97 protein-coding genes, 2 tRNA genes and 2 pseudogenes (1 of these 101 only partly in view) are annotated in these 113,930 nt (G+C 72.1%); 56 read left to right on the plus strand and 45 right to left on the minus strand.

What is annotated here, in order from left to right:
• A protein-coding gene (locus AB0L74_RS12910; RefSeq protein ID WP_365649653.1) for a nucleotide sugar dehydrogenase crosses the window boundary here: on the minus strand, positions 1-224 show its start. The gene continues 1,072 nt to the left of window position 1, outside the view; only the first 224 of its 1,296 coding nucleotides appear in the window; the start codon lies at positions 222-224; its stop codon lies off the left edge, out of view.
• Positions 225-562: 338 nt separating this feature from the next.
• On the opposite strand from AB0L74_RS12910, the gene metG reads away from it, so the two are divergent.
• Positions 563-2,284 (plus strand): methionine--tRNA ligase, encoded by a 1,722-nt coding sequence (metG, locus tag AB0L74_RS12915; RefSeq protein ID WP_365649656.1) that lies wholly within the window; start codon positions 563-565, stop codon positions 2,282-2,284.
• 32 nt (positions 2,285-2,316) lie between these two features.
• Here metG and AB0L74_RS12920 read toward each other — a convergent pair whose 3' ends face one another.
• From AB0L74_RS12920 to AB0L74_RS12945, 6 genes are read right to left on the minus strand one after another with little or no spacing between them, the layout of a single operon-like run.
• On the minus strand, positions 2,317-2,955 hold the full coding sequence (locus tag AB0L74_RS12920) for a histidine phosphatase family protein (protein ID WP_365649660.1): 639 nt from the start codon (positions 2,953-2,955) through the stop codon (positions 2,317-2,319).
• Positions 2,956-2,978: 23 nt separating this feature from the next.
• Positions 2,979-3,533, minus strand: coding sequence for an FkbM family methyltransferase (locus AB0L74_RS12925; RefSeq protein WP_365649662.1), 555 nt, complete (start codon positions 3,531-3,533; stop codon positions 2,979-2,981).
• Positions 3,485-5,077, minus strand: coding sequence for a hypothetical protein (locus AB0L74_RS12930; RefSeq protein WP_365649665.1), 1,593 nt, complete (start codon positions 5,075-5,077; stop codon positions 3,485-3,487). The genes AB0L74_RS12925 and AB0L74_RS12930 overlap by 49 nt, the downstream gene beginning before the upstream one ends.
• A 7-nt stretch (positions 5,078-5,084) precedes the next feature.
• Complete coding sequence (locus tag AB0L74_RS12935; protein WP_365650066.1) at positions 5,085-6,233, minus strand: glycosyltransferase family protein; 1,149 nt, start codon at positions 6,231-6,233, stop codon at positions 5,085-5,087.
• 8 nt (positions 6,234-6,241) lie between these two features.
• Positions 6,242-7,558: a N,N-dimethylformamidase beta subunit family domain-containing protein gene (locus tag AB0L74_RS12940; protein ID WP_365649668.1), complete on the minus strand. Its 1,317-nt coding sequence runs from the start codon at positions 7,556-7,558 to the stop codon at positions 6,242-6,244.
• Positions 7,555-8,229, minus strand: coding sequence for a class I SAM-dependent methyltransferase (locus AB0L74_RS12945; RefSeq protein ID WP_365649671.1), 675 nt, complete (start codon positions 8,227-8,229; stop codon positions 7,555-7,557). The genes AB0L74_RS12940 and AB0L74_RS12945 overlap by 4 nt, the downstream gene beginning before the upstream one ends.
• Positions 8,230-8,497: 268 nt before the next feature.
• Here AB0L74_RS12945 and AB0L74_RS12950 point away from each other — a divergent pair, with 268 nt between their 5' ends.
• Both AB0L74_RS12950 and AB0L74_RS12955 read left to right on the plus strand, forming a co-directional pair.
• Complete coding sequence (locus AB0L74_RS12950; protein WP_365649674.1) at positions 8,498-12,019, plus strand: NB-ARC domain-containing protein; 3,522 nt, start codon at positions 8,498-8,500, stop codon at positions 12,017-12,019.
• Positions 12,020-12,044: 25 nt separating this feature from the next.
• Positions 12,045-13,271: a damage-control phosphatase ARMT1 family protein gene (locus AB0L74_RS12955; protein WP_365649677.1), complete on the plus strand. Its 1,227-nt coding sequence runs from the start codon at positions 12,045-12,047 to the stop codon at positions 13,269-13,271.
• A 472-nt stretch (positions 13,272-13,743) separates the two neighbouring features.
• Here the strand turns inward: AB0L74_RS12955 and AB0L74_RS12960 are convergent, their stop codons facing one another.
• A complete protein-coding gene (locus tag AB0L74_RS12960) occupies positions 13,744-14,340 on the minus strand; it encodes an amino acid transporter (protein ID WP_365649679.1) in 597 nt (198 codons plus the stop codon).
• Between the two features lie 394 nt (positions 14,341-14,734).
• A complete protein-coding gene (locus tag AB0L74_RS12965) occupies positions 14,735-15,439 on the minus strand; it encodes a nucleotidyltransferase domain-containing protein (protein WP_365649682.1) in 705 nt (234 codons plus the stop codon).
• A gap of 191 nt (positions 15,440-15,630) precedes the next feature.
• Between AB0L74_RS12965 and AB0L74_RS12970 the strand changes: the two are divergent.
• From AB0L74_RS12970 to AB0L74_RS12980, 3 genes and pseudogenes are all read left to right on the plus strand, one after another.
• A pseudogene (locus AB0L74_RS12970) lies at positions 15,631-15,972 on the plus strand (DUF317 domain-containing protein); the annotation flags it as partial.
• 190 nt (positions 15,973-16,162) lie between these two features.
• Positions 16,163-16,972, plus strand: coding sequence for a DUF317 domain-containing protein (locus AB0L74_RS12975; RefSeq protein ID WP_365650069.1), 810 nt, complete (start codon positions 16,163-16,165; stop codon positions 16,970-16,972).
• Between the two features lie 165 nt (positions 16,973-17,137).
• Positions 17,138-17,593 carry a hypothetical protein gene (locus AB0L74_RS12980; RefSeq protein WP_365649685.1) on the plus strand — a complete coding sequence of 152 codons (456 nt, stop codon included), beginning with the start codon at positions 17,138-17,140 and terminating at the stop codon, positions 17,591-17,593.
• Positions 17,594-17,976: 383 nt separating this feature from the next.
• Here the strand turns inward: AB0L74_RS12980 and AB0L74_RS12985 are convergent, their stop codons facing one another.
• Together AB0L74_RS12985 and AB0L74_RS12990 are read right to left on the minus strand one after the other, a co-directional pair.
• Complete coding sequence (locus AB0L74_RS12985) at positions 17,977-18,339, minus strand: hypothetical protein (RefSeq protein ID WP_365649688.1); 363 nt, start codon at positions 18,337-18,339, stop codon at positions 17,977-17,979.
• A pseudogene (locus tag AB0L74_RS12990) lies at positions 18,336-19,225 on the minus strand (hypothetical protein). Before AB0L74_RS12990 ends, AB0L74_RS12985 begins: the two are co-directional and overlap by 4 nt.
• Before the next feature lie 247 nt (positions 19,226-19,472).
• Here AB0L74_RS12990 and AB0L74_RS12995 point away from each other — a divergent pair.
• Together AB0L74_RS12995 and AB0L74_RS13000 are read left to right on the plus strand one after the other, a co-directional pair.
• Positions 19,473-19,757 carry a helix-turn-helix transcriptional regulator gene (locus AB0L74_RS12995; protein ID WP_365649691.1) on the plus strand — a complete coding sequence of 95 codons (285 nt, stop codon included), beginning with the start codon at positions 19,473-19,475 and terminating at the stop codon, positions 19,755-19,757.
• 499 nt (positions 19,758-20,256) lie between these two features.
• Positions 20,257-21,759 (plus strand): LacI family DNA-binding transcriptional regulator, encoded by a 1,503-nt coding sequence (locus AB0L74_RS13000; protein ID WP_365649694.1) that lies wholly within the window; start codon positions 20,257-20,259, stop codon positions 21,757-21,759.
• 12 nt (positions 21,760-21,771) lie between these two features.
• Here AB0L74_RS13000 and AB0L74_RS13005 read toward each other — a convergent pair whose 3' ends face one another.
• From AB0L74_RS13005 to AB0L74_RS13025, 5 genes are all read right to left on the minus strand, one after another.
• A complete protein-coding gene (locus AB0L74_RS13005) occupies positions 21,772-22,587 on the minus strand; it encodes a hypothetical protein (RefSeq protein WP_365649697.1) in 816 nt (271 codons plus the stop codon).
• Positions 22,588-22,676: 89 nt separating this feature from the next.
• A complete protein-coding gene (locus AB0L74_RS13010) occupies positions 22,677-23,366 on the minus strand; it encodes a DUF488 family protein (RefSeq protein WP_105867867.1) in 690 nt (229 codons plus the stop codon).
• A 260-nt stretch (positions 23,367-23,626) separates the two neighbouring features.
• Positions 23,627-23,700: transfer RNA gene (locus AB0L74_RS13015), tRNA-Pro, on the minus strand.
• Positions 23,701-23,734: 34 nt separating this feature from the next.
• Positions 23,735-24,490 carry a Pr6Pr family membrane protein gene (locus AB0L74_RS13020; RefSeq protein ID WP_365649700.1) on the minus strand — a complete coding sequence of 252 codons (756 nt, stop codon included), beginning with the start codon at positions 24,488-24,490 and terminating at the stop codon, positions 23,735-23,737.
• Positions 24,491-24,700: 210 nt separating this feature from the next.
• The gene (locus AB0L74_RS13025) at positions 24,701-25,627 is read right to left on the minus strand and encodes a metallophosphoesterase (RefSeq protein WP_365649703.1); all 927 of its coding nucleotides are present in this window, start codon (positions 25,625-25,627) and stop codon (positions 24,701-24,703) included.
• A gap of 152 nt (positions 25,628-25,779) precedes the next feature.
• Here AB0L74_RS13025 and AB0L74_RS13030 point away from each other — a divergent pair, with 152 nt between their 5' ends.
• Positions 25,780-26,244, plus strand: a complete 465-nt coding sequence (locus tag AB0L74_RS13030; protein ID WP_365649706.1) for a GatB/YqeY domain-containing protein — start codon at positions 25,780-25,782, stop codon at positions 26,242-26,244.
• 220 nt (positions 26,245-26,464) lie between these two features.
• On the opposite strand, the gene AB0L74_RS13035 is transcribed toward AB0L74_RS13030, so the two are convergent.
• Positions 26,465-28,762: a transglycosylase domain-containing protein gene (locus AB0L74_RS13035; RefSeq protein ID WP_365649709.1), complete on the minus strand. Its 2,298-nt coding sequence runs from the start codon at positions 28,760-28,762 to the stop codon at positions 26,465-26,467.
• Between the two features lie 473 nt (positions 28,763-29,235).
• Between AB0L74_RS13035 and AB0L74_RS13040 the strand changes: the two genes are divergently transcribed.
• Positions 29,236-29,571 (plus strand): WhiB family transcriptional regulator, encoded by a 336-nt coding sequence (locus tag AB0L74_RS13040; RefSeq protein WP_205616309.1) that lies wholly within the window; start codon positions 29,236-29,238, stop codon positions 29,569-29,571.
• 17 nt (positions 29,572-29,588) lie between these two features.
• Here AB0L74_RS13040 and AB0L74_RS13045 read toward each other — a convergent pair whose 3' ends face one another.
• Positions 29,589-31,055 carry an ArsA-related P-loop ATPase gene (locus AB0L74_RS13045; protein ID WP_365649713.1) on the minus strand — a complete coding sequence of 489 codons (1,467 nt, stop codon included), beginning with the start codon at positions 31,053-31,055 and terminating at the stop codon, positions 29,589-29,591.
• 164 nt (positions 31,056-31,219) lie between these two features.
• On the minus strand, positions 31,220-32,197 hold the full coding sequence (locus AB0L74_RS13050; RefSeq protein WP_365649716.1) for an ArsA-related P-loop ATPase: 978 nt from the start codon (positions 32,195-32,197) through the stop codon (positions 31,220-31,222).
• Between the two features lie 107 nt (positions 32,198-32,304).
• Between AB0L74_RS13050 and AB0L74_RS13055 the strand changes: the two genes are divergently transcribed.
• The 5 genes from AB0L74_RS13055 (at position 32,305) to AB0L74_RS13075 (ending at position 36,189) form a co-directional block, all read left to right on the plus strand.
• Positions 32,305-32,466: a DUF4177 domain-containing protein gene (locus AB0L74_RS13055; protein WP_003975360.1), complete on the plus strand. Its 162-nt coding sequence runs from the start codon at positions 32,305-32,307 to the stop codon at positions 32,464-32,466.
• Positions 32,463-32,930, plus strand: a complete 468-nt coding sequence (locus AB0L74_RS13060) for a RidA family protein (RefSeq protein ID WP_365649719.1) — start codon at positions 32,463-32,465, stop codon at positions 32,928-32,930. The genes AB0L74_RS13055 and AB0L74_RS13060 overlap by 4 nt, the downstream gene beginning before the upstream one ends.
• 396 nt (positions 32,931-33,326) lie before the next feature.
• Entirely contained in the window at positions 33,327-34,319 is a 993-nt protein-coding gene (locus tag AB0L74_RS13065) for an alpha/beta hydrolase (protein ID WP_365649722.1), read from the plus strand.
• A 47-nt stretch (positions 34,320-34,366) separates the two neighbouring features.
• Positions 34,367-35,362, plus strand: a complete 996-nt coding sequence (locus AB0L74_RS13070; protein ID WP_365649725.1) for an NUDIX hydrolase — start codon at positions 34,367-34,369, stop codon at positions 35,360-35,362.
• Positions 35,359-36,189 (plus strand): MBL fold metallo-hydrolase, encoded by an 831-nt coding sequence (locus AB0L74_RS13075; protein ID WP_365649728.1) that lies wholly within the window; start codon positions 35,359-35,361, stop codon positions 36,187-36,189. The genes AB0L74_RS13070 and AB0L74_RS13075 overlap by 4 nt, the downstream gene beginning before the upstream one ends.
• Positions 36,190-36,225: 36 nt before the next feature.
• Here the strand turns inward: AB0L74_RS13075 and AB0L74_RS13080 are convergent, their stop codons facing one another.
• Positions 36,226-36,900, minus strand: coding sequence for a Crp/Fnr family transcriptional regulator (locus AB0L74_RS13080; protein WP_029382547.1), 675 nt, complete (start codon positions 36,898-36,900; stop codon positions 36,226-36,228).
• 275 nt (positions 36,901-37,175) lie between these two features.
• On the opposite strand from AB0L74_RS13080, the gene nth reads away from it, so the two are divergent.
• The 3 genes from nth (at position 37,176) to AB0L74_RS13095 (ending at position 40,464) form a co-directional block, all read left to right on the plus strand.
• Entirely contained in the window at positions 37,176-38,393 is a 1,218-nt protein-coding gene (gene nth / locus AB0L74_RS13085) for an endonuclease III (RefSeq protein WP_365649731.1), read from the plus strand.
• A 55-nt stretch (positions 38,394-38,448) separates the two neighbouring features.
• Positions 38,449-39,138: a CoA pyrophosphatase gene (locus tag AB0L74_RS13090; RefSeq protein ID WP_365649734.1), complete on the plus strand. Its 690-nt coding sequence runs from the start codon at positions 38,449-38,451 to the stop codon at positions 39,136-39,138.
• A 126-nt stretch (positions 39,139-39,264) separates the two neighbouring features.
• A complete protein-coding gene (locus tag AB0L74_RS13095; RefSeq protein ID WP_365649737.1) occupies positions 39,265-40,464 on the plus strand; it encodes a MarP family serine protease in 1,200 nt (399 codons plus the stop codon).
• 86 nt (positions 40,465-40,550) lie between these two features.
• Here the strand turns inward: AB0L74_RS13095 and AB0L74_RS13100 are convergent, their stop codons facing one another.
• The 6 genes from AB0L74_RS13100 to AB0L74_RS13125 form a co-directional block, all read right to left on the minus strand.
• Positions 40,551-40,733: a hypothetical protein gene (locus AB0L74_RS13100; protein ID WP_365649740.1), complete on the minus strand. Its 183-nt coding sequence runs from the start codon at positions 40,731-40,733 to the stop codon at positions 40,551-40,553.
• A gap of 125 nt (positions 40,734-40,858) precedes the next feature.
• Positions 40,859-41,824: an alpha/beta hydrolase gene (locus AB0L74_RS13105; RefSeq protein WP_365649743.1), complete on the minus strand. Its 966-nt coding sequence runs from the start codon at positions 41,822-41,824 to the stop codon at positions 40,859-40,861.
• Positions 41,821-42,309, minus strand: coding sequence for a phage holin family protein (locus AB0L74_RS13110; protein ID WP_365649746.1), 489 nt, complete (start codon positions 42,307-42,309; stop codon positions 41,821-41,823). The genes AB0L74_RS13105 and AB0L74_RS13110 overlap by 4 nt, the downstream gene beginning before the upstream one ends.
• Positions 42,310-42,397: 88 nt before the next feature.
• Entirely contained in the window at positions 42,398-43,828 is a 1,431-nt protein-coding gene (gene nhaA / locus AB0L74_RS13115; protein WP_365649749.1) for a Na+/H+ antiporter NhaA, read from the minus strand.
• Positions 43,829-44,054: 226 nt separating this feature from the next.
• A complete protein-coding gene (acs, locus tag AB0L74_RS13120) occupies positions 44,055-46,010 on the minus strand; it encodes an acetate--CoA ligase (RefSeq protein ID WP_365649752.1) in 1,956 nt (651 codons plus the stop codon).
• 284 nt (positions 46,011-46,294) lie between these two features.
• Positions 46,295-48,637, minus strand: coding sequence for a SulP family inorganic anion transporter (locus AB0L74_RS13125; RefSeq protein ID WP_365649754.1), 2,343 nt, complete (start codon positions 48,635-48,637; stop codon positions 46,295-46,297).
• Positions 48,638-48,968: 331 nt separating this feature from the next.
• Here AB0L74_RS13125 and AB0L74_RS13130 point away from each other — a divergent pair, with 331 nt between their 5' ends.
• Complete coding sequence (locus AB0L74_RS13130) at positions 48,969-50,240, plus strand: hypothetical protein (RefSeq protein WP_365649757.1); 1,272 nt, start codon at positions 48,969-48,971, stop codon at positions 50,238-50,240.
• On the opposite strand, the gene AB0L74_RS13135 is transcribed toward AB0L74_RS13130, so the two are convergent.
• Entirely contained in the window at positions 50,230-51,216 is a 987-nt protein-coding gene (locus AB0L74_RS13135) for an ATP-binding protein (protein ID WP_365649760.1), read from the minus strand. The two genes, AB0L74_RS13130 and AB0L74_RS13135, sit on opposite strands and share 11 nt — an antisense overlap.
• 101 nt (positions 51,217-51,317) lie before the next feature.
• On the opposite strand from AB0L74_RS13135, the gene AB0L74_RS13140 reads away from it, so the two are divergent.
• A complete protein-coding gene (locus tag AB0L74_RS13140; protein WP_365649763.1) occupies positions 51,318-52,142 on the plus strand; it encodes an oxidoreductase in 825 nt (274 codons plus the stop codon).
• A gap of 701 nt (positions 52,143-52,843) precedes the next feature.
• Here the strand turns inward: AB0L74_RS13140 and AB0L74_RS13145 are convergent.
• Positions 52,844-53,677: an HAD-IB family hydrolase gene (locus tag AB0L74_RS13145; protein WP_365649766.1), complete on the minus strand. Its 834-nt coding sequence runs from the start codon at positions 53,675-53,677 to the stop codon at positions 52,844-52,846.
• 594 nt (positions 53,678-54,271) lie between these two features.
• Between AB0L74_RS13145 and ssd the strand changes: the two genes are divergently transcribed.
• The 7 genes from ssd (at position 54,272) to AB0L74_RS13180 (ending at position 59,762) form a co-directional block, all read left to right on the plus strand.
• Entirely contained in the window at positions 54,272-55,378 is a 1,107-nt protein-coding gene (gene ssd, locus AB0L74_RS13150; RefSeq protein WP_365649768.1) for a septum site-determining protein Ssd, read from the plus strand.
• Positions 55,375-56,769, plus strand: coding sequence for a TadA family conjugal transfer-associated ATPase (locus AB0L74_RS13155; protein ID WP_365649771.1), 1,395 nt, complete (start codon positions 55,375-55,377; stop codon positions 56,767-56,769). Before ssd ends, AB0L74_RS13155 begins: the two co-directional genes overlap by 4 nt.
• Positions 56,753-57,628, plus strand: a complete 876-nt coding sequence (locus AB0L74_RS13160; RefSeq protein WP_365649774.1) for a type II secretion system F family protein — start codon at positions 56,753-56,755, stop codon at positions 57,626-57,628. Before AB0L74_RS13155 ends, AB0L74_RS13160 begins: the two co-directional genes overlap by 17 nt.
• Positions 57,625-58,413 carry a type II secretion system F family protein gene (locus AB0L74_RS13165; RefSeq protein WP_365649777.1) on the plus strand — a complete coding sequence of 263 codons (789 nt, stop codon included), beginning with the start codon at positions 57,625-57,627 and terminating at the stop codon, positions 58,411-58,413. Before AB0L74_RS13160 ends, AB0L74_RS13165 begins: the two co-directional genes overlap by 4 nt.
• A 230-nt stretch (positions 58,414-58,643) precedes the next feature.
• On the plus strand, positions 58,644-58,856 hold the full coding sequence (locus AB0L74_RS13170; RefSeq protein ID WP_044382406.1) for a DUF4244 domain-containing protein: 213 nt from the start codon (positions 58,644-58,646) through the stop codon (positions 58,854-58,856).
• On the plus strand, positions 58,843-59,244 hold the full coding sequence (locus tag AB0L74_RS13175; protein ID WP_365649780.1) for a TadE family type IV pilus minor pilin: 402 nt from the start codon (positions 58,843-58,845) through the stop codon (positions 59,242-59,244). The genes AB0L74_RS13170 and AB0L74_RS13175 overlap by 14 nt, the downstream gene beginning before the upstream one ends.
• Positions 59,245-59,276: 32 nt before the next feature.
• Complete coding sequence (locus tag AB0L74_RS13180; RefSeq protein ID WP_365649783.1) at positions 59,277-59,762, plus strand: Rv3654c family TadE-like protein; 486 nt, start codon at positions 59,277-59,279, stop codon at positions 59,760-59,762.
• A gap of 57 nt (positions 59,763-59,819) precedes the next feature.
• Here AB0L74_RS13180 and AB0L74_RS13185 read toward each other — a convergent pair whose 3' ends face one another.
• Positions 59,820-62,444, minus strand: a complete 2,625-nt coding sequence (locus tag AB0L74_RS13185) for a DEAD/DEAH box helicase (RefSeq protein ID WP_365649786.1) — start codon at positions 62,442-62,444, stop codon at positions 59,820-59,822.
• A gap of 82 nt (positions 62,445-62,526) precedes the next feature.
• Between AB0L74_RS13185 and bldG the strand changes: the two genes are divergently transcribed.
• The 11 genes from bldG (at position 62,527) to AB0L74_RS13240 (ending at position 79,496) form a co-directional block, all read left to right on the plus strand.
• Complete coding sequence (gene bldG, locus AB0L74_RS13190) at positions 62,527-62,868, plus strand: anti-sigma factor antagonist BldG (RefSeq protein ID WP_010986038.1); 342 nt, start codon at positions 62,527-62,529, stop codon at positions 62,866-62,868.
• Between the two features lie 105 nt (positions 62,869-62,973).
• The gene (locus tag AB0L74_RS13195; RefSeq protein WP_365649789.1) at positions 62,974-63,405 is read left to right on the plus strand and encodes an ATP-binding protein; all 432 of its coding nucleotides are present in this window, start codon (positions 62,974-62,976) and stop codon (positions 63,403-63,405) included.
• A 366-nt stretch (positions 63,406-63,771) separates the two neighbouring features.
• Positions 63,772-66,177, plus strand: a complete 2,406-nt coding sequence (locus tag AB0L74_RS13200; protein WP_365649792.1) for a sodium-translocating pyrophosphatase — start codon at positions 63,772-63,774, stop codon at positions 66,175-66,177.
• A 246-nt stretch (positions 66,178-66,423) separates the two neighbouring features.
• Entirely contained in the window at positions 66,424-67,014 is a 591-nt protein-coding gene (locus AB0L74_RS13205; protein WP_365649795.1) for a small secreted protein, read from the plus strand.
• A 362-nt stretch (positions 67,015-67,376) separates the two neighbouring features.
• Complete coding sequence (locus AB0L74_RS13210) at positions 67,377-68,897, plus strand: class I SAM-dependent methyltransferase (RefSeq protein WP_365649798.1); 1,521 nt, start codon at positions 67,377-67,379, stop codon at positions 68,895-68,897.
• Positions 68,898-69,228: 331 nt separating this feature from the next.
• Entirely contained in the window at positions 69,229-69,426 is a 198-nt protein-coding gene (locus tag AB0L74_RS13215) for a hypothetical protein (protein WP_365649801.1), read from the plus strand.
• 267 nt (positions 69,427-69,693) lie between these two features.
• Positions 69,694-72,555, plus strand: coding sequence for a type I DNA topoisomerase (gene topA / locus AB0L74_RS13220; RefSeq protein WP_365649804.1), 2,862 nt, complete (start codon positions 69,694-69,696; stop codon positions 72,553-72,555).
• A 159-nt stretch (positions 72,556-72,714) separates the two neighbouring features.
• Positions 72,715-76,152: a dTMP kinase gene (gene tmk / locus AB0L74_RS13225; protein WP_365649807.1), complete on the plus strand. Its 3,438-nt coding sequence runs from the start codon at positions 72,715-72,717 to the stop codon at positions 76,150-76,152.
• A 206-nt stretch (positions 76,153-76,358) separates the two neighbouring features.
• Positions 76,359-77,564, plus strand: a complete 1,206-nt coding sequence (locus tag AB0L74_RS13230; RefSeq protein WP_365649810.1) for a DNA polymerase III subunit delta' — start codon at positions 76,359-76,361, stop codon at positions 77,562-77,564.
• 132 nt (positions 77,565-77,696) lie between these two features.
• On the plus strand, positions 77,697-79,304 hold the full coding sequence (locus AB0L74_RS13235) for an alpha/beta hydrolase (RefSeq protein ID WP_365649813.1): 1,608 nt from the start codon (positions 77,697-77,699) through the stop codon (positions 79,302-79,304).
• A 118-nt stretch (positions 79,305-79,422) separates the two neighbouring features.
• Positions 79,423-79,496, plus strand: a tRNA-Thr gene (locus AB0L74_RS13240).
• A gap of 178 nt (positions 79,497-79,674) precedes the next feature.
• Here the strand turns inward: AB0L74_RS13240 and AB0L74_RS13245 are convergent.
• The 8 genes from AB0L74_RS13245 to AB0L74_RS13280 all read right to left on the minus strand — a co-directional run bounded on the left by AB0L74_RS13245 (position 79,675) and on the right by AB0L74_RS13280 (position 87,554).
• Entirely contained in the window at positions 79,675-80,190 is a 516-nt protein-coding gene (locus AB0L74_RS13245; protein ID WP_365649816.1) for a hypothetical protein, read from the minus strand.
• Between the two features lie 64 nt (positions 80,191-80,254).
• Positions 80,255-81,721, minus strand: a complete 1,467-nt coding sequence (locus AB0L74_RS13250; protein ID WP_365649819.1) for an NAD(P)/FAD-dependent oxidoreductase — start codon at positions 81,719-81,721, stop codon at positions 80,255-80,257.
• Positions 81,718-83,445 carry an ABC transporter ATP-binding protein gene (locus AB0L74_RS13255; protein WP_365649822.1) on the minus strand — a complete coding sequence of 576 codons (1,728 nt, stop codon included), beginning with the start codon at positions 83,443-83,445 and terminating at the stop codon, positions 81,718-81,720. Before AB0L74_RS13255 ends, AB0L74_RS13250 begins: the two co-directional genes overlap by 4 nt.
• Complete coding sequence (locus AB0L74_RS13260; RefSeq protein ID WP_365649825.1) at positions 83,442-84,248, minus strand: class I SAM-dependent methyltransferase; 807 nt, start codon at positions 84,246-84,248, stop codon at positions 83,442-83,444. The genes AB0L74_RS13255 and AB0L74_RS13260 overlap by 4 nt, the downstream gene beginning before the upstream one ends.
• 192 nt (positions 84,249-84,440) lie before the next feature.
• Positions 84,441-85,061 carry a hypothetical protein gene (locus AB0L74_RS13265; protein ID WP_365649828.1) on the minus strand — a complete coding sequence of 207 codons (621 nt, stop codon included), beginning with the start codon at positions 85,059-85,061 and terminating at the stop codon, positions 84,441-84,443.
• A complete protein-coding gene (locus AB0L74_RS13270; protein WP_365649831.1) occupies positions 85,058-86,983 on the minus strand; it encodes an alpha/beta fold hydrolase in 1,926 nt (641 codons plus the stop codon). The genes AB0L74_RS13265 and AB0L74_RS13270 overlap by 4 nt, the downstream gene beginning before the upstream one ends.
• Positions 86,984-87,115: 132 nt before the next feature.
• Complete coding sequence (locus AB0L74_RS13275) at positions 87,116-87,280, minus strand: hypothetical protein (RefSeq protein WP_365649834.1); 165 nt, start codon at positions 87,278-87,280, stop codon at positions 87,116-87,118.
• Positions 87,281-87,353: 73 nt separating this feature from the next.
• Positions 87,354-87,554 (minus strand): hypothetical protein, encoded by a 201-nt coding sequence (locus AB0L74_RS13280; RefSeq protein WP_365649836.1) that lies wholly within the window; start codon positions 87,552-87,554, stop codon positions 87,354-87,356.
• Positions 87,555-88,062: 508 nt separating this feature from the next.
• Here AB0L74_RS13280 and AB0L74_RS13285 point away from each other — a divergent pair.
• The 4 genes from AB0L74_RS13285 (at position 88,063) to AB0L74_RS13300 (ending at position 91,788) form a co-directional block, all read left to right on the plus strand.
• Positions 88,063-89,160, plus strand: coding sequence for an ABC transporter ATP-binding protein (locus AB0L74_RS13285; RefSeq protein WP_365649839.1), 1,098 nt, complete (start codon positions 88,063-88,065; stop codon positions 89,158-89,160).
• Entirely contained in the window at positions 89,157-89,924 is a 768-nt protein-coding gene (locus AB0L74_RS13290; protein ID WP_365649842.1) for an ABC transporter permease, read from the plus strand. Before AB0L74_RS13285 ends, AB0L74_RS13290 begins: the two co-directional genes overlap by 4 nt.
• A 74-nt stretch (positions 89,925-89,998) precedes the next feature.
• A complete protein-coding gene (locus AB0L74_RS13295) occupies positions 89,999-91,186 on the plus strand; it encodes a histidine kinase (RefSeq protein WP_365649845.1) in 1,188 nt (395 codons plus the stop codon).
• Positions 91,183-91,788: a response regulator transcription factor gene (locus AB0L74_RS13300; protein WP_365649848.1), complete on the plus strand. Its 606-nt coding sequence runs from the start codon at positions 91,183-91,185 to the stop codon at positions 91,786-91,788. The genes AB0L74_RS13295 and AB0L74_RS13300 overlap by 4 nt, the downstream gene beginning before the upstream one ends.
• 29 nt (positions 91,789-91,817) lie before the next feature.
• Here AB0L74_RS13300 and AB0L74_RS13305 read toward each other — a convergent pair whose 3' ends face one another.
• A complete protein-coding gene (locus tag AB0L74_RS13305; protein WP_365649851.1) occupies positions 91,818-92,525 on the minus strand; it encodes a GPP34 family phosphoprotein in 708 nt (235 codons plus the stop codon).
• Between the two features lie 222 nt (positions 92,526-92,747).
• Here AB0L74_RS13305 and AB0L74_RS13310 point away from each other — a divergent pair, with 222 nt between their 5' ends.
• Together AB0L74_RS13310 and AB0L74_RS13315 are read left to right on the plus strand one after the other, a co-directional pair.
• The gene (locus AB0L74_RS13310) at positions 92,748-93,641 is read left to right on the plus strand and encodes a glycosyltransferase (protein WP_365649854.1); all 894 of its coding nucleotides are present in this window, start codon (positions 92,748-92,750) and stop codon (positions 93,639-93,641) included.
• Between the two features lie 477 nt (positions 93,642-94,118).
• Entirely contained in the window at positions 94,119-97,397 is a 3,279-nt protein-coding gene (locus tag AB0L74_RS13315) for a BTAD domain-containing putative transcriptional regulator (RefSeq protein WP_365650071.1), read from the plus strand.
• Here the strand turns inward: AB0L74_RS13315 and AB0L74_RS13320 are convergent, their stop codons facing one another.
• Both AB0L74_RS13320 and AB0L74_RS13325 read right to left on the minus strand, forming a co-directional pair.
• Positions 97,398-99,083 (minus strand): bifunctional 3'-5' exonuclease/DNA polymerase, encoded by a 1,686-nt coding sequence (locus AB0L74_RS13320; protein WP_365649856.1) that lies wholly within the window; start codon positions 99,081-99,083, stop codon positions 97,398-97,400.
• 130 nt (positions 99,084-99,213) lie between these two features.
• Positions 99,214-99,948: a Clp protease N-terminal domain-containing protein gene (locus AB0L74_RS13325; protein WP_365649858.1), complete on the minus strand. Its 735-nt coding sequence runs from the start codon at positions 99,946-99,948 to the stop codon at positions 99,214-99,216.
• 137 nt (positions 99,949-100,085) lie between these two features.
• On the opposite strand from AB0L74_RS13325, the gene AB0L74_RS13330 reads away from it, so the two are divergent.
• On the plus strand, positions 100,086-101,249 hold the full coding sequence (locus tag AB0L74_RS13330; protein WP_365649861.1) for a DUF2786 domain-containing protein: 1,164 nt from the start codon (positions 100,086-100,088) through the stop codon (positions 101,247-101,249).
• 40 nt (positions 101,250-101,289) lie between these two features.
• Here the strand turns inward: AB0L74_RS13330 and AB0L74_RS13335 are convergent, their stop codons facing one another.
• From AB0L74_RS13335 to rpmB, 3 genes are all read right to left on the minus strand, one after another.
• Positions 101,290-101,832, minus strand: a complete 543-nt coding sequence (locus AB0L74_RS13335; protein WP_365649864.1) for a DUF4232 domain-containing protein — start codon at positions 101,830-101,832, stop codon at positions 101,290-101,292.
• Between the two features lie 280 nt (positions 101,833-102,112).
• A complete protein-coding gene (gene rpsN, locus AB0L74_RS13340) occupies positions 102,113-102,418 on the minus strand; it encodes a 30S ribosomal protein S14 (protein WP_365649867.1) in 306 nt (101 codons plus the stop codon).
• Positions 102,418-102,654, minus strand: coding sequence for a 50S ribosomal protein L28 (gene rpmB, locus AB0L74_RS13345; protein WP_365649870.1), 237 nt, complete (start codon positions 102,652-102,654; stop codon positions 102,418-102,420). The genes rpsN and rpmB overlap by 1 nt, the downstream gene beginning before the upstream one ends.
• A 62-nt stretch (positions 102,655-102,716) precedes the next feature.
• On the opposite strand from rpmB, the gene rpmG reads away from it, so the two are divergent.
• The 5 genes from rpmG (at position 102,717) to AB0L74_RS13370 (ending at position 105,149) form a co-directional block, all read left to right on the plus strand.
• Entirely contained in the window at positions 102,717-102,881 is a 165-nt protein-coding gene (gene rpmG / locus AB0L74_RS13350; protein ID WP_044382365.1) for a 50S ribosomal protein L33, read from the plus strand.
• Between the two features lie 7 nt (positions 102,882-102,888).
• Entirely contained in the window at positions 102,889-103,143 is a 255-nt protein-coding gene (locus AB0L74_RS13355) for a type B 50S ribosomal protein L31 (RefSeq protein WP_365649873.1), read from the plus strand.
• Positions 103,140-104,300 carry a GTP-binding protein gene (locus AB0L74_RS13360; RefSeq protein ID WP_365649876.1) on the plus strand — a complete coding sequence of 387 codons (1,161 nt, stop codon included), beginning with the start codon at positions 103,140-103,142 and terminating at the stop codon, positions 104,298-104,300. Before AB0L74_RS13355 ends, AB0L74_RS13360 begins: the two co-directional genes overlap by 4 nt.
• A 6-nt stretch (positions 104,301-104,306) precedes the next feature.
• A complete protein-coding gene (rpsR, locus tag AB0L74_RS13365; protein ID WP_365649879.1) occupies positions 104,307-104,540 on the plus strand; it encodes a 30S ribosomal protein S18 in 234 nt (77 codons plus the stop codon).
• A 390-nt stretch (positions 104,541-104,930) separates the two neighbouring features.
• Positions 104,931-105,149 carry a DUF397 domain-containing protein gene (locus AB0L74_RS13370; RefSeq protein WP_107071191.1) on the plus strand — a complete coding sequence of 73 codons (219 nt, stop codon included), beginning with the start codon at positions 104,931-104,933 and terminating at the stop codon, positions 105,147-105,149.
• Positions 105,150-105,304: 155 nt separating this feature from the next.
• Here the strand turns inward: AB0L74_RS13370 and AB0L74_RS13375 are convergent, their stop codons facing one another.
• Positions 105,305-105,784, minus strand: coding sequence for an ATP-binding protein (locus AB0L74_RS13375; protein ID WP_365649882.1), 480 nt, complete (start codon positions 105,782-105,784; stop codon positions 105,305-105,307).
• 451 nt (positions 105,785-106,235) lie between these two features.
• Between AB0L74_RS13375 and AB0L74_RS13380 the strand changes: the two genes are divergently transcribed.
• From AB0L74_RS13380 to AB0L74_RS13405, 6 genes are all read left to right on the plus strand, one after another.
• Positions 106,236-107,060 carry a helix-turn-helix transcriptional regulator gene (locus tag AB0L74_RS13380; protein ID WP_365649889.1) on the plus strand — a complete coding sequence of 275 codons (825 nt, stop codon included), beginning with the start codon at positions 106,236-106,238 and terminating at the stop codon, positions 107,058-107,060.
• Between the two features lie 64 nt (positions 107,061-107,124).
• Complete coding sequence (locus AB0L74_RS13385) at positions 107,125-108,585, plus strand: aldehyde dehydrogenase family protein (protein WP_365649892.1); 1,461 nt, start codon at positions 107,125-107,127, stop codon at positions 108,583-108,585.
• Between the two features lie 210 nt (positions 108,586-108,795).
• Positions 108,796-109,344, plus strand: coding sequence for a DinB family protein (locus AB0L74_RS13390; protein WP_365649895.1), 549 nt, complete (start codon positions 108,796-108,798; stop codon positions 109,342-109,344).
• Positions 109,345-109,368: 24 nt separating this feature from the next.
• Positions 109,369-110,013 carry a PadR family transcriptional regulator gene (locus AB0L74_RS13395; RefSeq protein ID WP_365649898.1) on the plus strand — a complete coding sequence of 215 codons (645 nt, stop codon included), beginning with the start codon at positions 109,369-109,371 and terminating at the stop codon, positions 110,011-110,013.
• 69 nt (positions 110,014-110,082) lie between these two features.
• The gene (locus tag AB0L74_RS13400; RefSeq protein ID WP_365650075.1) at positions 110,083-110,844 is read left to right on the plus strand and encodes a MerR family transcriptional regulator; all 762 of its coding nucleotides are present in this window, start codon (positions 110,083-110,085) and stop codon (positions 110,842-110,844) included.
• Between the two features lie 189 nt (positions 110,845-111,033).
• Complete coding sequence (locus AB0L74_RS13405) at positions 111,034-112,026, plus strand: VTT domain-containing protein (protein WP_365649901.1); 993 nt, start codon at positions 111,034-111,036, stop codon at positions 112,024-112,026.
• Between the two features lie 90 nt (positions 112,027-112,116).
• Here the strand turns inward: AB0L74_RS13405 and AB0L74_RS13410 are convergent, their stop codons facing one another.
• Positions 112,117-113,823: a threonine/serine exporter family protein gene (locus AB0L74_RS13410; RefSeq protein ID WP_365649904.1), complete on the minus strand. Its 1,707-nt coding sequence runs from the start codon at positions 113,821-113,823 to the stop codon at positions 112,117-112,119.
• Positions 113,824-113,930 lie beyond the last annotated feature (107 nt).

The raw sequence follows: 113,930 nt of genomic DNA on the forward strand, positions 1-113,930 counted from the left end.
GTGGGCCGATAAACGCCGGCAGCGAGGAGCGGCGCCAGACGCGAGTCGGTGACGTCCTCGATGTAGGACTCTCCGAGCATGAGTCGCTTGACCCGCCCCGCGTCCACGTCGAAGCCAACGACCTGGTGCCCGGCCTCGGCGGCTCTCACCGCGAGCGGGAGCCCGACATACCCCTGTCCCACGACGGCGACGCGGAGCCGCTGGATCTCACCCTTTTCGATCATGCTGTCCACCTCGTTGTGTAAACGTGCGGATGTGTACGGCGGGCGGCCCGTGGCGTGGCGGTGGCTCTAAGATGGGAAGCGCCTCGGCCGTACGAGACTCGCTTGGCCGCCTGTCTTGGACGGCCGAGTGCTTTTCGCGCTCCGCCCAGGCCGGTCAGAAAACCTTTGGGATGGGGGAAGCACCGGTTCGATACGATGGCGGTGGCTTGTAGACCCGTTCCGTCACCGTGCGCGACAACAGCGTGCGATCGGAGTGATCGCATCGGCTGCAGCCTCCCGACTTGGGCCCGCCGTGGCACTGTCACCGGCGCCGTACGTACGAAATGGAGCATCCGAGGATGGCTCGACACCTGGTCACCAGCGCGCTTCCCTACATCAACGGGATCAAGCACCTGGGCAACATGGTCGGGTCGATGCTTCCGGCGGATGTGTACTCCCGGTACCTCCGCCAGCGCGGTCACGACGTCCTCTACATCTGCGCCACCGACGAGCACGGCACGCCGGCCGAGCTGGCCGCCAAGGAGGCCGGGCTCTCCGTCGCCGAGTTCTGCGCGCAGGCCCACGACGCCCAGAAGGCCGTGTACGACGGCTTCGAGCTGGCCTTCGACTACTTCGGCCGGAGCTCCTCGCAGCAGACCCGCGAGATCACTCAGCATTTCGCGCGCAAGCTGAACGAGAACGGCTTCATCGAGGAGCGGGCAGTCCGGCAGGTGTACTCGCCGGTCGACGGCCGCTTCCTGCCGGACCGGTACGTCGAGGGCACCTGCCCGCACTGCGGCTACGACAAGGCCCGCGGTGACCAGTGCGAACACTGCACTCGTGTGCTCGATCCGACCGACCTTCTCCACCCGCGCTCGGCGATCAGTGGCTCCACGGAGCTGGAGGTCCGCGAGACCAAGCACCTGTTCCTGCTGCAGTCCAAGCTTCAGACCGAAGTCGAGGCGTGGATCGACGCGGTCAGTGAGCAGTGGCCTCACCTGTCCACGTCGATCGCCCGCAAGTGGCTGACCGAGGGTCTGCACGATCGTGCGATCACGCGTGACCTTGACTGGGGCGTGCCGGTCCCGGCCGACACGTGGCCGGAGCTCGCGGCTGAGGGCAAGGTGTTCTACGTCTGGTTCGACGCTCCGATCGCGTACATCGGCGCGACGAAGGAATGGGCGGACGCTGCCCGGGACGGCGAGACCCGCGACTGGAAGTCGTGGTGGTACGAGGCCGACGACGTCCGGTACACCGAGTTCATGGCGAAGGACAACGTCCCCTTCCACACAGTGATGTTCCCAGCCACTGAGCTGGGCGTCCGAGAGCCGTGGAAGATGGTCGACTTCGTCAAGGGCTTCAACTGGCTGACGTACTACGGCGGCAAGTTCTCCACCTCTCAGAAGCGCGGCGTCTTCACCGACGCGGCCCTGGAGATCCTCCCCGCCGATTACTGGCGTTACTTCCTGATCGCCAACGCCCCCGAGTCGGACGACTCGTCGTTCACCTGGGAGCACTTCACCACCACGGTCAACAAGGACCTGGCCGACACCCTCGGCAACTTCGTCAACCGCGTGCTGTCCTTCTCCCGGAAGCGGTTCGGCGACGAGGTCCCGGCCGGCCGCGCCGCAGGCGAGGCGGAGGCGAAGCTCGGCGAGGAGATCGCGCGTCTGCTGGCCGAGTACGAGGAGCACATGGAGGCGCTCCAGTTTCGTAAGGCCGCCGCAGCTCTGCGCGCCCTGTGGTCCGCGGGCAACTCCTACTTGGAGGAGAAGGCTCCCTGGCTGGAGATCAAGACCGATGCCGACGGTGCCGCGCTGACCCTGCGTACCGCGATGAACCTGATCCACCTGTACGCGGTCGTCTCGGAGCCGTTCATCCCGGCCACGGCCGCCGCCATGCGCGGGGCTTTCGCCCTGGAGAACGACACCGCGACCTGGGTGACCGCAGAGCAGGCCAAGGCCCTGGACGCCGTCACGGCCGGCACCGCGTTCACCGTGCCGCCGGTGCTCTTCGCGAAGATCACGGAAGAGGACTTGGAGTCCTACCGTGAGCGCTTCGGCGGTGCCCCGGACGCCTGACCGTGTCTCCCGAGCCCGTACCGTCCGTGCTCTCATCGGGCGGTACGGGGAACGAGATGGCCGGGCAGGCTCGCGGGCGGCACGTTCATCAGCCGGATGTGGGGCCCCGTGTCGTCTGCCTCGACCCACGTGAGACTGGCTGAACCAGGGACGTGCTGGAGGTAGCGCTCGAAGCCGTTCCCCGTCAGCCACAGCAGCAGGCAAGCGATGCCCCCACCGTGCCCGACGAGGACGGTCGTCCGATGTGGCCCGGTGTGGACCTGGTTCCACAGGTCCACATAGCGGGCCTGCACGTCCTCCGATGACTCGCCGCCCGGCGTGCGGAGCTGGTGGATGGGCACGCCATGGCGTGCTGCCTCAGAGGCGGCGAGCTCCCTGGGCCGACCACCGAGGTGGCCGCTGTTCTTGGCGGCGAGGCGTTCGTCTACGTGTACGTCGGTCGGCCTGAGTACTGCGGTCAGCAGCGCCGCCGATTCGCGACAACGGGACATCGGGCTGACGAGCATCTGGTCCACGGTGATCCCGGCTGCGGCGAGGCCGGCACCGACCGCGCGGATGTCGTTCCTGCCGCGCTCGCTGAGCCTGCCGCCGACAGCCTGGCCCTGGTGGATGCCCCGCAGGTTCTCCTCGGTCTCGCCGTGCTTGATCAGGTAGATGTGCTTGGTGCGCATGGCGTGGCGTCCTCTTTCTCGGATCAGTCCCAGTCGCGGACGTCGACACAAGCGGAGACCGCGGCAGCGACCTGGTCGTGTTCGGCACGGCTCATGGCGGGGAAACGGTCGTGGTGCCACTCGATGTAGAGGACCGAGATCAGGTTGATCGTCCCGTCCTCCAGCAGCTTGGTGAGCACGGGGTACTCGGCACCTTCGATGTCCATCTTCACGACGACGTGATCGTCGGGACTGACGGTCCGCCGGAGCCAGGCGCTGAAGTCGATGGCGGGCACCGGGACCGGCGAGCTGTAGTCGATTTGCTGGTCGTACATCGGCGGCACGCGCTTGCCCGGCATCACGGTGGAGCTTTCGTGGTGGCCGAGGAAGAGGTCGATCAGGCCGTCATGGGTCCACACCGCGCTCTGGGAAATCACGACACTGGCGGTGTCGTTGGCCTGTTCGATGTGCTGGCGAATGGAGGGGATCAGCTCCGGGTTCGGCTCGAAGGCGTAGAACTCGTGATCCGGAAGCTCGTGCATGAAGCGGTTCAGCACGACTCCGAGGTTGGTGCCGCAGTCGATGAAGATTTTGCGCATGAGGGGCTCCCGTCGTTGGGTTTCGGGGGTTCGAGGTCGATATCGTGTAGGACGTCGTGGGCGAGCAGGACGAAGTCGCCGGCCGCGGGGCGGTAGCATCGCTCCTCGTACCGGATCGTGATGCGGCGGACGGCTTCGTCGCCGCGGTAGGGAGGAAGGTCGCCCCACCGGTAGAGCTGGCCGCCGGGCGCTTTGAGCCAGCGCAGTGTCCTGGGCAACGGACCTTTCGGCACGCCGCTGTTGAGTCGGCTGAACATCGTGGTCAGGAAGTCGACATGCTCGCTCGCCAGCTGCTCGTCCTTCTGCACACGGCCGTAGGTCTCCTTAAGGTTCCGCAACCGGTCCGGATCCCCGTCCGCGTGGACGATTAGGTCGCGAAGCCGCCGGTCCCAGACGATGCCGAGGTGGTCGTGGAGGACCGGTTCGCTCGTCAGGAAGTAGCCCAGAACGCGACCGAACTCCCGCTCGTACGGGCACATGAAGCCGTTGTAGAGGCCCTGCTGTTCGCCGGACGCGGTCTCCACCTGCCAGTGGATACGGGCTGTAAAAGGAGAGTCCCACCACCCCAGGTGCCAGGGCTGCCACAGCAGGTCGGCGGCGCTGAGCACGAGCACCGCAAGTGCCAGCAGCGCGGCTGGCCAGCCGAAGGCCGTGTCGTACTCCGCAGCGGGGAGAAACCCGACGGTGATCGCGAGAGCGATGTTGGTGCCGATGTTCTCCCAGAAGAGGATGCCGGAGGCGAGAGCGACGGCGAGGCTGAAGAGGGCCGTTCCCGCGAGGACCGCGACCAGAAGGCGTCGGTCGAGGAAGGCGACCAGCCCCACCGCCTCGATCGCCATCGCGAGAATATTGATGGGGCGGTCAAAGCCGCGTGCACGGCGCAGTACGCGGGACACGGTGTCGGGACGCAGGAAGCGTGCCCAGCCCCAGGAGTATGCCGAAGCGATCAGGTAGTGGGTGCGGTTGTGCCAGGCCCATGACCAGGGTCGTGGCCCGAGACGGGCCTTGCTCCAGGCCGGCTTCACGTAATGAGAGAGCGAGACGCAGCCGAGCACGAGCAGGAGGGCTGGCGATGAGCCCGAAGTCTCGCAGAGCGTCGCCACGACGAACCAGGCGAGGTATGCCTTGAGCAGTCGCAACGGCATCATCGCGTGGTGCTTCCAGCCTCGGAGCTTGCCGCAGTACACCCCCATCCAAGCCAGGAGAGCCGGAGGCCAGAAGCACGAAACGGCACCCAGCACCAGAAGCAGCTGCTTGTCCAGGCGCTGCGGTCCGATCGGCTCCGTTACGTCGTAGTCGCTCGTCACCCCCTGCCAGGTGAGCACCGTGATCATGAACAGGGCGAACCACCGGATCGGTCCGGGATCGGGCGACGGCAGGAGGATGAGCAGTGCGGCGGGTGCGATGCTCGTGACGAGCATCAACGGGGTAGGGCGGCGCGCGATGGCCCCTGCAGTCGGCGAGATCATGAAGCGGTAGCAGGCCACCACAGCGGTGACGGTCACGGTGGTGTGCAGGTACGCGGCGATCGGTGGCGTTCCCATGGCGCGCCTACCGTGTAGTTGGGGCGAAGATCGGAGAACTGGCTGTGGGCAGGCTCTCCAGGTAGGCCGCGATCCGCTCCCGGGGGTCGACCGCGAGGTGCTCGTCCCGGTGGCGTACGACGTTGGCGCGGAGCTCTCGATTTCGGTTGAGGAAGTCGAGCACCGCTCCGCCGTCGATGCGGGGCACCGATGTGCCCAGTTCCGCCTCGTGGACGACCTTGGCGCACCAGTGTTGGTCGTACGTGGGCAGGGGGATCAGATGGACCGGTTTGCCGAGGACAAAGGCTTCGCTGATGAGATTGAAGCCGGCGTTGGAGAAGACAGCCTCGGACCGCGCCATGTCCCTGATGAACGCCTCGCGGTCGAAGGTACGGATTTCGATCTTGCCGTCGGCGTACTGGCGCAGTTTGCCGATCTCCGTCGGCTGCACGTAGATCCGTAGGGCGCGGTCCGGGACGTACTGGCGGAAGACGGCGGTCAGCGTTCGGACGGACTCTTCCGGTCCGTGGTCGAAGTAGCGCGAAAAGTATGCCGTGGCAAGGGGTTCGGTGGTGACCGGCGCGGAACGTACCGAGTCGGGGATGACTGGGGCGATGAACTCCAGCCGCCGGCCGTCCGCCTTCAGGGGGACGTACGAGCAGATGAACGACCGGTCGACGCGCGGCGCGAAGTAACGGAGGCGCTGTTCGTCAGCGGTCCTGGCGTATCGGCCGACGGTCGGAAGGTCGAGATGCCGGTACTTGCTCTGCTGGTCGACGGAGATCAGCGGTCTGCCGAAGTGATACGCGAGGCGAGGAGTGTTGGGCTCGTAGTCGGTGATGAACACGTCGGGGACGCCGGTCTCCCGCACGATCCGGCGCAGGCGCATGTGCTTGGCGAAGCCTGCCGGGGCCTGCCCGATGTTGGCGCGTATCGCGTCGCTCGCGTGTATGCGGTCGGCGCGGGCGAGGAGAGTCGGCATCCAGCCGTCCCAGGCGGGGAAGCCGAGGTCTCGGAAGTACTCCACGCGGGCGCTACCGTTGGTGACGATGCGCACCTCGTGCCCGCGGTCGCGGAGGTACTGGGCGATCACGCTCTGTCTGACCGAGTGACCCATGCCGATGCCGTTGACGCCAATGATCACATTGAGCGGCCGTACGTTTCCAGACACGATGATCCCTTCGGTCAGGAGAGACGGGTGAAGACGTTGCGGGTGATGGCTGCGACCTGCGGGTCGGTGGGCAGAAGCCGGGCCCAGTCGGTCGTGGCAGCGGTGAAGACCGTGCCGTTCGCCGTGTAGAGGCCGAGGGTCGCTGCCCGAGGACTGTCCATCGCCTCCCGAGCCGCGAAGTTCCAGTCGCCGGGCAGCGGCGCGATGCCGAGGATCTCGAAGTTCTTCGGAGTCCCGTCTCGGCCTGTCGGGCGCGGTCGGCCGAACGCGTCGAGCTCGTACGCCGCCCCGTCGCATTCGTAGCCGACCAGTGCCCCGTCGCGGCCTACGACGTCGCCCGTCTGCAGGCCCGTGCCGGAGAAGAGCCAGTGTTCCGCATCCGTGACGGTGAATCCGAGGGGAGTGCGCGGGCCGTCCCAGTGGCCCCCACCGTTTCGGTAGCTCACGCCGAGAAGGGAGTTCTCGGGCTCCGATTCCCACCAGTGATCGGGGCAGCCGTACGAGCTGTCCGGGTCCGTCTCGGCCGAGGCTCCGGTCGGGAACTTGTCGCAGCGCAGCCCGGCTCCGTCCGGGGCCACGTGTACTCGCCACCAGCAGGTGTTGGCACCGAAGTTGGCGATGTTTCCTCCGCTGTCCCGGAACGCGGTGACGTTTTGGCGGATCTCGGTGCTCCAGTACTCGTCGTGACCGGCGGCGACCAGCAGGCGGTATCCGTCATGAAGGTGCTGGCCTTCGTGAAGGTCCAGGTCGGTGCAGTAGTCGCTCTCGATCCGGTTCTCCTCCATCCACGTGATGAAGGGCGCGTCCCAGTGAGCGAAGGCCTGGCGCGGGGAAGCGGTGTCGTATGGGTCGGGCAGGCCCTTGACGGGGCCGCCGACGCCGCCTCCGGGTCGGAGCGTGGTGACCTCGGCGGCGCTGTAGAGGCTGCCTCCCCCTGCCGTGTTGTAGGCGTGGTAGGTGAAGGTCGGGATCTTGAAGAGGACCGCGCGGCCAGACGGCGCGGAGGGTGTGACCACGAAGAGAATCCGCGCCTCACGGGAGTCCATCGGCGGTGTGCCCGATGCCGGCTCCGGGCTCAGCGTCGCGATGTAGACCCCGGACCTCCACTCGGGAGGTACGGGGAACTCGTAGGCGGGCCACCGCCAGTCGGCGTCGAACGTGCCGTGCTCGGTGGTGCCGCCGGGCCACTCGACGTGGCCCGCGTGACAGGGCGTCGCGCCCCAGCGGTAGAAGTCGACGTGGAAGCGCGGGGCCGAAGCGGAGATGTGCAGCCGGAGCACTTCGCCGGCGCGGACGCTGGGTCGGGCCGGGTAGCCGCTCATGCTCGTCATTCGCTCGTCCAGGGGCGAGCGACACCAGCGATGTGGTACCGGTCGATCGACTCGACCTGGGCTTCCCATTCCAGGTCGCGCAGCTGCAAGGTGAGGGCGGCGGCGTCACGCAGCACCTTCACGGCCAGGTGGTGGGATCCGTCGGCGAGCCTGCGGCGCACCGTGGGCACCTGGGCCTCGGCAACGCCCTCCTCGATCTCCGCCTTGGCAGGCGCGTCGTCCAGGAACACCACGCGGCCGCCCGGCGTCAGCGTCCACCTCAGGAGGTCCCAGAAGGCTTCCATCTCCACAGGCGGCACGTGGCTCAGCCAGAAGGCGAAGAAGATGGTGTCGTACTGGCGATCCGGTTCCCAGCTGAAGACGTCCGCCTCGATGAAGCGAGTCGCGGTCCCGTGCATGCGCTCTCGGGCCGCGGACAGCATCTCCGGCGCGGCGTCCAGGGCGGTCAGGCTGCGTACGCGGTCGGAGATCAGCCGGGTCCACTGGCCAGTACCGCACGCCAGCTCCAGGACGTCGCCGCGGATCGGCAGGCCGTCGAGGACGTGCGCGAGCTGAGGCATGGGCATGCGGTCGCTGTAGGAGTCGTCGTATTCGCCGGCTCGCGCTCGGTAGTAGGCGATCTGCCTCTCGGACCACCCGCCCTCACCGCCATGCTGCTTCGTTCCGATCACCTGAAACCACCCTTCGTCGTCCACGCGGAGCGGCAGCGCTCCGTGGTGAGCAGACTGCCGAGCGGTGCGGGACAGCGGGCTGCCGTCGCGCCGCACTCGCGTGGCAACGTCGTCGCTCGCGTGGGCGGTCGCGGGACTGCCGGCTTCGCCGGGCGGGACCACCCGGGTGCCGAATCGGTGCTGAACTCCTGTCGAAGCGAAGGCCCTACGCCCCTGGTCAGACCGCCCTACGCTGTTACCGTCGTTGGTGTCGGTCGAAGGAGCTTCGGTGGCCACAGTGCAGCGCTGGACCGGAAGGGAGGCGCGCGCTCTGCGGCTCGCGACGCGTCGGAGTGTGCGTCGCTTCGCCGCCTACCTCGGCGTCAGCGACCGGACGGTGTCCAACTGGGAGGCCCGAGGTGAGGAGATCGTTCTCACCCCGGATTCCCAGGCGTTATTGGATACGGCGCTGGAGCGGAGCGACGCGGAGGTGCGGCAGCGCTTCTGGGACTCTGTTGGTGCTCCGATGTCCTCTGCCGCGCCCGCACCGGACCATTACCTCCCGATACCCGTCCCGGAGCCCGGCTTGGTGCACAGGTCAGATGATTTCGAGGGGCTCGTCGCCGTCCTACGGGAGGCGTCGGCGGACAACAGCGCCTCCACGGTCGCCCTGTGCGGTCCCGGCGGGTTCGGGAAGACGACGCTCGCGACGCAGGTATGCCACGACCCTCGTGTACGGAACTCCTTCTCTGATTTCCTGTGGGTGGAGACAGGCGAGGGGTGCACAGCGGCGAGGGTTGTCGAGCTGATCTCCGACCTGTGCGTTCATCTGGACGGCAGCCGCCCTTCTTTCGCGGATCCGGAGCAGGCTGGCTTCCACCTGGCTCGTCTGCTCCAGGGACGGCGTGCCCTCCTCGTCATCGACAACGTCTGGTCCGCGGCCGACCTAAGCCCTTTCCTGTTGGGCGGGGAGGACTGCGTACGGCTCGTCACCACCAGGAACGTGCGCGTGTGCCCAAGCGCCGCCAGGGTCGTACGGCTGGGTCCCATGGCGCCGGGCGAGATCCGAGAGCTGCTCGTCCGCAACGTTGGGAACCTGGGCGAGGCCGAAGCCGCGCGCCTTGCCGGCGCGTGCGGAGGATGGCCCTTGCTGGCGTCGATCGTCGGGGCGAACGTCGCACAGGAGGTCGTCTCTGGTGCCCCGGCCGGTCGTGTGGTGGCTGAGACGAGCGCGACGATCCGTGCGTACGGCCCCCAGGCATTCGACGTCTGGGACTCGGACCAGCGGAAGAACGCGATCGGGCAGGCCCTCGCGTCCAGTCTCCGCAGCCTTGAGGCGAGCGTTTCGATCGCGGGCCACTCGGACCTGCGGGACCGGTACCTCTCGCTCGCGGTCTTCCCGCCGTCGCTGCCGATCCCCGTTTCGGTGCTCACTCACTGGTGGCGAACAGCGCACGGATGGGCGCCTCACGTGGTGAGGCAGTTTTGCCGACTGCTGTCCGACCGGTCCCTGACCAGCGCCTATCTCGCCGACCGGGACGCCATCGTGCTGCACGATGTGTTCCGGTCCTACCTGCGGCACTTGATCGGCGATCGTTGGGCGGCCCTTCACCGGTCCCTTATCGAGTCATACCGGCACGGCACCGAGGGCGCGTGGGAGGTGCTGGACGAGACCGAGGGCTACCTGTGGCGCCATCTTCCCTACCACCTGCGTGAAGCCGAGCTCGACACCGAGCTCGTCAGCCTCCTGGCGTCCCCGTCGTACGTGGTACGCAAGGTCGCGCTCGTCGGACACCAGCACCTGACCGCGGACGCCGCCGTCCTCGACGCTCTGCCAGGGCGGCGCGAGGCCGGCCACCCCCAGCGTGAGGAGTGGCTGACCGCCCGTGCCCTGACCGGCGCCGGATACCTGCTGAGCGGACTGGAAAGCCCGGCTGATATCGCCTCGACGCTTTCCATCGTGCTGCGGCGCTCACCTCTGTCCCAGGCCACGCGAACCCTCGATCGCGTCACTGGTGCGGAGGCGGTGCTCGCCCCGAAGTGGCTACTGCCTCCCGAGGACGACACCACGGGAGCGGCCCCCGGCCACATCGGTGCGATTGTCAGCGTCTGCGCCGCTCGCGACATGGTCGCGTCGGGTGGCGAGGACGGAGTGGTCAGGCTGTGGAACGTCGACACCGGTCGGCTACTCCGAGCCCATCAGGCGCACATCGGGTGGGTGTTCGCCACCGCGCTCTCCTCGGACGGGCTGGTCCTCGCTTCGGCGGGAGACGATGGGGCGATCCGACTATGGCGTACCGACACCGGAGACCCCATCGGGGTGCTGCCCGGGCACAATCGCCGCATCCGCAGCCTCGCCTTCTCCCCATCCGGCCCGTTCCTGCTCTCCGGGGCCGAGGACGGAGCTGTGCATGTGTGGGACGTGGACAGGCTCGTGCTCGTGCGGTCGATGCGTACGGTCGGCACTCCCGTCTGGTCCGTGGCGATCGGAGGAGACGCCCACTCGCTTGTGGCCGTGGCCGGCGAGGACGAGTTCGTCCGCCTCTTCGACTTGCGTACAGGTCGTCTCCTGGACGAACGCGCCGCTCACCGCGACTGGGTACGTTCCGTGGCCTTCGCCCCCGGCTCCTCTCTGTTGGCCTCCGGGTCAGGTGACCGCTCCATCGCCGTGTGGGACGCGGCGGATGGCCAGCTCGCTCTCGTTCGCCGAATCGCCGATCTCAAGGCGCGCGTGCGTGCCGTTGCTCTGTCTTCGCACGATGCCATCGTCGCCGCCACCGAAGAGCCAAGGATCCAGGCGTTCTCGGCGGAAGGCCCAGCGGGCGAGACTCAGCCCCCACCGGGTGTCGACTGGGTGCGTTCACTCGCCAGAACAGGCGATGGCTCCGTGATAGCGGGGTGTGAGGACGGTGCTGTTCGCGTCTGGACGGTGGGCAGGAGCAGGCTCAGGACGCTGGCCAGCGGCTCGAACACTGTGTGGTCCACGCAGTTCGCCGCCGACGGCCGTACCGCTGTGGTCGGCGACGGTGCCGGCGGCATCGGCGTCATCGACACCTCGGCCGGGACGGTCAGCAGGAGGCTCCCGGCGGCCCATGGGCGGGTTTGGTCCCTGGCAGGCAGCGGTGAGCACGTCGCGGCCGCCTGCGGCGACGGAGCGGTCAGGGTCTGGTCGCTACTCGACAAGGCGTGGTCCCTCACCCTGAACCAGGACACCCCACGTACGTGGGCCGTGGCGATGGCTCGCTCGACATCCCGACTTGCCGCAAGTACGGGCGACGGACACATCCGGGTTTGGGATTTCTCCGCCGGGGCGCTGCTGTGGAGCCAGGATGTTCACGCTGGCCGATTGCGCTCGCTCGCCTTCGACGGCAGCGGTGATCTCCTCGCTGCCTGTGGCGGCGACGGCTCCGTACGCGTGTGGCACGCCCTCACCGGCGAGTTCAAGGGCCGGTTCTCCAGCCCCAGCGGGTGGGCCCGCGCCGTCACGATCGACGGACCGGGGCATCGCGTCGCGGTCGGGGCGGGAACCGGTGATATCGCGGTACGGCACTTGGGTACGGACAGGTTCACCTCCCACCTCTCCGGGCACACCGGCCGCATCCTCATGCTGGGCTTCCTCAACGACGAGGACCGCCTGGTGTCTGCCGCAGCGGACGGGACGGTGCGCCTGTGGGCGCTCGGAGAGCAGCGCCAGATCGCCAAGGTCAGGGTGGACGCCTCTTTGCACTGCGCGGCCTTCGAACCTCGTACGGGCGAGGTGCTGGTTGGCAGTGCGGCGGGGGTCGTGTCCCTGGAGATCAAGGACTCATGAGCAACAAGCGAAGGGCTTGGACACCATGACAGAAAAGACTCCCAGCACCGCGGACGAAGGGGCCGACAGCAGCTCGGGTCAGACCGCCGACCGCGAGGCGCCAGTCATCCTGAGTAACGAGCCCGGCTCGTTCGCCTGGGGCGTCCTGGCCAAACGCCACCCGGCCCTGATTCAGCAGGTGCGAGACGCCTTCCCGTACGGGCGCCGACAGCACGAGGTCCTCGATGCCCTGCTGGACGAGATCACCAACGGTGTTGTCGAACCGCTCGCTCCTGCGGAGCACGATCGCGAGCAGTGGACGGACTGGGGGCGGGAGCACTTCGGGCGATCCTGGTTCGACGCCCCGTTCCTGTGGGCGGAGAGCTACTTCTACCGCAAGCTCCTCGCCGCCATCGAGTACTTCGGTACCAGCCCGTGGCAGGGAGTCGATCCCTTCGCTCCGTTCAAGCAGGCCGAACTGCGCGGCGAGGCGGTGGAGGAGGAGCTGCGTGCCCTGGACGCGCTCGCGGACGTACCTGCCGACGAGCGGGCCACGGCGTTGCTCCACGCCTCGCTCTGGGGCAACCGCGCGGACCTCGGCTTCCGTGTCTCGGCGGGGGAGCCAGCGACCGGCGAAGCTACCCCCGCTCTCGTCGCCGACGAGAGCGGCGTGCTGTGGCAGCTCCTGCCCGCCGGAGCGCCCGCGACCGTCGCCGTGGTGGCGGACAACGCCGGCCGCGAGCTGATCCCGGACCTGATCCTCATCGACCACCTCCTTGAACGCCGGCACGCTGAGCGGGTCGCGCTCCACGTCAAGCCGTACCCGTACTACGTCTCCGACGCGATGACGGCGGACGTCGTCGACTGCCTCCGCCGCCTCACCGAGGCACCCGGCGAAGCAGGCAAGATCGGCGGGCGACTGTGGAAGGCCATGGCGTCAGGATGCCTGGAGGTCCGCACCCACCCCTTCTTCTGCGCTCCGTTGCCGTACGAGGAGATGCCCGAGGACCTTCGAAGCGAGTTCGAAGCCGCCACGCTCACCATCCTGAAGGGCGACCTCAACTACCGGCGCTTGGTGGGCGACCGGCTCTGGGACGCCACGGCGCCGTTCGCCGACCTCACCGCGTACTTCCCAGGAGCCGTCGCAGCCCTCCGCACCCTGAAGTCCGACGTCATCGTCGGCCTGGACCACGGAACGCTGGACGCCCTCGAACAGGCCGGTGCGGCGTGGCGTACCAGCGGCACTCACGCTCTCATCCAGGTTCGTCTATAGTCCTGGCCCCTGAAGCGACTGCTCGCTGACGTGTTCCACGCACCGAGCGCGGCCAGGTCTTACCTACGGCGACCTGGGGCCGTGGTGTGCGTGGACGGACCTTTCTTCCAGCTTCGACACCTGGTCCTGCCTGCCATGCTTCTCGAGATCGATGGACCTGACGAGGCATCGGCCCGCCACGCTGCCGCCCTGCTCGGCCTTGACCACACAGAAGCCCGTTTTTGGAGTGTCCACGAGGTCTCTGGAAGAGCGAGTTGGGCCGCGACTCCCTCGCCAAGCCCACTTCGCGCCACCGGTGGGATCTTCCCGCACATCCGCGTCTCCGTCGCCCTGAAGGCCCAGTCGGCCGACGGCAGGACGAGCCACCCCCTCAGCGCCAAGGTCCAGTTCCTTAGCGAACTGGTGCTCGTGTAGGTCGCGTCGCCGCTCAGGATGACCCGGCCCCGGAACCCCGACCTCTACGTACCGCTGCTCACGTTCGGCTGACCGGCAGCAGTCGGCGGAGCCAGTGATGGGTGGGCGCGATCACCTTGATCGCATCTGTCAGCCAGGCGCGGGCCGGAGCGTCGAGCAGCGGCAGTACCGCTTCGAAGTCAGTCTCGTCCTTGTCCCGGGTCGCCTTCGCCTTGTAGAAGAGCTGCACCTCGGGCGCGAGGTACGAGATACCCGTCTCGCTGGTTCGCCCGAGTCGGTCGATCGGGAGCCGGATCTCTGGCGTGCGCCGCGAGACCCACTGGGTGCCCTCGGCCTCGTCCAGCATGAGCTGCACGGACCAGGGGACCTCCGGCGTGCGGCGGCACCAGATGTCGTGGAGCGGCGGCCGTAGGAGCTCTCCAGGACGCCACGGTCGCAGCTCCCGCTGGCCGGGTGGGTCGGCCACGTACAGGTCCCAGTCGGCCAGGAGGTCCCGTACGCGGGCCTGGTCGCGCCGGAGGACGAGGACGTCGAGATCGCCGTGTGCGCGCAACTCGCGGCCGACCGCGAGTTCGATCGCGTAGCCACCGGCGATCCACCATGGGAAGTCCGCCTTGGCGAAGACCGCGGCCACATCCTCCGGACGATCCGGCACCCAGCGTCCCAACACGTCAGCACTCACCCGCCCATACTCCCAGTGACCAGGCGGGCGGAGGCGAAGGACGCCGTCGGGTTGGCGATCTCGCTGAAGCGCCTGTCGCCCCTCGAATCCTGTGATCACGAACGCCCATGAGCATCAGGGCCACCGGCAGCCACCCTTGAGCGAGTGACTCGCGACCAGCCTCGTGGCCGGGGCTTGAGCCACGACCACCCAGGGGCCGGACACGCTCGATGCCATGGTGCTTTATGCGGTTTCTACGCCTTTCGGTGGCGTACGCACAGCCGCAGCCGCTCCGGATCCCTGCGAGGAGGCCACCGACCCGCAGGAGGTCCGCCGCCCGATGATCAGTGCGCCGTTCGCCACCCTCGTATCTCGGTCCCCGCGAGGTTCACGAAGTCCCACCACGCTTGTAGCCGACCCACAACCGACCACCGGCCTGTCCGATCACCTCGTCGACAGCGGCAACGAGGGGCTCTACCCGCCCCTCCAATACCTCCCGCAGGCCACGGTGCAGTCGCAAGCTGAGCCCCGGTGAGGTCGTCTCCAGACGGCGTGCGAGCCACTTTCCACCCCCGCCCCACGAGCCGCCGATGGCTAGTGCCAACTCGCCCGTCCGTCGAACCAGTTCGGTGGCAATGAACAGTCGCTCGCTTCGGTCGCTGCTTCCTGCGAGGTCGTCGAGGAGGTCGGTGATCGCGTAGCGGCGATCATCGATCTCCTCGGCCGACACCATGGGTGGCCCTGCGGCGGTCAGCTTTCGGGCCTCCGCTGCGATGCGCGCTCCGACTCCGTCAGTGTCGAAGAGCAGCTCACCGTCGGCGCACATCCAAAGCAGCGGCGACCGGCGCTTGCGTACTTCCCGCTCAACGTACGCGTACCACGTCGCTTCGGTGTGCACGAACATCTCCACCGGCCAGTCGCCACTCCGGAGGCTTGCTCGGTACGGGGCCGGGGCTCCGCGGAGCAGGACCACGATGTCGAGGTCCGACATTGCCGTGCGCAGTCCCGTCACGACGCTGCCTCCCAGGAAGGCAGCCAGAGCGTCAGGGTGGTGCTCATCTACAACGGCACGTGCGGCCTCGATCGCATCCATGCGGCAACTATCGGCATTCTGCCGACCACGCGCACGCCGTTTCTCCGGGCGTACGGCAGCGCTCTCTCACGCCTCGTCGCAGTTCGCCCGGGGCAGACAGCAAATATCGATGAATGACTGGCCAACGCTGCAATGGCATGTCAACGTGGATGACCTTCTGGTAAACCACCAGGTCAAAGAGGTGATCGCCTGTGATTCCGGAGCCCCCGAGTCCGGGATTCTCCACCACCATCGAGGCCCTGCGGTTGCGTGAGTGGCAGCTTGGGCCGGGCCAGCCCACGCTCGTAATGGATCAGTTCTGCGCCGACGACTTCAACCTGGTCGTCGACGACCGCGCGGACGTACACGTCAACTCGAAGGACGGCTCCTTCTATCTCGGATGGTTCCCGTCCGGCCGTCCTGGCACCGACAGTGAGGGATGGAAGATCGCCGTTACCGGTACGGCCAAGGTGCGCGGGTACCAGATGTCCTTCAACACCGAGACGCCTGCCGATATCGTCGCCGCCGCAGTCGCTCGCGTGCTGGAGACCTCCAGCAGGTGTGACAGCAGAGGCTCGAGTCGGAGCCCCTCGGGCGGACCGGCGTCCGCCTCGCCGGGCCGTGATCTGGACACGACGCTCGGTCATCTGCCCCCCCGAGGCCGTCACACAACCGGCCCGCCACTCCTGACCAGCGCCACACGTCGCCGGCGGCGCTGATTACCCCGACGCCTTTGGAGGCACCCTGCATCCCGACTTCCCGTTCGGCCCACTCACCCTGGCCAGCAACCCGTCCGCGTACTGGGTCGGTCCCCGTCATCTGGCTGGTGACGACGGACGTTTCTACGACGCCGTCGCCGACACTCTCGCTGGCCTGGGCTGGACGAGCCTGACGATCGTCCGTGGTCGCCAGGAGCCGGACGAGGCTCCGGAGGACCGCCAGGTCCTGCGCAGCATCGTCCTGCACATCAGCCCCGACTCCCTGCGGTGGGCGCAGTGGGTCTTGCCGGACGAGCCGTTCCATCTGGGGAATCTGCCCATCGCCTGGCAGGTCTCCGCCCGTACGGACCCGAGCAGTCCGCTCGCCCAGTGGTCGGCCTACTTCACCCCCGAGGTCCCCGCAGAGGTCCTCGCCGACTTCCTCGTCGCGCTTGACGCCCGCGATCAGCCCGCCCTTTCGCTCGGTGGCCCCGAGCTGGTCCTCGACGCCGTTACGGCGCACGGGTGGCTGCGTGACGTCGACCAGCCCGGCACGGGAGCCATCGATCCGACCTTCGCCTCCCACATCCGCCTCGGCGAGGTGCCGCCCCTCATCCAGGACGCCGACCCTCGGGAGATGGTGGTTGAGGCGGACGAGGCGGTCCTGGCTGGATGGCAGGCGTGGGCTGAGCCGGTGTTCGGCGCGGGATACCTGTGGGCGGCTTCCTTCGGCCCCAGTGTGCCGCACGACCTCGTCGCCGCCTTCGCCTACTCCCTCAGCTCCAGCGCCCCCGTCCTGCGGCGGGTGCTGCCGGAAAGCACACGCGACCGGCTCCTGCGCGCTCCAGCCAGCTAGGGGTCCTGTCCGATGGGTCGGTGACGAGCTGAAGACCGGCCTCCGCCCGACTGACGGGACCGCCGGCGACGACGCCCAGCACGTTTCTGCCGAACGGGGGAACACATACCGGGTGCCGCCCTCAAGCGCATGGCCCCAGGCCAGCCAATCATGACAATCGCGGTCATGACATCGATGACGGAGACCTTCCACGAGGCCCTGCGAGAGGCGCTGGCCGGTCGGGACACGGTCAGCATCCGCAGCACCCTGATCGAGATGCTGCAACGAGACCCCTCCAAGACGGAGGTCTCAGCAGCCAACAAGGCGGCCCGAAGGATCGCCGAGGACGGTGACGCGGTCCTCATCTCCCTACTTCCAGACCAGGCCGGCGCCGACGCCTACGTGCCTACGGGCCGCGGGGCTAGGAGTCGAGCCTCGAACTACCTGACCGTGGACGAGAAGATCATCAAAGATTTGCCTTGCCGCGTCGAGCTCGCCACAGAGAAGTGGGACGCAATCATCGACGAAGGCATGCGGCTCACTCAGCAGAAGATCGAAAGCGACCCAGTGCTCTCGGCGTTCCTGCCTGGCTGGCAGGCCGAACCGCGCGCCGAGAAGAGGGCCCGCCTCGCGGCCAGCTGACCGCGTGACGCATGCGATGGAGCTTCGAAAAACCACCGGTACTCCATCGCCATACCGCCTCGTTGCGCCCGCACAGATCCGCGACCCACCGGACGCGCCTAATAAGGGCCATTCAACGCATCGAAGCCGGGCCTCCCGACGGGAAGCCCGGCTTCGATGCGTGTCCTGTCCTGGCGAAGCCCGTGCGCCACGGCTCGCGGCTGGCGGCTACCGGGACGCCGTACGCCTCGGTGTCAGATGGTGGCATCCATCACAGGAGCCGGTCGCATCCTCACGCTGGCCGCTGGCGACCGGCCCTCGTCAGAAGGCGTACGGGGCGAACGGACGAACCGGGTCTGCTACGAGGCGGAGCAGTCGGTCGAACTCGGTCCGGTCGTCCTCGTTCATAAGCTGAGCGGCGTTGCCGAGGTTCTTCTCGGTGAGCTGCTCCATGAATGGGGCGAGGAAGCGCTGCAGAGCCCGATCAGCAGGGAGGAACCCTCCGAGATTCCCGGTGCGCCTGCCGGTCCGGGGCGGCCGGCGCGGGCGATCTCGTCCACCCAGCCTGTGACTTGGGGGTGGTCAGTCAGAGCGCCCCGGTAGCGGGCGGGGATGCGGGCGTCGGCGAGCTCCAGCGCGGTGACGGGCTCCGACAGCGGCTCGTGCGCGGTGGCGTCGGGGCCGATTCCCCGCTGGGTCAGGATGGCGCCGAGGCGGTCGGCTATCCGGCCGACCTGGTGCGGGTCCCGGGTGAGGGTGGCGGTCACAGGTCACCTCCGTAGGCGGCGGCGACGTCGGCGGGGTTGGTCCACGGCCGGTGGGCGGCGGGTGCGGGCGCGGAGGCGTTCATGCCCTCGTGGACGAGGCTGGGCAGGGTGCTCGGGTGCAGGCCCTTGGCCCGGTGCCGTGCGAGACCCGCCCGTACGTGGACCGGGTCGATGCCCTCGTCGAGGAGCTTGCGTACCTGCCCGCCGAGATGGCTGAGGACGTCTCGGGGCGGTCGGTGGGTGCACGCGGCGGCGTACTCGCCGATGAGGTCCTTCGCCGAAACGGTCTGCGGCGGGGAGGCGCTCGCGCCCCCAACGGGGTAGTTCCTAGATCCCTGTTCCTAGGTCCTAGATCCGGATCGTGAGGGCTCACCGCGGGCTCCGTGAGTCCTCCCCGCACTTGCGGTGAGGGCTCACTGAATTGCGCCTGACCTGCGGATTCGCCATTCACGGCAGCCTCCGTGCTTTCTCCCTGCCCCTTCACGGAGGGCTCCGTGACTGTTCCGTGCACCTGCGTTGAGGGCTCACGCGTGACGCCGAGGTCGTGGTGGGGGCAGGCGGGGTTCCGGACGCCGCTGGGGCGGTTGATTTTCTGGTGCTTGGCGAAGGAGACGATGTGCAGGTACCGCTTGCCGTCGTCGCCCTCGTAACGGCAGATCAAGCCGGCGGCGTCGAGCTGGGTGAGATCGTCCTCGACCTCCACCGGGCCGTGCTCGCGGCGCAGCGACCACAGCTGGCCGGCGATGACGGCCGCCTGGTCACGGAACCGGCCCTGATCGTCGGCGAGGGTGAGCAGCCCGAAGAAGGTCCGCTCGGCGGACAGGGACACGGCCGCGAGGGACTCGGACGCGAACTCCTCGGGCTTGATCGTGCGGATACGGGCGATGCCGATCGACAACGGGGGGCAGGGAAGCCGGCGGGGCCGGGGTGCGTGGACAACACAGCCACACCCAGGGTCCAGAAGTCCAGTGTTAGTTCAAATCCCCGACACAACTTCTATCTGGCCGCATGACGGTAGACCCGAAATCCCGGTTGGCCAAATCAACCCGAAAATTCACCAGTGGTCGGCGCATCGCTCACAGCAGACAGGAATAGCGTTCCCAAGCGGCCCCCACGCAAGCTACAACACACCAATGCCGCCACGCCCCCTTGAAATCGGACCCGCCGGACAAGCCACCGCCCACGCCATCGAGCGCACCCGCACCGCGCGCGGTTACTCCCAGCGCCAGCTCGCAGCACGCGTCACCGCGCTCGGCCGGCCCATGACCTTCACCGCGCTCTCCCGCATCGAACGCACAGTCCGCCGCTGCGACATCGACGACCTCGTCGCCATCGCCGCCGCCCTCGGAACCCCAGCGCACGACCTCCTCGCCCGCCCTCACGCACTTCCGGGGCCGGTCGGAGCGGGCGCAACATAGCCGACGATCGCCGGTTAGCCAAACCGGGGATTCTCCGCATCATTGTCCTGTCGCCGAAACCGGCTGCCTGTTGTGGGGTCTCCCTCGGGAGTCCCCGGAAAGGTAAATTCTTCTGTTGTCCGATCCCGTGATATCTCCGGCTCTCCCCCGCCTCCATACGGCCCGGGAAGTCGCCGAAGCCTTGGGGTGTTCCGTCTGGTGGGTAAAGGAACGCGCCCGGCGCCGGCTCATTCCCTTCACGTACGTGGGCGGAGCCTATCGCTTTACCGCGGAACACGTCGGGGAAATCGTGCGGCTGCACGAGGAAATTCCTTCACGCCCCCGGCAGTGCCCTGTGCCGCCCGTCTCCGTATCCGCCCCCGTGCCCATCGCCCGCGAGCCCGGTGCCGCCTCGTCCGGACCCGCGCTCACCGCACGGCCACCGCGTCGGCTGCTCAAGCCCCAGTTCCAGTACGACATCACCGCCTAGACATCTGCCGCGAAAGAAGGGAGGGAACACTTGGGGTACGCGGAGAAGCGAAGCACCTACTGGCGGGGCCGGTACAAGCTCGCCGACGGAAAGTACGGCACCGTCTCCGATCCGACAGGCGCCGTGGTCAAGTTCGCCACCAAGCGGGAGGCTAAGCAGGCAGCCGATGCCGAGGAGGTCGCCGTCCGGCGCGGCGAGTGGCGGGACCCCGCAGCCGGCCAGGAGACCTTCGGCGAGTACGCCAGCCGCTGGTACGCCGACCAGGATCTCGCCGCGTCCACCATGCAGAACTACCGGCGCCACATAGAGGAGCACCTTCTCCCCACCTTCGCGGACAAGTCCCTCTCCGGCATCCTCCGCTCGGACGTGGAGCGTTGGGAGAAGGCGGAGAAGGCTGTGTACGCGCCCTCCAGCGTGAAGACCTGGCGCTCCACCCTCCACCTCATCCTCGAGGACGCGATCGACGAGGGCCTGATCACGTCCAACCCGGCCGCCCGGCGGCGCGGGCGCGGCAAGCGCGCTGGCCGCTCCCGCGACCGCGGCCCCGAGAAGGTCATCACCGACCCGCTCGGGGCCCTGCTGATCGCTGAGCGAGCGGCCCTGCTCTCGGGGCGGGACGACGAGTTCGTGGCCGTGACCCTCAAGACGTACACCGGCATGCGGTGGGGCGAGATCGTCGGCCTGGAGACCGAGTACGCGCGCCCCGGCACCGTCCGCGTCGAGTGGCAGCTGTACGAGCTCGACTCCGGCGAGCTGGTGCGCGTGCCGCCGAAGGACGACAGCTACCGCACCATCGATGCCACGGACTGGCTCTCCGCCCTGGTCGCCGACCACATCGCCCGCACGAAACCGACCCCGTGCCCCTGCCACGGCAAGACCTACGTCTTCCGGGGCCAGGGCACCGCCCGCACGGGCAGCCACACCGGCGCGAAGCTCGTCGACGTCGCCCGTCGTGCGGGCGTGTCCACCGGCACGGTCTCCAACGTGCTCAACCACCCTGAGCGCGTACGAGAGGAGACGCGCGTCCGCGTGGAACTCGCCGCCGCCGAACTCGGCTTCGTACGCAACGCGGCCCCCTCCCAGGAGCCCGCCCACTGGCGCCGCAACGGCTTCGCCACCTGGCTCTTCCAGCCGGCCGCCACTGGCTGGTACCCGAAGAAGGCGCCCCAGGAGCCGCGTCCCGTCCCACTGCTCGGTGAGCCCTGGCCCGGCGTCCCGGCCCGTGGCCGTGGTGCGAGCCAGCGGTCCGACGCCTGCTGGCTGCCCGTCGCCAAGGGCCTCACCCCGCACGGCCTGCGCCACACCCACCGCACCCTCATGGAGGACCTCGGCACGGAGAAGGTCCTCATGGACGAGCGCATGGGCCACCTCGACGGCTCCGTCTCAGCCCGCTACGCGCACGTGACCCCGGGCATGCGTAAGCGCCTCATGCTCGGTCTCACCGAGCAGTGGGAGACGGCCCTGGCCGCCCGCCGCGCGATGTGCCCTCGCTCGCCGGTACGCGTGCTCGACCGCCTCCTCACATCCGCCTGACACCCGCACCGTCTATACGGAGAACAGGTCGTCCTGGACGAAGTCGACGACGTTCCGCTGGGGATAGAAGAGCCCCAACAGCATGAACGTGCGCGGATGTGCCGCGATGTTGCCGACGAAGCAGTGGATCGCCCGATCGGGAGTGATCATGCGGTCGAACCAGCGCTCGCGCAGTTTGTCCAGGACGGCCTGCTCGCCGTAGGTGCGCCGGAATTTCCGGTAGGACTCGCCGGCCTCCCAGTCCTTGAGACCCATGTCGTGCCCCGTGCAGGCGTCGTCCGCGCAGCGGAAGCGATAGCGGAACTCGAACGGCACCCACTCCAAGCGCCGCAAATCTTGATCGAACAGGTCCAGCTGGTCCGCGAGGGCGGCCTTCGCAGCGGGCCACGGCTCCGCCTCCGTCAGCCGGAAGTCGATGATCTCCGCCGGTCGGAAGATGCCGAGCGAGGTCCCCTTGGCCTCCTGGTCGCGCTTGATAGCGCAGAGCGATCGCGCGACGAGCGGCTCGACGTACGAGTACCGCTGCTTCCAGCCGTCGGAAGACGGAACCTGCTCGATGACCTCCAGCGTGTCGAGATCGGGCCGCAGGCTCTCGGGGCGCCTGTCCCTGTGGTGAGGGCGGACGTCGACCTCGACGATCGAGTACTTCTTGAACTGCGCGCCCTGCTCCAACAGCCGGAACGGGACCGGGAAGAGCCGCACATGCTGCGGGCGCCCCTGGTCCAACCGGATGCCGGCCACACAGCTCGTCTCACGGTACTTCGACGACAGTTCCGGATACGTCTTGACCGTGATCATGATCCTGGCACGCTGCCGGTCATCGGCCATGCTGTCCCCCTCCCCTGAATCGCCCTGGTTCAGATGGGAAGGGAGCGCCCGTAGTCGGTCAAGACCGACGACACGGGGAGTGGCAGGGATCAGGCCAGCGGTCGCACGTCCACCGCGGCCCGCTTGCGGACCGTGTCCAGGACGACCTTGCGGTGGCAGCGCTCCTCGTCCTTCTCGAAGCACAGCACCGCCACACGAGAGTGTGCTGCGTGCTCAGCCAGGCGATCGAGATCCGTCTGTGCCTCGTCGGAGCGCAGGATGCTGCGGAACCGGGCGCGTCCCACGCTCACGCGGCCGTCCCAGAACGGGGCCCGGTTGTCCTTCGGGTTCCCCAACGCACGCAGGTGGGTGTACTCGATGCCGGCCTCGGCGAGCGCCTGCCCGAGGCGGGTCTTGCTGAAGCCGGGCTTGCGGCTGATCGGCGTGAGCCGTACGTCGGCAACCACCTGGATGTCGCTGTCCAGGAGGGAGGAGACGAAGGAGCCGATGTCGCGACCCTCATAACCCGCAGACCAGAGCCCGGGCGTCGGCTTCGCCTGTCGGAAGAGCTCCTCCAGCGATACGTCCAGGGCTTCCGCGATGTCGCCGACCGTGAAGAAACTCGGCTGGATCGCTCCCTCGCTCTCCAGCCGCCTCAGGGTGCTCGTGCCGACTCCTGCCTCCTTGGCAAGACGCTCCACCGACCATCCGCGCTCTTCGCGCAGGGACCGGATCCGCCGTGCGAGCGCTCGGGCCCGGGAGGCGTGGTCGGAGCTGTTCGCGGAGAGTCGAGCGGCCATGGGCGGTGATCCTAACGGGGTGCGAACCATGTCGTCCTGCCGTCCTGGGGAAGAAGCACGTTTCCGGTCGGTGAGAGGTGGGGATTCACGAGCGCACAGGAGGATCGGACGTCACGGCTGTGCCATCCACTCCCCACAGTGCACCTTCCTGGGAGACTCCGACCAAGATCGTCTCCCAGATTTCTCCCAAACGATCTACAAAGCCAGTCAGGGGCCTGATTCGATCTCTCGAATCAGGCCCCTGACCTGGTACTTCTCTGTCGGGGTGGCGGGATTTGAACCCACGACCTCTTCGTCCCGAACGAAGCGCGCTGCCAAGCTGCGCTACACCCCGAGTGTCGCTGCTGCTCGCGGCGACGACGTTTACTTTAGCCCACTGGCGGCCGGAGACGAAATCCGGTTTTCGGGCGGCGGGGGGTCGGGTCCGGGCGGAGGTGGTCGAGGCCTACCAGGAGGACGGCCAGGGCGTACGTGGACAGGCCCAGGAGGAGGGCGTTTCCCAGGGCGCTCGTGTAACCGTGCCGGGCGATGTCGAGGAAGGGGTAGAGGGGGCGGGTCGCCGCGCCGGTGGCGATGATCTCGCTGATGGCCAGGGAGAACGCCAGGTAGGCCAGGGGGTAGAGCAGCCAGGGGGCGGCTTGGCGGAGGCGCAGGCGGCCGGGGGCGGGCAGGAGGAGCCAGTCCAGGGCCGCGGCGAGCGGGGTGGCCGTGTGCAGGATGTGGCCCGCTCCCCCTGTCAGGGGGGAAGGGGGCGCCGCGTCGGCCAGGACCAGGTGGTGCACCAGGCCGGCGACCAGGACGTACAGCAGCGCGGCGCCGGTCAGGGCGGCCGGCAGGGGGCGGCGGGCGGTCCAGGCGCGGCGGGCCGCCAGGGTGAGGACCAGGGTCAGCAGGATGTTGGCCTGGACGGAGAAGTGGCCCAGGGCGTGAGGTGGGCCGCCCTGGAGGAGGGCGATCGTCACGCCGGTCGCGGCCACGAGGGCGGTCAGCAGGCGGAAGGCCGCCGCGAGCGGACGCCGTACCGGGGCTACGACGGCCGCGGCGGGCACGGGCGAGGACAGCGGCTTGGGCATGCCCGGTACGGCGGGCAGGTCCGGGATGTCCCTGGGTATGGGGGCGGTCATGCCCTCACGGTAGGAAAACCGGGCAAATGGGGCTATGCGGGTGGGCCGTATGGGTGGGCTGTGCGGGGCCGGGGTCGGGGCCGGGGTCGGCTGTGGGGGATTCCCGGCGGGCGTGCCCGGCCGCCGGCGCCCATCAAGCCCCGTGCCCACTGGCTCCGCCCGGCCGGACTGTCCCGGCCGGGCCGGTTGCCTCGGGTGGTCCAGGAATCCCTACTCGCGTCCCACCAGCGTCAGCAGCGTCGCCTCCGGCGGGCAGGCGAAGCGGACCGGGGTGTAGCGGTTCGTGCCGCAGCCGGCCGAGACGTGGAGGTAGGCCGTACGGTCCTGGGCCGTGTGGGTGGACAGGCCCTTCACCCGGTCGGTGTCCAGGTCGCAGTTGGTGACCAGGGCGCCGTAGAAGGGGATGCACAGCTGGCCGCCGTGGGTGTGGCCGGCGAGGACCAGCGGGTAGCCGTCCGCGGTGAAGGAGTCCAGGACGCGCAGGTAGGGGGCGTGGACCACGCCGATCGAGAAGTCCGCCGCCCCGGACGGGCCGCCCGCGACCTCCGCGTACCGGTCCCGCTTGATGTGCGGGTCGTCCAGGCCCGTCAGCTCGACCGACACGCCCTCGATCTTCAGGGTGCCGCGCGTGTTCGTCAGGTTGAGCCAGCCGGCCGCGTCGAAGCCGTCGCGGAGGTCCTCCCACGGGTTGTGGATCACTCCCTCGGCGGGCGGGTTGCCGTTCAGGCCGTGGCGCCCCTGGACCTTCTCGATCAGGTAGCGGGCGGGGTTGCGCAGCTTGGGGCCGTAGTAGTCGTTGGAGCCGAAGACGTACGCCCCGGGGAATTCCATCAGGGGGCCCAGCGCGTCCAGGACCTCCGGGACGCCCTCCGGGTCGGACAGGTTGTCCCCTGTGTTGATCACGAAGTCGGGGCGCAGGCCCGCCAGCGAGCGCAGCCAGCGCTGCTTCTTGCGCTGGCCGCCGACCATGTGGATGTCGGAGACCTGCAACACGCGCAAGGGGCGTATCCCGGACGGCAGGACGGGGACCGTCACTCGCCGGAGGCGGAAGGAACGGGCCTCGAAGCCGGCCGCGTACAACAGTCCGGCGGCGCCAACCGCCGTGATTCCCAGGGGTACTCCGTATCGCGCGCGCATGCGTCCATCGTGTCAGACCCCGGTGGTGCGGCGCGTCCCGGCCGCCGGTGTCGCAGCGGCGGACGTACGTGGTCACGCCACGGTTTCCGGCCAGCGCCGTGTCCCGTTAATCAGCGGGCGCCCCGCACCCGCCACCTGCGACAATCAATCGCATGACCACGCTCAAGTCGAAGCTGCAGGATGACCTCAACGCCGCGATCAAGGAGCGCGACGAGCTCCGCTCCTCGACGCTCCGGCTGACGCTCGCCGCGATCACCAAGGAGGAGGTCGCGGGGAAGGAGAAGCGCGAGCTCTCCGACGACGAGGTACAGAAGGTGATCACCCGCGAGGCGAAGAAGCGGCGTGAGGCCGCCGAGGCGTTCGCGCAGGGCGGTCGTCCCGAGCAGGCCGAGCGGGAGAAGGCGGAGGGCGAGGTCCTCGCCGCCTACCTGCCCAAGCAGCTGTCCGACGAGGAGCTGAACGCGATCGTCGCCCAGGCCGTCGAGGAGGCCAAGGCGGCCGGTGCCGAGGGGCCGCGGGCCATGGGAGCCGTGATGAAGATCGTGAACCCGAAGGTCGCGGGTCAGGCCGAGGGCGGCCGGGTCGCCGCCGCGGTCAAGAAGCTGCTCGCCGGCTGAGGAACCGCGCCCGGCGGCTGACGCCTGGCGCGGCTGACGGTCGACGGCCGTGCGGCGACCATGGACCTGGCTGGTGGCCGGGCCGTCACGCGGAACGGCGAGACGTGCCACACGCCGAAACGGCCGGCCCCTTCTTCCGCATGGATCCATGCGGGAGAAGGGGCCGGCCGTACGTCTGTCTCCCCGCTGCCGGCGTCGCACGGCAGCCGATCAGGCGGCCTCAGCCGCGCCGGCCCCCGTTGCCGCCGCCGTTGCCCTGGCCCTGGATGAAGTTCTCCGGGAGGGAAGGCGTCGGGAAGGTGCCGCCGCCGATCAGGCCGCCGAGGAAGCCCTCGTCGCCGCCGTCGTCACCGTTGTCCCCGTCGTTGCCCCTGTTCCCGTTCCCGTTCCCGTTGCCGCCGCCGTCGCGGTCTTCCTTGTCGTCCCGGTCGCGGTCGGTGTCGTCCGGGATGTCGACGAGGTTGAAGGACGGGGCGTCCTTGCCGGCCAGGGCGCCGGCCATGGCGTCCTTCCAGATCGGGCCCGGGACCTCGCCGCCGTAGACCAGGGGGTGGTAGACGCCGCCGATGGTGATGTTCTTCATCTCCACCTGCTGGGTGGCGCTGCCCACCCACACGGCACCCGACATGTTCGGCGTGTAGCCGGCGAACCAGGCGTTCTTGCGCTCGTCCGTCGTACCGGTCTTGCCGGCGCTCTCACGGTCGCTCAGGCCGGCCTGCCGGCCGGTGCCGGAGTCGACCACGCCGCGCAGGAGGGTGTTGATGCTGTCGGCGGTCCGCTCCGACATCGCCCGCGAGCAGGTCGACTTGGGCACCTGGAGCGAGCGCCGCTCGTTGCCGATCCTCTGGGCGATCGACTCGATGGCGACCGGCGTGCAGTACATGCCGCGGGAGGCGAAGGCGGCGTAGGCGCTCGCCATCGTCAGCGGGGACAGGCCGATCGAGCCGAGGGACAGCGAGGACGGGGTCTGCGGGACCTTGTCGCCGTTGCCCTGCCGGATGTGCAGCTTGTCGGTGAGGTTGACCACCGGGCACAGGCCGATGTCGGCGAGCAGCTGGACGAAGTAGGTGTTGACCGACTTGGCCATCGCCTCCTTCATCCGGTACGGGCCGACCTCCGACTCGTTCTCGTTGGTGAGCTTCTCCGGCTTGTTCGGGTCGTTGACCCACTGCTTGCCGTCACAGGCCGCGACCGGGCTCGGGTACTGCATCTCGTACGGCGACGAGTACTGCTGCGTCGGCGGGCGGCCCTGCTCCAGGGCGGCCGCCGCCACGAACGGCTTGAACGTCGAACCGGTCGGGAAGCCGAAGTTGGAGCCGCCCATGGCCGCGTCGACCGAGTAGTTGTACTCGGTCTCGTTCTTGCCGTAGCCGAGCGGCTTGGACTGGCCCATCGCGACGATCTTGCCGGTTCCGGGCTCGACCAGCGTGGCCGCCGCGGCGACCTCGTCCGATTGGTTGACGTGACCCCTGAGCGAGTCCTGGACCGCTTCCTGCGCCTGCGGGTCCAGCGTCGTACGGATGGTCAGGCCGCCCTGGTTCCAGAGCTTGGCGCGCTCCTCCCGGGACTTGCCGAAGACCGGGTCGCTGAGGAAGACCTTCTCCACGTACTTGCAGAAGAAGCCCGCGTCCTTCACCGCCGTGATGCAGCCGTTCGCGGGACGGCTGACCTTCAGGCCGAGCGGGGTCTTCTTGGCCGCCTCGGCCTCCGCCTGGGTGATGTCGCCGACCTCGGCCATGCGCTGGAGTACGACGTTGCGCCGCTTGGTGGCCTCCGCCTCGTCGTTCACCGGGTTGTAGCGGGTGGGCGACTGGACGATGCCGGCGAGCAGGGCCGACTCCTGGAGGTTCAGCTCCTTGGCGGACTTGGAGAAGTACCGCTGGGCGGCGGCCTCGACGCCGTAGGCCTGCTGGCCGAAGAAGGTGATGTTCAGGTAGTTCTCGAGGATCTTCTTCTTGCCGAGCTCCTCCTCGACCTGGATCGCGTACTTCAGTTCGCGGATCTTGCGGCCGAGGGTCTGCTGGGTGGCCTGGGCGACCTTCGTCGGGTCGTCGCCGGCCTCCTCGACGAAGACGTTCTTCACGTACTGCTGGGTGAGCGTGGACGCGCCCTCGGCGACGCCGCCGCTCTGCGCGTTCTTGTTCAGCGCGCGCAGTACGCCCTTCAGGTCGACCGCGCCGTGCTGGTAGAAGCGCGAGTCCTCGATCGCGACGATCGCCTTCTGCATGTACGGCGAGATGTCCTTCAGCGGGACCACCGTGCGGTCGCGGGAGTAGACCGTGGCGATCCGGCCGCCGTCGGCGTCGAGGATCGTGGTGCGCTGGCTCAGCGGCGGGGTCTTCAGGTTGGCCGGGAGCTCGTCGAAGCTCTCGACCGACCCTTTGGCGGCCAGCCCCAGCGCGCCCACCGCGGGCAGCGCGATGCCGGCCAGCACCGCTCCCGAGAGCACGCTGACACCGAGGAACCTGGCGGCCTGCTGTGTCGGTGACAGACCACCGCCCGAGCGCTTGTTTGGCATGAAAGCAGCCTACGTTCTTATTCGCCGGACACGCGTATATGCCTTGGCCTAAGCTGCTCTCAACTGTCACAGCAGTCAGGTCATGTATCAACACGTGCGCCGGTACCGAAACGTTCCGGGCGTGCTCGATTTTTACTGTGGCGCGGCTCGGGACGGGGCGCGCCGGGATGCGCCGGGGTGCGCTGGCGCACATGGCGCCGCGTGAGGGGACCGCGTCCGAATCCGCCTCATGTGTCATTCGGTGACCGTTGTGGCGCTATGGATATAACCCGAATGCCAGGATAGTCGCGCATGTCGCCAGGTCACTCCTGCGGGTGATCTGCCGCTTACCCATAGTCCGTTCGGACCATTCAAGATTGGGCCCAGAGGGGGTGTTGCGCTGTGCCCACCTTCCGTAACGTCCTCAACTGGCGGCGGTGAATATGCCGCTGCCGCCGTGGGGGAGCCTCGATTCGGGAGAGGACGGCGCCGGTATGGGCTGGGTGACCGACTGGAGTGCGCAGGCTGCCTGCCGCACTACCGATCCGGATGAACTGTTCGTTCAGGGAGCAGCGCAGAACAGGGCCAAGGCGGTGTGCACCGGGTGCCCGGTGCGGACCGAGTGCCTGGCCGACGCGCTGGACAATCGCGTCGAGTTCGGCGTCTGGGGAGGCATGACGGAACGGGAGCGCCGCGCACTGCTGCGCCGGCGGCCCACCGTCACCTCCTGGCGCCGGCTGCTGGAGACCGCGCGGACGGAGTACGAGCGAGGGGCCCGGGTCATGCCCCTCGACGAAGACGTGTGCGGGAGCTACGCGGCCGTGAGCTGAGGCCGGCCCGCTCCGCCTCACCCCTGCGTACCAGGCAGCTCCCGACGTCCCGTCGCGAGGCGGTCCCCGATGTCCCGCAGTCCCGCGAGGTCGTGCACATCGCCGGGGAGTGCTGCCACCTCGGTCACGGCCACCTCCGGGTGGCGCGCGGTGAAGCGGTCCCGCGTGCGCTGCTCACGGGCGAGCACCTGCATACGGTCCGCGTGCAGCCTCAGCAGACCCGCGGTGAGCCGGTCGACAGCGGCTTCCTGGTCGTCAGAGACTTCCTGGTCGTCAGAGGCTTCCTGACCGGCAGAGGTCTCCGCGCCCGCCTTGGTGCTCGCGTCCGTCTCCGGGGTCGCTTCCGGGTACGTGTCTGTGTCCGTGTCCGTTCCTGCGGCTGTGTCCGCGGCTGTCTCCGCCTTCCCGGTCCCTGAGGACCCGGTGGCCGCCCGCGCGGCCGTGGGGGAGCCGTCGCCGGGAGCGCCCGAGGCGGAGATGTCCTGGCTGAGAGAGTCTGAAGTGTCGTGCGTATCGGGAGAGTTACGAAAATCAGCTTTCCCGCTGTCCTGATCCACAATGCGGGACTCTTCAAGATTTTCTGCGGCGGCGAGAGCCCGCTCCGCGGACAGCCGGGCGGCACCGCTGCCGTGGACCCGGTTGAGGACCAGACCGGCGAGCGGCATGTCCTCGGCCGCCAGCCGCTCCACGAAGTACGCGGCCTCGCGCAACGCGTCCCGCTCCGGGGCCGCGACCACCAGGAACGCCGTGCCGGGCGCCTGGAGCAGCCGGTAGGTCGCGTCGGCACGCGTCCGGAACCCGCCGAAGGTTGTGTCCATCGCGGCCACGAACGTCTGTACGTCCTTCAGGAGCTGGCCGCCGAGCAGCTTGCCGAGCGTGCCGGTCATCATCGACATGCCGACGTTCAGGAACTTCATCCCGGCGCGCCCGCCCAGCTTCGCCGGGGCCGTCAGCAGCCGGATCAGCCGCCCGTCCAGGAAGGACCCCAGGCGCTTGGGCGCGTCCAGGAAGTCCAGCGCCGAGCGGGACGGCGGGGTGTCGACGACGATGAGGTCCCACTCGTCGCGCGCCCGCAGCTGGCCCAGCTTCTCCATCGCCATGTACTCCTGCGTGCCGGCGAAACCCGCGGAGAGCGACTGGTAGAAGGGGTTGTTCAGGATCGCGGCGGCCCGCTCGGGATCCGCGTGCGCCTCGACGATCTCGTCGAAGGTGCGCTTCATGTCGAGCATCATCGCGTGCAGCTCACCGCCCGCGGAGTCGTCGATGCCCTTCACCCGGCGCGGGGTGTTGTCCAGCGAGTCGATGCCCATGGACTGGGCGAGCCGCCGGGCCGGGTCGATGGTGAGCACGACCACCTTGCGGCCCCGCTCGGCCGCGCGCAGCCCGAGAGCCGCCGCGGTGGTGGTCTTGCCGACACCGCCCGAGCCGCAGCACACCACGATGCGTGTCTTCGGATCCTCCAGCAGCGGATCGAGCTCCAGCATCCGCGCCGGGGAGAGATGACGGGCGCTTTCCTGTCCCTGACTCCGGGACTGCCCCTGGCTCGGGGACTGTCCCTGACTCCGGGACTGCCCCTGGCTCGGGGACTGTCCCTGACTCCGGGACGGCGCCGCACCCCGTGGGGTCTGTGTCGTGGCCGGGTCCGGACTCATGCGATCCCCTGCTTCCGCAGCTCGGTGGCCAGTTCGTAGAGCCCCGCCAGGTCCATGCCCTCGGCGAGCAGCGGCAGTTCGTGCAGCGGCAGGCCGAGCTCGCCGAGCACGGCCCGCTGCTCCTGCTCCAGCGAGAACCGCTCCGCGTACTCCTCCGCCTGCGCCAGCAGCGGGTCCACCAGCCGCTCGGCGTGCCCGCCGCGCCGCGCCCCGCCGAGCCCGGCCGCCGACAGCGACTTCGCCAGCGCCGTACGCGGTGTGGTCCGTACGCGTTCCAGGCCGGCGGCGTCCAGCACCTCGGGCCGCACCATGTTCACCATGATCCGCCCCACCGGAAGCCGGGCGCCGCGCAGCTCGGCGATGCCGTCCGCGGTCTCCTGGACCGGCATCTCCTCCAGCAGCGTCACCAGATGCACCGCCGTCTCGGGCGACTTGAGCACGCGCATCACGGCCTGCGCCTGATTGTGTATCGGGCCGATCTTCGCCAGCCCGGCCACCTCGTCGTTGACGTTGAGGAAGCGGGTGATGCGGCCGGTCGGCGGCGCGTCCATCACGACGTAGTCGTAGGTGAACCGGCCGGACTTCTCCTTGCGCCGCACCGCCTCGCAGGCCTTGCCGGTGAGCAGGACGTCTCTCAGGCCCGGCGCGATGGTGGTGGCGAAGTCGATCGCGCCGAGCTTCTTCAGGGCCCGTCCGGCACCGCCGAGTTTGTAGAACATCTGGAGGTAGTCCAGAAGCGCCAGTTCGGCGTCGATGGCGAGGGCGTACACCTCCCCGCCCCCCGGAGCGACGGCGATCTTCCGCTCCTCATAGGGCAGCGCTTCGGTCTCGAAGAGCTGCGCGATGCCCTGGCGGCCCTCGACCTCGACGAGAAGCGCGCGCTTCCCCTCGGTGGCGAGGGCCAGCGCGAGGGCCGCGGCCACCGTGGTCTTGCCGGTACCGCCCTTGCCGCTGACGACCTGGAGCCTGCTCACGTCTTCGAGCGTAACCAGTCCGGCCGCGGTCCGAGCGAGAGGCTGTGGACAACGGGGGCCGCGGTCGGCCACCTGACCCGCGTCCGGCAGCGGCTAGAGTCGGCCGCATGACCAAGTGGGAATACGCAACCGTGCCTCTGCTCGTCCACGCCACGAAGCAGATTCTGGACACCTGGGGCGAGGACGGCTGGGAGCTCGTCCAGGTCGTCCCCGGGCCGAACAACCCCGAGCAGCTCGTGGCCTACCTGAAGCGGGAGAAGCAGGCGTGAGCGCGGTCGAGGCGAAGCTGGCCGAACTCGGCCTGTCGCTGCCGCAGGTCGTGCCGCCGCTCGCCGCGTACCAGCCGGCCGTGCGGTCCGGCCCGTACGTCTACACCGCCGGCCAGCTGCCCATGGTGGACGGCAAGCTTCCGGTGACCGGCAAGGTGGGCGGGGAGGTGACCCCGGAGGAGGCCAAGGAGCTGGCGCGCACCTGCGCGCTGAACGCCCTGGCCGCCGTGAAGTCCGTCGCCGGTGACCTCGACCGCGTCGCGCGCGTGGTGAAGGTCGTCGGCTTCGTGGCGTCCGCAGCCGACTTCACCGGCCAGCCGGGCGTCCTGAACGGCGCCAGCGAGCTTCTGGGCGAGGTCCTCGGCGACAAGGGCGTCCACGCCCGCAGCGCGGTCGGCGTGGCGGTGCTGCCGCTGGACGCGCCGGTGGAGGTCGAGATCCAGGTGGAGCTGACCGGCGAGTAGGACGTCCGGTACGTCATTGAATCGGCGGTTCCTTCGGGTGCGGTTCCTTCGGGTGCGGTGCGTCCGGGTGCGGTAAGTCCAGTCACGGTGCCTTGTTTCTCGGTATGCCCGGGATAGGACACCGTACGGCCGTGCCTCTTTGCCGGTTCGGCAAAGACCCTGGTCGGCGGTGTGACGGTCGTCCCAGGATCGGTGCCGGGACACGGCGGTTCCGACAACCCCCGGGTGCCGCCCCGCGCGTGCCAGGGCGGCCCCCCGGGACGCCGGCCGTCCGCACGGGCCCGGGTCGTCCGGTCACCCGCCGGCCCCGAGGACCCGTCGGCTCCAGGGGCCCGCCGGCCCCGACGACCCGGCGGCCGCCCACGGGCCGGCCGCCCGCACCCACCGGGAGGATCCATGCCGCACCCGCCCACCACTGGCCCCGTCCATCGCCTGGTGCCCGCACCGGCCGGCCGGATCCATCTGGTCGAGCAGGGGAGCGGTCCCCTGGTCCTGCTGGTCCACGGCTTCCCCGAGACCTGGTACTCCTGGCGCCGCCAGCTGCCCGCCCTGGCCGCCGCCGGATTCCGCGCCGCCGCGCTCGACGTGCGCGGTTACGGACGCTCCTCCCGGCCCGGGGCGGTCGACGCGTACCGGATGACGGAGCTGGTGGCGGACAACGCCGCCGTGGTGGAGGCCCTGGGAGAGCGGTCGGCGGTGATCGTCGGACACGACTGGGGCGCGCCGATCGCCGCCACCTCCGCACTGCTGCGGCCCGACGTGTTCCGCGCGGTGGGCCTGCTCAGCGTGCCGTACACCCCGCCGGGCGGCCCGAAGCCCAGCGAGACGTTCGCGGCCCTGGGCGGCCCGTCCGCCGAGCAGGAGTTCTACGTCTCGTACTTCCAGGAGCCCGGTCGCGCGGAGGCGGAGATCGAGCCCGACGTGCGCGGCTGGCTCGCCGGCCTCTACGCCGCCCTGTCGGCCGACACCATGCCGCCGCCCGGCGCCCCCGACCCGCACTTCGTCACCGCCGGCGGCAGGATGCGCGACCGGTTCCCCGCCGGGCGGCTGCCCTCCTGGCTCACCGAAGAGGACCTCGACGTCTACGCCGGGGAATTCGAACGCACCGGCCTGACCGGCGCCCTGAACCGGTACCGGAACATGGACCGCGACTGGGCCGACCTGGCCGGCCACCACGGCGCCGCCCTCACCCAGCCGTCCCTGTTCGCCGGCGGGACCCAGGACGCCTCCACCACCTGGCTCTCCGACGCCATCGAGGCGTTCCCCGTGACGCTGCCCGGGCTGTCCGCCGCGCATCTCCTCGACGGCTGCGGCCACTGGATCCAGCAGGAGCGTCCCGAGGAGACCAACCGCGTCCTGACCGACTGGCTGGCCGGCCTGCCCGCGTGAACCGCGAGCCACTCGAACATCCGCCCGTCAGCGGATAGCCTCCGGCCATGGCGAATGGTCAGGGGAATGGTCAGTGGTACCCACCGGAGTGGCCCGACCGGATCCGCGCGCTCGCGGCGGGCAGTCTCACCCCGGTCGTCCCCAGACGCGCGGCCACCGTCATGCTGCTCAAGGACACCGGCGCCGGTCCCGTCGTCCACCTGCTGCGCCGCCGCGCCTCCATGGCCTTCGCCGGGGGCGCGTACGCCTATCCGGGCGGCGGCGTCGACCCGCGCGACGGGGGCGCCGCCCCGCTGGAGGGAAGCCGGGAGCCCGGGGCAGACCGGGACATCGGCTGGGCGGGCCCCACGCGCGCGTGGTGGGCGGAGCGGCTCGGCGTCGACGAGACCGCCGCCCAGGCGATCGTCTGCGCCGCCGTGCGGGAGACGTACGAGGAGGTCGGCGTCCTCCTCGCCGGCCCCACCGCGGACTCCGTGGTCGGCGACACCACGGACCCGGACTGGGAGGCCGACCGCGCCGCGCTGGTCGCCCGCGACCTGTCCTTCGCGCAGTTCCTCCGGCGGCGGGGACTGGTGCTGCGCTCGGACCTCCTCGGCGCCTGGGCGCGCTGGATCACCCCCGAGTTCGAGGCCCGCCGCTACGACACGTGGTTCTTCGTGGCCGCGCTCCCGCGCGGACAGCGCACGCGCAACGCCTCCACGGAGGCCGACCGGGCGGTGTGGACGACGCCGGCCGACGCGGTGGCCGGATACGACAAGGGCGAGCTGCTGATGATGCCGCCGACCATCGCCACCCTGCGCCAGCTGACGGAGTACGGCTCGGCGGCCGGGGCGCTCGCCGCGGCACCCGGCCGTGATCTGACGCCCGTGCTGGCCGAGGCCCGCCTGGCGGACGGCGAGGTCGTCCTGACCTGGCCGGGCCACGACGAGTTCACCAAGCGCGTCCCCCTCGCCCAGCACACCACCGGGCCCGCCCCGGCCACCGGGCCCGCCCCGGCCACCGACGCCATCCCGACCACCGAGACCGGGGGAGCCCCCGCATGACGGACGCAAGCGCGCTGCCCGGTCGGCCCCGGGGCGGGGTCCTCTCGGGGCCCGCTACCGCACGGGCCGTCAACGTCCTGGCGCCCAACGCCTCGCCGATGACGCTGGACGGCACGAACACCTGGATCCTGTCCGAGCCGGACTCCGACCTGGCCGTCGTGGTCGATCCCGGCCCGCTCGACGACGGCCACCTGCGGCACGTCGTCGACACGGCCGAACGGGCGGGCAAGCGCGTCGCCCTGACCCTGCTGACCCACGGCCACCCGGACCACGCCGAGGGCGCCGCCCGCTTCGCCGAGCTGACCGGCACGCGCGTACGCGCCCTCGACCCGGCGCTGCGCCTGGGCGAGGAGGGCCTGGGCGCCGGGGACGTGATCACCGTCGGCGGCCTGGAGCTGAGGGTCGTACCGACCCCCGGCCACACCGCGGACTCCCTCTCCTTCCACCTCCCGGCCGACCGGGCCGTCCTGACCGGCGACACGGTCCTGGGGCGCGGTACGACGGTCGTGGCACACCCCGACGGGCGCCTGGGCGACTACCTGGACTCGCTGCGGCGCCTGCGGTCCCTCACGGTCGACGACGGGGTGCACACGGTGCTGCCCGGCCACGGGCCCGTCCTGGAGGACGCCCAGGGCGCCGTCGAGTACTACCTCGCCCACCGCGCCCACCGCCTCGCCCAGGTGGAGACGGCCGTCGAGGACGGCTACCGGACCCCGGCCGAGGTCGTCGCCCACGTGTACGCGGACGTCGACCGCTCCCTGTGGCCGGCGGCGGAGCTGTCGGTGCGGGCGCAGATGGAGTACCTGGAAGAGCACGGGCTCATCTAGGGTCCGTGCGGCCGCGCGGGCGGCGCGGCGGCGGTGTCAGCGCGAGCGCTTGGCGAGCCGCTCCACGTCCAGCAGGATCACCGCGCGGGCCTCCAGGCGCAGCCAGCCGCGCTGGGCGAAGTCCGCCAGGGCCTTGTTGACCGTCTCGCGGGAGGCGCCGACCAGCTGGGCCAGCTCCTCCTGCGTCAGGTCGTGCACGACGTGGATGCCCTCCTCGGACTGCACGCCGAAGCGGCGGGACAGGTCCAGCAGGGCGCGGGCGACGCGGCCGGGGACATCGGAGAAGACCAGGTCGGACATGGCGTCGTTGGTCTTGCGCAGGCGGCGGGCGACGGCCCGCAGCAGGGCCGCGGCCACCTCGGGACGGGCGTTCAGCCAGGGCTGGAGGTCACCGTGGCCGAGGCCCAGCAGCTTGACCTCCGTCAGCGCGGTGGCGGTCGCGGTGCGCGGGCCCGGGTCGAAGAGCGACAGCTCGCCGATCAGCTCACCGGGGCCGACGACGGCCAGCATGTTCTCGCGGCCGTCGGGGGACGTGCGGTGGAGCTTGACCTTGCCTTCCGTGACCACGTACAGGCGATCTCCGGGGTCGCCCTCGTGGAACAGCGAGTCACCGCGGGCGAGGGTCACCTCACTCATGGAGGCGCGGAGCTCCGCGGCCTGCTCGTCGTCGAGCGCCGCGAAGAGCGGGTTGCGCCGCAGAACGTCGTCCACGAGTTATCTCCTTGTCGACCTGCTCAGGGGATCTTGTTCCCCCGTGTACCAGGGGACCGTGGTGCCCATTTTGCCGGACGGTCCAAACAGTGTGATCTGTCACAAGGATGCCGCACACGTGTCCCGGGGTACGCGGCAGGGGTCCGATTGGACGCCGATCTTCGGGGTCCGGGGCGGATGTCGGTGCCGGGCCGTAGGCTGGCCGGGTGTCCAAAACGCCGGTGAGAGCGCAGGCCGAGGGGGCTGGACGGGTGGTTGCACGTCGCGATTCCGCTGTGGGCGAACAGAGCCCGGAGGGTGGCAGTAAAACGGCGAAAACAACAAAGCGGACGGCCGGGAAGAAGGCCGCCGCCGAGCGGGGCACGGCGCGGGCGTCCGCCGCCGGGAAGGCGGCCGAGGCCCCTGCCGGGAAGGCCGCCGAGAAGCCGGCGGCGGTCGCCGCCGGGAAGACGGCCGGGAAGCCGAAGCCCCAGACGGCCGGAAAGGCGGCGGCCAAGAAGGCCCCGGCGAAGAAGGCGGCGGCCAAGAAGGCCCCGGCCGGTAAGGCGGCCGCCAAGAAGACCCCGGCGAAGAAGGCGACCGCCGCGAAGGCCTCCCCCGGTCGGCCGGTCGTCGCGACGGCGGGGCCCGCCAGGAAGCCCGCCGTCGTCCCCGAGCGGACCACCGTCGACGTGGAGGGCACCGCCCCGGTGAAGACCGTCGCCGCCAAGGCGCCCCGGGGCGAGTCGCGCACCGCGCTGGTGCGCCGCGCCCGCCGGATCAACCGCGAGCTCGCCGAGGTCTACCCGTACGCCCACCCGGAGCTGGACTTCGACAGCCCCTTCCAGCTGCTGGTCGCCACGGTCCTGTCCGCGCAGACCACCGACCTCCGGGTCAACCAGACCACCCCGGCCCTCTTCGCGAAGTACCCCACCCCCGAGGACCTGGCCGCCGCCGTCCCCGAGGAGGTCGAGGAGATCCTCCGGCCCTGCGGGTTCTTCCGGGCGAAGACCCGGTCGGTCATCGGGCTGTCGAAGGCCCTGACGGAGGAGTTCGGCGGCGAGGTCCCCGGGCGGCTCGAAGACCTCGTCAAGCTGCCGGGCGTCGGCCGCAAGACGGCGTTCGTCGTCCTCGGCAACGCCTTCGGCCGCCCCGGCATCACCGTGGACACGCACTTCCAGCGGCTGGTGCGCCGCTGGAAGTGGACCGACGAGACCGACCCGGACAAGATCGAGGCCGCCGTCGGCACGCTATTCCCCAAGAGCGACTGGACGGACCTCTCGCACCACGTGATCTGGCACGGCCGCCGCATCTGCCACGCCCGCAAGCCCGCCTGCGGCGCCTGTCCCATAGCCCCGCTCTGCCCGGCGTACGGCGAGGGGGAGACCGATCCGGAGAAGGCGAGGAAACTGCTCAAGTACGAGAAGGGCGGCCTCCCCGGCCAGCGCCTGAAGCCCCCGCGGGCATATCTGGACGCGGGCGGCAGGCCGGCGCCGCCGCTGGGGGCCGGGTGACGGAACGATCTCCTCGGTACCGGGCGTTGAGCAGGGCAGGACGACGGGGGTGGCGATGACACGCGCGAGCGGGACCCAGGGCGTGACGCTGAGCACGGAGGGCCTGCCGGGCTGGCTGGATCCGGTGGTGCGGGCGGCGGAGACGGTCCAGCCCAGGCAGCTGAGCCGGTTCCTGCCGCCCGAGGACGGCGCCGGACGGCAGTCGGCCGTGCTGATCCTGTTCGGCGAGGGCGAGCGGGGCCCTCAGCTGCTGCTGATGGAGCGGGCGAGCTCGCTGCGCTCCCACGCGGGCCAGCCGTCCTTCCCCGGCGGCGCCCTCGACCCGCAGGACGGCGACCCGGAGGGCGACGGCCCGCTGCGGGCCGCCCTGCGGGAGGCCGAGGAGGAGACCGGACTCGATCCGTCCGGTGTCCAGCTCTTCGGGGTGCTGCCGAGGCTCTACATCCCGGTCAGCGGCTTCGTCGTCACGCCCGTACTGGCCTGGTGGCGGGAGCCCAGCCCGGTCGGCGTCGTCGACCCGAACGAGACGGCACGGGTCTTCACGGTCCCCGTGGCGGATCTCACCGACCCCGCCCACCGCGCGACCGCGGTCCACCCCTCCGGCCACAGCGGTCCGGCATTCCTGGTCGAATCGGCCCTGGTGTGGGGCTTCACGGCCGGGATCATCGACCGGCTGCTGCACTACGCGGGCTGGGAGCGGCCCTGGGACCGGGACCGGCGGGTCCCGCTCGACTGGCGGTCGTGACAGGGTGGCCCACGTGCTGTGTTTCCCCGGGAGGCGCCGTGTCCCGCCGCCGCTGCCGTCGCGCGGCGGGCCAGAGCCCGGTCCCGGGCGGTGTGAGCGGAAGACGACGAGGCGAGGCCGGAATCGGTGAACGTGCTGGACATCCTGTTGCTGATCGCCGCCGTCTGGTTCGCGATCGTCGGCTACCGCCAGGGCTTCGTCGTCGGCATCCTGTCGGTGATCGGCTTCCTCGGCGGCGGCCTCGTCGCCGTCTACGCGCTGCCCGTGGCCTGGGACGCGCTGACGGACAGCGCGGAGGTGAGCACGGCCGCCGCCGTCGTCGCGGTCGTCGTGGTGATCGTCTGCGCGTCCGTGGGCCAGGCCCTGACCACCCACCTCGGCAACCGGCTGCGCCGGTACATCACCTGGACCCCGGCCCGCGCCCTGGACGCCACCGGCGGCGCCCTCGTCAACGTCGTCGCGATGCTGCTGGTCGCCTGGCTGATCGGATCGGCGCTGGCGGGCACGACCCTGCCCACGGTCGGCAAGGAGGTCCGCGGCTCCAAGGTGCTGCACGGCGTCTCCCGGGCGCTGCCCGCGCAGGCCGACACCTGGTTCGCCGACTTCTCCTCCGTCCTCGCGCAGAACGGCTTCCCGCAGGTGTTCAGCCCGTTCGCCAACGAGCCGATCACCGACGTCCGGCCCCCGGACCCGGCCCTGGCGGGCAGCGCCGTCGCCACCCGCGCCCAGCGCTCCATCGTCAAGGTCACCGGCACCGCCACCGGCTGCGGCAAGGTCCTGGAGGGCACCGGCTTCGTCTTCGGCGAGCGGCGGGTGATGACCAACGCCCACGTCGTCGGCGGCGTCGACGAGCCCGTCGTCCAGATAGGCGGCGAGGGCCGAGGGTACGACGCGACGGTCGTCCTCTACGACTGGCGGCGGGACATCGCCGTCCTGGACGTGCCGGACCTCCGGGCGCCCGCGCTGCGGTTCGCCGAGGAGGACGCGGGCAGCGGCGACGACGCGATCGTGGCGGGCTTCCCCGAGAACGGGGCGTACGACGTGCGCGCCGCGCGCGTGCGCGGCCGCATCACGGCCAACGGCCCGGACATCTACCACCGCGACACCGTCCGCCGGGACGTGTACTCGCTGTACGCGACCGTCCGCCAGGGCAACTCCGGCGGCCCGCTGCTCACCACGGACGGCGAGGTCTACGGCGTGGTCTTCGCCAAGTCCCTCGACGACGCCGAGACGGGGTACGCGCTCACCGTGGACGAGATCCGGGAGGACATCGCCCGGGGCCGCACCGCCAACCAGCAGGTGGACAGCGACAGCTGCGCGCTCTAGGGCCTGTCGTCAAACTCTCGTCTGCCTCGCGACCCGCTCTTCCGGCGGACGACGGGAGTTTGACGACAGGCCTGGCGCGCGCCGGGTCAGTCGCGGGCGTGGCGCAGGCGCACCGAGACCCAGCGGGCCCGGCGGCGCAGGATGTGCGGAATGCCCACGCGGGGGTCCGCCTCCACCAGTTGTGAGGCGCCGCCTCGCTGGTGGGTGCTCACACCGCTCGCGGAGCGGGGGTCGCGTGCCGCGTCACTGTAGTCGTGCGTCCAGCCCATACCCGGACCTGTGCCCCCGCCCGAAGGTCCATAACCGCTCGGCGGGCCGCCAATTGGCCTATGCGCCGGGCAAGTGGTGGGCCATAGAACGGCTTTTCGGTTCCGGGTGTCGGAATGTTCGTTCGTCACCGGTCCGGTTCCGGATCCTTCAGCCAATTGACCAGTTCGGCGGAGAAGGCGACCGGATCCTCTTCGTGCGGGAAGTGCCCGAGGCCGTCGAACAGCCGCCACCGGTAGGGCGCTTCGACGTACTCGGCGGATCCGGCCGCGCTGCGCGCCCGCACCACGGGGTCGAGCGATCCGTGCAGATGCAGCGTCGGCACGCGCAGGGGCCGCTTCATACGCCGGTTGAACTGGATGCCGTCCGGGCGGGCCAGCGACCGCACCATCCACCGGTAAGGCTCGATGGAGCAGTGCGCCGTGGACGGGATGCACATGGCGCGGCGGTAGACCTCCACCGCCTCGTCGTCCACGCCGCGCGGGCCCGCCCAGTCCCGGATCAGCCGGCCCACCAGCGCGCCGTCGTCGGCGGTCAGCTGCCGTTCCGGGATCCAGGGACGCTGGAACCCCCAGATGTGGGACCCGGCCCGCGTCTGCCTGATGTCGGCGAGCATCGCCGAGCGCCAGCGGCGCGGGTGCGGCATGGAGGCCACCGCGAGCCGCCGCACCAGCTTGGGGCGCATGGCGGCCGCCGTCCACGCCAGGTAGCCGCCCAGGTCGTGACCGACCAGCGCGGCGTCCGGCTCACCGAGGGAGCGGACGACGCCGGTGATGTCGAGGGCGAGGCCCGCCGGGTCGTAGCCGCGCGGGGTGCGGTCGCTGCCGCCGACGCCGCGCAGGTCCATGGCGACCGCGCGGAAGCCCGCGTCGGCGAGCGCCACGAGCTGGTGGCGCCAGGTCCACCAGAACTGCGGGAAGCCGTGCAGCAGCAGCACCAGCGGCCCGTCGCCCAGCTCGGCGATGTGGAAGCGGGCGCCGTTGGCGGCGACGTCCCGGTGGATCACCTCGCGTCCGCCGGGCACGCCGAGGCGTACGACCGAGGCGGGTTGCGCCGGGGGGGATTGACCCGAGGGGAGGGAGGAGCCCGTCATGAGGACGAGCGTGCCACAGCCTCGATGGCTTCGGGACCGCGGTCCTGCGGCAGCTCCGGCCTCGGGTGCGGCTTGGCCTTCTGGAGCACGCCCGCGGTCTGCTTCACCGAGGCGGCGACCTTCTGCGGTCCGCGGCCCTTCTTGGCCTTCTTGGCGAAGGCCACGCCGATCAGCGCGAGGGCCGCGGCGACCAGCACGTTGGCCGCGAAGGACAGCAGGAAGCAGAGGGCGAGGTTCCAGTGGCTCCAGGTGCGGATGCCGTAGGCGAGGGCGAAGTTCAGCATCGGCAGCGAGAACAGCAGCACCGCGCCCGCCAGCGAGAAGGCCCCGCCGCTGGTCGCGCCCCGCTTGACGTCCTGCTTGAGCTGTGCCTTGGCCAGCGCGATCTCGTCGTGCACCAGCGCCGACAATTCCGTGGTCGCCGAGGCGAACAGCTGGCCGATGCTGCGTTCGGTGCCGACCGGGCTGCCGTCGGGTGCGCTCATCGCGGTCTCCCTCTCGTGCCTGCGGTTCCGTGGCGGCCGTCTTCTTCCCGACTGCGTACGGTCCCGTCTTTTGTACCGTCTCGTCAGATCATGCCGGACCGCCGCGCTCCTCGCCTGCCCCGCCCGCCACTTCGGCAACCCCGTGCCGCTCGGCGGTCTTCTCCTGGGCGATCCGCCGGTGCTCGGCGGCCTTCCGGTCGTAGATGGCGGCCATGCGCAGGTGGTAGGCCGGGTCGTCCTCCTCGTAGATGTCCGGGATGCCGCTGAGGTCCTCGTCGCGCTCCTCGGCCTCGATCAGCTTGCGGTACTTGGCGTTCCGTATCCGCAGCAGCACCGTCGCCAGGCAGGCCGCGATCAGGGAGCCGGTCAGGACGGCGGCCTTGACCTCACCGGTCATCGTCGCGTCGCCCTCGAAGGCGAGCTCGCCGATGAGCAGGGAGACCGTGAAGCCGATCCCGGCCAGGGTCGCCACCGCGAACACGTCGGCCCAGGCGAGCTCGTCGCTGAGCGAGGCCCGGGTGAAACGCGCCGTCAGCCAGGTGCCGCAGAAGATGCCGAGCGTCTTGCCGGCCACGAGTCCGAGGACCACCCCGAGCGTCTCCGGCCGGGTGAACACGTCGGCGAGCGCCCCGCCGGAGACGGACACGCCCGCGCTGAACAGGGCGAACAGCGGCACGGCCAGGCCCGCCGACAGGGGCCGCACGAGGTGCTCGATGTGCTCGCCCGGGGAGTGCTCCTCACCCTCGCGGCGGTGGCAGCGCAGCATCAGGCCCATGGCGACACCGGCGATGGTGGCGTGGACGCCGCTGTTGTACATCAGGCCCCAGATCACGGCCGCCAGCGGGACGTACACGTACCAGCCCCGTACGCCCGCGCGCAGCAGCAGCCAGAAGACGGCGAGGCCGGCGGCGGCACCGCCGAGCGCGGCGAAGTTCAGCGACTCGGTGAAGAAGACCGCGATGATCAGGATGGCGAACAGGTCGTCGACGACGGCGAGGGTGAGCAGGAAGGCCCGCAGGGCGCTCGGCAGCGAGGTGCCGATGACGGCGAGGACGGCCAGCGCGAAGGCGATGTCGGTGGCGGTGGGCACCGCCCAGCCCGCCAGGGAGCCGCCCCCGGCGACGTTGGTGAGGGTGTAGACGAGCGCCGGTACGGCCATGCCGCACAGGGCCGCCACGACCGGCAGGGCGGCGGCCTTGGGGTCCTTGAGGTCACCGGCGACGAGTTCGCGCTTGAGCTCGATCCCGGCGACGAAGAAGAAGACGGCGAGGAGTCCGTCCGCCGCCCAGTGGGCGACCGACAGGTTCAGGCCGAGGGCGCCGGGGCCGAAGTGGAAGTGGCTGACGCTTTCGTAGCTGTCGTGCAGCGCGGGTATGTTCGCCCAGACCAGGGCCGCGATGGCGGCGGCCAGCAGCAGCACCCCGCCGACGGTCTCGGTGCGCAGCGCGTCGGTGACGAAGGTCCGCTCCGGCAGCGAGAGACGGCCGAAGAGCTTGCGGGCGGTACGGGGCGCGGTCACGGGGAGACCTCCGGATGTGGACAGCACGGAACACGTGCCGACCAGACTTCCCGGCGCACCATGAGGATCTTGTTGTGTCTTTTACGCGTTCCTTAGCTTACCTAATGTGCGAGGAGCGGGCCGGATGACCGTCGTGCCGGGGGACGTCCCGGTGCGCGAAGGGGCACCCGGCGCGCACTGCGCCGGGTGCCCCTTCGGCGGCCGTTCAGTCCCGGCCGGGCGCCGGTCAGTCCTCGCTCGGGGCCTTCGGCAGCTTGGCCTGGATGAGGTCCATGACGGCGGAGTCGGTGAGCGTGGTGACGTCACCGAGCTGCCGGTTCTCCGCCACGTCCCGCAGCAGACGGCGCATGATCTTGCCGGAGCGGGTCTTGGGCAGCTCCGCCACCGGCAGGATCCGCTTGGGCTTGGCGATCGGGCCGAGCGTGGCGCCGACGTGACCCCGCAGCTCCGCGATCAGGTCCTCGGTCTCCGCCGTCGTGCCGCGCAGGATCACGAACGCCACGATGGCCTGCCCGGTCGTCTCGTCCGCCGCGCCCACCACGGCCGCCTCGGCGACCGCCGGGTGGGAGACCAGCGCCGACTCGACCTCGGTGGTGGAGATGTTGTGGCCGGAGACGAGCATCACGTCGTCGACGCGCCCGAGCAGCCAGATGTCGCCGTCGTCGTCCTTCTTGGCGCCGTCGCCGGCGAAGTACCTGCCCTCGAAGCGCGACCAGTAGGTGTCGATGAACCGCTGGTCGTCGCCCCAGATGGTGCGCAGCATGGAGGGCCACGGCTCGGTGAGGACGAGGTAGCCGCCCCCGCCGTTGGGCACCTCGTTCGCCTCGTCGTCGACGACGGTGGCGCAGATGCCGGGCAGCGGGCGCTGGGCGGAGCCCGGCTTGGCCTCGGTGACGCCCGGCAGCGGCGAGATCATCATGGCGCCGGTCTCGGTCTGCCACCAGGTGTCGACGACCGGGGTGCGGTCCGCGCCGATGTTCTTGCGGTACCAGACCCACGCCTCGGGGTTGATCGGCTCGCCGACCGAGCCGAGGACCCGCAGGGAGGACAGGTCGAACTTGGCGGGGATGTCGTCGCCCCACTTCATGAAGGTGCGGATCGCGGTCGGGGCGGTGTAGAGGATCGTCACCCCGTACTTCTGCACGATCTCCCAGAAGCGGCCCTGGTGCGGGGTGTCGGGCGTGCCCTCGTACATGACCTGCGTCGCGCCGTTGGCCAGCGGGCCGTAGACGATGTACGAGTGGCCGGTGACCCAGCCGACGTCCGCGGTGCACCAGTACACGTCGGTCTCGGGCTTGAGGTCGAAGACCGCCCAGTGGGTGTAGGCCGCCTGGGTGAGGTAGCCGCCGGAGGTGTGCAGGATGCCCTTCGGCTTCCCCGTGGTGCCGGAGGTGTAGAGGATGAACAGCGGGTGCTCGGCCTCGAACGCCTCCGGGGTGTGCTCGGCGGACTGCCGGCCGACGACCTCGTGCCACCACAGGTCGCGGGAGTCGTTCCAGGCGACGTCCTGGCCGGTGCGGCGGACCACGAGGACGTGCTCGACGTTGCCCGCCCGCTCGGCGGCCTCGTCGACGGCCGGCTTCAGGGCGGACGGCTTGCCGCGCCGGTAGCCGCCGTCGGCGGTGATGACGACCCGGGCGTCGGCGTCCTGGATGCGGGTGGCGAGGGCGTCGGAGGAGAAGCCGCCGAAGACCACCGAGTGGGCGGCGCCGATCCGGGCGCACGCCAGCATCGCGATCGCGGTCTCCGGGATCATCGGCATGTAGATCGCGACCCGGTCGCCCTTGCGGACACCGAGCTCCAGCAGGGCGTTGGCCGCCTGGGAGACCTCGTCCTTGAGCTGGGCGTAGGTGAGGGCGCGGCTGTCGCCGGGCTCGCCCTCGAAGTGGATTGCGACGCGGTCGCCGTGACCGGCCTCCACGTGCCGGTCCACGCAGTTGTACGCGACGTTGAGGGTGCCGTCCTTGAACCACTTGGCGAACGGCGGGTTCGACCAGTCGAGCGTCTCGGACGGCTCCTTGGCCCAGCTCAGCCGGCGGGCCTGCTCGGCCCAGAAGCCGAGCCTGTCAGCCTTGGCCTGTTCATACGCCTCTGCCGTGACGTTGGCGTTCGCGGCCAGGTCGGCGGGGGGCGCGAACCTGCGGTTCTCACGCAGCAGGTTGGCCAGGCTTTCGTTGCTCACGACATCTCCCTTTCTCAGGGTGTGCGCTGTGTCCCAGGCCACAGCTCATCAGACACGAGGGGCCGGTGACAAGGGCCGACGGGTTATTGGTTTAGACCTCTGGGCGCCGACGCCGGCCTCTGCGGCGGTGGCCCCGGCGGTCCGCGGTCATCCCTACCCACGGATGCCGGGCGGCGGGAGTTCAGGCCGGACGGGCCGCTCGCGTCCGGCGGGCGCCGCCGCACCGGCAGGCCGGTGCGCGGCCCGCGCCGGGGCGGACCGCGCACCGGTTCTCCTCGGAAGCGTCAGGCGGGCTGGCCGGCCTCCTCCCGTACGAGGGTGAACACCCCGTCGCCCTCCTCGGCGGAGAGCAGATACGCCTGGGCCTCGCCGACGTGGAAGTACATGCCGTGCAGCTCCAGTTCACCCGCCTGGAGGGCCCGGCTCACCGAGTCGTGGGCGCGCAGGTGCTCCAACTGCTGCACCACGTTGGTCAGGCACAGCTGCTCGACCGCGTCGGCGGGCTCGCGTCCGGCCAGCCGGACGGGGGAGCCGCCGGTGCCGGCCATGCGGTCCAGGCTCGGCAGCCCGTGCCGCAGCCACCGCTTGAGGGGGGTTCGCGCACCGCCCGGCTCCGAGCTGATCAGCGCCTGCATGGCGCCGCACCCGGAGTGCCCGCACACCGTGATGGACCGCACCTTCAGCACGTCCACCGCGTACTCGATCGCGGCGGACACCGAGTCGTCGCCGCTCTCCTCGCCGGGCAGCGGCACGAGGTTGCCCACGTTGCGCACCACGAACAGGTCGCCCGGGCCGCTGGAGGTGATCATCGAGGTGACCAGCCGGGAGTCGGCGCAGGTCAGGAAGAGCTGCGAGGGCCGCTGACCCTCCCGGGCCAGCCTGGCCAGCTCCCCGCGCACCAGCGGGGCCGTGTTGCGCTGGAACGCGCTGATGCCGCGGGCCAGTTCGTGCCCGGTCGGCTCACCGGTCCCGCCCGCCGCACCGCCGGACTCGGGCGCGGCCGGCGGGCGTTCGTGGCACTGGTGGTTGCGCCAGGGCGTCCAGGGGCTGCAACGGCAGTCCCCCGAGTCGGCGGGCGCGGAGATGCGGGTGCCGGGGCGGCGGCTGGTGATGTCGACGCTGCCGCCCTGCGCGGTGTGCGTCTTCTGCCAGTCCTGGAGCGTCTCGTAGGCCGCGTGGTCCATGAACGAGCCGTCCAGCTCGACCACGACGTCGGTGCCGTGCGGCACCAGATGCAGGGCCCGGCTGAGCCGTGGCACCGCGAGGAACGTCAGCTGCCCCCGTACCTGTACGTGGTGGACTCCCTCCCTCTCCTCGTGCGTGATCCGCGTGCGGGTCAGGCGGTGCAGGGCGACGGCGACGGCGACGGCGACCCCGAGGGCGACGCCCCCCAGGACGTTGAAGCCGATGACGCCGAGGGTGGTGACGACGTACACCAGCACCTCGCGGTGGCGGGTCACCGTGCGGATGTGGTTCAGGGACACCATCTGGATGCCGACCGACATGACCAGGGCGGCGAGCGAGGCGAGCGGGATGAGCTCCAGGGCCGGGGCCGTCAGCAGCGCGGCGATCACCACGAGACCGCCGTGCAGCATCGTGGAGTTCCGGCTCACGGCGCCCGCGTTCACGTTGGCCGTGCTGCGTACGGCCACGCCCGCGATGGGCAGGCCGCCGAGCGCGCCGGAGGCGATGTTGGCGGCGCCCTGGCCGAGCAGCTCCCGGTCCAGGTCGGACCGTGCGACGCGGCCGGACAGGTCCGGCCGGGCGGCGACCAGCTTGTCCACGGCGACCGCGCCGAGCAGCGACTGCACGCTGCACACGAGCGTGATGGTCAGGACGGCGGCCGCCAGGCCCAGCACCGGGCCGTCGGGCAAGGTGGCCAGGGCGTGGTTGCTCCAGGACGGCAGGTCGACCTTGGGCAGCCGGAGCCCGGCGAGCGCCGCGACCGCGGTGGCCCCGGCGACGGCGACGAGCGCGGCCGGGGCCTTGCGCAGGATCCGCCCGGCCCGGCCGGGCAGCCGGGGCCACAGCATCAGCAGGGCCAGGGTCAGCGCGCTCACGGACACCGAGGCCGGACGCAGGTCGGCCAACTGGCCGGGCAGGGCGCGCAGATTGTCCGGGACGGAACTCTGGGGGGTGCCGCCGAGGACGATGTGCAGCTGGGCGACGGCGATGGTGACGCCGATGCCGGCGAGCATGCCGTGCACGATGGCGGGGCTGACGGCGAGCGCGGTGCGCGCCACGCGCAGACAGCCGAGGCCCAGCTGGGCGATTCCGGCGAACACGGTGATGGCGCAGGTCGCGCGCCAGCCGTACTGGTGGATGAGGTCGGCGGTGACCACCGTGAGTCCGGCGGCGGGGCCGCTGACCTGGAGCGGGCAGCCGCCCAGCCGTCCGACGACGATCCCGCCCACCGCGGCGGCGACGAGGCCGGCCTGGAGGGGGGCGCCGGTGGCGAGGGCGATGCCCAGGGACAGGGGGAGGGCGATCAGGAAGACCGCGATGGAGGCCGACACGTCGGCGCCCGCGACGCGGAAGCGGCGGGGCCGGTGCGGCGGACTGGGGGGTTGGTGAAGGTGCTGGCTCGGAGCCGAGTCGTCGGTGCGGGTGGGGACGCAGGCTGACATGTTTCCCGTCTCCTCCGGGGCTACGCGGTCGCGGTACAGGGGGGCCCTCGCACGGGGCGGGGGTGGCGCGGCCGTGGGTCACGGCGTCTAGCGGCGGGATGAGACAACGCTCAGTAAACAGATCGTAATGGGGAGTAAAGGGCAGGCATAGATTGTCCATGCAAACGGCGTAATAACCCACTCTGACGAGTGAAACAGCCCTTTAGTCGGCTTGTCGTATTAACTCCTTCTCGCCTCCGTGCGACCTTGGCCAACGCCGACGGCACCGCCCGGCACGGCGATCGCCCCCCATCAGCGTTGGCCCGAGAGAAGGAAAGAAGGTGGGCGGAACATGGCCGCCACCCACAGAATCGGCGCGGGAGCCGCGCTCGCCGCGGTCTGCGCCGCGGCACTCGCCGGCTGCGGAACCGGCACCGGAGCGTCCCGGCAAGGGGCGCACGGCCCCCGCGAGGCGACGTCCGTCCCCGCCCCCGGGAGGGCGGTAGGACTGATCGGCGACGGCTCCACCGCCTACACCGGGGCGCAGCCGCGTCTGCCCCGGCCCGAGCGCCTCAAGCCCGGCCGGAAGCCGCCGCAGTTCGTGGTGTTCTCCTGGGACGGCGCGGGGGAGGACGGCCAGAAGCTGTTCTCCCGCTTCCGCCAGGTCGCCAAGGACAACGACGCGACGATGACGTACTTCCTCAGCGGGGTGTACCTGCTGCCGGAGGACAAGCGCGAGCTGTACCGGCCGCCACGGCACTCCCCGGGCCGTTCCGACATCGGCTTCAACGACGCGCGGGGGATCGCCGACACCGTGGAACAGCTGCGCCTGGCGTGGCTGGAGGGCAATGAGATCGGCACCCACTTCAACGGCCACTTCTGCGGTGCCGCGGGCGGGGTCGGCGACTGGTCGGTGGAGGACTGGAAGGACGAGATCGCCCAGGCGAAACGTTTCGTCAAGACCTGGAAGACCAACGCCGGGATGACGTCGGCGGCCCCGCTGCCCTTCGACTACGACAAGGAGCTGATCGGCGCCCGCACGCCCTGTCTGGAGGGCCGGGAGAACTTCCTGAAGGCCGCCCGCGAACTGGGCTTCCGATACGACAGCAGCGGCGTCAACGACCAGGTCTGGCCGGAGAAGAAGCAGGGGCTGTGGGACCTGTCGATGCAACTCGTCCCGTTCCCCGGGCACTCCTTCGAGCAGCTCACCATGGACTACAACTTCATGGTCAACCAGTCGGGCACCACCACCCAGGGCGACCCGTCGCAGCACGAGCGCTGGGGCGACGAGATGCGCGACGGCCTCCTCCAGGGCTTCTACCGGGCCTACGACGGCAACCGCGCGCCGCTGATCATCGGCAACCACTTCGAGTCCTGGAACGGCGGCACCTACATGCGCGCCGTCCAGGAGGTCGTCGAGCACGTGTGCACCAAGGAGGAGGTGCGCTGCGTCTCCTTCCGGCAGCTCGTGGACTGGCTGGACGCCCAGGACCCCGGGACCCTGCGCAAACTGCGCACCCTGAAGGTCGGCGAGGCCCCCAAGGGAGGCTGGGCGTCCTTCCTGTCCGCCGCGCCCGCCCCGGCCCCGAGGGGCGTGCCCGGGGCGCCGACCGTCAGGCCGTAGCCGCGGCCACCACGCCCTCGCCGAGCACGAACCCGGGGTCCACCTGGCCCGCCAGGTCGGCCCCGGTGCGCTCGTTGCCCCAGGAGCGGGCGTTCTTCAGGTGGAAGTGCACCATCTGGCGGGTGTAGCGCTCCCAGTCCCGCAGCTCGTACGTCGCGTCGACGGCCGCCTGGAGGGTGCGCAGGGCCTGGCGGTTGGCCTCCTCCAGGGTGCCGAACCGGGGTGGTCGGCCCTTCTCCAGGGCGCGCACCCAGTCCGAGTGCCCGACCGTCACGAGCAGGTCGTCCCCGACCTCCGCGCGCAGGAAGTCGAGGTCGTCCGGGCCGTGCACCTTGTTGCCGACGACCTTCAGGGCGACGCCGTAGTCGGCGGCGTACTCCTTGTACTGGCGGTAGACGGAGACCCCCCGGCGGGTCGGTTCCGCGACGAGGAAGGTGAGGTCGAAGCGGGTGAACATGCCGGAGGCGAACGAGTCCGAGCCCGCCGTCATGTCGACGACGACGTACTCGTCACGGCCGTCGACCAGATGGTTCAGGCACAGCTCGACCGCTCCCGTCTTGGAGTGGTAGCAGGCGACTCCCAGGTCGTCGTCCGTGAAGGGACCGGTGACCATCAGGCGGACCGTGCCGCCCTCCAGCTCCACCGGACGGGCGCAGGCCTCGTACACCGGGTTGTCCTCGCGCACCCGCAGCAGCCGCGAGCCCTCGCCGGGCGGTGTCGTCTTGATCATCGTTTCGGCGGAGGCGATCCGCGGGTTGCTGCCGCGCAGGTAGTCCTTGATCAGCGGCAGGTGCCCGCCCATCGCGGGCAGGGCGGCGGCCTCCGCCTCGTCGAGGCCGAGAGCGGTCCCCAGGTGCTGGTTGATGTCGGCGTCGATCGCGACGACGGGTGCGCCGATGGCGGCGAGATGGCGGATGAACAGGGAGGACAGCGTCGTCTTGCCGCTGCCGCCCTTCCCGACGAAAGCAATTTTCATGTTCACCAACGGTAGCGGCGCGACAGCGGTCCGTCGCGCACGGACGTGAAGAAGACCACTCCTTCGTGGGGTGGGGGGCCGGTGTGCGTAGGGTCGTACTCATGAGTACGACAGGCGCGTCCGCCGATCCGCTCGCGGCCCTGGGCTCGCTGCCCGGAGTGGCCGATTCCGTGGAGTCCGTGCGCAAGGCCGTGGACCGGGTCTACGGGCACCGGGTCATGCGGCGCCGCAGCAACGAGATCACGTCCGAGGCGGCGCTGCGCGGCGCCCGGGGTTCGGCGGCGCTGTCCGGCGCGGACTGGGCCCTGGAGGAGGTGCGCCGGCGTACCGACTTCAGCGGCGACGACGAGGCGCGCACCATGGGGGCGGCCCTGCGGCTGACCGCCGAAGCGGGGCAACTGCTGTCCATCTGGCGGCAGTCGCCGCTGCGGGTGCTGGCCCGGCTGCATCTGGTGGCCGCAGCGGAGCACACCGAGCGGGTGGGGCGCCCGCGCCAGGCGGGCGAGGCGGTCGACGAGCCGCTGCCGGACCTGCCGCTGCCGAGCCCGGCCGAGGTGTCCGCCCGCCTGGACGGTCTGTCCGAGCTGATCATCGCCGGAGGTTCGGCGCCCGCGCTGGTGACGGCCGCCGTCGTGCACGGCGAGATCCTCGCGTTGCGCCCGTTCGTCTCCCACAACGGCCTGGTGGCGCGCACGGCCGAACGCATCGTCCTGGTCGGCAGCGGCCTCGACCCCAAGTCCGTCTGCCCGGCGGAGGTGGGCCACGCCGAGCTGGGCCGGACGGCCTATCTCGCGGCGTTCGAGGGGTATCTCTCCGGCACCCCCGAGGGCATGGCCGCCTGGATCGCGCACTGCGGCAAGGCCGTGGGGCTGGGGGCGCGCGAGTCGACGGCGGTGTGCGAGGCGCTGCAACGCGGGGCCGCGTGAGAAGGCGTTTCCGGCGAAATCCCGGCGGTGGGGGGCGTGACCCGGGGGGAGTGTGACGCGGCAGAGGCGTGACCCGGGGGAAGCGCGACGGGGGAGAAGCGTGACGCGGGAGAAGCGTGGCGCGAAAGAGGCGTGACCTGAGAGAAGGGTGACGCGAAAGAGGCGTGACCTGAGAGAAGAGCGGCCCGGGTGAACGGTGAGAAAAGCGATGCGGAATGTGTGAGGGGCGTAAATGCCTGACACCGGAGCGGAATCGCGGATTCGCCGGGAAAAGGCCCCCGGGCGGGGGCCTCGCAGGGTTGCGGCGGTACGAGTGCTCGTACCGCCGCTGGCATGACCACCGGGTTACCAGGCGTCCTCGTATGTCGCCCATCAGGTCGGGTACTTTGCCCGTCACCTGGTGCGGCTGGCCCGTAATCGACGGGTCGACGTCGCGTGGGTGCCCGGTGTTCATGCTCGGTCCGTGGGGCCATTCTGCGTTTCTTAAGGTGATCCTTTCGGATGTCCTTGGTCTCGCGGGCCGTGAGTCCTTTGTACTCCAGAACGGGAGTGAAGCGGAAGTCCTGGCCGCACTTTTTACTTTTACGTTCAAACGGGCGTAAAGGAGCCGCCCTCCGACGGAGCCCGGCGGGGTCCGGCCGGGCAGCGCGGGGCGGGGCTCTGTGGGGCGGGGCGTGCCGGGGTGTGCTGGCGTGTGCCGGTCAGGCCGCCGCGGACCGGCGCCGGGACGCGTACCAGACGAGACCCGCGGTGGCGGCCGCGGCTCCTATCGCCGCGGCGGCCACGAGCGCCGGACGCGGCGGGACGGAGAGCCCGGGGATGCGCTGCTTGAGCCGGACGGGCCGGTGGAAGTCGAGAATCGGCCACTCGCGCGCGAGGGCCTCCCGGCGCAGCGCGCGGTCCGGGTTCACGGCGTGCGGATGGCCGACGGACTCCAGCATCGGCAGGTCGGTCACCGAGTCGCTGTAGGCGTAGCAGCGGGAGAGGTCGTACCCCTCGGAGGCGGCCAGCTCCCGGACGGCCTCCGCCTTCGTGGGGCCGTAGGCGTAGTACTCCACCTCCCCGGTGAAGCAGCCGTCGTCGCCGACGACCATGCGGGTGGCCACCACCCGGTCCGCCCCGAGCAGTTCCCCGATCGGTTCGACGACCTCCGCGCCCGACGTGGAGACGATCACGACGTCACGGCCGGCGGTGTGGTGCTCCTCGATCAGGGAGGCGGCCTCGTCGTAGATGATCGGGTCGATCAGGTCGTGCAGCGTCTCGGCGACGAGTTCCTTGACCTGCTGGACGTTCCAGCCGCGGCACAGTGCGGACAGGTACTGGCGCATGCGCTCCATCTGGTCGTGGTCGGCGCCGCCCGCGAGGAAGACGAACTGGGCGTACGCGGTGCGCAGGACCGCCCTGCGGTTGATCAGCCCGCCTTGGTAGAACGACTTGCTGAACGTGAGCGTGCTGGACTTCGCAATGACCGTCTTGTCCAGATCGAAGAAGGCCGCCGTGCGGGGCAAGGAGTGGTTTTCCACGACCCCGAGCATAGGCGCAGCCCATTCGGCGTAAGGTGGGGCGCGTGGGTTTGCCTGAGAGAGCTCTCGGGTACACCATGGAAGTCACGGATCGTTCGCGACCGTGCTAACCCGGTCCGACTCCTCCCCCCCCCGAGTCGGCCGTGGAGACGACCCCCGCTCTCCCCCCCGGCGGGGGTCGTCGCATGTCCGGGCGGGTTTTTCTCCTTCGCGCCTGAGCGCGTGCCCCGGCGGAGCGCCGAGCGGCGCCGCTCGATACCTCCCCCCGATTGTTCACGGTGCGTAGTCATCGGACTCCTCTGCGGAAGACGTCCGTGTGAAGGCGGACCATCACCGGTATGGGGGGCGGCGATATTCACAAGCGTCGGGTTGTCCACAGTTTTCAACCAAGATCCACATGATTTCCAGGATCGCCGCACGGTGATTCCGGCGTGCCAACGGCCGCATCGAGTTCCGGGCCGGATCTGTTTGCCCGGCGCGCCCGGCCGGTTTCCGCCGGCCGTTCCCGTGGAGGCCGCTCGGCGGTTCTTCGCACCCAGGCGAGCGCGGGGCCGCAGGGACCCCGTGAGAGATGCCGCGGCACACGCGGCGAAGGGGGGACCGACCGTGGCCGGAACCGTCACACACGACCCGCCGCCCACCGCCGGAGGGCGGCAGGGCGGGCCGTTGATCGTCACCGAGGACACCGAACTCCTCGACGACCTGCTGCGCCTGTGCGCGGCCGCCGGAGCCACCCCCGAGGTGCACCACTCGGTGCCCGGACGCCGGGACGGATGGGAGGCGGCACCGCTGGTCCTGGTGGGCGACGACGCCGCGCGGCGGGTGCGCGGGGTCGCGCGCCGACGCGGTGTCGTGCTGGTCGGCCGCGACCCGGACGACTCCGGTGTCTGGCGGCGGGCCGTCGAGATCGGCGCCGACCATGTGCTGGTACTGCCCGACGGCGAACAGTGGCTGGTCGACCGCATCGCCGACGTCGCCGAGGGCGTCGGACGGCCCGCGCTCACCGTCGGCGTCATCGGCGGCCGGGGCGGCGCCGGGGCGTCCACCCTCGCCTGCGCGCTCGCGGTCACCTCCGCCCGTGCGGGGCTGCGCACCCTGCTGGTCGACGCCGATCCGCTGGGCGGCGGCCTCGACGTCCTGCTCGGCGGGGAGACGGCCGGCGGACTGCGCTGGCCGGCGTTCGCCGCCTCGCGCGGGCGGGTCGGCGGCGGCGCCCTGGAGGAGTCCCTGCCCCAGCTGCACGGGCTGAGGGTGCTCAGCTGGGACCGGGGCGGCGACTGCGTCGCCGTGCCGCCGCAGGCCGTACGTGCGGTGCTGGCCGCGGCCCGGCGCCGGGGCGGCGCGGTCGTCGTCGACCTGCCGCGCCGCGTCGACGACGGGGTCGCCGAGGTCCTCGCCCAGCTCGACCTCGGGCTTCTCGTGGTCCCCGCGGAACTGCGCGCGATCGCCGCGGCCGGGCGGGTGGCCGCCGCCGTCGGCATGGTCCTGGGCGACCTGCGGGTCGCCGTGCGCGGTCCGTACGCGCCCGGCCTCGACGACCGGGAGGTGGCCCGCCTGCTCGCGCTGCCGCTGGCCGGCGAGGTGCCGGTGGAGTCCGGCCTGCTCCGCGCGGACCCGGGGGGACAGCCCCCCGGCTCCACCGGCCGCGGCCCGCTGGCGCGGTTCTGCCGGGAGTTCTGGGAGCGGGCGCTGAGGGAGGCGGGGACCGTATGAGGCGCGCGGGAACGGCGGCGAGGGGTGTGATCCCGGCGTCTTCGGGAGTGAGGGGAGCCGGGCCGGCGGCCGTGGGGCCCTTGGGCGGCGAGCCGCCGGACGTGGTGGACGTGGGGGCGGCCGGTGCGCCACCGGGGCCTCTGGACGCTGTTCCGGGGCTCTTGGAGGGGGTGCGGCAGTGGCTCGCCGAGCGCGGGGCGGAGCCGACTCCCGCGCGGGTCGCGCAGGCCCTGCGGGAGCACGGGCGGGTGCTGGGGGACGCCGAAGTCCTCCGGGCCGCCGAGCGGCTGCGCTCGGAGCTGGTGGGGAGCGGGCCGCTGGAGCCGCTCCTGGCCGACCCCTCGGTCTCCGACGTCCTGGTGTCCGCTCCCGACCGGGTCTGGGTCGACCGGGGCGGCGGACTGGAGCTGACGTCCGTGTCGTTCGCGGACGCCGGGGCGGTACGGCGGCTCGCGCAGCGCCTGGCCGCGGTGGCCGGACGCCGCCTGGACGACGCCCGGCCGTGGGTGGACGCCAGGCTGCCCGACGGGACCCGGCTGCACGCCGTGCTGCCCCCCGTCGCCGTCGGCTGCACCTGCCTGTCGCTGCGGGTGGTCCGCCCCCGCGCCTTCACCCTCGACGAGCTGATGGCGGCGGGCACGGTGCCGCCGGGCGGGGACCGGGTGCTGCGGGCGCTCGTGCGGGCCCGGCTGTCGTTCCTGGTGAGCGGCGGGACGGGCAGCGGCAAGACGACGCTGCTGAGCGCGCTGCTGGGGCTGGCCGGACCCGGCGAGCGGATCGTGCTGGCCGAGGACTCGGCGGAGCTGCGGCCCGACCATCCCCACGTCGTGCGCCTGGAGACCCGGCCCGCCAACCAGGAGGGCGCGGGCCTGGTGACGCTGGAGGACCTGGTGCGGCAGGCGCTGCGGATGCGCCCGGACCGGCTGGTCGTCGGCGAGGTGCGCGGCGCCGAGGTGGTCCATCTGCTCGCCGCCCTGAACACCGGCCACGAGGGCGGCTGCGGCACGGTGCACGCCAACGCCGCCGCGGACGTACCGGCCCGGCTGGAGGCGCTCGGGACGGCCGCGGGGCTCGACCGGGCGGCCCTGCACAGCCAGGTGGCGGCGGCCCTGTCGGTGGTGCTGCACCTGGTGCGGGACCGGTCCGGGCGGCGCCGTATCGCCGAGGTGCGCGTGCTGGAACGGGACGCGGCGGGTCTGGTGCGGACGGTACCGGCACTGCGCTGGGGCGCGGAGGGCTTCGCGTACGAGCGGGGGTGGGAGCGGTTGCGGGAGTCGCTGCGGATGGGGTGTGGCCGGGGCGGTGACGACAGGCGCGGGCGCGTGGACGGCGGTGACGGGTGTCCCGCGAGGGAGTGCGCGGGGAGGTGCGCGGATGACCGGGATGGGTGAGGCGCAGACGGGGGCGTCGGTCGCCTGCCTGGGGGCGGCGGTGTGGCTCGCCCTTGGCTGGCAGGCCGGGAACCGGCGGGCGCGGCTGCTGCTCGCGGGCGGCGGAGCGGGCGGGAGCGGACCGCCGGCGGCGGCTCACCGGGTGGCGGCCGGGCTGCGGCGGGTCCGGGGGCGGCTGCGGGCCGAGTGGTGGGCGGTGGCGGCCGGGCTGGTGCTGGGGGTCCTGGGCGGCTCGGTGCTGCCCGCCGTCGCGGGGGCGGCCGGTGTGCCGGTGCTGCGGCGGATGCGGCGGGCCGCGGGGGAGCGGCGCGCGCGGGAGCGCCGGGCGGACGCGGTGATCGCGCTGTGCTCGGCGATCGCCGGGGAGGTCCGGGCCGGGCGGCAGCCGGGCGAGGCCCTGCTGTGCGCGGCGCGCGAGGGCGAAGGGCTCGGTGACGGGCAGGCGACGGTGCTGGCGGCGGCGCGGTTCGGCGGAGATGTGCCGGGCGCGCTCGCGGCGGCGGCGCGTGAACCGGGCGCCGACGGGCTGCTGGGCCTCGCCGCGTGCTGGCGGGTGGCCGTCGACCGGGGCGCCGGACTCGCGGCCGGGCTCGACCGGCTGGAAGGGGCGCTGCGCGCCGAACGCGACCAGCGCGCGGACCTGCGGGCCCAGGTGGCGGGCGCCCGCGCCACGGCCGTGATGCTCGCCGGTCTCCCGGCGCTGGGCCTTCTCCTCGGCACCGCGCTCGGCGCCGACCCGCTGCACGTACTGCTGCACACGGGCGCGGGGCTGGGCTGCCTGCTGGCCGGGGCGGCGCTGGAGGGCCTGGGGACGTGGTGGGCCGTGCGGATCGTGCGGGGAGCGGAGGAGACGGCGTGAACGGGGACGTTGTCCACAGGCTGGGGGTGGTCCCGGGGGCGGTGCTGGTGCTCGCCTGGGCGGCGCGGTGGGCGGTCGCCGTCCGGCGCGAGCGCCGGGCGCGGCGGCGGATCGCGGGGCTGCTGCCCGGCGAACCGCCCGGTGCCGGGCGGCGGGCCGACCTGACCGGTGCCGCGTGGACGTGGCTGCCGCTGATCGGCACGGCAGGGGCCGGATGGCTGCTGATCGGGGGCGTGCCCGGCGCCGCGGTGGGGACGGCCGCCGCGGCCGTGCTGGGGCGCCTGCGGGCCCGGCAGTCGGCCGCCGCGGCGACCGCGCGGGCCGCCGGTGCCGCGGAGGCATCCCGGCAGCTCCCCTTGGCGGCCGATCTCCTGGCCGCGTGCATCGCGGCGGGCGCCGGTCCGGTCGTCGCCGCCCGGGCCGTGGGTGAGGCGCTGGGCGGGCCGGTCGGGGACGCACTGGCACGGGGCGCGGCCGAGGTACGCCTCGGCGGTGAACCGGGGGAGGCGTGGCGGCGGCTCGCCGCGCTCCCGGGGGCCGGATCCCTGGCCCGGCTGCTGGAACGGGCCGATGTGTCCGGGCTCCCCGCGGCCGGTCCGGTGGGACGGCTCGCCGCGGACGCCCGCGCCGACCGGGCGCGCGCCGCGACGGCCCGGGCCCGGCGGGCCGCCGTCATGGTCACCGCTCCGGTGGGGCTGTGCTTCCTGCCCGCGTTCATCGCGATCGGCGTCCTGCCGGTGGTCATCGGGCTCGCGGGCGGGGCGCTGGGAGGGGGCGGCCGATGACCGGGACGTAGCAGAAACGACAGAAACCGCAGAAGCGACAGAGGCAGCAGAAATAGCAGAAGCGCGACAGAAACAACGGAAAACAGCAGAAGCGATAGAAACAGCAGAAACAGCAGAAGCGACAGGAACGACGGAAACGACAGAGGCATCAGCAACGAGACGGCGGCGGTGCACAGCGCAGTCGCCGTGGCGAGCAGTAGCCGACCAAGCTGACCTTCACGGGGGTTGAGATGTATCGATTCGTACGGACGTGGATGCGCGCCCTGGTGGCGCGGCGGGCCCGCGCGGCGCGCCGGGACGCGGGGATGGTCACCTCGGAGTACGCCATGGGGATCGTCGCGGCGGTGGCCTTCGCCGTGATCCTCCACAAGGTGCTGACGAGCGGTCCGGTCGTGGCCGAGCTCCAGAACATCGTGAAGCAGGCGCTCGATGCGCGGATGTGAGCGGGGACTGCGCCGGGGAGGCGACGGGGGGTTCGTGACCGCGGAGACGGCCGTGGTGCTGCCGGTGCTCGTGATGTTCGCGATGGCTCTGGTGTGGGGGCTGATGGTCATGGCCGCGCAGATCCAGTGCGTGGACGCGGCCCGGACCGGTGCCCGCGCCGCGGCCCGGCAGGACCCGGACGGGGCCGTCGTCGCCGTGGCCCGCGAAGCCGCGCCGCGCGGCGCGACGGTCACCGTCAGTAAGGAGTCCCACCGGGTCCGCGTGGTCATCGCGGCGAAGCCGCTGGGCGGCCTGCCCTTCGAGCTGCGCGAGGAGGCCGTGGCGTCGGTGGAGTCGGCGGCCGGGGCAGGCGCAGGGGCAGAGGCCGGAACGGGGGCCGGGCCGTGAGGGGCGGGCTCGGCGGGTTCGTGAACGGCGGGTTGGTCACGGGCAGCCGGTCGCGGGGCGCCGCGCCAGGAGCGCGAGCGGTCGCCGCTCATCGGTTCGTCCGGGCAGGCCGGTCGGACCGTGGCTCGGCCACCGTCTGGAGTCTCGCGGTGCTGGCCGCGCTGTGCGTGGTGTTCGGCGCCGTACTGGCCCTGGGGCAGGCCGTGGTGGCCCGGCACCGCGCGGCGGGTGGCGCCGACCTCGCGGCGCTCGCCGCGGCCGACCACTGGTCGCGGGGCGAAGCGGCCGCGTGCGCCCGGGCGGAGCGGGTGGCCCGGGCCCACTCCGTCCGGCTGGTGCGGTGCGCCGTCACCGGACAGGTGTCGGACGTGACCGCGGCATCGGGCCGCGGGCCGTTCGCGGCGCAGGTCCGGGCGCGGGCGGGCCCCGCGGTCGAGGGGCCGGAGCCGCCGACGGGATCGGTCGGGGCGCCGCGCCCGAGGGACCGGAGCGGCCCGGGGGACGGGTGGAAACCGTGACAGGGGCGCCGTCCCGGCGTCACCGCGGCGGCCCCGGCCCACCCCCCGGCGACGCCACTACGGCTTCCGCGCGGAACCGGCCGACCGCCCCGCCACCCGGCCGCTGCCCGCCTCCGGAGCACCACCTGGAGCATTACTGGGCCCTTCCCCCGGAGCGCCACCCGGAGCACCGCCCAGACCTTCCCCTGGACCGCCCCCCGAGCCACTCCCCGTCCCACCCCCGGCCTCGCCGCTCCGCGCCGCTCCCCGCAGCAGTTCCGTGAGCAGGCGCACCGCGCCCCTCTTGTGCAGCGGGTCGTTGCCGTTGCCGCACTTGGGGGACTGGATGCAGGACGGGCAGCCGGCGTCGCACTCGCAGGAGGCGATGGCCTCGCGGGTGGCGGTGAGCCAGGCGCGGGCCGTGTGGAAGGCGCGCTCGGCGAAGCCCGCGCCGCCCGGATGGCCGTCGTACACGAAGACCGTCGGCAGGAGCGTGTCCGGGTGCAGCGGCACGGACACGCCGCCGATGTCCCAGCGGTCGCAGGTGGCGAACAGGGGCAGCATGCCGATCGACGCGTGCTCGGCCGCGTGGAGGGCCCCGCCGAGGATCTCCGGGTTGACGCGCGCGGCGTCCAGCTGGTCCTCGGTGACCGTCCACCACACGGCACGTGTGCGCAGCGTGCGGGGCGGCAGGTCGAGTTTCGTCTCGCCCAGCACCTCGCCGGTGATCAACCGCCGGCGAAGGAAGGAGACCACCTGGTTGGTGACCTCGACGGAGCCGTAGCACAGGCGCCCGTCCCCCCATGGGACCTCGACGTCCGTCTCCAGCACGGAGATCGACGTCGTGTCGCGGGCGACCGTCGAGTACGGCGGGCTGGCCGGCTCGACCAGGGCGACCGCGTCCTCCAGGTCGAGGGAGCGGACCAGATACGTACGGCCCTGGTGCAGGTGGACCGCGCCCTCGTGCACGGCGGTGTGCGCGGAGCCCGCGTCGACCGTGCCGAGCAGCCGCCCCGTCCCGGCCTCGACGACCTGCACCGGCCTGCCGCCCTCGCCCCGGATGTCGGTCAGGTCGGCGGCCCGCTCCCGGCGGGTCCAGTGCCACGCCTTGGTCCGGCGGCGCAGCAGCTTCGCCGCCTCCAGCTGGGGAAGCAGTTCCCCGCAGGACGGGCCGAACAGCTCCAGGTCCTCCTCCGTCAGCGGCAGCTCCGCCGCCGCCGCGCACAGGTGCGGCGCGAGGACGTAGGGGTTGTCCGGGTCGAGCACCGTGGACTCCACGGGCTGGGCGAACAGCGCCTCGGGATGGTGGACCAGGAAGGTGTCCAGGGGATCGTCGCGGGCCACCAGGACGGCCAGCGCTCCCTGCCCGGACCGGCCCGCGCGGCCCGCCTGCTGCCACAGCGACGCCCGCGTGCCCGGATAGCCGGCGATCACCACGGCGTCCAGCCCGGCGATGTCCACGCCGAGCTCCAGGGCGTTGGTCGCCGCCAGCCCGAGCAGTTCGCCGGAATGGAGGGCGCGCTCCAGGGCGCGGCGCTCCTCGGGAAGGTAGCCGCCGCGATACGCCGCGACCCGCCGCGTCAGCGACCGGTCGACCTCGGCCAGGCGCTCCTGGGCGATCACCGAGATCAGTTCGGCGCCGCGCCGGGAGCGGACGAAGGCGACCGAGCGGACGCCCTGCACGGTGAGGTCGGTGAGCAGGTCGGCCGCCTCCGCGGTGGCCGTGCGGCGCACGGGCGCGCCCTTCTCGCCCTCCAGTTCGGTCAGCGGCGGCTCCCACAGGGCGAACACCAGTTCACCGCGCGGGGAGGCGTCGTCGGCGACCTCGGCCACCGGGACCCCGGTGAGCCTGCGGGCGGCGACGGCGGGCTCGGCCGCGGTCGCGGAGGCCAGCAGGAACACCGGCGAGGAGCCGTAGCGGGCGCACAGCCGGCGCAGGCGCCGCAGTACCTGGGCGACGTGGGAGCCGAACACCCCGCGGTAGGTGTGGCACTCGTCGATGACGACGAATCTCAGCGACTTCAGGAAGGAGGACCAGCGGGGGTGCGACGGCAGGATGCCGCGGTGCAGCATGTCCGGGTTGGTCAGGACGTAGGTGGCGTACTGGCGGATCCACTCCCGTTCCTCGAACGGGGTGTCGCCGTCGTACACCGCGGAGCGCACCGACGCGCCGAGGGGTTGTGAAAGTTCCTTCACCGATCGGCACTGGTCCGCCGCGAGCGCTTTCGTCGGCGCCAGGTACAGCGCGGTGGCCCCCCGGCCGTTCGGGGCCCGCGCACCGTCCAGGAGCGTCGACAGCACCGGGACCAGGTACGCCAGGGACTTGCCGGAGGCCGTGCCGGTGGCGACCACCACCGACTCGCCGTCCAGGGCGTGCTCGGCCGCCCGCGCCTGGTGCTCCCACGGGTGCTCGATGCCCGCGGCCCGCAAGGCCGCGATCACCTCGGGCCGGATCCGGTCCGGCCAGACGGCATGGCGGCCCGCGCGCGGGGGCAAGTGCTCCGTATGAGTGATGCGCGCAGCCCGGCTCGGTCCCGCGGCGAGCCGGCCCAGGACCGTGCCCGGAGCCAGTCGGGAGACGGGTTCCGCCGGGGGTCGATCGGATCGGGGATTCTCGGCCATCGGCACCGAGTGTGTCACTGACGTGACGGACAATGGGAGCAAGGCGTCGTGCACGCCTGCCGGTAAGTGATTGAATGCCATCGCGGCTGGCGAACCGTCCCGGGGGCTCCAAGCCGAGGTGTCCCGAGGGGCGACCGCTCGATAGCAAGGTGCTGGAGGATCCGTGGACCTGTCCCTGTCGACCCGTACCGTCGGCGATCGCACGGTCGTCGAGGTCGGTGGCGAAATCGATGTATACACCGCGCCCAAGCTGCGCGAGCAGCTGGTCGAGCTGGTGAACGACGGCAATTTCCACCTTGTCGTCGACATGGAGGGCGTGGACTTCCTCGACTCCACCGGACTCGGCGTGCTGGTCGGCGGCCTGAAGCGGGTGCGTGCCCACGAGGGCTCGCTGCGCCTGGTCTGCAACCAGGAGCGCATTCTCAAGATCTTCCGCATCACCGGCCTCACCAAGGTGTTCCCGATCCACACCTCGGTGGAGGAAGCGGTGGCGGCCACCGACTGACCACCGCGCCGGGCCGCGCGCCCGGCCGGAAGAGTTGGACCCAGGGGGCCGGGCTTTCGGCGGCCCGGCCCCTCGACAGCACGTCCGTAGTCGCGAGGGGGATGCATGGCCACCGTCGAACTCCGCTTCAGCGCGCTGCCCGAGCATGTCCGGACCGCCCGGCTGGTGGCGGCCGCGGTGGCACGCAGGGCAGGAGTCGACGAGGCGGTTCTCGACGAGGTCAGGCTCGCCGTCGGCGAAGCGTGCAGCCGGGCCGTCGGACTGCACCGCAACGGCGGCATCACGGCACCGGTGAAGGTGTCGCTGATCGAGGACGAGAAGCAGTTCTCCATCGAGGTCGGCGACGAGGCGCCGCACGCGGCCCCCGGCGGCCTGTCCGCCACGGCGGCGGGCGACGACGTCGAGACCGAGGAGGACGAGATGGGCCTCGCGGTCATCAGCGGGCTCGTCGACGACGTCGAGGTCAAGGCCGGGCAGGACGGCGGGCTGATCCGCATGACCTGGCCCACCACGCCGCCGCCCGTGCCGGTCCCCTGACCCTCCCGGCCGCCCCGGACGCCCGGCCGCCCCGGCACGACGCCACCGCCGACCCGCCTGACCCGCTCACCCGAAAGGGCCCTACGGAGTAGGGCCCTTCGTCGTGTGCGGAGTGTGTGCGGAGCGTGTGCGGAAGTCGCGGTCCGCGCATACAGTGGTCCCGAGCGCGCATTCCGTGAACGCATTCACGACGGCATTCGCGATCAATAGCGGCGCGCGGAACAAATGGATCACGGTTGAATGCTTTCGAGGCATTACCGAGGAGCATGGAAGGCCAATTCCCATTACCGTGCCCTGTTTGAATCGGGTTCCGGTACCTACAATCCGTCCACATCTTGAGCTCAGCCCAAGCGTCAAGGAGGACGAATGGCGGGGCTTTCTACCTCATACGAGTTGGGCGACCCCTCGACGTTCGCGGCCGCGGTCCTGACCGACGGCAACCGGGTCCTGGTGGCGGTCATCGCCGCGGTCGCGCTCGCAGCGCTGGTGGTCGCGGGTCTGCTGGTGCGCCAGGTGCTCGCGGCCGGCGAGGGCACCGACGGCATGAAGAAGATCGCGGCAGCCGTGCAGGAGGGCGCGAACGCCTATCTGGCCCGGCAGTTGCGCACACTCGGCGTATTCGCCGTCGTGGTGTTCTTCCTGCTCATGCTGCTGCCCGCCGACGACTGGAATCAGCGGGCCGGCCGGTCGCTGTTCTTCCTGATCGGCGCCGCCTTCTCGGCGGCCACCGGCTATATCGGCATGTGGCTCGCGGTACGCAGCAATGTGCGTGTGGCCGCGGCGGCGCGGGAAGCGACACCGGCACCGGGCGAGCCGGAAAAGGATCTCACTCTCGTCTCGCACAAGGCGATGAAGATCGCTTTTCGCACGGGCGGTGTCGTCGGCATGTTCACCGTGGGCCTCGGCCTGCTGGGCGCCTCCTGCGTGGTGCTGGTGTACGCGGCCGACGCGCCGAAGGTGCTGGAGGGCTTCGGCCTCGGCGCGGCGCTGATCGCGATGTTCATGCGCGTCGGCGGCGGCATCTTCACCAAGGCCGCCGACGTCGGCGCCGACCTGGTCGGCAAGGTCGAGCAGGGCATCCCGGAGGACGATCCGCGCAACGCCGCGACCATCGCCGACAACGTGGGCGACAACGTCGGGGACTGCGCGGGCATGGCGGCCGACCTCTTCGAGTCGTACGCCGTGACCCTGGTCGCCGCGCTGATCCTCGGCAAAGTGGCCTTCGGCGACGCGGGGCTCGGCTTCCCGCTGCTCGTGCCCGCGATCGGCGTGCTCACCGCCATGATCGGCATTTTCGCGGTGGCACCGCGCCGGGCCGACCGCAGCGGCATGAGCGCGATCAACCGGGGCTTCTTCATCTCCGCGGTGATCTCGCTGCTGCTGGTGGCGGTGGCGGTCTACCTCTACCTCCCCGGGACGTACGCCGACCTCAAGGGCGTCACCGACGCCGCGATCCAGGGCAAGAGCGGCGATCCGCGGATCCTGGCCCTGGTCGCCGTGGCGATCGGCATCGTGCTCGCCGCGCTCATCCAGCAGCTGACCGGCTACTTCACCGAGACCAGCCGGCGCCCCGTCCGGGACATCGGCAAGACCTCGCTGACCGGACCCGCCACCGTCGTCCTCGCCGGTATCTCCGTCGGACTCGAATCGGCCGTCTACACCGCCCTGTTGATCGGCCTCGGCGTGTACGGGGCGTTCCTGCTCGGCGGTACGTCGATCATGCTGGCGCTGTTCGCGGTGGCGCTGGCCGGCACCGGCCTGCTCACCACGGTCGGCGTGATCGTCGCCATGGACACCTTCGGGCCGGTCTCCGACAACGCGCAGGGCATCGCCGAGATGTCCGGCGACGTCCAGGGCGCGGGCGCCCAGGTGCTCACCGACCTGGACGCCGTGGGCAACACCACCAAGGCGATCACCAAGGGCATCGCCATCGCCACCGCGGTGCTCGCCGCGTCGGCGCTGTTCGGGTCGTACCGCGACGCCATCACCACCGGCGCGCGCGACGTGGGCGAACAGCTCAGCGGGCCGGGGGCGCCGATGAGCCTGATGATGGACATCTCCCAGCCCGGCAACCTCGTCGGTCTCGTCGCGGGCGCGGCGGTCGTCTTCCTCTTCTCGGGGCTGGCGATCAACGCCGTGTCGCGGTCGGCGGGTTCGGTCGTCTTCGAGGTGCGGCGGCAGTTCCGCGAGAAGCCCGGGATCATGGATTACAGCGAGAAACCGGAGTACGGCAAGGTCGTCGACATCTGCACCAAGGACGCCCTGCGCGAACTCGCCACGCCCGGACTGCTCGCCGTGATGGCGCCCATCTTCATCGGGTTCACCCTCGGCGTCGGCCCGCTCGGGGCGTATCTCGCGGGCGCGATCGGCGCGGGCACGCTGATGGCGGTGTTCCTCGCCAACTCCGGCGGCGCCTGGGACAACGCCAAGAAGCTCGTCGAGGACGGCCACCACGGCGGCAAGGGCAGCGAGGCCCACGCGGCCACCGTCATCGGCGACACGGTCGGCGACCCCTTCAAGGACACCGCGGGCCCCGCGATCAACCCGCTGCTGAAGGTGATGAACCTGGTGGCGCTGCTCATCGCGCCCGCGGTGATCCGGTTCTCCTACGGTGCGGACAAGAGCACCGGTGTGCGGGTGCTGATCGCGGTGCTGGCGCTCGCCGTCATCGTCGGGGCGGTGTACGCCTCCAAGCGGCGCGGCATCGCCGTGAGTGACGAGGACAACGCCGGTCCCAAGCCCAAGTCGGCCGACCCGGCGGTCGTTTCCTAGCAACCGACACCGACAACGACACCGGCACCGGTTACCGGCACCGGTTACCGGCAGGCCGGACGGGCGCCGGCTCAAAGAGCGGGCGTGCGGCGCGCGGTGACGCACCGTACGCCCGCTCCGCGCGTCATGGGGGCGTGTGCCGTGAGCCTTCTCTCTCTTGGTGCAAATGGCTGCAATAACGGTCATCACGGAAGTTCGTCACGCGGGTGTCGCCCATCTGGCGTGTATGTTCCGGGGCCGAGAGCCATGGAAGGGACCAATCCGGTGAACAAGAAGCTCGCGGCCGCACTGTCCGGCGGTGCGGTACTGGTACTGGCGCTGACGGGGTGCGGCAACGGCGACGACAACGACAAGCTGGACTCCTGGGCGAAGCAGGTCTGCGACGCGGTGCAGCCGCAGGCGAAGAAGATCGAGTCCGCCAACGCCGCCATCCAGAAGGAGACCTCCGACAACAGCACGCCGGAGGAGGTCCAAACGACCGACTCCAAGGCCTTCCAGGACATGTCCGACGCCTACAAGGCGATGGGCGCCGCGGTCAGGAAGGCCGGCGCGCCGGACGTCGAGGACGGCGAGAAGAAGCAGAAGGACGCGGTCCGGGAGCTCGACAGCCTCTCCTCCGCCTACGCCTCCCTCAGGAAGCAGGTCGACGCCCTCGACACCAAGGACCAGGCGAAGTTCGCCGACGGCCTCAAGGACATCGCCGCCGAGCTGAACAAGCTGAGCAAGACCGGCAGCAACGCGCTGAAGGCCCTGGAGGAGGGCGACGTCGGCCAGGCGATGGCCAAGCAGGCCAGCTGCCAGTCCGCCTCGGCCTCGGCCTCGCCCACGGCGAGCTGACGGTACGACGCCAGCCGGCCGGCACGCGCGCGTGCCGCACGCCGCGGAGCTCGCCAACGCCGTCGCACGCGCGCGTGCCGCACGCGCACGGCCGGGCCGCCTCCCCGCGCGCGTGCCGTGGCAACGGCCCGGCACGCGGGGACGCTCCCGCACGGCGGCGAGCGCGCCGGGGCGTACGCCCTCCCCCGGACGGCGTACGCCCCGGCGCCCCGTCCGCCCGACGCCCCGGCGCGGCGGCGCGAGCGGCACCCGCGCCTCCTGCCGGGACGCGTGAGCGCTGCCGCCGCCCCGGACGGCGTGAGTGACGCCGTCGCCTCCCGCCCGGCGCGTGCGCTGTCGGTGCGGGCGGACACAATGGGGTCGTGAGTAACGCCAGCCTCTCCCCCCTGCCTTCCTCCGACCGTCCCGACGTCGCCGCCCGGCTCCGGGAGGCGCTGCTCGCGGCCGCCTTCACCGCCGACGGCCTGCTGGAGCTGCTCGGCGCCCCCGCCTACGCGGCGCTGTCGCGCAGCGAGACCGTGCCCGCGCTCCGGGCGACCCGCGGCGACACGCCGCTGGAGATGCTCGTACGCCTGTTCCTGCTCCAGCAGCCGGTGCCGTACGCGCGCGCCGCGGAGGTGCTGCCCGCCGAGGCCTGCCTGGAGAGCGGGTGGCTGGTGGGGACCGGCGAGGACGAGGTGGCCGCGACGGTGGACGTCCGGCCGTACGGCGGGCCCGGCGGGGAGGACTGGTTCATCGTCTCCGACCTGGGATGCGCGGTCGGCGGCGCCGGCGGCATCGGCAACCGCGCCGAAGGGGTCGTCCTGGGCGTCGGCGGCGCCTCCATGACGCTCGCCGGCATCACCGTCCGCACCCCCGTCACCTCCGCGCTCGACCTCGGCACCGGCTCCGGGATCCAGGCACTGCACGCCGCCCGGCACGCCACCCGCGTGACGGCCACCGACGTCAACCCGCGTGCCCTGCACATCACCGCCCTCACCCTCGCCCTGTCCGGCGTCCCGGCCGCCGATCTGCGCGAGGGCTCGCTGTTCGCGCCGCTCACCGAGGGGGAGACGTACGACCTGATCGTGTCGAACCCGCCGTTCGTGATCTCGCCCGGCGCCCGGCTCACCTACCGCGACGGCGGCATGGCCGGGGACGATCTGTGCCGGACGCTCGTCCAGCAGGCGGGCGACCGCCTGAACCAGGGCGGATTCGCGCACTTCCTCGCCAACTGGGAGCACGTGGAAGGGGAGGACTGGACCGACCGGCTGCGCTCGTGGGTGCCGCGCGGCTGCGACGCGTGGATCGTGCAGCGCGAGACGCAGGACGTCACGCAGTACGCCGAGCTGTGGCTCCGGGACGCGGGCGACCACCGCGGTGACGCGGCCGCGTACCAGGCGCGCTACGACGCGTGGCTCGACGAGTTCGAGGCGCGCAAGGTCAAGGCCGTGGGCTTCGGCTGGATCACGCTGCGCAGGACCGGGGCCGCCGAGCCCTCGGTCACCGTGGAGGAGTGGCCGCACCCGGTGGAACAGCCGCTCGGCGAGACCGTGCGCGCCCACTTCGAGCGGCTCGACTACCTGCGCGCCCGTGATGACGCCGCCCTGCTGGAGGCGGCCTTCACCCTGGCGGACGAGATCGTCCAGGAACAGGTGGGCCTGCCCGGCGCGGAGGACCCGGAGCACGTCGTCCTGCGCCAGAACCGCGGCATGCGCCGGGCCACCAAGGTCGACACGGTCGCCGCGGGCTTCGCGGGGGTCTGCGACGGCACGATGAGCGCCGGCCGCATCCTCGACGCCATCGCCCAGCTGCTCGGCGAGGACCCGGTGCTGCTGCGCGACCGCACCCCCGCTCAGATCCGGCGGCTCGTGGAGCAGGGATTCCTGGAGCCGGCCGGCTGACCCGCCCCCGGCGGAAGCCGCGACGCCGGGCGGGAAGGCGGAAGACCGGACGGGAACGCGGAAGACCGGACGGGAACGGGGAAGACAGGGAGAGAAGACGAGAGGCGCGGTCGTGGCCGGCTCGACCGCCCGGGGCTCCGGCCCGGCGACAGGATCGCGCCGTTTCCGTCATCTCGCTCACCCGTCGCCCGCCACGGCCGGCCGGCCGCTCGCCGGGAGCCCGCGGCCCCGCCGGTTCCGTGTTCACCTCCGGTTCGCCTCTGCGCCGCCCGCGCGTGTCAGCCTCCCCGGGCTGGGCACTCGCGGACGGCGGAGAAGGGCACGGGGAATCATGGAGAGCGGGCCGGCGGTCTTCGCGGGAGTGGTGTTCGCCCTGTTCGGAGCCGGGCTGCTGGCATGGACGGCGGTCTGCGTACGACAGCGCCGTCCCGTCGCCCAGGATGTGAGCCCGGTCGCATCGGCGGCCCTGACCGCTCTGGCCGGGACGGCGTGCCTGGCTCTCGGCGCGTGGTGCCTGACGCGCGTGTGAGCGGCGCGTTCGAGCGGTGAGAACCAGCCGCCGCCGGTGACCGGCGGATCGCACTCCGGATACGGCGGCCAGGACGGTGGGCGGTCCGGGCGGCAGGAATAGTGGTAGTCGGGTTACCGTTCGAGTGGCCGTTGCGGGCTTTTCCCGTTTGACACGGGGGCGGCATGTACCGTCACACTCCGCAGCGTCACCAGAGCCACGAAGCACGACCCGACCCCGGGAACCAGGCCGGGGAGGCCCCAGCGTCGACCGGAGAGAAGAGCGAAGTTGTCCCCGACCAGCGAGACCGCGAAGGGCGGCCGCCGACTCGTCATCGTCGAGTCGCCTGCCAAGGCGAAGACGATCAAGAGCTACCTCGGCCCCGGTTACACCGTCGAGGCGAGCGTCGGGCACATTCGCGATCTCCCCAACGGCGCTGCGGAGGTGCCCGAGAAGTACACCGGCGAGGTGCGCCGCCTCGGTGTGGACGTGGAACACGACTTCCAGCCCATCTATGTCGTCAACGCCGATAAGAAGGCCCAGGTCAAGAAGCTCAAGGACCTGCTGAAGGAGTCCGACGAGCTCTTCCTCGCCACCGATGAGGACCGCGAGGGGGAGGCCATCGCCTGGCACCTCCAGGAGGTCCTCAAGCCGAAGGTCCCGGTCAAGCGGATGGTGTTCCACGAGATCACCAAGGCCGCGATCCAGGCCGCGGTGGCCAACCCGCGCCAGCTCAACCAGAAGCTCGTCGACGCCCAGGAGACCCGCCGCATCCTCGACCGCCTCTACGGCTACGAGGTCTCGCCGGTGCTGTGGAAGAAGGTCATGCCGCGCCTGTCGGCCGGCCGTGTGCAGTCCGTGGCGACCCGGCTCGTCGTCGAGCGGGAGCGCGAGCGCATCGCCTTCCGCTCCGCCGAGTACTGGGACCTGACCGGCACCTTCGCCACCGGCCGCGCGGGTGACCCCTCCGACCCGTCGTCGCTGGTCGCCCGGCTCCAGTCGGTCGACGGCCGGCGCGTCGCGCAGGGCCGCGACTTCGATTCGCTGGGACAGCTCAAGGGCGCGCACACCCTCCACCTCGACGAGGCGAACGCCCGCGCGCTTGCCGCCGCCCTGGAGAACACGCGGTTCTCCGTGCGCTCCGTCGAGTCCAAGCCGTACCGCCGCTCGCCGTACGCGCCGTTCCGTACGACGACGCTCCAGCAGGAGGCGAGCCGCAAGCTCGGCTTCGGCGCGAAGGCGACGATGCAGATCGCGCAGAAGCTGTACGAGAACGGCTACATCACGTACATGCGTACGGACTCCACGACGCTGAGCGACACGGCCATCGCCGCCGCCCGCGCCCAGGTCACGCAGCTGTACGGCGCCGACTACCTGCCGGACAAGCCGCGCACGTACGCCGGCAAGGTCAAGAACGCGCAGGAGGCGCACGAGGCGATCCGGCCCTCGGGCGACCGCTTCCGCACGCCCGCCGAGACCGGGCTGACCGGCGACCAGTTCAAGCTGTACGAGCTGATCTGGAAGCGGACCGTCGCCTCCCAGATGAAGGACGCGACGGGCAACTCCGTCACGGTGAAGATCGGCGGCACGGCCGCCGACGGCCGGGACGTCGAGTTCAGCGCGTCCGGCAAGACCATCACCTTCCACGGCTTCCTCAAGGCGTACGTCGAGGGCGCCGACGACCCGAACGCCGAGCTCGACGACCGCGAGCGCCGCCTGCCGCAGGTCGCCGAGGGCGACCGGCTCGCCGCCGAGGAGATCTCGGTCGACGGCCACGCCACCAAGCCGCCGGCCCGCTACACCGAGGCCTCGCTGGTCAAGGAGCTGGAGGAACGGGAGATCGGCCGCCCGTCGACGTACGCGTCGATCATCGGCACGATCCTCGACCGCGGCTACGTCTTCAAGAAGGGCACGGCGCTCGTGCCGTCCTTCCTGTCGTTCGCCGTGGTCAACCTGCTGGAGAAGCACTTCGGCCGGCTCGTCGACTACGACTTCACCGCCAAGATGGAGGACGACCTCGACCGCATCGCCCGCGGCGAGGCGCAGGCCGTGCCGTGGCTGAAGCGGTTCTACTTCGGCGAGGGCACCAGCAACGGTGACGCGGCCGACGCCGGCAACGGCGACGGCGACCACCTCGGCGGCCTGAAGGAGCTCGTCACCGACCTGGGCGCGATCGACGCGCGCGAGGTCTCGTCGTTCCCCGTGGGCAACGACATCGTGCTGCGCGTCGGCCGCTACGGGCCGTACATCGAGCGCGGCGAGAAGGACACCGACCAGCACCAGCGCGCCGACATCCCCGCCGACCTGGCGCCGGACGAGCTGTCCGTCGAGCTGGCGGAGGAGTTGCTGGCCAAGCCGAGCGGTGACTACGAGCTGGGCACCGACCCGGAGACCGGTCACACCATCGTCGCCAAGGACGGCCGCTACGGCCCGTACGTCACGGAGATCCTCCCCGAGGGCACCCCGAAGACGGGCAAGAACGCGGTCAAGCCGCGCACGGCCTCCCTCTTCAAGTCGATGTCCCTGGACACGGTGACGCTGGAGGACGCCCTCAAGCTCATGTCGCTGCCGCGGGTCGTCGGCACCGACGCCGACGGCCAGGAGATCACCGCGCAGAACGGCCGCTACGGCCCGTACCTGAAGAAGGGCACCGACTCGCGCTCCCTGCAGTCCGAGGACCAGCTCTTCACGATCACGCTGGAAGAGGCGCAGGCGATCTACGCCCAGCCCAAGCAGCGCGGTCGCGCCGCGGCCAAGCCGCCGCTGAAGGAGCTGGGCGAGGACCCGGTCAGCGGCAAGCCGGTCGTGGTCAAGGACGGCCGCTTCGGCCCGTACGTCACCGACGGCGAGACCAACGCGACCCTGCGCTCCGGCGACAGCGTCGAGACGATCACCCCGGAGCGCGGCTTCGAGCTGCTCGCCGAGAAGCGCGCCAAGGCGCCCGCCAAGAAGACGGCGAAGAAGACGGCCGCCAAGAAGGCCCCGGCCAAGAAGGCGACGACGGCGAAGACGGCCGCGAAGAAGACCACGGCGAAGAAGACGGCCACGAAGGCGACGGCCGCCAAGAAGACCACGGCGAAGTCCGCGGCGAAGACCACCGCCAAGAAGGCGACCGCTTCCCGGGCGGCCTCCGCGGCGGCGGAGGACTGAGCCGCCCCGCTCCGCTCCGGTCCGGCCCGCCCTCCTGAGCGGGCCTCCGGGCACGGTGACGTTCGCGAAACGAACGCCCCGGCATCGATTCGGTGTCGGGGCGCGCGTACGTTCGGGCGGGAGCGCCGGAGTGTCCGCCGGTCCCGATAGGCTGAACGCATGACGCGAGCCGAGCAGCCAACGGCCCCTCACCCGGACCCCGACGACGCCCTGGTCGCGGACTCCCGCGAGCGTGCCGTCCGCGCCCTGTTGCGCCGGCCGCGGCTGCGGCGGTTGTGGAGCGCGCAACTGGTGGGCGGTGTCGGAGACGCGCTCGCCCTGTTCGTACTGGTCGTCCTCGCCGTCCAGGCGGCGACCGGCGCCGGTTCCTTCGGCGGCGGCTACCGGGGCGTGGCGTTCGCAGTGGCGACCGTTTTCGGCGTGCGCATCCTGGCGACGCTGCTCTTCGGCGCCGTCCTCCTCGGCCCGCTGACGTCGCTCACCTCACCGGACGGTCCGCTGGACCGGCGCTGGACCATGGTCGGCGCGGACGGCCTGCGGGCCGCGCTGCTGATCGTCGCGCCGCTGTGGATCGACTGGACACCGGACGACGCCCTCGCCGTCCTCCTGGTGACCGTCTTCGTCTCCGGCGTCGCCGAGCGGTTCTGGACGGTGTGCCGGGAGAGCGCGGCGCCCGCGCTGCTGCCCGCGCCGCCCCCGGAGGGCGCGACGGTACGTCCGCTGCCGGACCACCTGGGCGCCCTGCGCCGCCTGTCCCTGCGTACGTCCTTCGTGGCGATCCCCCTCGCGGCGGCGGCCCTCGTCGTCGCGGGGCTGCTGAACAACCTGCTGGGCGCCGGCGTCGGCTGGTTCGCCGCGCACCAGGCGGCCCTCGCCTCCTACGTCGCGGCCGGGATGTTCGCCGCCTCCCTGTCCGTGCTGTCCTTCCTGGACCTGCCCGCCACCCGCACCCCCCGCGCGCGGTCGCCGCTGGAGGGCCTGCGCCGCCCGAGGACGGCCGCGGGCGCCGACAAGGGCCGTACGGGTGCCATCCCGCTGCTGGTGCTCGCCTGCGCGGCGGTCGCCGGGGCGGTGGCCGCCGCGGTCGCGGTGGCGGTGCTGCACGCCAAGGACCTGGGCGGCGGACCGGTGCTGTACGGGCTGGCCGTGGGCGCGCTGACCGGCGGTGTCGTCGTCGGCATCCGGACGGCCCCCGCCCTGCTGCCGTCCCTCTCGCGCCGCCGGCTGCTGTCCCTGGCGGTCGCCTTCGCCGGCGTCGCCCTGCTGGCCGCCGGGCTCGTCCCCGACGGCACCACCGTGCTGCTGATCCTGGCGCTGGCCGGAGCCGGCGCGGGCGTGGCCGCCAACACCGGGCACACCCTGCTCGACCAGGAGGTCGAGGACCACCGCCGGGCCCGGACGACCGGGCACCTGCACGCGGTGGTCCGCGTCTGCGTGGCGCTCGGCGCGGTGATCGCCCCCGTGGTCGCCGCGGGGATCGGGCCGCACCGCCTGGAGAACGGCAGGTTCGTCTTCGCGCACGGCGGCGCCGCGTTCACGCTGATGCTGGTCGGCGCGCTGCTGCTGCCGGTGGCCGCGCTGGTGCTGGCCAAGGGCGACGACCGCTCCGGGGTGCCGCTGCGGCACGACCTGAGGGACGCGCTGCTGGGCGGCGACGACCCGGTGCAGGCGCCCACGCGGACCGGTTTCTTCATCGCCCTGGAGGGCGGCGACGGGGCCGGGAAGTCCACGCAGGCCGAGGCGCTCGCCGAGTGGATCAGGGCCAAGGGCCACGAGGTCGTGCTCACGCGTGAGCCGGGCGCGACGCCGGTCGGCAAGCGGCTGCGGTCCATCCTGCTGGACGTGTCCAGCGCCGGGCTGTCGCACCGCGCCGAGGCCCTGCTCTACGCGGCCGACCGCGCCGAGCACGTCGACACCGTGGTCCGGCCCGCGCTGGAACGCGGCGCGGTGGTGATCACCGACCGCTACATCGACTCCTCCGTGGCCTACCAGGGCGCCGGCCGCGACCTGTCGCCGACCGAGATCGCCCGGATCAACCGCTGGGCGACCGACGGGCTGGTCCCGCACCTCACCGTGCTGCTGGACGTCGCCCCGGAGGCCGCCCGCGAGCGGTTCACCGAGGCGCCGGACCGGCTGGAGTCGGAGCCGGCCGAGTTCCACGCGCGCGTACGGGCCGGTTTCCTCGCCCTGGCCGCGTCCGACCCCGGGCGCTACCTGGTGGTGGACGCGGGCCAGCAGCCCGAAGCCGTCACGACCGTGATCCGGCACCGGCTCGACCAGGTCCTGCCGCTGTCCGAGGCCGAGATCAAGGCCCGGGAGGAGGCCCGCCGCAAGGCCGAGGAAGAAGCCCGCCGCAAGGCGGAGGAAGAGGCCGCGCGCAAGGCCGAGGAGGAGCGCCTGGAGCGCGAGCGCCAGGAGCAGCTCGCGCGGCTGCGCGCCGAGGAGGAGGAGCGCAAGCGGCGCGAGCTGGAGGAGGCCCAGCGCCGCGAGGCCGAGCGGCAGGCCGAGGAGGCCCGGCGACGGGCCGAGGAAGCCCGCCGGCGCGCCGAGGAGGAGCGGGCGCGGCTCCTGGCGGAGGAGCAGGCGCGCGCCGAGGAGGAGGCCCGGCGCCGGGCCGAGGAGGAACGCCGCCGCAAGGAGGCCGAGGAGGAGGCCCGGCTGCGCGCCGAGGCCGAGGCGCGGCGCCTGGAGAAGCAGCGCAAGGCCGAGGAGGCCCTGCTCCGCGCCGAGGAGGCCCGCCGGGCGGCCGAACAGGCGGCGGCAGCGGCCGCGGCGGGCCCGCGGCCCGTCGCCCCGGACCCTGGCGCGGCGGCCGGGAACGTGGCTCCGGGGGCCTCCCCGCGGCCCGGGTCCCCCGACGCACCCGGCGCGGCGACCGTGCCGACGCCGGTGGTGACGCCGGCGAACGCCTCCGGGGGGCCGCCGGAGGATACGGCGGTACCGCGCCCGGTACGGGACGAGCGGGACCAGCCGGACCCGCGCGGCGGGCAGGACTGGCCCGGCGGGCAGGACCGGCAGGACGCGTGGGAGCAGGACGCGCGGGCCGCTCACGGGGAGCGGTGGGGCGCCGGAGAGCCCTCCGGCGCGCCGGACTCCCCCGTGACCGGGTCTCCCGTGCCGGAGTCCGAGGTGACGGCCGAGCTGCCGAAGCCGCCGGTTCCGCCGGGCGCGGCGGACGAGACGGCGGTGCTGCCGCAGGTGGCGCCGGGTGCCGCGGACGACACCGCGGTGCTGCCGCAGGTGTCGCCGGGCGCCGCCGACGAGACGGCGGTGCTGCCGCAGGTGTCGCCCGGTGCCGCCGACGAGACGGCCGCCCAGCCGCCCGTGCCGGGGGAGAACCCCGCGGACCGGGTGCCGCCGGGCTACTTCCGGGACGAGCGTCCCGACGCCCGGCCGGACGGTTCCGAGGGCCGTACGCGGGAGCTGCCCCAGGTCGACGCCGGCCAGGCACCCCGCAGGAAGCGCCCCGACTGGGCCGAGGAGACGCCCCTGGACGATCTGCCGACCCTGGCGGACGAGCTGCTGGGACCCCGTGACGACGAGCACGGGGACACCGGCGGCGACGGCCGGGGAAGGGGCCGGGGCCGGGGACGCTGAGCGGGAGCGGCCGCGGTCGTACCGCCAGACCGGACGGAGCCGGTTGAGGACCCCGGCGGCGCTTCCCGTCGCGGGAGCGCCGCCGGGCGCCGGCCGCCCCTCCCGGGCGGCCCCGGTTGTCAGTGGTCGGCCGCACAATGGATGACGCCGCGAGGAGCGCGTGCGACGAGCGCGACGCGCAGTGTGAGGGAAGGACGGCGTGACCCATGAGCGTGTGGGACGACCTCGTCGGGCAGGAGAAGGTGAGCGAGCACCTCACCGCCGCTGCCCGGGACGCCGATGCCCTGGTCACGGCAGCGGCGGCCGACACCCCCCCTCCCGAGGCGTCGAAGATGACGCACGCCTGGCTGTTCACGGGGCCGCCGGGCGCGGGCCGGACACAGGTGGCGCGCGCCTTCGCCGCCGCGTTGCAGTGCGTGAGTCCCGACCGCGCGCTGGGCGGCGTCCCCGGCTGCGGCTTCTGCGACGGCTGTCACACCGCCCTGATCGGCACCCACGCCGACGTCACCACGATCGCCGCCGTCGGCACGCAGATCCTCGCCCGGGACATGCGGGACACCGTCCGCAAGTCCTTCACCTCGCCCGCGAACGGCCGCTGGCAGGTCATCCTCGTCGAGGACGCCGAGCGGCTGAACGAGCAGTCGGCCAACGCGGTCCTGAAGGCCGTGGAGGAACCGGCTCCCCGCACGGTGTGGCTGCTGTGCGCCCCCTCCATCGAGGACGTGCTGCCCACGATCCGCTCCCGCTGCCGCCACCTGAACCTGCGGACGCCGTCGGTCGAGGCCGTCGCCGACATGCTCGTACGCCGCGAGGGCGTCGAGCCGGAGGTCGCCGCCGCCGCGGCCCGCGCCACCCAGGGCCACATCGGCCGGGCCCGCCGCCTGGCCACCGACCCGGCCGCCCGGGAGCGCCGGGCCGCCGTGCTCAAGCTGCCGCTGCGCGTCGAGGACGTCGGCGGTGCGCTGAAGGCAGCCCAGCAGCTGGTCGACGCCGCGACGGAGGACGCCAAGCAGCTCGCCGAGGAGACGGACGCCAGGGAGACCGAGGAGCTGAAGGCGGCACTCGGCGCCGCCCAGGGCGGGCGGCTGCCGCGCGGCACGGCGGGCGTGGTGAAAGACCTGGAGGACATGCAGAAGCGCCGCAGGACCCGCACCCAGCGCGACAGCCTCGACCTCGCGCTGTCCGAGCTCACCGGGTTCTACCGCGACGTACTCGCCCTCCAGCTCGGCTCCCGGGTGGCGATCGCCAACACCGACGCCGAGGACGCCCTGGAGCGCCTCGCGCGCGGCAGTAGCCCGGAGGCCACCCTGCGCCGTATCGAGGCGATCGCGGCCTGCCGGGACGCCCTCGACCGCAACGTGGCACCGCTGCTCGCGGTGGAGGCGATGACCATGGCGCTCAGAGCGGGCTGAGGCCGCCTCCCGCGGACGGCGTGTCCGCCGCGGTCCCCGCCGGTGAAGGCCGGACTCCTGTCGGCGTAACTCGTCCGGGCCACGGCGAGCACACAGCGCGTGCGGAGCGTCGCGCACCGTTACGCTCGCTGGATGCACACAAGGCGCTCTCTCCGCAGGACCCGTACCGGAACCGCGGCCACTCGCATCGCCAGCCTCCTCGCCGCCCTGCTCGTCACCGCCTGCTCCTCCCAGAGCCCGTCGAGCTCCGCCGGGCCGGCGGCCGAGACGACGCGGACGGCGGCCCCGGCGCTGGCCGCGCTTCCCCGCTCCACTCCCTCCGTCCTGGCGCCGTACTACGGGCAGAAGCTGCGGTGGCGCGACTGCGGCGTCCCCGGCTTCCAGTGCGCCACGATGAGGGCACCGCTCGACTACGCCAAGCCGTCCGAGGGAGACGTCCGGCTCGCCGTCGCCCGCAAGAAGGCCACCGGCCCGGGCGAGCGGCTCGGTTCCCTGCTGGTCAACCCGGGCGGACCGGGCGGCTCGGCCGTCGGATACCTCCAGCAGTACGCGGGCATCGGCTACCCGGCGCAGGTCCGCGCCCGCTACGACATGGTGGCGGTCGACCCGCGCGGTGTCGCCCGCAGCGAGCCCGTGGAGTGCCTCGACGGGCCGAAGATGGACGCGTACACGCAGACGGACGTCACGCCGGACGACGCCAAGGAGACCGACGGCCTCGTCGACGCCTATAAGAGGTTCGCCGAGGGCTGCCGCGCGGACGCGCCGAAGCTGCTGAGCCATGTCTCGACCGTCGAGGCGGCCCGGGACATGGACATCCTCCGGGCGGTGCTGGGGGACCGGAAGCTGACCTACGTGGGAGCGTCGTACGGGACGCTCCTCGGGGCGACGTACGCCGGGCTGTTCCCGGACCGGGCGGGACGGCTGGTGCTGGACGGTGCCATGGACCCGTCGCTGCCCGCCCGGCGGCTGAACCAGGAGCAGACGGCGGGCTTCGAGACGGCGTTCCGGTCGTTCGCCGAGGACTGCGTACGGCGGGCCGACTGCCCGCTCGGCGGCCAGGGCACCACACCCGCGCGGGCCGGGCGGAACCTGAAGGCGTTCTTCGACCGGCTCGACACCCGCCCGGTCCCCGCCGACGACACCGCGGGCCGCGGGCTCACCGAGTCCCTGGCCACCACCGGCGTGATCACGGCCATGTACGACGAGGGCGCCTGGCAGCAATTGCGCGAGGCACTCACCTCCGCGATGAAGCGGAACGACGGCGCCGCACTGCTGACCCTGTCCGACAGCTACTACGAACGCGACCCAGGCGGCCGCTACAGCAACCTCATGTCCGCCAACGCCGCCGTGAACTGCCTGGACCTCCCCGCCGCCTTCGCCTCCCCCGAGGAGGTGCGCAAGGCCCTGCCCGCCTTCGAGAAGGCGTCGCCCGTCTTCGGTGAGAGCCTCGCCTGGGCGTCCCTGAACTGCGCGTACTGGCCGGTGAAGCCCACGGGCGAACCGCACCGCATCCAGGCGCAGGGCGCGCCCCCGATCCTCGTGGTCGGCACGACCCGCGACCCGGCGACCCCGTACCGCTGGGCCCGCTCCCTGGCCGGCCAGCTGTCCTCCGGGCATCTGCTCACCTACGACGGCGACGGCCACACCGCCTACGGCCGCGGCAGCTCCTGCATCGACTCCGCGATCAACGCCTACCTCCTGCGCGGCACGGCACCGGCGGACGGCAAGCGCTGCTCGTAACCGCCCCACCGGCTCGCGACCGGCCCCGGAACATCCGGCTCCGGGGCCGGTGCGAAGCACTCCCGGAAACTGTGTAGACTTACCGTCGTTGCTGATCGCACCATGGTGCGGACGGCGTGCCGCTTTAGCTCAGATGGCCAGAGCAACGCACTCGTAATGCGTAGGTCTCGGGTTCGAATCCCGAAAGCGGCTCTGAAGAACCCCAGGTCATGTATCCCTTGACCTGGGGTTTTCGCGTTCACCGGATACGGCGACGGCGGTGGCGGGCGCGTGCCGCTCGGCCAACGCCGTTCCAGGTCCGCCACGGCCTCCGCCCGGAGACCGTGGCGGGTGGCGGATGTGCCGGGAGGGCGGGCAGACCCCGTGGGCGTCAGCCGCCCACCGGCCATGAGGTCACGGACTGCCAGGGGCCGCAGTCGCTGGTGTCCGTGGTGCCCCGGCACACGGCCACCGAGCCGGTGTAGGTGGGGAGGTAGAAGAGGCGCGTCTCGACGGGGGCCGTACCGGTGCCGCACTGGCTGACGTGCTTGCGCGGTTGGGCCGGAGCGAGGTCGTACATCCAGCGGAACCACACGGAGTAGCACTCGGTGCCGCTGTTGGCGAGGGTGCCGCGGATCACCAGATCGGGGAAGCCGGTGCTGCCCCTCTCGGTCCAGCGGTCGCCCGACGCGGTGGCCGTGCCGTGGGAGACCGACCAGGGGACGGTCGCCTGCGGGGCTTGCGGGGCCCGGGCGGTCTGGGCGGCGGCGGGCGACGAGGGTTCGGCGGCGGCCTGCGGGGCCAGGCCGGTGACGGAGACGGCCGCGAGCAGGGCGGCGGACGCGCCGGTGGCCAGGGCACGGGCGCGGTCGGCCCCGCGGGTACGGAGAGGAGACCGGACGGGCACAGTGATCGCTCCTTCGGTGGGAGAGGGGGCTGGTTGCGCTGGGCGGAGGGCCGGCCGTCGGCCGTCAGCCGGTCAGCGCGGGCTGGGGCGCCAGGGAGGGCGCTCGGCGGATGCCGAACTCGCGCCGCAGCGCCGACAGGGCGGCCAGGTGGCCGCACATGCCGTGCACTCCCGGGCCGGGCGGGGTGGAGGCGGAGCACAGATAGACACCGGGCAGCGGGGTCCGGTACGGATCGGCCCGCGCGACCGGCCGGGCCAGGCTCTGGGAGAGCGTCATGGCCCCGGCTCCGATGTCCCCGCCCACGTAGTTGGGGTTGTACTCCTCGTAACCGGCGGCGGTGACGCTCCGGTGCGCCACGATGGTGTCGGTGAACCCGGGCGCGTACCGTTCGACGCGCCGCCGGATCAGGTCGTACGGGTCGTCCGTACTGCCGTGGGGCACATGCGCGTACGCCCACACCGGGCGCCTGCCCCGGTGGGCCCGGCCGGGGTCGGCGGCCGCGGGGTCCACGAGCAGGACGAAGGGCTCGCCGGTGGCCACGCCCTGGGCGGTGAGGGTCTCCTGCCGGAACATCTCGGCCTGGGTGCCGCCGAGGTGGACCGTGGACGCCAGGGCGGTCGCCGGGTCGCGCCAGGGGATGGGCTCGGACACCAGGAAGTCGACCTTGGCGGCGCCCGGCCCGTGGCGGAACCGTTCCAGCCGGGCACGGTAGCGGGCGGGCAGCCGGTCGCCGGCGATCCGGACGAGCCCCCGGGGAGCGACGTCCAGGAGCACCGCCCGCGCGGGCGGCAGCTCCCCGAGATCCGTCACCGGCCGCCCGAGGTGGAACGCCCCGCCGTGGGCGGTGATGTCGGCCGCGAGGGCCTCCGCGATCCGGCCGCTGCCGCCGCGTGGCAGCGGCCATCCGGCGCGGTGCGCCAGATGCCCGAGGAGCAGCGCGACGGCCGCCCCGGGCAGGGTGGGCAGCCGTCCCACGACATGCGCGGCGACCCCGGTGAGCAAGGCCCGGGCGGGTTCCGCGGCGAACCGGCGGGCGGCCAGGGCGGTGCCGTGGCCGAGGACCCGGGTGGCGAGCCGCGGCGCGGCGGCCCCCGCGCGGGGCAGCGCCCGGGGGCCGGACAGGACGAGGTCCACGACCGCTTCGCTGCGGTCGAGCAGCGGGCCCATCAGGGCCCGCCAGCGCGGCCCGTCGGGGCCGAGCCCCCGGCAGGTGCGGTCGAGGTCGCGGTGGGCCAGGACGGTGGGGGCGCCGTCCAGCGGATGACCGTACGCGGCCTCGGCGTGCACGAGTTCCACCCCCCTGGCGGCCAGGGCGAACCGGGTGAAGAAGGGGGAGGCCGCGGCCAGCGGGTGCACGGCGGAGCAGATGTCGTGCACGATGTCGCGGTCGAAGAGGGACTCGGTGCGCAGCCCGCCGCCGATGGTGTCGCGCGCTTCGTACAGTTCCACCTTCAGGCCGGCGCGGGCCAGGGTGACGCCGGCGGCGAGCCCGTTGGGGCCGGTGCCGACGATGACGGCGTCCGGTGTCATGCGGCGCTCTCCCGCTCCGCGCGCACCGCTTGCAGCTCGGTGAGCCGGCGGTACAGACCGTTGGTCTCGTGGAGATCGGTGTGCGTGCCGGTGGCCTGCACCGTCCCCCGGTCCAGTACGACGATCCTCCGCGCCCGGGTGATGGTGGAGAAGCGGTGCGCGATGGCGACCACCGCGCAGTCGCGGGAGATCGCGGCGATGCTGTCGCGCAGCGCCGCCTCCGACTCGCTGTCGAGGCCGGCGGTGGCCTCGTCCAGGAGCAGGATCCTGGGCCGCTGAAGCAGCGCGCGGGCGATGGCCAGGCGCTGGCGCTCGCCGCCGGAGAGGCCGCTGCCGCGTTCGCCGAGTTCGGTGTCGAGCCCGTCCGGCAGGGCGGCGATCACGTCGGTGAGATGGGCCATGCGCAGCGCCTCGGCGATCTCGCGCTCCCCGGCGTCCGGGGCCGCGTAGGTGAGGTTCTCGCGGATGGTGCCGCGCAGCAGGGTGTGGTCCTGGTCGACGTAGCCGACGAGGGAGCGCAGCCGGTCGAGTGGCATGCCGGCGATGTCCGTGCCGCCGATGCGGATCGACCCGGACGACGGTTCGTAGAGCCGCTCGACGAGTTGGAACAGGGTGCTCTTGCCCGCGCCCGAGGGCCCGACGAGAGCGGTGAGCCCGCGTTCGGGGACGGTGAACGACACCTTCTCCAGGACGGGGGGAGCGTCGGCGGCGTAGGAGAACGAGACCTCGTCGAAGGAGAGGCCGTATCCCCCGGACGCCGCCCCGTCGCGGGAACCGCCCGGCCGGTCCTCCTCCTGCTCGACCGCGCCGAGTTCGGCGATGCGGTCCAGGGACGCCCTGCCCTGCTGGAACTGCGCGATCGACATGAACAGCATCACCAGCGGCGACACCAGGTAGAAGAGGTACATCATGAACGAGGTCAGATCGGCGGGCGCCATGTCGCCGGTGGCCACGCGGGCCATGCCCCAGGCGATGACGACCGTCAGCGCGATCTGCGTCCCGACGTTCATGGCCGGGGTGAGCGCCGCGGACAGCGCCGACACCTGGATGCCGGAGCGCCGGGCCCGCCCGGCGAGCGCGGAGATCCGCTCGGTCTCGCGCTCCTCGGCGCGCGAGGCCTTCACCGTCGGCAGCGCGCCCAGCACCCGCATCAGAGCGGAACCGAAGGCGCTGGTGTCCTCCCGGTTGGTCACCGACAGCCGGCGGACCTGACGGGCGAGCAGCAGCGAGACGGCGCTGGCCGCACCGAGGCAGCCGAGCGTGGTGGCGAGCAGCGGCGGATCGAGCCAGGCCATCATGGCTATCCCGCCCACGACCATGAAGGCGCTGGTGACGATCTGGGCGAGGGCCTGGGTCATGCAGATCCGGGCCACCGAGGTGTCGGTCACCATGCGGCTGAACACGTCCCCCTGGTCCCAGCGGTGGTACGACGGGAGCCGGGAACGCAGCAGCCGGGCGGTCAGGGTGTGCCGGATGTCGTAGACGATGTTCTCCCCGGCGCGCCCGATGGCGTACGCGTGCAGCGCGGCCAGCGCGGCGTCGGCGGCGAACAGCGCGGCGGCCAGCAGCACCGGGCCGGTGAGCGAGCGGTCGGCCGCGACGGCCTCGATCAGCTCGCCGATGACCACGGGCTGGGCCAGCGTCGCCGCCGCCCCGACGACGCCGAGGACGATGCCGCCCAGCAGCAGGGGGCGGTGCCCGCGCGCGGTCTGCCAGACGTTCACGGGGCGGCCTTGACGTAGGTGGAGACGAACATGGGGGACTGCTCGGTGTAGGGGGAGTCCTCGCCGTGCCAGCCCGCCGTCCGGCTCTCCGGCTCCAAGCCCGCCTCACGGGCGTACGCGTCGACCTCGTCCGGGTGGGTCAGCCGGGACAGTTCGGTGCCGACACGGGTGGTGCCGTCCGCCTCGTACCAGATGTGGGAGCAGTGCCACAGGCCGCCTTCGGGCAGCAGCGTGGAGTGCGTCTGGAGCCCGGTGCCGGGCTGCGGATACGGGGTGAAGTAGGTGGCGCGGCTGCGCCCTTCGTGGAGGGCGAGGATGGCGGGCTTGTTGTGGGTCTCCACGACCAGGCGCCCGCCGGGGATCAGCAGGTCGGCGGCGCGCCGGACGGCCTGCCGCTGTTCCTCCGGGCTGAGCAGCATCGACAGGGTGCCGCAGACGCAGTAGACGAGACCCGCGGTGCGGCCGGAGGTGTAGGTGCGGATGTCCGCGTGCACCGGCTCGACGGAGGTTTCCCCGCCGAGCGCGTCGCGCAGCCTGGCGAGCATCTCGGGCGAGGAGTCGACGCCGGTGACCGGGCCGACGTACGCGGACAGCGGCAGCGCGATCCGCCCGGTGCCGACTCCGAACTCGACCGTGCCCGCCGAGGGGGCGGGGTGCAGCGCGGCCAGCCGTTTCGCGGTGGCCGCGGCCGATTCGTCCTGGGGGAAGAGACGGTCGTACCAGCCGTCGAACTGCCGCCCGTAGCCGATGTCCTCCACCGTGCCGCTCGCGGCCTGTGCGGTGCCGGTGCTCCCTGTGCTCACTGACGCTCCCTCTTCTTCCTCTTCGGTCCCGCTTCGGTTCCGCACCGGCCTCGGGCGGCGGGCTCCTGCCGGAGGCGGCGGGGGTTGACGGCTTCGGGCGGTCCGCGGACGGCTACCGCCGCCTGAGCACGCCGTAGGCGATGGCCCCGGCGATCGCGACTCCGATGGCGATGACGAAATAGGCGGCCATGGTCAGGTCCTCGCTTCGGTCTTGGCGCCTGCCGCCGGAACGGCCGGCGCGTGCGGGTCGAGAGGGGTGTACGGGGAGACGAAGACCATCTCGGGATCAGGGCCCTTGTCGTACCCCGTGGCCCGGACCAGCGCGAACTGGAATCCCTTGACGGTCCGGGCCGCGTCGCCCCGGCTGTTGATGGTGACGCGCAGATGCTCGGTGAGCGTGCGGTACGCGGAGGTGCGGGTGACCACCGCGAAGCCCTTGTCGATGACGTGCAGGATCTCGCTGCAGATGTCGAAGACGGCCTTCTCGGGGCGGCGGGTCGGGAACCAGACGATCTGCCAGGGCTTGCGCCCTTCGATCACGTCGACGCCCTGCCACGGCGAGGTGGTGCCGTCCGCGCCGAGTGTGCGGTAGACGAAGTGGTAGTCGTGCATGGCCGGCGTCGGCGCGAAGAACCGCCAGTTCGGCAGTACCGAGAAGGTGTCCTTCAGCTGGAGCCGGTTGAACATCGGGTGGGGGTGCTGGGTGGCGAGGGTGCCGAGCAGCATCGCGGCTCCGGCGAGCCGCCAGGCGGCGCCTTCGCCCGTCAGCAGGTGCCTCGCGACGGCGCGCGGTCCCCGCGGGGTGGTGGTCATGCCGCCTCCTTCCCGGCGGAGGGACCGGCGGCCGGGCCGGCCGCGGAGCCGGCGGCCGGGGCGCCCCGGCCGTGGGCGGTACCGGCGCCGGGGAGGCCGTCGAAGAACGCGATGACGCGGTCGGCGACCTGGTGGGCGAAGCGGCTCTGGGTGAGCACGGTGTCGTGGCCCGCGCCCTCGATGACCACGGTGGCGGTCCGGCCGCCCTGGTGGGCGTCGGCCAGTTCCTTGTGCATCAGCAGCTGCTCGGGGTCGCGGTCGACCGTCTGCTGCGCGGAGACGACCAGGCCGTGCGCGCCCTCGATCCGCTCCAGTTCACCGGAGAAGGACCGGAAGTCGGCCTCCACGGCGTCCCATTCGCGGCGCCCGGCCTCCCACATCCGTACGTCGGCGTACTGGGCGAAGGCCTTCTTGCGGTACGCGACGGGCAGCGCCTCGACCCACTCGGGACGAGCCATGAGGACGCCCGTGCCCAGGCGCAGGAACCAGGCCATCTGGGTGAGCGAGCCGCGCAGCTTCTCGGCGGTGTCGCTCTGCTGCGTGGAGCGGTTGAGCTCGCCGGGGTGGGAGGAGTCGAGGTAGACGACGCCGTGGACGCGGTCGCCCAGGCGAAGGGCGGCCCGCCGGGCGATCTCCCCGCCCAGCGAGTGGCCGACGAGGATCACCTCGCGGTGCGCGGCGACGGCACCGTTCACCAGGTCGACGAGGTCGTCGACGGATTCCGACAGCCGGAACGGGGCGCCGCTGCGGTAGCGGCTTCCGGCGTATCCGGCGCGGGCGTACGTGACGACCCCGTACTCGGTCTCCTTGGCCAGCCGTTCGGTGATCCAGGCGAAGTGCTCGCTGGTGGACACCATGCCCGCGGCGAACACCATGACCGGCCGCTCGCCGTCGCCGTTGGACAGCACCTCGTACTGGAGCTCGTTGCCATGGCGGGTCGTCAGGAAGCGTGAGGTGTGCCAGCCCTCGGTGGTGCGCAGCCGCCGCTGGACGGCAGTGCCGGCGCCGGCCGCCACCATGGCCGCGAGCAGTGCCAGCGCCGTGGGCAGGGCGCGGTCGTCGCGCCCCGCGACGGCGGGGTGGCTCCTGGGCGCCGAGGTGTAGGCGACCGTCGGATGCATCGAGGTGAAGGCCGTCACGAACCGGCCGAGGCCCATGAAGTAGCCGTTGGCCAGGTGGAAGGCGGCGGCGCTCGCGATGAACGGGCGGGCCAGCAGCCCGCCGCGCGCGTAGGCCAGCGGGAAGAGGCATTCCAGCGCCAGCACCCCGTGGGTGAGCAGCCGGGCCGCCTTGGGATGCTCCTGGGTCCACCGGTACATGCCCTCGTGGCCGTAGGTCCTGGTGCGCATCACTCCGCCGAGGGCGGAGGCGTCGCGCCACGGCTCACCGAGGAGCTTGACCCAGCCCGAGATCAGATACGAGAGATTGGCCTGGAGGGCGACGTACCACAGCAGGGCGTCCTTGGCCTGGGGGGACGGCACCAGCCGTGCCGCGCCGGTGGCGGTCTGCACCAGTATCGCCACCTGGTCGGAGCCGTCGGTGCCGTAGCGGTGGCGGGGGTAGAGCAGGGCCGAGGTGGCCCCCAGGAAAAGGCTTCCGGCGCCGCGCAGGCGGGAATCGCCGGGGAGCAGCATGCCCGCGGCCACGGCGGCGCGGGCGATGTGCAGGGCGGTCGTGGTCCCGGGGCCGCTGACGGTGTTCAGCAGCCTGCGGACCAGCGGGGTCGATTCCGCCTGGACGTCTTTGACGATGTCCCAGTCGTTGAGCCCTCCCTTACGCATCTGTCTGCGCTGTGAGAGGTATTCGAGGGACGACGTCAGACTGGTGACGGCGGCGAGCCGTTCCGACATGCCCAGGGCGCGGTCCCGGCTCACCGGAGCCGGCCCGAACACCGCGGAGGCGATCCTTCTGGCGAATTTCATAGGCGTCTCTTTCACAGCGCTCCGGACAGAGAGCTAGGCTCATCAAGGGTCTGCCGGGCCAGAACGCACCTCTGGCCCGGCAGACGTGATGAATCTGCCCCTTCATGCCTCAGCCGTCAGGGGCGGAGAGCATCAGCCGGCCTGGCGGCCGAGCTCGTACGCGCCGATGATGGCGGAGGAGATCGCCACGCCGCCCAGGAAGGCGCCGGGCGTAGCCAGCACGGGGCTGGCCTCGGGGAAGATGACACCTTCCTCGGGGAGTTCCATTTCATTGACGGCGCGAATGACGTCGTTCACGTCCAGGTCCTTTCGCATTCCGGGATCGGACGCGTCCCGGGGATGTATGAGGGTGTGCGGCTGGTGCCGTGGGTCAGCCCACCGCGCGGCCCAGGGCGTAGGCGCCGCCGACCAGGGTCGCGCCGCCCACGAAGGCGCCCACGGCCTTGGCGCCGCCGATGGCGGCGAGGGCGGCCGCCGGGGTGGCGAGGACCGGGAGCTGGTCGGTGTGGGCGTCGGCGGCCTCGATCGGGCCGAGGTCCAGGCTGTTGACGAACGAGACGATCTCGGTCATGACATTCCTCTTCCGTGACTGGTTTTTCCGTGGTTTTCCGTGGTTGAACAGCCGCCCCCGGCATTCCGCGCGGAAATGCGGAGCGGTCGTGCTGCCGCCGTGCCTGATGATCAGCGAGCCGGGAACGGGCGCGGCCGGTCCTGCGACAGGGCGGTGACGATGAGGGGTCGTCCGCTTTCCCCCGTCGTGGACCATGCGTCCGGTCCGGCGTGCCGACCGTGCCAAATGGACGGTCATCGCAGCACAAGAAGCCGTTTCAGGCATGGAAATCCCCGTCCCCCTGTGGCGCTGTCCGGTCTGCTCTGCCATCGGTCGGTCATTCCGATGTGATCTCGGGCGGCGTGCAGGAAGGATGTAACACCATCTCAGCATCCGATATATGACCTGCATCACACTGAAAATTGGACGATCATATTCCGTGGAATGACAGATGTCATGGTCCGCCATGACATCTGTCATGAGAACCCATGACAGTTCTCATCACCGCGGGGCTTCGTGTTCGGCGACGATGTCTTCCATGACAGCCGGAATTCAGTCGAATGTGATTGAGGTCACAGACGTATGGCGCCGGTACGGACCCCCCGGGCCGCGCGGTTTCGATGCGGTGCGGGGCGTCCAACTGACCGTGGGTGAGGGGCAGTTGTTCGCGCTGCTGGGGACCAACGGAGCCGGCAAGACCTCCACGGTGGAGCTCATCGAAGGGCTCGCCAGCCCCGCCAGGGGCACCATTCGGCTCTTCGGCGGACTCGACCCCGTACGGGACCGCAAACGGGTGCGCACCCGCACCGGCGTGATGCTCCAGCACGGCGGCTTCCCCGCCGACCTGACCGTGGCGGAAACCGTCCGCATGTGGGCCTCGTGCACCACGGAACCCAGGCCGCTCGACGAGGCCGTGTCCATGGTGGGCCTGTCCGGGCGCAAGGACGTCGCGGTCAAGAACCTCTCCGGAGGCGAGAAGCGGCGCCTCGACCTCGCCCTGGCCACCCTCGGCCGGCCGGATCTGCTCTTCCTGGACGAGCCCACCACCGGCATGGACCCGGAGGGCCGGCACGACACCTGGGAGATCATCAAGTCACTGCGGTCCGAGGGCACCACGATCCTGCTCACCACGCACTACCTCGAAGAGGCCGAGCAGCTCGCCGACCGGCTGGCGATCATGCATCGGGGGCGGATCGCCGCCAGCGGAACCGTCTCGGAAATCGTCGACGCCTATCCCTCCACCCTCCGATTCCGGCTCCCGCCCGGCCTGACCCCGCACGACCTGCCGCCCGCCGCCGAACTGCGGGCCGGCCTGCGGGTCACCGCCGGCGGCCGGGTCGAGCTGTCCACCAGGGACCTCCAGCACACCACCACCGAAGTCCTCGTCTGGGCCCGCTCCCGGGGGGCGACCCTGCACCAGCTCGACGCCAGTTCCGCCTCCCTGGAGGAGGCGTTCCTGCGGATCGCCAGGGAGCAGGACGAGAGTCCGGACGAAGGCCACGACGAAGGCCAGGCCGAAGGTACGGAGCGGACCTCGGGCCCGTCGCGGGCACCGGACCCGTCGGGGATGTCGGCGGCACGGCGGACCGCGGAGCCGGCGGCCCAGCACGCGGAGGAGACCGTATGAGCACCCGGGCGGCCCATCTCACCGCGCTCTCCAGGGCCGAACTCACTCTCTTCCTGCGCAGCAAGAGCAATCTCTTCAACGTCCTGGTCGTCCCGGTCCTGATCGTCATGGGGTCCACCACGATCATGGAACGGTTCGAGCTCGGCGACGCCGGTCTCGCCCTGGGCCAGGTGATGATCTCCACCACGGCGGGCATCGTCCTGATCATGGCCCTGTACGCGCCCCTCATCGGCGTCTATGTGCTGCGCCGCGAGGAACACGTCCTCAAACGGCTGCGCACCGGTGAGGTCGAGGACCTGATCGTCCTCGCGGGGCCGGCCGTCCCCATGGCCCTGGCCGCCGTCTTCCAGTTCGCCCTGATCGCCACCGCCGTGTCGGTGATCGCGGGGCTCGGCATCCCCGCCGCCCCCCATCTGGTCGTCCTCGGCATCGTGCTCGGAACGCTGCTCACCACGGCCGCGGCGGCCGTCAGCACCGCCGCCGCCCGGACCGCGGAGAGCGCCCAGGGCGTCAGCACCATCGGCTTCCTGCTCCTGCTGCTCACCTCCGGCACCCTCATCCCGCTGGAGGTGCTGCCCGACGCCCTCGGCGACGTGCTGCGCTTCTTCCCGCTGACCCCGGTCATCGAACTGGTGCGGACCGGCTGGACCGGTCAGGACGCCGGGGTGATTGACTCATTGGCCAGGATCCTGACGCTGCTCGCCTGGACCACCGTCGCCGCATGGGGGGCGCTGCGCCGGTTCCGCTGGGAACCGCGTGTCTGACGGCCCCGACCGGGCGGACGGCGACGCACGGCTCGGCACAGCGCGTTCGCACCGAGGGAGTACGGGGAGTGGCCGTGTCGGAGACGGCGCAGTACCGGACGGACGTCGACAGGGCGACGCAGCAGACGCGCTGGATGCTGTGCTCCATGCCGTGGCTGCTGCTCGCCTCCCTGCTGTGGCCGCTGCTCAGTCATTTCGATGCCACCCGGACGCCCGCCGCCGTCGGCTGGTGGACCGCGGTTCTCTCCGCTCTCCAGGGCATCGGCGCCACGACGGCCGTCGCCTGTACCGTCGGCCGGGCCGCCCGGCCCAGGGCGCTCGTGGCCGCCGTGTCCGTGCTGACCCTCGTCGAACTGGTCCTGTTCTCCCAGGCGTACCGCACCGGAGGGTTCGACGGCACCCGCATCCTGGTCATCGCCTCGATCGTGGTGGCCATCCCGCCGGCCTTCGCCCTCGCGCCGGTGCTCCGTTCCGCGCCCTACGCGGGGGCAGCCCTCGCCGAGACCGCGGCGTGCGGCGCCGTCGTCCTCTCGCTCGAACGCGACGCCGCGCCCGCCGCGCTGCTCCTCACCGCCATCACCTGGCTGGTCATCGGGGCGCTCATGCGCTCCTCGCTGTGGTTCCTGGCCGTGCTGTGGCAGCTCAACGCCGCCCGGGAGGTGCAGGCCCGCCTCGTCGTCGCCGAGGAACGCCTGCGCTTCGCCCGCGACCTCCACGACGTGATCGGCCGCACTCTCTCGGTGGTCGCCCTCAAGGCCGAACTCGCCGAGCGCCTGGCGCAGAACGCGACGGCCCGGGCGGAGCTCGCGGAGGTGCAGAGCCTCACCCGCGGACTGCACAAGGAGATCAGGGACGTCATCAAGGGGTACCGCACGGCGGACCTGTCCACCGAACTCCAGGGCGCCCGCTCGGTCCTGGAGGCGGCGGGGATCACCTGCCGGATCCACGGCGACGACGACTCCGCCCTGAGCGAGGAGATCCAGACCGCGCTCGCCTGGGTGGTCCGCGAAGGCGTCACCAACGTGCTGCGCCACTCCCACGCGAGCCACTGCGCCATCCGCCTGGCCCGCGCCGACGACGGCGCCACCGAGCTGACCATCACCAACGACGGCATCGGCCAGCCGGCCTCCGAGGGCAGCGGCAGCGGACTGGCCGGCCTCGTCGAGCGCCTGGCCCCGCTCGGCGGGACCCTCCGGCACGGCCCCCGCGCCAGGAACACCTACCGTCTGAGCGTGCGCATACCCAAGGGAGCCCACCGATGATCCGTGTCCTGCTCGCCGACGACGAGCACCTCATCCGCGGTGCCCTCGCCGCTCTGCTCGCCTTCGAAGACGACCTGGACGTCGTCGCCGAGGCCGCCACCGGAAACGAGGCCGTCGCCATGGCACTCCACCACAAGCCCGATGTCGCCGTCCTCGACCTCCAGATGCCGGAGAAGGACGGAATCGCGGTGGTCCGGGAACTCGCCCGTGACCTGCCGGACTGCAAGTCGCTGATCGTCACCAGCCACGGACTGCCCGGTCACCTCAAACGCGCGCTCGCCCACGGCGTCAAGGGCTTCGTGGCCAAGACCGTCTCGGCGCAGGAACTCGCCACCATCATCCGCACCGTGCACGCCGGCCACCGTTACATCGACCCCATCCTGGCGGCGGAGGCCATCAGCGCCGGCGAGTCCCCGCTGAGCTCCCGCGAGGCCGACATCCTCTCCCTCGCCGCCGACGGCGCCCCGATCGAGGAGATCGCCGAACGGGCGGCCCTTGCCCCCGGGACGGTACGCAACTATCTGTCGTCCGCGACCTCGAAACTCGGGGTGGAGAACCGCCACGCCGCCGCTCATCTGGCGCAGCAGCGCGGCTGGATCTGAGTCCCGGCGCGGGCGGGGCCGTATCCGGGTCAGCCCGTCGCCGCGATCGTGGTGGTGGCCGCCGTGGTGGACGCGACCACCATCATCACCGTCCGCATGGACCGGATCGCCTCCCGGAGGCTGTCGCCTACCCGGTGCCCTTCGGCGATCTCCGCCATCCGCGGCTTCACCCGTTCCGCGAGCTCCTTGCGTGACAGGCCCGGGAAGGCGATCCGGTGCAGCTCGGCCGCGTCCAGCAGCGCCACCAGACCCGTGGTGCGGTCGTCCGGCCGCTCGCCCTCCAGCACGACCGCCGTGAGCCGCTCACGCAGCTCCCGTTCCACCGCTCCGTCCGCCTCCGGGTAACGCCGCACCGGGAACAGTCCCAGGACCCGGTGCTTCTCCTCGCGCACCAGGCCGCGGTCGAGAAGGCTCCGGACCGTCGCCTCCACGGCCTTTACCTGGTCCTTCGTCAGCCAGTCCTGTGCCTTGCGCCTCGTCTTGCCCCCACCCGCGCGAGGGGAGGGACCGGCCCATTCGACGATCTTCTCAAGCCGTTCGTCCAGCAGGGGGGTGCCGGTCGGGGAAGGGTCCGCGACTTCCAGGAGGCCGTCCTCGACCGTGACACGGCCGGCCAGGACCAGTTCGAGGAGCGTGCCGCTCGCCACTCCCCAGCCCGCGGACAGCCGGTCCTTCGCCTCGCCGGACGCGTCGTCCAGCGACAGCAGCATGATTTCTTCACCCAGCGTGACGCTCATGGCATCCATCAATGGCTCTCCGCCTCGTCGACAGGTCATAGGTAAAGACTCGGATCCGTCCGTCCCAGTTCCCGGCGGTGCGATCCCGTCCGGTCTCGTAGGACTTGTCGGGGTTTCCGGTCAACGGCGCGCGTCCTCCGCGGAGCCCCGCCGTGAACGGCTAGGGTCAAACGAGACCGCGGCATCGCGCGAGCGCTGTTTCCGGCAGGGAGAGGTGAGGGCATGGGGGCGCCGGGGATCGCGGTGGCCGTGGTGACCATGGGGAACCGGCCCGCCGAAGTGGACGCCCTGCTGGAGTCGGTGGCCGCGCAGGACGTGCCGCCCGCGCGGATCGTGATCGTCGGCAACGGCTGTCCGCTGCCCGAGTTCGCCCGGCGGCTCTCGCTGCCCGGGCAGGTCACCACCATCGAGGTCGACGAGAACCTCGGCTGTCCCGGCGGGCGGAACGTGGCCCTGGCGCGGCTTCGGGAGTACGGCGACACCGACGTGGTCGTGGAACTGGACGACGACGGGCTGCTCGTCGGCGCCGACGTCCTGCGCCGCGTGCGGGATCTGTTCGCCGCCGACGACCGGCTCGGCATCGTCGGATTCCGGATCGCCGACGAGCACGGGCAGACGCAGCAGCGGCACGTGCCCCGGGTCGGCTCGGCGGACCCGATGCGGGGCGGTTACGTCACCGGGTTCCTCGGCGGCGGGCACGCGCTGCGGATGGCGATGCTCGACGAGGTGGGCGACTGGCCGGCCGAGTTCTTCTTCGCCCATGAGGAGACCGACCTGGCCTGGCGCGCCGCCGACGCGGGGTGGCGGATCCTGTACGCGCCCGAGCTGCTGCTGCGGCACCCGAAGACCTCGCCGGCCCGGCACGCCGTCTACTTCCGGGTCAACGCCCGCAACCGGGTCTGGCTGGCCCGCCGCCGGCTGCCGCTGCCGCTCGTGCCCGTGCACCTGGGGGTGTGGCTGCTGCTGACCCTCGTACGGAACCGGTCGCGCGCCGGGCTGCGCGCCTGGTTCGGCGGGTTCGCGGAAGGCGTCCGGCAGCCCGCGGGGGAGCGGCGGCCCATGCGCTGGCGGACGGTGTGGCGGCTCACCCGGCTGGGCCGGCCGCCCGTCATCTGACCCCGGCCGTCGTCCGTCGCGGTCCCCGGATCGTCCGCCGTCCCCGCGGCCGCCGGCCGTGCGCGCGGTCCGTCGTTCGCGTGCACCCGGTCGTCCGCCCGGCGGCGGGCGCGGTGGCGGCATGGGCGAGGGCCCCGGTCGTTCACCTCTGACGACCGGGGCCCCCGCACGGCGCCGGATCCGGCCGCGGCGGCGACACTCCCCCGAGCAACGCGTCTACGCGCGCACCCCCGGGCCAGATCCGATGTAGTGATCCCATCAGGACTTGCCAACGGATGGCTAACATGTGGCCAACACTCCTCCGCTTCGCCACTTGTTGGGGCGGACGCGGACGAGCGGTGACGGAAGACGGCCGTACGGTAGCGGACCCCGGGCCGCGCCGGGCCGTCGGTGAGGAAGGTGGCGGAATACCGCCGGGAGCGGGGGGCTTCGTCCCCAAGCGCTCCGGCGACGGCGTGCGGAAAGGCAGTGGGCGGTGTGAAGCGGTGCGGGCTGCGGTTCGGGCTGCTGGGGCCGCCGGTCCTGTACGACGGCCCGCCGGACGGCGCGGACGCGTGGCGCGGGGGCCCGGCGCCGGGGGCCGCGGCCGGTGATGTCACCGGCCCCGCTCCCCGCGTCCGGGCCGTCGGGAGCCCCAAACTGCGTGTGCTGCTGGCCGCGCTGCTGCTCGAGGCGGGCCGGACCGTGACCGCCGAGTCCCTCAAGGAGGCGCTGTGGGGCGGTGCCCCGCCCCCGTCGGCGCGGGCGTCGCTGCACAACCACGTGGCCCGGCTGCGGCGGCTGCTCGACGATCCCGGGAGACTGCGCACGGTGCCGTCCGGGTACGCGCTGCGGGTCGGCGAGGGCGAGTTGGACGTCCATGTCTTCGAGGCCGGTGCCGCCGAGGTACGGTCCGCGCACGCCGCTCGGGCGTGGGATCGGGTCCTGCGCGCCAGTACGGCCGCGCTGGCGCTGTGGCGGGGGGCGCCGCTCGCCGGGCTGCCGGCCGAGGTGGGCGGATTCGCGTTCGCGCAACGCCTGGAGGAGGCCCGGCTGCTGCTCCTGGAACGGCGGTACGACGCCGCGCTGGCCCTCGGCGGCGCGCTCCTCGCGGACGCCGTACCGGAGCTGACCGCGCTGGTCGCCGAGCATCCGCTGCGGGAGGCGTACCAGCGGCAGCTCATGCTGGCCCTGCACCGCACCGGCCGCCAGGCCGAGGCGCTGGCCGTCCACCGCGATCTGCGGGCCCGCCTCGTCGAGGAACTCGGCATCGAGCCCGGACCGGCGGTGCGGAAGGCGCACGTGGAGGTGTTGCGGGGAGCCGCCGGCCGGGTACCCGAGGCGTCCCGTGTGGCGTCGGCGCCGCCCGCGCCCTCCGTGACCCGCGTGCCTCCCGCGACGCCCCCGCCGCCCGTGGCACCCGCGGCGCCCATTCCCTCCGCGTCCTCCCAGTCGCGGGACGCCGCCCCCGGTGACGGCCCCGGGGGCCACCGGCACCGGCCCTGCCCGCACCGGCCGCGACCCGCCCAGCTCCCCCCGCCGCCCGCCCACTTCACGGGCCGCGCGGACGTGCTCGACGGTCTGCGCCGTGCTCTCGTTCCCGGCGCGCGTCCGGCTGTCGCCGTCGTCAGCGGCATGGCCGGTGTGGGCAAGAGCGCGCTGGCCGTGCAGGCCGCCCACGCGGTGAAGGAGCGTTTCCCCGACGGCCAGTTGTACATCGACCTCCAGGGCGCGACCCCGGGCATGACCCCGCTGACCGCCGGGCAGGCCCTCACCGCACTGCTCCGTGATCTCGGAGCCGAGCCGGGCGGCATCCCCGAACACCCGCACGCCGCCGCGGCGTTGCTGCGCTCCCTGCTCGCGCCGACCCGTACGCTCCTGGTCCTGGACGACGCCGCGAACGCCGCGCAGGTACGGCCGCTGCTCCCGGCGGGCCCGTGCTGCGCGGTGATCGTCACCAGCCGGTCGCCGCTCACCGCCCTCGACGGAGCCCACCGCTTCCCGCTGGCGCCCCTGTCCGGGGAGGAGAGCGCGGCCCTGCTGCGCGCGGTCTCCCGGCGCGGCGGCCGGGAGGCGGACCCCGGACACCGGGAGGGAAGCGGTCACGGTCACCGGGACGGGGGCGGCCGAGGAGCGGGCGGCGGCCCCGGCGGCCTCACCGCCGACCATCCTCTCGTCGAGCTGACCGGCCGCCTTCCGCTGGCGCTGCGCGCCGTGGCCGCCCGGCTCGCCGCCCGCAGCGCCCTGACCCCGGACGTGCTGGCCGGCCGGCTGGCGGACGCCGAAGGCAGGCTGAACCACCTGGAGTACGACGATCTGAGCGTGCGCGCGTCCCTCGCCGTCGCGCACGACGCGCTCACCGCCTCCGACCGCGAGCCCGACCGGGACGCGGCCCGGGTGCTGCGCCGCATCGGAGCCCTCCACCTGCCCGCGTACGGCGCCCCGCTGCTGGCCCGCCTCACCGGCACCGACGAGCGCCGTGCCGAGGCCGCCCTGGACCGGCTGGTCGACGTGGCGCTGCTGGAGGAGACCGCGTACGGCCGCTACGCGCCCCACGATCTGGTCCGCGCCTTCGCCCGCGAACTCGCCGGGCCCGACGACGGCACGGACGCCACCGAGACCGCCCTGCGCTGGTACGCCGCCGTGGCCGAGCGCACCCTCACCGTCCTCCTCGGCCCCGGACCCGACCTGGACGACCGCCGTCGCCCGACCGCGGCGCAGCCGCCCGAGCACACCGCCCAGGTCGCCACCGTCCCCCCGTTCGCCTCGGCCGCGGCGGCCCTGGCCTGGTGGGACGGGGAACTGGGCAACGTGGTGGTGCTGGCCGAGCGGTGCGCCGGGGAGACCGGGCCGGCGAGGGCCGCCGACGGCGCCGACCGCCACGCCGCCTGGATCTCCGTCCTCGCCCGGCTGCTCTTCCCCTGCCTCCGGCGCGGCGGCCGGATCGCCGAGATGGAGGTGCTGGGGCGGGCCGCGCTGGGCGCGGCGCGGCGCCTGGGCGACGAGGCCGCCGAGGCGTACGCGCTGGGCGACCTCGCGGGCCTGCGCTTCCTGACCGGACGGCACACCGACGCCCTGGCCCTGAACGGCGAGGCGCTGGGGATCTGGCGGCGGCTCGGCAGGGCCGTCCGGGTCCACCGGTGCCTGGGCGACCGCGGTTTGCTGCTGGCAGGGCTCGGCCGGTACGCCGAGGCGGAGCGGGCCCTGCGCCGGAGCCTGGCCCGCGCACGGCGGCTCGACGACCCGTACGGCGAGGCCGTCGCCCGCGGCCGTCTCGGCGACCTCTACCAGCACACCGACCCGCGTGCGGCGATCGAGCAGCACCGCCGCTCACTCGCCCTCGGCGACGCGACCGGCAACGTGATCGTGCGGCACACCGCCCACTGCGGCATCGGCTACGCCCACCTCGCGCTCGGCCAGCCGGCGGCGGCCGCGGCGCACTTCTGGCGGAGCCTGTACATCCTCGGCGCCCACGGCGACTGGCACGGCGAGTCCCGCTCCCGCCTCGGTCTGGTCCGCGCCCTGCGCCGGCTGGACCGAAAGGACCACGCGGACCGCGCCTGCGCGGAGCTGCTGCGCCGCGCCGAGGCCCGCGCCGACCGCCACACCGAGGGTCTCGCCCGCCACCAGCTCGGGTTCCTGCTGCGGGAGCGGGGGCGCGCGGCCGAGGCGTACGAGCAGTGGCGGTCGGCCCTCGCCGCGCTGGACGGGACGGACGCGGCGGCGGTCGTGGGGGAGCTGAGGGAGCTCCTGCGCGACGGGCCGGAGACGACCTGATCACTTGGCGTCGGCATAGCACTCCACCACCGCCGTCGTGAACGGGAACCGCACCGGGGTGTCCCCGAACGTCAGCCGCCCGGCGAGGTCCGCCGCCTCCCGTATCGCCGCCACGACCGCGTCCGCCTCCTCCCGCGGGCAGTGCACGATCACCTCGTCGTGCTGGAAGAACACCAGCTCGGCCGCCAGGTCCGCGCAGGCGCGCCGCAGCGCGGCGAGGAGCAGCAGGGCCCAGTCGGCGGCGCTGCCCTGGACGACGAAGTTGCGGGCGAAGCGGCCCCGGGCGCGCGCGTCGGTGGAGGCGTAGCCGGGCACCCACGCCCGCTCGTCGGACTCCGCCCCGGCGAGCGGGATGCCGGCCTCCCCGGCCTCGTCGTCCTCCGGCCGGGCCGCCGGCGGGCAGGTCCGCCCGAGCCAGGTCCGCACCAGGCGTCCCTCCTCACCGGCGCGGGCGGCCTCGTCGACGTACGCCACCGCCTTCGGGAAGCGGCGTCTGAGCGCGGCCAGGTTCTTCAGTCCGTCACCGGAGGTCTGGCCGTAGACCGCGCCGAGCACCGCCAGCTTGGCCTGGGCGCGGTCGCCGGAGAAGGCGCGGTCGGACACCGCCTGGTAGAGGTCGGTCTCCCGGCCGGCCACCTCCATCAGCCCCGGGTCGCGGGAGACCGCCGCCAGCACGCGCGGCTCCATCTGGTCGGCGTCGGCGACCACCAGCCGCCAGCCCGGGTCGGCGACGACGGCCCGCCGGATCACCTTGGGGATCTGGAGCGCGCCCCCGCCGTTGGTCACCCAGCGCCCGGTGACCGTCCCGCCGGCCAGGAACTCGGGGCGGAAGCGCCCCTCGCGCACCCAGTCCTGGAGCCAGGACCAGCCGTGCGCCACCCAGATCCGGTAGAGCCTCTTGTACTCCAGCAGCGGCTGCACGGCCGGGTGGTCGACGGACTCGATCTCCCACCGCCGGGTCGACCTGACCTTGATGCCGGCCCGGGCGAACGCCCTGACCACGTCGGCCGGCAGGTCGGGCCGCACCCGGTGCCCGAACGCCGCGGACACCTCCTCCGCCAGCTCGGCCAGGCGGCGCGGCTCGCCCCCGCCCGCGTACCGCTCGCCGAGCAGGCCGTGCAACACCTCGCGGTGCACGTCGGCCCGCCACGGCAGGCCCGCGCGGTTCATCTCGGCGGCCACCAGCATCCCCGCCGACTCGGCCGCCGTCAGCAGCCGCATTCGGTCGGGGTGCGCGGCGCGGTCGTGCCGCCGCTGCTGCTCGGCGTAGACGGCGAGCAGGTCGGCCAGCGGCAGACGGACGCCCCGCGGCTCGAAGAGCGAGGACTGCGCGCCCGGCTCGGCGGACCGCTGGGGCGGATCGGGCGGTACGGGGCCGCCGCGCAGCCGGGCCAGGGCGGCGGCGGCCGACCGGGGTTCGCCGTACCGGCCCTCGTGGCCGAGCAGGAGCGTCTCGGCGTCCTCGATGTCGTAGCACCGCTCCACCCGCACCCCCGCGGCGAGCAGAGACGGATAGACCTCGGCGGTGGACCGCCACACCCACCGCGTGACGTCCGGGCGGCTCCGCACGGCCCCGGCGAGGTCGGCCTCCCGCCGCACCGGCCCGGCGGGCAGCCCGTCGGGGCCGAGGGGCGCGACCTCCACGCCGCCCCCCTCGGCCACCGCGAGCGCCCACCGGTCGGCCATGCCGCGAGTGTGGCAGGCGGGTCTGACAACGGCCCGCGGCGGCCGCCCGCCCCGCCGCCGGGACCGGAGGCGGCGCCGGGCCGCGACTCCCGCTCGGGTGCCCGCCTGTGTCACCCGCGCGGACGTCGCCCTACGACTCCTGCTCGGACGTCTCCAGGAACTCCGCCAGGACCTCGGTGACGTACTCCTCGGTCTTCGCCTTGCCGATGCCGAGCCCGCTCAGAACGCCCTCGCCGTTCTCGTGCTCCAGCAGGGCGAGCAGCAGATGCTCGGTGCCGACGTAGTTGTGGCCGAGGCGGAGGGCCTCGCGGAAGGTGAGTTCCAGGACCTTCTTGGCCGCCGGGCCGTACGGAATCAGCTCCGGTACGTCCGCGGCGGCCGGCGGGAGCGCCGCCGTCGCGGCCTCGCGGACCGTCTCCAGGGGCACGCCCTGCGCGGCGATCGCCTTCGCGGCGAGGCCCTCGGGCTCGGCGAGCAGTCCGAGGACGAGGTGCTCGGGCGCCCCCTCGGTGCCGCCCGCGGCCTTGGCCGCGTTGTGGGCGGCGACCACGGCGTTGCGCGCGCGGGGCGTGAACCGGCTGAAGCCCTGGCTCTCGTCGAGGTCCGCGGACTCCTTCGGCACGAAGCGCTTCTGCGCCGCCTGCCGGGTCACGCCCATGCTCTTGCCGATGTCCGTCCAGGAGGCGCCCGAGCGCCGGGCCTGGTCCACGAAGTGGCCGATCAGGTGGTCGGCCACCTCGCCGAGGTGCTCCCCGGCGATCACCGCGTCCTGGAGCTGCTCCAAGGGCTCGGCGTGGACCTTCTTGATCGCTTCGATGAGGTCGTCGAGACGCACGGACGACTTGATGGTCGTGTTCTTCGCCATGTGTCAACCGTAGGTTGACACCCTTCTGTCGTCAACCCTTGGTTGACAGTCGAGAGTCGTGTGCCGGGCCTCCCGTCGCGCGGCCGTGCCCCGGTTCCGGGAGCGAGGTGCCCCCGGTGCCGTGACACCATCGCCGGGTGAGCACGCCCAGTACCGTCGACCGCGCCCTGCGCACCGCCCTGTACGACACCACCGACGCCACCCTCGACACCGCCGCCTCCCTGCTCGCGGCCGACCCGGACGCGGACGCCGAACTGGACGGCCGGGGGCGGGAGTTCGTGGCCACGGCCTGGCGGCGCGGCTGGCAGCCCGCCGACGTCGTACGGATCGTGCGGCGCGAGCTGGACGACGTACACGTGCGCCTGGCCGCCGCGCTGATCCGGGCGCAGGCTCCGCACGACCGCCCGCGCGGGCGCCGCTGGGCCGCGCAGCTCGACGCGCTGCCCGCCGGGGCCCCGCCCCGCACCGACCGCTTCTCGCACGCCACCGCCGTGCTGGAGCTCTACCGGCTGCTGCTGCGCCTGCCCGACCTCGAACCCCTCGACGCGTCCGCCCCCGCCGCATCCGCGGGTACGCGCGACGCGCGCCCCGAGTCCCGGACCCTCGGGCGGATCCGCGCCCTGCTCGCCAAGGCGGAGGCGACCGCGTACCCGGAGGAGGCCGAGGCCCTCAGCGCCAAGGCGCAGGAGCTGATGGCCCGGTACAGCATCGACGCCGCGCTGCTGTCGGCCCGGGCCGCGGCACCGGACACCCCGGGCGCCTGCCGGATCGGGGTCGAACCACCGTACGAGCAGGCCAAGGCGGTGCTGCTGGACGCCGTCGCCGACGCGAACCACTGCCGGGCCGTGTGGAACGAGCCCCTCGGCTTCTCCACCGTCGTCGGCTTCGAGGCGGACCTGGAGGCCGTCGAACTCCTCTACACCTCACTCCTCGTCCAGGCCGAGGCGGCGATGACCAGGGCGGAGGCGGGCCAGCGCGCGGGCGGCCGGAAACGGACCAAGTCCTTCCGTCAGTCGTTCCTCGCGGCCTACGCCCACCGCGCCGGGACCCGCCTGCGGGCCGCCGGACAGGCCGCCGTCAAGGCGGCCGCCGGTGAACAGGCGTCGGGGCCCGCCGGTCCGGCCGCCGACCTGCTCCCGGCCCTGGCCTCCCGCGAGGCCGCCGTCACCGACCGTCTGGAGCGGATGTTCCCGGAGACGACCACGACCCGGCTGCGCGGGGTGAGCGACGCGGCGGGCTGGACGGAGGGCACCCGCGCGGCCGACCGCGCCCGTCTCCGGTCGCGGCCCCCGCTGCCCTAGATCCGGGGCCCGCAGGCCAAGTCCTCAAAAGGGGCGGGCGTCAGTCACCCGCCTGCTGGAACGGTCCCACCGTGGCGTCCGGCACCCCGTCCCCGCCGTCCTTCAGCGAGACGTCTCCGTACGTCCAGGGGAAGTCGCGCGTGTCGGCGGCGCCCGGCAGGGCGACTCGTGCCGTCCGCACGGCCAGGCCGCGCCCGCCGCCCGCCTCGCCGCGCACGTAGGTGACGGTGAAGGAGACCGCCGTGTCCTCGGCGAGCGTCAGCCGCTGCCGCGGTGCGGCGGCGTCGGCGGGCACCTCCACCGGGGTGCCGCCGGCCGTCAGGGTGACGGCGGGGAGGCCGTCCAGCGTGCAGGCGGCACCTCGGTTGGTGACGGTGAAGGAGACGGTGCCCGTGTCCCCGGCGGCCGGTGCGGGGCTCGCGACGGCGTCCACGGCAACCCCGTCCATCCGGCAGGCGGCACCGCCGCGGCCGGCCCCCCGGTCGCCGGTGCCGGAGTCACCGCCGCCACCGTCGTCGCAGGCGGTCAGGGCGAGGGCCGCGGCGAAGGCGAAGGCGGCGGCGATCGGAGCGGAGGCGCGCATGCGTGTCCTCTGGTGCGATGGGGGCGGACAGACGGCGCCACGGCGGCCGTCAGGAGCCGAGCCCGGACGTCGGCAACCCGCTCGGGAACTTACCGCCTTCGGCCTTGGCGTACGTCTGCGGCCCGGCGCCGCCCTCCCGGGTCGCCTTCGGCGTCGTCCCGGTGACGGAGCCGGCGGTCCCGTCCGCCCGCGGTCGCGCCGGAGCCCGCCGACGGCCCATCCCCGTCCCGGAGGCCCCGGCATTCCCGGGCTGCCGGGACGTCCGCCGCCGGGACCCCCGCTACCAGGAAGCCTTGCGGACCCCCGGCAGATACCCGGCGTGCGCCTGCTCCCGCAGGCTGACCCGGGACAGCCCGAAGGCGCGGAGGTAGCCACGGGGCCGCCCGTCGGTCTGGTCGCGGTTGCGTACGCGGGTGGCGCTGGCGTCCCGGGGCTGGCGGCGCAGTTCGCGCTGGGCGGCGAGCCGTTCGGCCTCCGTGGAGGACGGGCGCCGGATGATCTCCTTCAGCTCGGCCCGGCGGGCAGCGTACCGGGCGACGGTCTCCTGCCGCTTCTCGTTCTTCGCGATCTTGCTCTTCTTGGCCATCAGACCTTCACCCCCCGGGCGCGGATGCGGGCCACGGCCGCCTCGACGCCGATCGTGTCGACGGCCTTGATCCCCCTGGCGCTCAGCCGCAGCCGTACGTACCGGCCCTCGCTCGGCAGCCAGTAGCGCTTGGTCTGGATGTTGGGGTCGAAGCGGCGGGAGGTGCGCCGGTGGGAGTGGGAGACGCGGTTGCCGAAGCCCGGCTGGGCCCCGGTCAGCATGCAGTGGGCGGACACGGGTGACGTACCTCTCTTCAGGCGCTTGCGTTAATGGAATTCATTTTCAGTAAGATAGCAGCATGGCACGCAACGAACTCCGTCCGGTCATCAAGCTCCGGTCCACCGCCGGGACCGGCTTCACCTACGTGACCCGCAAGAACCGCCGCAACGACCCGGACCGCCTGACCCTGCGCAAGTACGACCCGGTCGCCGGCCGCCACGTCGACTTCCGAGAGGAGCGCTGAGCCCGCCGTGCGCAAGGCAATCCACCCCGCCTACGGTCCCGTCGTCTTCCGTGACCGTGCCGCGAACCACGCCTTCCTCACCCGGTCCACCATGACGAGCGACAAGACGATCGAGTGGGAGGACGGCAACACCTACCCGGTCGTCGACGTCGAGATCTCCAACGTCAGCCACCCCTTCTACACCGGCACCGCCCGCGTCCTGGACACCGCCGGACGCGTGGAACGCTTCGAGCGCCGGTACGGGAAGCGGGGCGGGGCATGAGTCTGCCGGTGGTGATCGTCGGCGGGCTGCACGCCGACGCCCGCCGGGCGGCCGTGGCACGGCTGCTCGCCGACGTGCCCGGCAGCGTCGTCCTCCACCACGACCTGGCGACCGCCGCCGCGGGCACCGTCGTACGGACGGTGCGGGACGCCGCGGGCGTCCGGTCCGCCGGCGAGGCGCCGCTCGTGAACGACTGCGCCTGCTGCGCGCTGCGCGAGGACCTGGTTCCGGAGCTCGCGCGGCTGGCGGAGGCGGGCGGCACCCCGCTGGCGATCGTCGAACTGTGGGACTCCGTCGAGCCCAAGGCGATGGCGGAGGTGGTGACGGCCGGCGGTTTCACCGTCACCGGCGTGCTCACCGCCGTCGACCCGGCGCTGGTCCTGCCGTACCTGGGCAACGGCGACGACCTCGCCGAGGGCGGGCTGGCCGCCGCGGCCACCGACCAGCGCACGGTCGCCGACACCTTCGCGCGGCAGCTGGAGTACGCCCCCGTCCTGGCCGTGGCGGACTCCCCGGAGGCCGACGACGAGGACCGCGAGCTGCTGGCCCAGCTCCATCCGACGGCCCGCCGGGTCCCGATCGGCCACGGCGACCCGGCGGGCGCCTCCCCGGCCCCGGCGTCCCCCCTGGCCGAGGCCGCCCTCGCCGGCTTCGACGTGGAGGCCGCCGCGGCCGCCCAGCACCCGGCCTGCGCGCTGCTGCCCGCCGAGGCCGACGCGCACGGCGTCGCCACCTTCGTCTGGCGCCGGCGCCGCCCCTTCCACCCGGAGCGGCTGTACGCCGCGCTGGAGGACCTGACCTGCGCCGCCGCCCGCAGCCGGGGCCGGTTCTGGCTCGCCGACAAGCCGGACACCCTGCTGCACTGGGACGCGGCCGGCGGTGCCCTGTGCGTGGAGAGCGCCGGTCCGTGGCTGGCCGCCCTGCCCGACGCGGCCTGGGAGATGGTCCCGCCGGTGCGCCGCGCCGCCGCCGCGCTGGACTGGCACCCCGAGCACGGCGACCGCTGCCAGCACCTGGTCTTCACCTCGCCCGGCCTCGACCGGGACGGGCTGGAGCGGCTGCTGGAGTCCTGTCTGCTGACCGACGCCGAGTACGCCGCCGGGCGCGACGCCTGGAAGCGGCTGCCGCCCGCCTTCGACACCCTCCTGGAGGTCTGACCGCCCATGCCCCGAACGAAGGACCGCAAGCCCGCCAAGAGCCGCCCCAACCCGCTGGAGCAGGCCGGGATCACGTATATCGACTACAAGGACACCGATCTGCTGCGGAAGTTCATCTCCGACCGCGGCAAGATCCGCAGCCGCCGCGTCACCCGCGTGACGGCCCAGCAGCAGCGGCAGCTCGCCCGGGCGGTCAAGAACGCCCGGGAGATGGCGCTGCTGCCCTACGCCGCCCGCTGACCGGCACGGTCGCACCACCCGCCACCGCGGTCGCGGTGCGCGACACGAGGGGCCCGCTTCGCCGAGCGGGCCCCTCATGTTGTTGCATATTCACAGAAATTGCGGGCATAGCAGGAACGAGTCCGCCGCGACCGGCGTCCTAGAGGTCGAGGTTTTCCGCAGAGCGGCCGTCACGGCTGTAATCGCAGGAGCACACCGCGTGCACGTGCATTTGCTCATGCAGATGCACGTGAAAGCGAGCTATGATCCGGAACAGTTGACCACTGCATCGATGGCCACACCAGCCAGTGCACCACCGGGGAGCGACCTGTGGACCACGACGTGTACGACGGTGACGTGTACGACGGTGAGGCGTACGACGGTGCCCGCGCGTCCGCCGTGTACAACGGCATGGCGGCCACGGAACTGCACGGCGTGGCCTGGCAGAAGAGCCGGCACAGCAACTCCCAGGGATCCTGCGTGGAGTTCGCGCGCCTGCCCGGCGGCGATGTCGCCGTGCGCAACTCCCGCTTTCCCGACGGGCCCGCGCTCGTCTACACCCGCGCCGAGATCGAGGCGATGCTGCTGGGGGTCAAGGACGGCGAGTTCGACCATCTGGTCGCGGGCTGAGCGCACCCGCGGCCGCGTCGCTCGCGTCGCGCCGGCCGCGTGTGCCGCGTCCCGGCGCGCCGTCCGCCGCGAGGGGCTCCGGTAACCTGCGGTAGCGAGTGCGTCGCGCACGGCGACGCGCGTAGAGCCACGGCGCGCGCGAGCGCCGCGGCGGGTCACGCGCCGGGTGGCTTCAGCCGGAACAGCGCCCAGACGACCTTGCCCTCCAGCGGGCCGGCGAGCGGGTGCCAGCCCCAGCTGTCGCTGAAGGAGCCGACGAGGAAGAGCCCCCGGCCGGATTCCGCGGAGAAGTCGTCGGCCTCCCGGGCGACCGGGCCCTCGTGGCTGCGGTCGCGGACCGCGCACACCAGCCGGTCGGCCCAGCGCATCAGGTGCAGCCGTACCGGCGGCTCCGGGTCCCCCGTTCCCGGGCCGTCGGCCGGCAGGGCGTGCCGCAGGGCGTTGGTGACCAGCTCCGAGACGACCAGGCACACATCCTCGAAGCGGTCGCCCAGCTCCCACTGGTCGAGCGTTCGGCGGGTGAACCGCCGGGCCTCGCCCACCGCTTCGTAATGGGCGGGGAGCGCGCAGGAGGCGGCGTTGTCGACGGCCGCGGGGTCCAGTGGCGGAAGGCCCTGCCTTAACGGCTCGAGCATGGTCGATCCATTCGTCCCCATGCGAGGCACTCCCGGAATTCGCGGTCGTAGCGATGCGGCGGTGGTGCGGGGACCATGGTTTCGGATGCGCAGACCAGATGCAAGGGCAGATGCACGTGCACGTGACCGAAATGGACCCTCCCGCACCGCTTGTTGGTCAATTTTTCCACCATCCCCGCGGCCTCTCCGCTCCCACTTTGACGCGTTCCGGACGCCTCCCCGCCCTTTCCGGGCCCTTTCACCGCCGCTTTCCCGTCGCGTCCGCCGCCTCGTCCTCTCGCACCACCCCCGCCGCGCCCGGCCTTTTCGCGCCCGAGCGCCCCGCTCGTTTCCGTCTCCGTAACCGGGCGAGTACTGCTCGGAGTGTTTTAGTGGCAGACTTCGGCCCTTGAAGACGGTTGGGGAGGCTGGCGAAGTGAGCGCGGGAGAGCCGGGATCGGTGGTGCGGCGCATGCTGCTCGGATCACACCTCAGGCGACTGCGTGAGGCGAAGGGGATCACCCGTGAGGCGGCGGGGTATTCGATCCGCGCCTCGGAGTCGAAGATCAGCCGGATGGAGCTGGGCCGGGTGAGCTTCAAGACCAGAGACGTGGAGGACCTGCTGACGCTGTACGGCGTCACGGACGAGCAGGAGCGTTCCTCCCTGCTGTCCCTGGCCAAAGAGGCCAACGTCGCGGGCTGGTGGCACAGTTACTCCGACGTGCTGCCCAGCTGGTTCCCCACCTATGTGGGCCTGGAGGGCGCGGCCTCGCTGATCCGCGTCTACGAGGTGCAGTTCGTGCACGGGCTGCTCCAGACCGAGGAGTACGCCCGCGCGGTCGTCCGGCGCGGCATGAAGGGCGCGAGCCAGGCCGACGTGGAGCGGCGGGTCGCGCTGCGCCTGGAGCGGCAGAAGTACCTCGACGCCGAGAACGCCCCCGAGTTCCACATCGTCCTGGACGAGGCCGCCCTGCGCCGCCCGTACGGCGACCGCGAGGTGATGCGCGGCCAGCTCCAGCATCTGATCGAGATGTCCGAGCGCCCCAATGTGCGGCTCCAGGTCATGCCGTTCAGCTTCGGCGGGCACTCCGGCGAGAGCGGCGCGTTCACGATCCTCAGCTTCCCGGAGTCCGATCTGTCCGACGTCGTCTACCTGGAGCAGCTCACCAGCGCCCTGTACCTCGACAAGCGCGAGGACGTCGCCCAGTACGAGACGGCGCTGAAGGAGCTCCAGCAGGACAGCCCGAGCCCGGACGAGAGCCGGGACCTCCTGCGAGGGCTTCTCCAACTCTCCTGAAACAGAAGTACGATGACGCCCCATCAGACATCCGCTGGCGGCCGCCAGGAGATTGAGGGATCACATGTCGTCGTACTTCACGGACCTGGCTCAGCAGTACATCGACGGTGACTGGCGCCCGGGTACCGGTTCCTGGGACATCATCGACTTCAACCCGTACGACAACGAGAAGCTGGCGTCGATCACCATAGCCACGGCCGACGAGGTCGACGCCGCCTACCGGGCCGCCGAGCGCGCCCAGAAGCGGTGGGCGGCGACCAATCCGTACGCCCGCCGCGCGGTGTTCGAGAAGGCCCTGAAGCTGGTGGAGGAGCGCGAGCGGGAGATCACCGAGGCGATCATCGCCGAGCTCGGCGGCACCCACCTCAAGGCCGCCTTCGAGCTCCACCTCGCCAAGGAGTTCCTGCGCGAGGCGGTCCACCTGGCGCTGCGCCCCGAGGGCCGGATCATCCCCTCGCCCGTCGACGGCAAGGAGAACCGCGTCTACCGGGTCCCCGTCGGCGTCGTGGGCGTGATCAGCCCCTTCAACTTCCCCTTCCTGCTCTCCCTGAAGTCGGTCGCCCCCGCCCTCGCCCTCGGCAACGGCGTCGTCCTCAAGCCGCACCAGAACACGCCGATCGTCGGCGGCACCCTGATCGGCAAGATCTTCGAGGACGCCGGCCTGCCCGGCGGTCTGCTCAACGTCGTCGTCACGGACATCGCGGAGATCGGCGACGCGTTCCTGGAGCACCCGGTCCCCAAGGTCATCTCCTTCACCGGCTCCGACCAGGTCGGCCGCCACGTCGCCACCGTCTGCGCCTCCCACTTCAAGCGCTCGGTCCTGGAACTGGGCGGCAACAGCGCCCTGGTGGTCCTCGACGACGCCGACATCGACTACGCGGTCGACGCCGCCGTCTTCAGCCGGTACGTCCACCAGGGCCAGGTCTGCATGGCCGCCAACCGCGTCCTGGTCGACCGGTCGGTCGCCGAGGAGTTCACCGCGAAGTTCGTCGCCAAGGTCAGGTCCCTGAAGGTGGGCGACCCGAGCGACCCGGAGACGATCATCGGCCCGGTGATCAACTCGCAGCAGGCGGACGCGCTCACGGCCGTCGTCGAGCAGGCGCTCGCCGAGGGCGCGACGGCCCTGGTGCGCGGCACGGCCACCGACAACCTCGTCGAGCCGTCCGTCCTCACCGGTATCCCCGCCGGCTCCGCCCTGCTCAAGCGGGAGGTGTTCGGCCCGGTCGCCTTCCTCATCCCCTTCGACGGCGAGGAGGAGGCCGTACGCGTGGTCAACGACACCCCCTACGGCCTGAGCGGAGCGGTCCACACCGGGAACGTCGAGCGCGGGGTGCGCTTCGCCCAGCGGATCGACACGGGCATGTTCCACGTGAACGACGGCACCGTCCACGACGAGCCGATCGTGCCCTTCGGCGGGGAGAAGCACTCCGGTGTGGGCCGCCTGAACGGCGAGGCGATGCTGGACGCCTTCACCACGCAGAAGTGGATCTCGGTGCAGCACGGGCGGAGCGGCTTCCCGTTCTGACGTCCGTCCTGAAGGTCCTGGCGTCCGTCCTGGAACGTCCTGGCGTCCCTCCCGAAGTGGTCCGGTCGTCCGGCTCCCCGGACTGCTCCTTCCGGTTCCCGGGACTGTTTCTCCCGGCCCAGGGGTCATAGAGGACAGAGCCTGTCCTCTATGACCCCTAGCGTCGTCCGTGTCAGGCAGAAAGCCGATCCGAACGAAAGGCGGCCGGTCATGGTCACTCATGTGCGAGCCGAGGACTGCGTCGACGAGCGCGGGGCGCTGCTGGCGTTTCTGGCGGAGCAGCGCGGCGGCGTCCGCCGGTCGGTGCTCGGCCTGACGGACGAGCAGGCCGCCGGCACGCCCAGCGCCAGCGAACTGTCGCTCGCCGGGCTGGTCAAGCACGTCGCCGAGGTCGAGCAGTACTGGGTGGCCCGCGCCAGGGGCGAGGCGCCGGCCGTCCACCGGGACGAGACGAACTGGCGGGAGTGCTTCGAGCTCGCCGACGGCGAGACCGTCGCCTCGCAGCTCGCGTACTGGGAGAAGACCGCCGCCGGGACGGAGGCGTTCATCCGCTCGGCGCCCAGCCTCGACGACACCTTCGCCCTGCCGGACCAGCCCTGGTTCCCGCCCGGGGAGCGCGTCTCCCTGCGGTGGCTGCTGCTCCACCTGATCCGCGAGACCGCCCGGCACGCGGGCCACGCGGACATCATCCGCGAGTCGCTGGACGGCGCCACCGCCTTCGAACTGGTGGCCAGGGAACAGGGCGGCACCTGGGGCTGACCGCCCTGGTTCTACGCTGGCCCCATGTCAGCGATCCGTCTCCTCGTGCTCGGCGCCGTCCGCCAGCACGGGCGGGCCCACGGTTACCAGGTGCGCAACGACCTGGAGTACTGGGGCGCGCACGAGTGGTCCAACGCCAAGCCGGGCTCGATCTACCACGCCCTGAAGCAGATGGCGAAGCAGGGACTGCTGTACGCGCACGAGATCGCCCCGTCCACGGCCGGCGGCCCGCCGCGCACCGAGTACGAGATCACCGAGCGGGGGACCGGGGAGTACTTCCGGCTGCTCAGGGAGTCCCTCACCGCCTACGACCAGAAGCCGGACGTGCTCTCCGCCGCGCTCGGCTTCATGGTCGACCTCCCCCGTCAGGAGGTCCTGGAACTGCTCCGGGAGCGGGTGCGGACGATCGAGAAGTGGCGGACGGCCGTCACCGAGTACTACACGCCCGAGGAGGGCCCCGGCCAGCTCGGCCACATCGGCGAGATCATGAACTTCTGGGTCCACTCCGCCGACTCCGGCGCCGAGTGGACCCGGGGCCTGATCGAGCGCATCCGCCGCGGCGACTACACCTTCGCCGGGGAGGGCGAGCCGTTCGTGGGCGTCCTGGCCGAGGGCCAGGAGAACCCGTACGCGACGGGGGAGCGCCACCCCGGGGACGACGGCCGCTGACGCCCGCCGCTTGCACCTCACGCCACGTGAGGCGGCAGCGTGGAGCGGGTCGGACGAAGGGAGCGGATGTTGAGCTACTCCGTGGGACAGGTCGCCGGTTTCGCCGGGGTGACGGTGCGCACCCTGCACCACTACGACGACATCGGGCTGCTCGTACCCAGCGAGCGCAACCGCGCGGGCCACCGGCGCTACAGCGACGCCGACCTGGACCGGATGCAGCGGATCCTGTTCTACCGGGAGCTCGGCTTCCCGCTCGACGAGGTCGCCGTCCTCCTCGACGACCCGGACGCGGACCCGCGCGCGCACCTGCGCCGCCGGCACGAGCTGCTGACCGCCCGGATCGAGAAGCTGCGGAAGATGGCGGCGGCCGTGGAGCATGCCATGGAGGCACGCAGAATGGGCATCAACCTCACCCCCGAGGAGAAGTTCGAGGTCTTCGGGGACCAGGACCCGGAGCAGTACGAGGACGAGGTGCTCCGGCGCTGGGGCGACACCGACGCCTACCGGCAGTCGCGGGAGCGCACGGCCTCCTACACCAAGGAGGACTGGAAGCGCGTCACGGAGGAGCTGGACGCCCTCCACCGGCGCATGGCCGGCCTGCTGGCCGAGGGCCTCCCGGCCGACTCCGAGGCGGCCATGGCCACGGCGGAGGAACACCGGAGGTTCATCACCGGCTCGTACTACGACTGCGGGTACGAGATGCACACCTGCCTGGGCGAGATCTACGTCGGCGACCCGCGCTTCACCGCGGTGTACGACGCGATCCGCCCCGGCCTCGCTCTCTACCTGCGGGACGCGATCGCCGCCAACGCGGCCCGGCACTCCTCCTGAGCCCCGCGCGGCGGTGGTTCCCGGCCCGGTCACTCCTCCGGGGGCGGGACCACCGCCGGTTCACGGGGTTCCCCCGGTGGGCAGCGGGCGCGCCCTGGGTACCCTCGTGGAACCCGGACCCCGACGGCTGCGTTGATATTTTTGGGCAGCCAGCCCCAGCCCGCCCCCAGCAGCAGGAGCCACATTCCCGTGACCACGCTTGCGCTCGGCCCCGAGTGGCTCAGCCCCGACTATCTGATCGAGACCTTCAGCCTCCCCGGCATCCTGCTGATCGTCTTCGCCGAGTCGGGGCTCTTCGCGTTCCTGCCCGGCGACTCGCTGCTGTTCACCGCGGGCCTCTTCGTCGCCCAGGGCGAGTACATCAGCCAGCCGCTGTGGCTGGTCTGCCTGCTGATCGTGCTGGCCGCCGTCATCGGCGACCAGGTCGGCTACATGATCGGCAAGTTCTTCGGGCCCAGGCTCTTCAGCCGCCCCAACTCCCGGCTCTTCAAACAGGAGAACCTGGAGAAGGCCCACGAGTTCATGGAGAAGTACGGGCCCAAGGCGATCGTCCTGGCGCGCTTCGTCCCGATCGTGCGCACCTTCGCCCCCATCGTGGCCGGCGCCGGCCGTATGCGGTACCGCACCTTCCTCACGTACAACATCATCGGCGGCATCGCCTGGGGCACGGGCGTCACCCTCGCGGGCTACTGGCTCGGCCAGATCGAGTTCATCCGCACGAACGTCGAGGCGATCCTCGCCCTGATCGTCGTGGTCTCCGTGGTGCCGATCATCATCGAGTACCTCCGCGAGCGCGGGAAGAAGAAGCGCGCCGCCGCCGGCCGGCCCGACCCGACCGTCCAGGCCGCCCCGGCCGCATGGCAGCAGCGGCCCCAGCACCCCGTCATGGACGACGCGACCACCCAGCTGCGCCGCGTCGAACCGGCCCACCAGCCCCAGCAGCCGCAGTACCCCCAGCAGCAGACCCCGTACCCCCAGCAGGGCCAGGGCTACGGCGGCCACCCCGGCTACGGCGACCAGGGCTACGGAAACCAGGCGTACGGCGGGCAGGGGTACGACCAGGGCTACGGCCAGGGCCACCCGCAGGGCGACGACCGGTACTACGGCGGGCAGCAGCCGCAGCAACAGCAGCAGCCGTACGCCCCGCAGGACACGCAGAACCCGTACCAGCAGGGGTACTGAGCAGGCGCCGGCGCGAGGGGACGGCGCGGGGCGCGGGGGCCCGCGTCCGCCCCGCGCCGGACCCTCCGGCCTCCCGCGGGCGCCCGCCGCTCAGAAGCCCCGTGTCCGCTTCGCGGCCCGCCGCCCCTCCGCGCTCAGCGCGCCCGGCACCCGCAGGAACAGCCGCGAGATCTCCGATCCGAGGTGCACCCCGATGGCGATGGCCATGGCGAGCGCGACCGCCTTGGTGAGCGACACCAGCCCCTTGTCGACCTCGTTCTGCGCGATCGCCAGCAGCCCGAAGTAGGTCGCCGAACCGGGCAGCAGCGGCCCGATCGCCGCCGTGGTGTACGGCAGCGCGGAGGCGAACCGGTACCGGGACAGCAACTGCCCGAACAGGCCCACCAGGCCGGCCGCGACCGCCGTGGAGGCCACCGGCGAGATGTCCCCGGCGTAGTGCATCGCGCCGTAGACGACCCACGCGACACCGCCGTTCAGGGTCACCGCCAGCACGGTGGATCGTTCCTGCTGGAGCAGGACGGCGAAGGTCAGCGACAGCAGCATCGACGCGGCGATCTGCACCAGCGGCCGCTCCTCGATGCTCAACACGGCGTCCGGGGTCAGCTTGGCGCCGACCTGGACCCCCAGGTACAGCACCACCAGCACCCCGATGACGATGCCCACGAAGAAGTACATGACCTCCAGCAGGCGCGCGGCGGCGGTGATGTAGAAACCGGTCAGGCCGTCCTGCACGCCCGCCACCAGCGCCCGCCCCGGCAGCAGCGCGAACAGGCCACCGGTGATGACCGCGGACGCCTTCACGTCGACGTGCGCCAGCGTGAGCGTGACCCCGATCGCCGCCGGCGGCATCGCGGCCACCATGAACTGGTAGAACTCCGGCAGCCCGCGGCCCGCGCACAGCCAGGCCAGCCGGTCGCCCAGCATCGCGCCGATCGCCGCCGCCAGGAACACGATCGGATCACCGCCGACCAGCACCGAGGCCGCGCCCGCGAGCAGTCCGCTCGCCGCGGTCAGGACCCAGGTGGGGTAGGGGTGCCGGTTGCGGCGTATGTCGGCGAGCCGCCGGTAGGCCTCCTCCAGGGACAGGTGGGTGTCCGGGTCGCTGAGGTCGTCCACCAGCGCGTACACCGCCGCCAGCCGCGTGTAGTCGGTGCCCCGGCGGCGTACCGTCCGCGACGCGGTGACCGGGTCCTCCACCAGGGACGGCTGGTGGGAGATCGACAGCAGCGTGAAGGTGACGTTCGGCTCGCAGCGGTCCAGGCCGTAGGAACGGCAGACGGCGAACATGGCCGTCTCCACGTCCTCGGCGCCCTCACCGCCGGCCAGCAGCAGCTCCCCGATCCGCAGGGTCAGGTCGAGCACGCGCGGCACCGCGGGGCCCGCCTCGTCCGCGGCCCGCACCGGCTCCGGCGCGGGCCGCTCGGCCACCGGCATGCGCAGCATCGTGCGCATCCGGTCCTGCCAGGGCACGTGCTTGGCCAGGTTCACCGCCGGGGTGCCGCCCGGCGGGGTGAAGGCGGGCGGGGCCTCCCGGGCCCGGTAGGTGCTCGGCGGGCTGAACGCCGACCCCTCCGGCTCCGCGGGCTCCGCGGGCGCCACGTCCAGCCCTTCCGGCAGGGCGAACTCCGAGGTGGCCTCCGACTCCGTCCCGGTCCGCGGGACGGCCAGTCCCTCCGGAATCGCGAACTCGGACGTCGTCGACGACTCGCCCTCGGCCGGTGCCACGACCGGGCCGGGCTGCCGGAAGGCGCTCCTGGCCTCGTCCGACCGCGGCTTGCGGTCCTCCGCGTCCGTCACGTGCGCAGTGCTCCCTGGTACGACCACACCCTCCAGTAACCCTCAGTATGCGCACCAAACGCGAACGGGCCGCACGCGTACGCGTGCGGCCCGTTCGACGGATCGCG

The organism is Streptomyces sp. NPDC052020, from assembly GCF_040680575.1.
GTDB lineage: Bacteria > Actinomycetota > Actinomycetes > Streptomycetales > Streptomycetaceae > Streptomyces.

Excerpts from the sequence above, each read along its gene's own strand:
- AB0L74_RS13155 (WP_365649771.1), top strand. The coding sequence starts at position 55,375 with ATGAGGCGCGCGGGAACGGCGGCGAGGGGTGTGATCCCGGCGTCTTCG.
- AB0L74_RS13075 (WP_365649728.1), top strand. The coding sequence starts at position 35,359 with ATGACGGACGCAAGCGCGCTGCCCGGTCGGCCCCGGGGCGGGGTCCTC.
- AB0L74_RS13160 (WP_365649774.1), top strand. The coding sequence starts at position 56,753 with ATGACCGGGATGGGTGAGGCGCAGACGGGGGCGTCGGTCGCCTGCCTG.
- AB0L74_RS13290 (WP_365649842.1), top strand. The coding sequence starts at position 89,157 with ATGAGCACCCGGGCGGCCCATCTCACCGCGCTCTCCAGGGCCGAACTC.
- AB0L74_RS13040 (WP_205616309.1), top strand. The coding sequence starts at position 29,236 with ATGGGCTGGGTGACCGACTGGAGTGCGCAGGCTGCCTGCCGCACTACC.
- AB0L74_RS13280 (WP_365649836.1), bottom strand. The coding sequence starts at position 87,554 with ATGACCGAGATCGTCTCGTTCGTCAACAGCCTGGACCTCGGCCCGATC.
- AB0L74_RS13090 (WP_365649734.1), top strand. The coding sequence starts at position 38,449 with ATGACACGCGCGAGCGGGACCCAGGGCGTGACGCTGAGCACGGAGGGC.
- AB0L74_RS13030 (WP_365649706.1), top strand. The coding sequence starts at position 25,780 with ATGACCACGCTCAAGTCGAAGCTGCAGGATGACCTCAACGCCGCGATC.
- metG (WP_365649656.1), top strand. The coding sequence starts at position 563 with ATGGCTCGACACCTGGTCACCAGCGCGCTTCCCTACATCAACGGGATC.
- AB0L74_RS13145 (WP_365649766.1), bottom strand. The coding sequence starts at position 53,677 with ATGCTCGGGGTCGTGGAAAACCACTCCTTGCCCCGCACGGCGGCCTTC.
- AB0L74_RS13215 (WP_365649801.1), top strand. The coding sequence starts at position 69,229 with ATGGAGAGCGGGCCGGCGGTCTTCGCGGGAGTGGTGTTCGCCCTGTTC.
- AB0L74_RS12940 (WP_365649668.1), bottom strand. The coding sequence starts at position 7,558 with ATGACGAGCATGAGCGGCTACCCGGCCCGACCCAGCGTCCGCGCCGGC.
- rpsR (WP_365649879.1), top strand. The coding sequence starts at position 104,307 with ATGCCCCGAACGAAGGACCGCAAGCCCGCCAAGAGCCGCCCCAACCCG.
- rpsN (WP_365649867.1), bottom strand. The coding sequence starts at position 102,418 with ATGGCCAAGAAGAGCAAGATCGCGAAGAACGAGAAGCGGCAGGAGACC.
- AB0L74_RS13285 (WP_365649839.1), top strand. The coding sequence starts at position 88,063 with ATGTCTTCCATGACAGCCGGAATTCAGTCGAATGTGATTGAGGTCACA.
- AB0L74_RS13305 (WP_365649851.1), bottom strand. The coding sequence starts at position 92,525 with ATGAGCGTCACGCTGGGTGAAGAAATCATGCTGCTGTCGCTGGACGAC.
- AB0L74_RS13140 (WP_365649763.1), top strand. The coding sequence starts at position 51,318 with ATGAGTACGACAGGCGCGTCCGCCGATCCGCTCGCGGCCCTGGGCTCG.
- AB0L74_RS13070 (WP_365649725.1), top strand. The coding sequence starts at position 34,367 with ATGGCGAATGGTCAGGGGAATGGTCAGTGGTACCCACCGGAGTGGCCC.
- AB0L74_RS12955 (WP_365649677.1), top strand. The coding sequence starts at position 12,045 with ATGACAGAAAAGACTCCCAGCACCGCGGACGAAGGGGCCGACAGCAGC.
- AB0L74_RS13390 (WP_365649895.1), top strand. The coding sequence starts at position 108,796 with ATGGTCACTCATGTGCGAGCCGAGGACTGCGTCGACGAGCGCGGGGCG.
- AB0L74_RS13010 (WP_105867867.1), bottom strand. The coding sequence starts at position 23,366 with ATGGCCGCTCGACTCTCCGCGAACAGCTCCGACCACGCCTCCCGGGCC.
- tmk (WP_365649807.1), top strand. The coding sequence starts at position 72,715 with ATGACGCGAGCCGAGCAGCCAACGGCCCCTCACCCGGACCCCGACGAC.
- AB0L74_RS13310 (WP_365649854.1), top strand. The coding sequence starts at position 92,748 with ATGGGGGCGCCGGGGATCGCGGTGGCCGTGGTGACCATGGGGAACCGG.
- AB0L74_RS13265 (WP_365649828.1), bottom strand. The coding sequence starts at position 85,061 with ATGACCACCACCCCGCGGGGACCGCGCGCCGTCGCGAGGCACCTGCTG.
- AB0L74_RS13325 (WP_365649858.1), bottom strand. The coding sequence starts at position 99,948 with ATGGCGAAGAACACGACCATCAAGTCGTCCGTGCGTCTCGACGACCTC.
- AB0L74_RS13370 (WP_107071191.1), top strand. The coding sequence starts at position 104,931 with ATGGCGGCCACGGAACTGCACGGCGTGGCCTGGCAGAAGAGCCGGCAC.
- AB0L74_RS13185 (WP_365649786.1), bottom strand. The coding sequence starts at position 62,444 with ATGGCATTCAATCACTTACCGGCAGGCGTGCACGACGCCTTGCTCCCA.
- AB0L74_RS13375 (WP_365649882.1), bottom strand. The coding sequence starts at position 105,784 with ATGCTCGAGCCGTTAAGGCAGGGCCTTCCGCCACTGGACCCCGCGGCC.
- AB0L74_RS13250 (WP_365649819.1), bottom strand. The coding sequence starts at position 81,721 with ATGACACCGGACGCCGTCATCGTCGGCACCGGCCCCAACGGGCTCGCC.
- AB0L74_RS13045 (WP_365649713.1), bottom strand. The coding sequence starts at position 31,055 with ATGCTGGAGCTCGATCCGCTGCTGGAGGATCCGAAGACACGCATCGTG.
- AB0L74_RS12995 (WP_365649691.1), top strand. The coding sequence starts at position 19,473 with ATGCCGCCACGCCCCCTTGAAATCGGACCCGCCGGACAAGCCACCGCC.
- AB0L74_RS13235 (WP_365649813.1), top strand. The coding sequence starts at position 77,697 with ATGCACACAAGGCGCTCTCTCCGCAGGACCCGTACCGGAACCGCGGCC.
- AB0L74_RS12980 (WP_365649685.1), top strand. The coding sequence starts at position 17,138 with ATGACATCGATGACGGAGACCTTCCACGAGGCCCTGCGAGAGGCGCTG.
- AB0L74_RS13385 (WP_365649892.1), top strand. The coding sequence starts at position 107,125 with ATGTCGTCGTACTTCACGGACCTGGCTCAGCAGTACATCGACGGTGAC.
- AB0L74_RS12920 (WP_365649660.1), bottom strand. The coding sequence starts at position 2,955 with ATGCGCACCAAGCACATCTACCTGATCAAGCACGGCGAGACCGAGGAG.
- AB0L74_RS13110 (WP_365649746.1), bottom strand. The coding sequence starts at position 42,309 with ATGAGCGCACCCGACGGCAGCCCGGTCGGCACCGAACGCAGCATCGGC.
- AB0L74_RS13055 (WP_003975360.1), top strand. The coding sequence starts at position 32,305 with ATGACCAAGTGGGAATACGCAACCGTGCCTCTGCTCGTCCACGCCACG.
- AB0L74_RS13035 (WP_365649709.1), bottom strand. The coding sequence starts at position 28,762 with ATGCCAAACAAGCGCTCGGGCGGTGGTCTGTCACCGACACAGCAGGCC.
- AB0L74_RS13195 (WP_365649789.1), top strand. The coding sequence starts at position 62,974 with ATGGCCACCGTCGAACTCCGCTTCAGCGCGCTGCCCGAGCATGTCCGG.
- AB0L74_RS13320 (WP_365649856.1), bottom strand. The coding sequence starts at position 99,083 with ATGGCCGACCGGTGGGCGCTCGCGGTGGCCGAGGGGGGCGGCGTGGAG.
- rpmG (WP_044382365.1), top strand. The coding sequence starts at position 102,717 with ATGGCACGCAACGAACTCCGTCCGGTCATCAAGCTCCGGTCCACCGCC.
- AB0L74_RS13005 (WP_365649697.1), bottom strand. The coding sequence starts at position 22,587 with ATGGCCGATGACCGGCAGCGTGCCAGGATCATGATCACGGTCAAGACG.
- AB0L74_RS13300 (WP_365649848.1), top strand. The coding sequence starts at position 91,183 with ATGATCCGTGTCCTGCTCGCCGACGACGAGCACCTCATCCGCGGTGCC.
- AB0L74_RS13100 (WP_365649740.1), bottom strand. The coding sequence starts at position 40,733 with ATGGGCTGGACGCACGACTACAGTGACGCGGCACGCGACCCCCGCTCC.
- AB0L74_RS13395 (WP_365649898.1), top strand. The coding sequence starts at position 109,369 with ATGTCAGCGATCCGTCTCCTCGTGCTCGGCGCCGTCCGCCAGCACGGG.
- AB0L74_RS13105 (WP_365649743.1), bottom strand. The coding sequence starts at position 41,824 with ATGACGGGCTCCTCCCTCCCCTCGGGTCAATCCCCCCCGGCGCAACCC.
- AB0L74_RS13380 (WP_365649889.1), top strand. The coding sequence starts at position 106,236 with ATGCTGCTCGGATCACACCTCAGGCGACTGCGTGAGGCGAAGGGGATC.
- AB0L74_RS12930 (WP_365649665.1), bottom strand. The coding sequence starts at position 5,077 with ATGGGAACGCCACCGATCGCCGCGTACCTGCACACCACCGTGACCGTC.
- AB0L74_RS13175 (WP_365649780.1), top strand. The coding sequence starts at position 58,843 with ATGCGCGGATGTGAGCGGGGACTGCGCCGGGGAGGCGACGGGGGGTTC.
- AB0L74_RS13135 (WP_365649760.1), bottom strand. The coding sequence starts at position 51,216 with ATGAAAATTGCTTTCGTCGGGAAGGGCGGCAGCGGCAAGACGACGCTG.
- AB0L74_RS13335 (WP_365649864.1), bottom strand. The coding sequence starts at position 101,832 with ATGCGCGCCTCCGCTCCGATCGCCGCCGCCTTCGCCTTCGCCGCGGCC.
- AB0L74_RS13360 (WP_365649876.1), top strand. The coding sequence starts at position 103,140 with ATGAGTCTGCCGGTGGTGATCGTCGGCGGGCTGCACGCCGACGCCCGC.
- AB0L74_RS13025 (WP_365649703.1), bottom strand. The coding sequence starts at position 25,627 with ATGCGCGCGCGATACGGAGTACCCCTGGGAATCACGGCGGTTGGCGCC.
- AB0L74_RS12965 (WP_365649682.1), bottom strand. The coding sequence starts at position 15,439 with ATGGATGCGATCGAGGCCGCACGTGCCGTTGTAGATGAGCACCACCCT.
- AB0L74_RS13125 (WP_365649754.1), bottom strand. The coding sequence starts at position 48,637 with ATGTCAGCCTGCGTCCCCACCCGCACCGACGACTCGGCTCCGAGCCAG.
- AB0L74_RS13130 (WP_365649757.1), top strand. The coding sequence starts at position 48,969 with ATGGCCGCCACCCACAGAATCGGCGCGGGAGCCGCGCTCGCCGCGGTC.
- AB0L74_RS13270 (WP_365649831.1), bottom strand. The coding sequence starts at position 86,983 with ATGAAATTCGCCAGAAGGATCGCCTCCGCGGTGTTCGGGCCGGCTCCG.
- AB0L74_RS13200 (WP_365649792.1), top strand. The coding sequence starts at position 63,772 with ATGGCGGGGCTTTCTACCTCATACGAGTTGGGCGACCCCTCGACGTTC.
- AB0L74_RS13170 (WP_044382406.1), top strand. The coding sequence starts at position 58,644 with ATGTATCGATTCGTACGGACGTGGATGCGCGCCCTGGTGGCGCGGCGG.
- AB0L74_RS13230 (WP_365649810.1), top strand. The coding sequence starts at position 76,359 with ATGAGCGTGTGGGACGACCTCGTCGGGCAGGAGAAGGTGAGCGAGCAC.
- AB0L74_RS12925 (WP_365649662.1), bottom strand. The coding sequence starts at position 3,533 with ATGCGCAAAATCTTCATCGACTGCGGCACCAACCTCGGAGTCGTGCTG.
- AB0L74_RS13205 (WP_365649795.1), top strand. The coding sequence starts at position 66,424 with ATGGAAGGGACCAATCCGGTGAACAAGAAGCTCGCGGCCGCACTGTCC.
- AB0L74_RS13020 (WP_365649700.1), bottom strand. The coding sequence starts at position 24,490 with ATGACCGCCCCCATACCCAGGGACATCCCGGACCTGCCCGCCGTACCG.
- AB0L74_RS13065 (WP_365649722.1), top strand. The coding sequence starts at position 33,327 with ATGCCGCACCCGCCCACCACTGGCCCCGTCCATCGCCTGGTGCCCGCA.